At 62.5% G+C, this 96203-nt stretch carries 82 protein-coding genes and 4 pseudogenes; 49 read left to right on the forward strand and 37 right to left on the reverse strand.

Annotated features, from left to right (window positions below; all coding sequences use genetic code 11):
• The 4 genes from O7B34_RS27830 to O7B34_RS27850 all read left to right on the forward strand — a co-directional run.
• Positions 1-2378: SAM-dependent methyltransferase (locus O7B34_RS27830; RefSeq protein WP_337149030.1), on the forward strand; the 2378-nt coding region annotated here is incomplete at its 5' end.
• A gap of 366 nt (positions 2379-2744) precedes the next feature.
• Positions 2745-4166 (forward strand): adenylate/guanylate cyclase domain-containing protein, encoded by a 1422-nt coding sequence (locus tag O7B34_RS27835; RefSeq protein ID WP_337149031.1) that lies wholly within the window; start codon positions 2745-2747, stop codon positions 4164-4166.
• A 352-nt stretch (positions 4167-4518) separates the two neighbouring features.
• Positions 4519-6819, forward strand: coding sequence for a mechanosensitive ion channel family protein (locus O7B34_RS27845; protein WP_337149032.1), 2301 nt, complete (start codon positions 4519-4521; stop codon positions 6817-6819).
• A 150-nt stretch (positions 6820-6969) separates the two neighbouring features.
• The gene (locus tag O7B34_RS27850) at positions 6970-8646 is read left to right on the forward strand and encodes a tetratricopeptide repeat-containing sulfotransferase family protein (protein WP_337149034.1); all 1677 of its coding nucleotides are present in this window, start codon (positions 6970-6972) and stop codon (positions 8644-8646) included.
• Between the two features lie 340 nt (positions 8647-8986).
• Here the strand turns inward: O7B34_RS27850 and O7B34_RS27855 are convergent, their stop codons facing one another.
• Positions 8987-10144 carry a porin gene (locus O7B34_RS27855; RefSeq protein WP_337149035.1) on the reverse strand — a complete coding sequence of 386 codons (1158 nt, stop codon included), beginning with the start codon at positions 10142-10144 and terminating at the stop codon, positions 8987-8989.
• Between the two features lie 523 nt (positions 10145-10667).
• Here O7B34_RS27855 and O7B34_RS27860 point away from each other — a divergent pair.
• Positions 10668-11267 (forward strand): annotated as a pseudogene (locus O7B34_RS27860) (site-specific integrase); the annotation flags it as partial.
• A complete protein-coding gene (locus O7B34_RS32235; RefSeq protein ID WP_442921009.1) occupies positions 11230-11742 on the forward strand; it encodes an antitoxin Xre/MbcA/ParS-like domain-containing protein in 513 nt (170 codons plus the stop codon). The pseudogene O7B34_RS27860 and the gene O7B34_RS32235, both read left to right, overlap by 38 nt.
• Positions 11743-12003: 261 nt before the next feature.
• Here the strand turns inward: O7B34_RS32235 and O7B34_RS27865 are convergent, their stop codons facing one another.
• A complete protein-coding gene (locus O7B34_RS27865; protein ID WP_337149036.1) occupies positions 12004-13071 on the reverse strand; it encodes a cyclic nucleotide-gated potassium channel in 1068 nt (355 codons plus the stop codon).
• A 1116-nt stretch (positions 13072-14187) separates the two neighbouring features.
• Between O7B34_RS27865 and O7B34_RS27870 the strand changes: the two genes are divergently transcribed.
• On the forward strand, positions 14188-15288 hold the full coding sequence (locus O7B34_RS27870; protein ID WP_337149037.1) for a RelA/SpoT domain-containing protein: 1101 nt from the start codon (positions 14188-14190) through the stop codon (positions 15286-15288).
• A gap of 213 nt (positions 15289-15501) precedes the next feature.
• On the opposite strand, the gene O7B34_RS27875 is transcribed toward O7B34_RS27870, so the two are convergent.
• On the reverse strand, positions 15502-15777 hold the full coding sequence (locus tag O7B34_RS27875; protein WP_337149038.1) for a hypothetical protein: 276 nt from the start codon (positions 15775-15777) through the stop codon (positions 15502-15504).
• Positions 15778-16284: 507 nt separating this feature from the next.
• Here O7B34_RS27875 and O7B34_RS27880 point away from each other — a divergent pair.
• Positions 16285-16917, forward strand: a complete 633-nt coding sequence (locus O7B34_RS27880) for a LysE family translocator (protein WP_337139406.1) — start codon at positions 16285-16287, stop codon at positions 16915-16917.
• Between the two features lie 79 nt (positions 16918-16996).
• Here O7B34_RS27880 and O7B34_RS27885 read toward each other — a convergent pair whose 3' ends face one another.
• Together O7B34_RS27885 and O7B34_RS27890 are read right to left on the reverse strand one after the other, a co-directional pair.
• Positions 16997-17626 (reverse strand): hypothetical protein, encoded by a 630-nt coding sequence (locus O7B34_RS27885; protein WP_337149039.1) that lies wholly within the window; start codon positions 17624-17626, stop codon positions 16997-16999.
• Between the two features lie 94 nt (positions 17627-17720).
• The gene (locus tag O7B34_RS27890) at positions 17721-19022 is read right to left on the reverse strand and encodes a YadA-like family protein (RefSeq protein WP_337149040.1); all 1302 of its coding nucleotides are present in this window, start codon (positions 19020-19022) and stop codon (positions 17721-17723) included.
• Positions 19023-19621: 599 nt separating this feature from the next.
• Here O7B34_RS27890 and O7B34_RS27895 point away from each other — a divergent pair.
• Positions 19622-20749, forward strand: coding sequence for a helix-turn-helix transcriptional regulator (locus O7B34_RS27895; RefSeq protein ID WP_337149041.1), 1128 nt, complete (start codon positions 19622-19624; stop codon positions 20747-20749).
• Positions 20750-20785: 36 nt separating this feature from the next.
• Here O7B34_RS27895 and O7B34_RS27900 read toward each other — a convergent pair whose 3' ends face one another.
• Entirely contained in the window at positions 20786-21124 is a 339-nt protein-coding gene (locus O7B34_RS27900) for a hypothetical protein (RefSeq protein WP_337139401.1), read from the reverse strand.
• Positions 21125-21327: 203 nt separating this feature from the next.
• Here O7B34_RS27900 and O7B34_RS27905 point away from each other — a divergent pair, with 203 nt between their 5' ends.
• Together O7B34_RS27905 and O7B34_RS27910 are read left to right on the forward strand one after the other, a co-directional pair.
• Positions 21328-21714, forward strand: a complete 387-nt coding sequence (locus O7B34_RS27905) for a hypothetical protein (RefSeq protein WP_337149042.1) — start codon at positions 21328-21330, stop codon at positions 21712-21714.
• Between the two features lie 52 nt (positions 21715-21766).
• A complete protein-coding gene (locus O7B34_RS27910; RefSeq protein ID WP_337149043.1) occupies positions 21767-22237 on the forward strand; it encodes an RES family NAD+ phosphorylase in 471 nt (156 codons plus the stop codon).
• Between the two features lie 43 nt (positions 22238-22280).
• Here the strand turns inward: O7B34_RS27910 and O7B34_RS27915 are convergent.
• A pseudogene (locus tag O7B34_RS27915) lies at positions 22281-22586 on the reverse strand (SMC-Scp complex subunit ScpB); the annotation flags it as partial.
• Positions 22587-22735: 149 nt separating this feature from the next.
• Here O7B34_RS27915 and O7B34_RS27920 point away from each other — a divergent pair.
• A pseudogene (locus O7B34_RS27920) lies at positions 22736-24423 on the forward strand (DUF4158 domain-containing protein); the annotation flags it as partial.
• Positions 24424-24681: 258 nt separating this feature from the next.
• Here O7B34_RS27920 and atzF read toward each other — a convergent pair.
• Genes atzF through O7B34_RS27960 form a run of 8 tightly spaced genes read right to left on the reverse strand, consistent with a single transcriptional unit; the run spans position 24682 to position 32959 of the window.
• Positions 24682-26481, reverse strand: a complete 1800-nt coding sequence (gene atzF / locus O7B34_RS27925; RefSeq protein ID WP_337149044.1) for an allophanate hydrolase — start codon at positions 26479-26481, stop codon at positions 24682-24684.
• Positions 26478-26828, reverse strand: coding sequence for a cupin domain-containing protein (locus tag O7B34_RS27930; protein WP_027144369.1), 351 nt, complete (start codon positions 26826-26828; stop codon positions 26478-26480). The genes atzF and O7B34_RS27930 overlap by 4 nt, the downstream gene beginning before the upstream one ends.
• Positions 26821-27489 carry a cysteine hydrolase family protein gene (locus O7B34_RS27935; RefSeq protein WP_337149045.1) on the reverse strand — a complete coding sequence of 223 codons (669 nt, stop codon included), beginning with the start codon at positions 27487-27489 and terminating at the stop codon, positions 26821-26823. The genes O7B34_RS27930 and O7B34_RS27935 overlap by 8 nt, the downstream gene beginning before the upstream one ends.
• Positions 27489-29018, reverse strand: a complete 1530-nt coding sequence (locus tag O7B34_RS27940; protein WP_337149046.1) for an ABC transporter ATP-binding protein — start codon at positions 29016-29018, stop codon at positions 27489-27491. Before O7B34_RS27940 ends, O7B34_RS27935 begins: the two co-directional genes overlap by 1 nt.
• A 10-nt stretch (positions 29019-29028) precedes the next feature.
• Entirely contained in the window at positions 29029-29730 is a 702-nt protein-coding gene (biuH, locus tag O7B34_RS27945) for a biuret amidohydrolase (protein ID WP_337149047.1), read from the reverse strand.
• A gap of 14 nt (positions 29731-29744) precedes the next feature.
• Positions 29745-30671 carry an ABC transporter permease gene (locus O7B34_RS27950; RefSeq protein ID WP_337149048.1) on the reverse strand — a complete coding sequence of 309 codons (927 nt, stop codon included), beginning with the start codon at positions 30669-30671 and terminating at the stop codon, positions 29745-29747.
• Positions 30671-31786, reverse strand: coding sequence for an ABC transporter permease (locus O7B34_RS27955; protein ID WP_337139019.1), 1116 nt, complete (start codon positions 31784-31786; stop codon positions 30671-30673). Before O7B34_RS27955 ends, O7B34_RS27950 begins: the two co-directional genes overlap by 1 nt.
• A 45-nt stretch (positions 31787-31831) precedes the next feature.
• Positions 31832-32959, reverse strand: coding sequence for a BMP family ABC transporter substrate-binding protein (locus O7B34_RS27960; RefSeq protein WP_337149050.1), 1128 nt, complete (start codon positions 32957-32959; stop codon positions 31832-31834).
• 310 nt (positions 32960-33269) lie between these two features.
• Between O7B34_RS27960 and O7B34_RS27965 the strand changes: the two genes are divergently transcribed.
• Positions 33270-33953, forward strand: a complete 684-nt coding sequence (locus O7B34_RS27965; protein ID WP_337149052.1) for a GntR family transcriptional regulator — start codon at positions 33270-33272, stop codon at positions 33951-33953.
• 165 nt (positions 33954-34118) lie between these two features.
• On the opposite strand, the gene O7B34_RS27970 is transcribed toward O7B34_RS27965, so the two are convergent.
• Complete coding sequence (locus O7B34_RS27970) at positions 34119-34772, reverse strand: hydrolase (protein WP_337149053.1); 654 nt, start codon at positions 34770-34772, stop codon at positions 34119-34121.
• Between the two features lie 154 nt (positions 34773-34926).
• Here O7B34_RS27970 and O7B34_RS27975 point away from each other — a divergent pair, with 154 nt between their 5' ends.
• Positions 34927-35820 (forward strand): LysR family transcriptional regulator, encoded by an 894-nt coding sequence (locus tag O7B34_RS27975; RefSeq protein WP_337149055.1) that lies wholly within the window; start codon positions 34927-34929, stop codon positions 35818-35820.
• 353 nt (positions 35821-36173) lie between these two features.
• Here the strand turns inward: O7B34_RS27975 and O7B34_RS27980 are convergent, their stop codons facing one another.
• Both O7B34_RS27980 and O7B34_RS27985 read right to left on the reverse strand, forming a co-directional pair.
• Positions 36174-36776 carry a general stress protein gene (locus tag O7B34_RS27980; RefSeq protein WP_337149056.1) on the reverse strand — a complete coding sequence of 201 codons (603 nt, stop codon included), beginning with the start codon at positions 36774-36776 and terminating at the stop codon, positions 36174-36176.
• 21 nt (positions 36777-36797) lie between these two features.
• On the reverse strand, positions 36798-37541 hold the full coding sequence (locus O7B34_RS27985) for a DUF4142 domain-containing protein (RefSeq protein WP_337149057.1): 744 nt from the start codon (positions 37539-37541) through the stop codon (positions 36798-36800).
• A 149-nt stretch (positions 37542-37690) separates the two neighbouring features.
• Between O7B34_RS27985 and O7B34_RS27990 the strand changes: the two genes are divergently transcribed.
• Positions 37691-38080, forward strand: a complete 390-nt coding sequence (locus O7B34_RS27990) for a DUF982 domain-containing protein (protein WP_337149058.1) — start codon at positions 37691-37693, stop codon at positions 38078-38080.
• A 259-nt stretch (positions 38081-38339) separates the two neighbouring features.
• Here O7B34_RS27990 and O7B34_RS27995 read toward each other — a convergent pair whose 3' ends face one another.
• The 3 genes from O7B34_RS27995 to O7B34_RS28005 all read right to left on the reverse strand — a co-directional run bounded on the left by O7B34_RS27995 (position 38340) and on the right by O7B34_RS28005 (position 39574).
• Positions 38340-38567, reverse strand: a complete 228-nt coding sequence (locus O7B34_RS27995; RefSeq protein ID WP_337138533.1) for a hypothetical protein — start codon at positions 38565-38567, stop codon at positions 38340-38342.
• A gap of 112 nt (positions 38568-38679) precedes the next feature.
• Positions 38680-39282, reverse strand: a complete 603-nt coding sequence (locus tag O7B34_RS28000; RefSeq protein ID WP_337149059.1) for a diguanylate cyclase — start codon at positions 39280-39282, stop codon at positions 38680-38682.
• A 73-nt stretch (positions 39283-39355) separates the two neighbouring features.
• Positions 39356-39574 (reverse strand): hypothetical protein, encoded by a 219-nt coding sequence (locus O7B34_RS28005; protein WP_337149060.1) that lies wholly within the window; start codon positions 39572-39574, stop codon positions 39356-39358.
• Between the two features lie 201 nt (positions 39575-39775).
• Between O7B34_RS28005 and O7B34_RS28010 the strand changes: the two genes are divergently transcribed.
• Complete coding sequence (locus tag O7B34_RS28010) at positions 39776-42076, forward strand: FdhF/YdeP family oxidoreductase (protein ID WP_337149061.1); 2301 nt, start codon at positions 39776-39778, stop codon at positions 42074-42076.
• 302 nt (positions 42077-42378) lie between these two features.
• On the opposite strand, the gene O7B34_RS28015 is transcribed toward O7B34_RS28010, so the two are convergent.
• The 3 genes from O7B34_RS28015 to O7B34_RS28025 all read right to left on the reverse strand — a co-directional run bounded on the left by O7B34_RS28015 (position 42379) and on the right by O7B34_RS28025 (position 46679).
• Positions 42379-42645 carry a hypothetical protein gene (locus O7B34_RS28015; protein WP_337149062.1) on the reverse strand — a complete coding sequence of 89 codons (267 nt, stop codon included), beginning with the start codon at positions 42643-42645 and terminating at the stop codon, positions 42379-42381.
• A gap of 519 nt (positions 42646-43164) precedes the next feature.
• On the reverse strand, positions 43165-43542 hold the full coding sequence (locus O7B34_RS28020) for a response regulator (RefSeq protein ID WP_337149063.1): 378 nt from the start codon (positions 43540-43542) through the stop codon (positions 43165-43167).
• Positions 43539-46679 (reverse strand): CheR family methyltransferase, encoded by a 3141-nt coding sequence (locus tag O7B34_RS28025; RefSeq protein ID WP_337149064.1) that lies wholly within the window; start codon positions 46677-46679, stop codon positions 43539-43541. Before O7B34_RS28025 ends, O7B34_RS28020 begins: the two co-directional genes overlap by 4 nt.
• 180 nt (positions 46680-46859) lie before the next feature.
• On the opposite strand from O7B34_RS28025, the gene O7B34_RS28030 reads away from it, so the two are divergent.
• Entirely contained in the window at positions 46860-47579 is a 720-nt protein-coding gene (locus O7B34_RS28030; RefSeq protein ID WP_337149065.1) for a response regulator, read from the forward strand.
• Between the two features lie 200 nt (positions 47580-47779).
• Here O7B34_RS28030 and O7B34_RS28035 read toward each other — a convergent pair whose 3' ends face one another.
• Positions 47780-48052: a hypothetical protein gene (locus tag O7B34_RS28035; protein ID WP_027144343.1), complete on the reverse strand. Its 273-nt coding sequence runs from the start codon at positions 48050-48052 to the stop codon at positions 47780-47782.
• A 213-nt stretch (positions 48053-48265) separates the two neighbouring features.
• Between O7B34_RS28035 and O7B34_RS28040 the strand changes: the two genes are divergently transcribed.
• From O7B34_RS28040 to O7B34_RS28080, 9 genes are all read left to right on the forward strand, one after another.
• A complete protein-coding gene (locus O7B34_RS28040) occupies positions 48266-49372 on the forward strand; it encodes an NAD-dependent epimerase/dehydratase family protein (RefSeq protein ID WP_337149067.1) in 1107 nt (368 codons plus the stop codon).
• Positions 49369-50448, forward strand: coding sequence for a GDP-mannose 4,6-dehydratase (locus O7B34_RS28045; RefSeq protein ID WP_337149068.1), 1080 nt, complete (start codon positions 49369-49371; stop codon positions 50446-50448). The genes O7B34_RS28040 and O7B34_RS28045 overlap by 4 nt, the downstream gene beginning before the upstream one ends.
• Positions 50445-51737 carry a TIGR04295 family B12-binding domain-containing radical SAM protein gene (locus O7B34_RS28050; RefSeq protein ID WP_337149069.1) on the forward strand — a complete coding sequence of 431 codons (1293 nt, stop codon included), beginning with the start codon at positions 50445-50447 and terminating at the stop codon, positions 51735-51737. Before O7B34_RS28045 ends, O7B34_RS28050 begins: the two co-directional genes overlap by 4 nt.
• Positions 51722-52822, forward strand: a complete 1101-nt coding sequence (locus O7B34_RS28055) for a glycosyltransferase family 4 protein (protein WP_337149070.1) — start codon at positions 51722-51724, stop codon at positions 52820-52822. The genes O7B34_RS28050 and O7B34_RS28055 overlap by 16 nt, the downstream gene beginning before the upstream one ends.
• 2 nt (positions 52823-52824) lie before the next feature.
• The gene (locus O7B34_RS28060) at positions 52825-53955 is read left to right on the forward strand and encodes a CgeB family protein (RefSeq protein ID WP_337149071.1); all 1131 of its coding nucleotides are present in this window, start codon (positions 52825-52827) and stop codon (positions 53953-53955) included.
• Entirely contained in the window at positions 53952-55046 is a 1095-nt protein-coding gene (locus tag O7B34_RS28065; protein ID WP_337149072.1) for a CgeB family protein, read from the forward strand. The genes O7B34_RS28060 and O7B34_RS28065 overlap by 4 nt, the downstream gene beginning before the upstream one ends.
• Complete coding sequence (locus tag O7B34_RS28070; RefSeq protein WP_337149073.1) at positions 55043-56146, forward strand: CgeB family protein; 1104 nt, start codon at positions 55043-55045, stop codon at positions 56144-56146. The genes O7B34_RS28065 and O7B34_RS28070 overlap by 4 nt, the downstream gene beginning before the upstream one ends.
• Positions 56147-56169: 23 nt before the next feature.
• Positions 56170-57216: a UDP-glucuronic acid decarboxylase family protein gene (locus tag O7B34_RS28075; RefSeq protein ID WP_337149074.1), complete on the forward strand. Its 1047-nt coding sequence runs from the start codon at positions 56170-56172 to the stop codon at positions 57214-57216.
• Positions 57217-57296: 80 nt separating this feature from the next.
• Entirely contained in the window at positions 57297-57497 is a 201-nt protein-coding gene (locus tag O7B34_RS28080) for a hypothetical protein (RefSeq protein ID WP_032935364.1), read from the forward strand.
• Positions 57498-57506: 9 nt separating this feature from the next.
• Here the strand turns inward: O7B34_RS28080 and O7B34_RS28085 are convergent, their stop codons facing one another.
• Complete coding sequence (locus tag O7B34_RS28085) at positions 57507-59249, reverse strand: hypothetical protein (protein ID WP_337149075.1); 1743 nt, start codon at positions 59247-59249, stop codon at positions 57507-57509.
• A gap of 156 nt (positions 59250-59405) precedes the next feature.
• Between O7B34_RS28085 and O7B34_RS28090 the strand changes: the two genes are divergently transcribed.
• From O7B34_RS28090 to O7B34_RS28140, 11 genes are all read left to right on the forward strand, one after another.
• On the forward strand, positions 59406-60509 hold the full coding sequence (locus O7B34_RS28090; protein ID WP_337149076.1) for an inositol-3-phosphate synthase: 1104 nt from the start codon (positions 59406-59408) through the stop codon (positions 60507-60509).
• A complete protein-coding gene (locus O7B34_RS28095) occupies positions 60506-61102 on the forward strand; it encodes a histidine phosphatase family protein (RefSeq protein ID WP_027144333.1) in 597 nt (198 codons plus the stop codon). The genes O7B34_RS28090 and O7B34_RS28095 overlap by 4 nt, the downstream gene beginning before the upstream one ends.
• A gap of 14 nt (positions 61103-61116) precedes the next feature.
• The gene (locus O7B34_RS28100) at positions 61117-62217 is read left to right on the forward strand and encodes a CgeB family protein (protein ID WP_337149077.1); all 1101 of its coding nucleotides are present in this window, start codon (positions 61117-61119) and stop codon (positions 62215-62217) included.
• A complete protein-coding gene (locus O7B34_RS28105; protein WP_027144331.1) occupies positions 62217-63020 on the forward strand; it encodes a sugar phosphate nucleotidyltransferase in 804 nt (267 codons plus the stop codon). Before O7B34_RS28100 ends, O7B34_RS28105 begins: the two co-directional genes overlap by 1 nt.
• Before the next feature lie 2 nt (positions 63021-63022).
• On the forward strand, positions 63023-63784 hold the full coding sequence (locus tag O7B34_RS28110; RefSeq protein ID WP_337149079.1) for a TIGR04290 family methyltransferase: 762 nt from the start codon (positions 63023-63025) through the stop codon (positions 63782-63784).
• Complete coding sequence (locus O7B34_RS28115) at positions 63777-64709, forward strand: beta-xylosidase (RefSeq protein WP_337149081.1); 933 nt, start codon at positions 63777-63779, stop codon at positions 64707-64709. Before O7B34_RS28110 ends, O7B34_RS28115 begins: the two co-directional genes overlap by 8 nt.
• Positions 64710-64811: 102 nt before the next feature.
• Positions 64812-65876, forward strand: coding sequence for a glycosyltransferase family 4 protein (locus O7B34_RS28120; RefSeq protein WP_337149082.1), 1065 nt, complete (start codon positions 64812-64814; stop codon positions 65874-65876).
• Entirely contained in the window at positions 65873-66865 is a 993-nt protein-coding gene (locus O7B34_RS28125) for a GNAT family N-acetyltransferase (RefSeq protein ID WP_337149083.1), read from the forward strand. Before O7B34_RS28120 ends, O7B34_RS28125 begins: the two co-directional genes overlap by 4 nt.
• A 70-nt stretch (positions 66866-66935) precedes the next feature.
• Positions 66936-67934, forward strand: a complete 999-nt coding sequence (locus tag O7B34_RS28130) for a class I SAM-dependent methyltransferase (protein ID WP_337149084.1) — start codon at positions 66936-66938, stop codon at positions 67932-67934.
• Positions 67865-68083, forward strand: coding sequence for a hypothetical protein (locus O7B34_RS28135; RefSeq protein WP_337149086.1), 219 nt, complete (start codon positions 67865-67867; stop codon positions 68081-68083). The genes O7B34_RS28130 and O7B34_RS28135 overlap by 70 nt, the downstream gene beginning before the upstream one ends.
• Before the next feature lie 185 nt (positions 68084-68268).
• Positions 68269-68421: a hypothetical protein gene (locus tag O7B34_RS28140; RefSeq protein WP_337149087.1), complete on the forward strand. Its 153-nt coding sequence runs from the start codon at positions 68269-68271 to the stop codon at positions 68419-68421.
• Here O7B34_RS28140 and O7B34_RS28145 read toward each other — a convergent pair whose 3' ends face one another.
• The 4 genes from O7B34_RS28145 to O7B34_RS28160 form a co-directional block, all read right to left on the reverse strand.
• A complete protein-coding gene (locus O7B34_RS28145; protein ID WP_181165831.1) occupies positions 68422-69006 on the reverse strand; it encodes a sigma-70 family RNA polymerase sigma factor in 585 nt (194 codons plus the stop codon).
• Positions 69007-69244: 238 nt separating this feature from the next.
• Entirely contained in the window at positions 69245-69739 is a 495-nt protein-coding gene (locus O7B34_RS28150) for a hypothetical protein (RefSeq protein WP_337149088.1), read from the reverse strand.
• An 86-nt stretch (positions 69740-69825) separates the two neighbouring features.
• Complete coding sequence (locus O7B34_RS28155) at positions 69826-71121, reverse strand: Nramp family divalent metal transporter (RefSeq protein WP_337149089.1); 1296 nt, start codon at positions 71119-71121, stop codon at positions 69826-69828.
• Positions 71122-71336: 215 nt separating this feature from the next.
• Positions 71337-71639 carry a hypothetical protein gene (locus tag O7B34_RS28160; protein ID WP_337149090.1) on the reverse strand — a complete coding sequence of 101 codons (303 nt, stop codon included), beginning with the start codon at positions 71637-71639 and terminating at the stop codon, positions 71337-71339.
• Positions 71640-71917: 278 nt separating this feature from the next.
• Here O7B34_RS28160 and O7B34_RS28165 point away from each other — a divergent pair.
• A pseudogene (locus O7B34_RS28165) lies at positions 71918-73227 on the forward strand (NRAMP family divalent metal transporter).
• Between the two features lie 19 nt (positions 73228-73246).
• Here O7B34_RS28165 and O7B34_RS28170 read toward each other — a convergent pair.
• The 7 genes from O7B34_RS28170 to O7B34_RS28200 form a co-directional block, all read right to left on the reverse strand.
• A complete protein-coding gene (locus tag O7B34_RS28170) occupies positions 73247-73891 on the reverse strand; it encodes an invasion associated locus B family protein (RefSeq protein ID WP_337149091.1) in 645 nt (214 codons plus the stop codon).
• Complete coding sequence (locus O7B34_RS28175) at positions 73861-74322, reverse strand: DUF4189 domain-containing protein (RefSeq protein WP_337149109.1); 462 nt, start codon at positions 74320-74322, stop codon at positions 73861-73863. The genes O7B34_RS28170 and O7B34_RS28175 overlap by 31 nt, the downstream gene beginning before the upstream one ends.
• A 46-nt stretch (positions 74323-74368) precedes the next feature.
• Positions 74369-75061, reverse strand: coding sequence for a hypothetical protein (locus O7B34_RS28180; protein ID WP_337149092.1), 693 nt, complete (start codon positions 75059-75061; stop codon positions 74369-74371).
• Positions 75062-75074: 13 nt separating this feature from the next.
• Positions 75075-75623, reverse strand: coding sequence for an invasion associated locus B family protein (locus O7B34_RS28185; RefSeq protein ID WP_337149093.1), 549 nt, complete (start codon positions 75621-75623; stop codon positions 75075-75077).
• A 91-nt stretch (positions 75624-75714) separates the two neighbouring features.
• Positions 75715-80499 carry a YadA-like family protein gene (locus tag O7B34_RS28190; protein WP_337149094.1) on the reverse strand — a complete coding sequence of 1595 codons (4785 nt, stop codon included), beginning with the start codon at positions 80497-80499 and terminating at the stop codon, positions 75715-75717.
• Positions 80500-80696: 197 nt separating this feature from the next.
• Positions 80697-81215 carry an AraC family transcriptional regulator gene (locus O7B34_RS28195; protein WP_337149095.1) on the reverse strand — a complete coding sequence of 173 codons (519 nt, stop codon included), beginning with the start codon at positions 81213-81215 and terminating at the stop codon, positions 80697-80699.
• Between the two features lie 560 nt (positions 81216-81775).
• Positions 81776-81964 carry a hypothetical protein gene (locus tag O7B34_RS28200; RefSeq protein WP_337149096.1) on the reverse strand — a complete coding sequence of 63 codons (189 nt, stop codon included), beginning with the start codon at positions 81962-81964 and terminating at the stop codon, positions 81776-81778.
• A 322-nt stretch (positions 81965-82286) separates the two neighbouring features.
• Between O7B34_RS28200 and O7B34_RS28205 the strand changes: the two genes are divergently transcribed.
• The 11 genes from O7B34_RS28205 to O7B34_RS28255 all read left to right on the forward strand — a co-directional run bounded on the left by O7B34_RS28205 (position 82287) and on the right by O7B34_RS28255 (position 95940).
• Complete coding sequence (locus tag O7B34_RS28205; protein ID WP_337149097.1) at positions 82287-83750, forward strand: phospholipase D-like domain-containing protein; 1464 nt, start codon at positions 82287-82289, stop codon at positions 83748-83750.
• Between the two features lie 142 nt (positions 83751-83892).
• A complete protein-coding gene (locus tag O7B34_RS28210; RefSeq protein WP_140504068.1) occupies positions 83893-84693 on the forward strand; it encodes an endonuclease/exonuclease/phosphatase family protein in 801 nt (266 codons plus the stop codon).
• Between the two features lie 122 nt (positions 84694-84815).
• Positions 84816-85136 carry a hypothetical protein gene (locus tag O7B34_RS28215; RefSeq protein WP_337149098.1) on the forward strand — a complete coding sequence of 107 codons (321 nt, stop codon included), beginning with the start codon at positions 84816-84818 and terminating at the stop codon, positions 85134-85136.
• Between the two features lie 129 nt (positions 85137-85265).
• A complete protein-coding gene (locus tag O7B34_RS28220; protein ID WP_027144304.1) occupies positions 85266-85868 on the forward strand; it encodes an ANTAR domain-containing response regulator in 603 nt (200 codons plus the stop codon).
• A 2-nt stretch (positions 85869-85870) separates the two neighbouring features.
• Positions 85871-87097, forward strand: coding sequence for a CmpA/NrtA family ABC transporter substrate-binding protein (locus O7B34_RS28225; protein ID WP_337149100.1), 1227 nt, complete (start codon positions 85871-85873; stop codon positions 87095-87097).
• A 210-nt stretch (positions 87098-87307) separates the two neighbouring features.
• Positions 87308-87634 carry a hypothetical protein gene (locus tag O7B34_RS28230; protein ID WP_337149102.1) on the forward strand — a complete coding sequence of 109 codons (327 nt, stop codon included), beginning with the start codon at positions 87308-87310 and terminating at the stop codon, positions 87632-87634.
• A 64-nt stretch (positions 87635-87698) separates the two neighbouring features.
• Positions 87699-89000 (forward strand): MFS transporter, encoded by a 1302-nt coding sequence (locus O7B34_RS28235; protein ID WP_337149104.1) that lies wholly within the window; start codon positions 87699-87701, stop codon positions 88998-89000.
• 20 nt (positions 89001-89020) lie between these two features.
• Positions 89021-91471 carry a nitrite reductase large subunit NirB gene (gene nirB / locus O7B34_RS28240; RefSeq protein WP_337149105.1) on the forward strand — a complete coding sequence of 817 codons (2451 nt, stop codon included), beginning with the start codon at positions 89021-89023 and terminating at the stop codon, positions 91469-91471.
• A 211-nt stretch (positions 91472-91682) separates the two neighbouring features.
• Positions 91683-92012, forward strand: a complete 330-nt coding sequence (gene nirD / locus O7B34_RS28245; RefSeq protein ID WP_027144300.1) for a nitrite reductase small subunit NirD — start codon at positions 91683-91685, stop codon at positions 92010-92012.
• Positions 92013-92015: 3 nt separating this feature from the next.
• Entirely contained in the window at positions 92016-94700 is a 2685-nt protein-coding gene (locus tag O7B34_RS28250) for a nitrate reductase (RefSeq protein ID WP_337149106.1), read from the forward strand.
• A gap of 325 nt (positions 94701-95025) precedes the next feature.
• Complete coding sequence (locus O7B34_RS28255; protein ID WP_337149107.1) at positions 95026-95940, forward strand: hypothetical protein; 915 nt, start codon at positions 95026-95028, stop codon at positions 95938-95940.
• The last annotated feature ends 263 nt before the right edge of the window (positions 95941-96203 follow it).

A 96203-nucleotide genomic window follows, 5' to 3' on the forward strand; every position in this document is an offset into this window, starting at 1 on the left:
GCGAGGACTGGGATTTGTGGCAGCGCGTCGCACGTCAAGGCAAACCTTGGGTGATGGTCGACGAGCCGCTCGCTTTTTATCGGGCAAGCCCCAACTCGCTCACCCGCAATTCGAGGCAGATGCTGGCAGACGCGGAAATCGTTATCGCCCGCGGCTTTTCCGCCGACTCCAGGGTCGAGCATCCAGCGTCGGCGCATGCCAATGGGGCGACCACGGCGGACGGCCGCACCGCTTCCCAAGCACTGGCGTGGTTCGCGCTGTGGATCGCGGCAGCTGATTGCGGCCGCGGCGGCGGTTCGATCAACCGGCAGATCCTGCGTGCGCTCCCGGCAGGACGTAAATGGGCGCGTGAGATCGCCAAGGTGATTTTCGACGGCCTGATGGTGGGAAGCCTATCGGTGCCGGAGCAATTGGCTTCCAGGTGGGACAGGTTCGGCGGCCCCTTGAGCGGGCTGATCATCGACCTCGGCCAAGTCTGGGGCGATCCGGTCGCGGGTCGTCGCGTCCAGTATCATCTCGAGCAAATGCTTCTCGATGCCGACGATCTTGCCGCGCCGCGTCCGCTGGCGCTAACGCTCGGCATTCGCGTCGACGCTCGAAATCCAACCTCAACCGAGCTTCCGGAAGGAATCGATCAAATCTATGCCTACCTTATGATGGATGGCCAGATCGAAGCTGTCGTGCAGTTCGGCGTACTCGGGAAAGTGACAAAGCGTCATTGGATTGAACTGATTCTGGATTTCGCACTGCAAAAGGACGACGGTGCCGACACGTCGAACACGCTTGCAGCCGAGGCACTGTCGACCACAGCGGAACGCCGGCCCGATCCGGACAGCCACTACGACAGACTCGCGCAATTGGTCTCGGAAGCGCGGGAACTGGTACGGTCGAGCGCCGAAGCTGCGCAGCCTCTTCCAGCGCCGCGCCGTGCACCGGCCTCGGATGGCCACGACAAGGATCGTACGTCGTTCTGGAATCGCTATTTCGCGACAGAGGATCCCTGGAACTACAGCTCGCCCTACGAGCAGGAAAAATATGAGCGGCAGCTCGAGATTCTGCCGGCCGGCCCCATCGGACGGGCGCTTGAACTGGCCTGCGCGGAGGGCCATTTCACGCGACAACTGGCACCCCGAGTGGGCCATTTGATCGCAACCGACATTTCCGCCGTAGCCATCGAACGGGCGCGCGCGCGCTGCTCGGACCAGCCGAATGTCGAGTTCGGCGTACTGGATTTTTTTGCGGACACGCTGCCCGGTGAGATGGATCTGATCGTCTGTTCGGAAGTGCTCTACTACCTGGATGATCTCGCCGGGTTGCGGCGCATCGCCAAAAAATTCGTCGAGGCACTGGCGCCTGGCGGCAGTTTCATCAACGCACACGCATTCGTGCTACGCGACAATATTGAAAGGACGGGCTTCGATTGGAACACATTCGGTGCACAAACGATCTCGCAAACCCTGGCAGAGACCGAAGGCCTCGTCCTTGCGCACTCGATCCAGACCGAACTCTATCGCATAGATCGCTTCCGCCGCCTGTCACCGGACCACGTGGCGACGGAGCCGGTGATTGATCATGTGCCGGTCCGCGCACCCCTGGGAATCGGGGTCGCACGAAATATCGTCTGGGGCGGGGCGAGGGCGCTGCGCCGCGACGTCGCGCGCAGCGAGCGGCGGCAACGTATCCCTGTCCTCATGTATCACAGCGTCGCCGATGAAGGTCCGGCCGCGCTCGCCCGTTTCCGGCTCACGCCCGCCGCATTCGCGAGCCAGATGTCATGGTTGCGCGCAAACGGCTTTCACTCGATCATGTCCGAGCAGCTTGAATGGTCCATCGCCAACCGTCAGCCTTTCGCTGGCCGCCCGGTGCTCATCACCTTCGATGACGGCTTTCAGAACTTTGCCGACCATGCCTGGCCGATCTTGCGTGCGCACGACCTGACCGCGGAAGTGTTCCTAGTGACGGACCTGGTGGGTGAAAGTGCAAAGTGGGACGCCGTCAGCGGTCCGCCGGCACCGCTCATGGATGCCGGGACGGTGCGTCGCCTGGCCACCGAAGGTGTATTCTTCGGAAGCCATCTGGCGACGCATCGCGCCATCGATGGTCTTTCGAGCTCCGACCTGGCCGGTGAGCTGTTACGCTCACGGATGTTCATCGAACGGTGGACCGGCCGGCCCACGATGGCGTTCGCGGCACCTTTCTCGGTCACCGACCGACGGCTTGGCCGGCTGGCCAAGGAGTCCGGCTATCGGATCGGCTTCGGCGGCAGACACGGGCCGGCGGACCTCGATTGCGATCCCATCGATCTTCCGCGCATCGAGATTCGTGGGGATCGCTCGCTCGATGACTTTGTTGCCACCGTCGAGGCCGTGCTCAATTGAACGGGTGAACTTTGTTTCCGCCCACAACGCCCAAGATCTACGAGACACTTCGCAGCGTGATCTTGCGATCGGAGAGAGCGCTCGAGACATTGCTGTTGACGATGGCTCACGCGAACAGATTGCGGCGATCGCCCGATTTCCGCGGAGATCGACACGCGTGTGCGGCTGATCGAGCAGGCAAAAACGCCGACAACCCTATGCCGACATTCAGAGCACCTGCACCAGTGTGGCACGTGCCGCCCTAAGGCTCGAGACAGACGAAGGATTTCCATCCATTCGCATCGGGGCAGGATTTTGGTAAGCTGCCGCATGGCAAACGGTGGAGCTGTCGTTCCGGTGGTCAACGATCGTCTTCTCGAACGCAAGATGACCGAGATCGAGCAAGCGCGAGCATGGAGCCCGCGCGTCATCTCAAAATTCGAAACGCTTATCAGGAGCGGCGACGACCTTGCGCTGTATCGGGTCAATCCGCTGGCCTTCGCCCGCGACCGCGCAATCGCCGAGCCTGAAGCAATCGACCTCTTCCTTCACGCGGCTCGCTGCGGCCTGTTCGATATGAGCTGGGACGTGCTCTGTCCCCAGTCCGGGATGGTGCTCGACAGTTTCGGCGCCCTGCGCACACTGCAGACCCATTACGTCTGCGGCCTGTGCGACGTATCGGGCGATACAGACCTCGACGACTTCATCGAGGTCTCCTTCTCTGTATCGCCCCATTTGCGGCGCCTGCCGTTCCACGAGCCCGAGACGCTTTCTGTCGAGGATTTTCATTGGAAGCTACGCTTTGGCAATGACGGGCGGCTGCCCGGGCGGGACGTACGCTTTCTGGACCTTTTGCGAGGGTTAGTACGGGGCATGGCGTTCCTGCCTCCGGGCACAACAACAATGCTGCGCGCCGACCTCCATGCCGGCTCCCTGTCGGGCGTCAACGTGCAGACACAGGCTGCGTTCGCTGTGCCTATATCAGGCGATCCGGTGTTGGCGCCGACACTTCTTAAGATCAACTATGACGGCAAGCGTTTCTTGCCGGCGTTGCCGGTCGTGCCGCCCGGTCCGGTTGTCATTGAAGTTGCGAATACCGGGTCCGTTCGTGGCGCGCTGCTTCTCATCAACTGGCCGCCCGAGCTTGTAGCGCTGAAGACCAAACCGGCGCTCGATTTCGACCCATATGTTTCCGGTGGGGCTCTGCTTGCGCGGCAAACCTTCCGCCAGCTCTTCCGTTCCGAGTGTGTCGACGAGAAGGAGGGGCTCGGCATCCGGCAGATCACCTTCCTGTTTACGGACCTCAAGGGTTCCACCGCCATGTATGAGCGCCTGGGCGACCTCAACGCCTATGCTCTAGTCCGCGAGCATTTCGCGCTTCTCAATGCTGCGGTCCACCAGCATTCCGGCGCTGTCGTAAAGACGATCGGAGATGCGGTCATGGCAGTATTCTCGCGGCCACCGGATGCGATTTCGGCCGCCCTTCACATTTTTGAAGAAATCGATCGCTTCAACGGCGACAATGTCAGGCCGGGGATCATCCTGAAGATGGGTGCCCACTGCGGTCCATCGATCGCCGTCACGCTCAACGAGAACCTCGACTACTTCGGCCAGACCGTTAATGTCGCCGCACGCGTGCAGTCACTGGCGGAAGCCGGGCAGATTTGCATCTCCGAAGCGCTCTATTCCGCGCCAGGCGTGAGCGACCTGCTTGCCGGCCTAGGCATCGTCGCGTTTGATGCGCCTCTTCGAGGTGTGGAGGGCGATGCGACTGTCTATCGCATTATGCGGGACAGACGCACACGGTGATGCTTACGGCTGCCTTCATGTGTACAGCTGTGTCAGAGCCCAGATAGGCAGCGCGTATCCGCTCGTCTGCAATCAGTTCCTCGGCCGGCCCTGGATGATCATGGGCCCAGTTTCCATCACATAGCCTCGGTCGGCGATGCCCAACGCGGCATACGCGTTCTGCTCTACCAGAAGCACCGTGACGCCCAGCGTCTTCGAATTGCGGATCACATCATGATTTGCGCGACCAGACCCTGCGCAATGGTCTAGCTTGAACGATGGAGTCTTGTACCACAACATCGGCTTCTTCAAGGTGAGCGATGGCCGGCATAGATGCCGTTGCTTGCCGATTTGACCGGAAGGTTAACACACGATGCCACTCATGATTCGACGATTGGGAACCAGGAACCTGGCGCGCCCGGCACAACGTCTCCGACATCTGAGCGCGATATTTGTCCTGGTTGCCAGGGCGCTGATTGTTGGGATCGCCCTCTTGTTGGCGGGCCCGGCACAGGCGCAGGCGCCGGCGACCGTCCCGCCTGAAAGGGTCAAACAGCTATTCGAGCTTCTCGACGATCCATCAGTGAAAGCCTGGGTGGCCGAACAGCGAAATCAGGACGCCGGATCATCGGGAGCGCCTGCCAAGGCCGGAGCTTCTCCGGCCGACGCATCGTCCGGCGCCGCGGCCGCACCAGGCCAGATGAATACGATGGCATCCTCGACGCTCGATCGGATCAGGCATCATATCGAAAGAATCGTGCGAACTTTGCCCTTGCTGCCAGGTCAGTTCGCGCGCGTTCGGGCAGAGACCATGGAGGATATGTCCGGCAAGGGGTCCGCCGGCGTATTTATGCTGATTGCGATGTTCATCGCTGCCGGCCTGGCGCTCACTTGGGCAACGTACAAGTTGACCCGCCCATTTCGTCTCTGGATTATCGCGCAACCAAAGGATACGCCCGTTGGGCGAGTCAAGAAGATCGGTGGTCGCACGCTTTATTCCAGCACGTTGATCGTCTCGTTCGCACTGGGCAGCGCCGGCGCGTTCATGCTGTTCGACTGGCCAATGCTCATCCGCGAGATTGTACTGACATTTCTGATGGCGGCAGTCGTTACATGGGGTGTGCGCATGTACGTCATGGCCATGCTCGTCCCTTCGTTCATGAACGTCGAGAACGCCGTCGAGGTTCGTGCTTTGCCGATCACCAACGAAGCGGCTGACCATTGGTCCTATTGGCTACCCCGGATCGTTGGCGTCTTCGCCTTCTTCGGCGCCGCCTTCATCCTCTTGCCAGGTCTCGGCATAGATCAGGACGGAATGATGGTCCTGTCGTTGGGCGCCGATTTCGTGCTGCTGTTGCTCTTGCTGCTGGCCATTTGGCGTCGGCCAAGAACGCAGCGAGACGGTGCGCGCCACAGCGTTCACACGGAAGCGACATGGATTTTGACGGCTTATTTCGTCGTCCTGTTCCTGCAGCGCATCGCCGGCCTTTATGGATACTTCTGGCTTACCTTCGCCGCATTCTTCCTGCCGTTGGCAATCGTGACGACGCAGCGCGGGGTTAATTTCGTCCTGCGGCCAGGTTCGGAAGATCTCGGCCGGCCTACGATACCGGCGGTGACGATCGCTGTCATCGATCGCGGAATCCGAATGATTTTCATCCTGGCGGCGGCTTACTTTCTCGCGCGTGTCTGGGGTCTGAACATGCAATCCATGCGGGACAGCGATCCGACGACGACCTTCATCTTGCGCGGCTTGATCAATGTCGTGGTCATTGCCCTCGCAGCCGATTTCGGCTGGTCGATCATCAAAGCCTTGATCGAACGAAAGCTGGGCATCGAAACACCACACCCTGCGATCAGCGACGAAGAGGTCCCGATCCTCGATCCGCAGCAGGCGCGGTTGCGCACGCTCTTGCCGATCCTCCAGAACATTCTGCTCGCATTGATCATCGTGATGGCGGTGCTGATGATGCTCGCCTCAATGGGTATCGAGATCGGCCCGCTGATCGCTGGCGCTGGCGTCGTCGGCGTGGCGGTGGGCTTTGGGGCGCAAACCATCGTCAAGGACATCATTTCGGGCGTGTTTTTTCTGCTCGATGATGCGTTTCGTGTCGGCGAATATATTTCCTCGGGCAATTACAAGGGTACCGTGGAAAGCTTTTCGCTGCGCTCGGTGAAGCTGCGCCATCATCGTGGTCCACTGTTCACCATACCTTTCGGGGAACTCGGGGCCGTCCAGAACCAGAGCCGTGACTGGGTTATCGACAAATTCAACATCACCGTCGGCTATGACACCGATATCGAATTCGCTCGCAAGCTGATCAAGCGGATCGGCCTCGAACTGGCGGAAGATCCCGAGTTCAAACACTGGGTGCTCGACCCGATCAAGATGCAGGGCGTACAGGAGTTCGGCGAGTACGGCATCGTATTGAGGGTCAAGGCCACAACCAGACCGGGAGGCGCCTTCGCTATGAAACGCAAATTCTATGTACGCCTCCGCCAGGTCTTCAAGGAGCAGGGCATCGAACTCCCATTCCCGACCGTCCAGGTCCAGGGGCTACAGGATCCACATGGGGCAGAGAATGCGCCGTTGGACATCACACCCGCGTTAAAAATGGCCGCCGCGCAATCGCACACTCTTCGTCGCAGAAAAAAAGCTAGCACGACGGAATAGGAAAGAGCGCCGTCACCGGACCGAGCGGAACGGAAATCCGATAAGGGGTCGATCCGGAAGAATGGGCAAATCGATGGCACCGCGCCAGCGCTCTGCGCAAAACGGCTATTGAGGCTGGATTCTCCAATCCCCTTTTGCTAGCCAGACAGGATGAGCAACCGATTGCCGCCCGCATGGGCAAAGCACCTCAAGACCCAACCCTCGCCGAAGGCGGCATCACCGAAGGCTGCGCCACTCAAAGCGCAGTCCAAGGCAGGCCCCCACCGCAGCCACGCCGACGACTTGCTTTTACGGCAGGCGCTCGAATTGCAGCAGGCCGAACGTCTGTCCGAGGCTGAGGAACTGTGCCTCAGGGTCCTGGCTCGCACGTCAAACCATCCGCTAGCTCTGTATATCCTGGGAACGCTCGGGGTCGGTTTCGATAACGAAAAGTCACTGCGATATTTCGCTCGGGCTGTGGCAGAGGATCCGCAGAACCCCTACTACCATCTCAGCCTCGGCGAGACCTATTTGAAGGTCAGCGAATTTACGCCGGCGATCAGGCACCTTCAGTACGCGCTGGACTTGAAGCCGGATCTGGTGGAAGCGCTTTGCGCCTTGGGCGATGCATACAATGCGTTTGACAAGGGGGAAATGGCGCTGCCGCTCTTTGAGAAGGCGCTCAGGGTCGACCGAGATCATCCCGTAGCCCGGTTGGGGCTGCCCCGCGCGCTCGCAAGCCTCGGCCGCATGGACGAAGCCGCGGTTCATCTGAAAGAGGCAATAGAACGGCGCATCGCGGTACCGGCTGCCCACAATGCACTTGTACACACGCACAAATTCGCTGAAGAGCCGCCAGAGCTCGGGGCAATCCTGACGGAGCTTCAGGACCCGGGCCATGGGCCGGAGGGAGCGGCAGCGCTTCATCACGCCGCGGGAAAGGTTCTCAACGACATCCATCGCTATAAGGAGGCGATGGATCACTTCAAGAGGGGGAATCAAGCCGGGGGCCATACATTCGATCTGCAATCTTACCGTCGCTGGGTCGATGGCATGATCGAAACCTTCACGCCGGAACTGGTCGCTTCAAGAGCCGCGTACGGCAATCCCTCGGAGGCGCCTGTATTCGTCGTCGGCATGCCTCGTTCGGGCACCACATTGACAGAGCAGATCTGTGCCAGCCACCCCAATGTTCATGGCGCCGGCGAGCTCAGCAAGCTTAGGCGAATAGCCAGTGGACTCGGTGTCGTAGACGGCTCCAACGCGAGCCTCGGTCAATCGATCGCGATGATTACTCCCGATCTGACCAGGACTTTGGCCGAAGAGCACCTTGCTTATCTGCGCGAGCGGGCTCCCGACTCGCTGCGAATTGTTGACAAGATGCCTCACAATTTCGAGATGATCGGCCTGGTTGGCCTTCTTTTCCCTAAAGCGCGTATCATTCATTGTCGTCGCGACGCCATCGACAATTGCATCTCCTGTTTCGTGCTGCAGTTCAATAGAGCCCACAGCTACAGTGCCGATCTTGAGACGCTGGGGCTTTACTACAGGGAGTATGATCGCTTGATGCGGCATTGGGATAGTGTTTTCCCGGGTCGTATTTTCGAAAATCGCTACGAGACGTTGATCGAAAATCAGGAGGAGCAGTCGCGCCGGCTCATAGACTATCTCGGATTGCCGTGGGACGATGCCTGCCTGCGCTTTTTTGACAGGGGCGGCTCCGTAAATACCTACAGCAATTGGCAGGTCCGCCAGCCGATCTATACGTCGTCCGTCAAGCGTTGGAAGAATTACGAAAGCGAGATTCAGCCGTTGATCGAAGCCTTGGGCGATCTTGCTGAGGTTTGACCGGTAGTGCCTGATGCTGCGCGCAACTTCGGTTGCACCCAATCCCGATGGCGTACGCTTTCCGCCACTAGACCAGTCTAATAGGGTTTCCTCAGGCTTAACGCCGCGTTCCTTCAGCTATCCCGCCGGCGTATCCTGGCCACAGAGCCTCCCGCCGTTTCACGCGTCGGTTGCCAAGCAGTTTGGCTTTCTTCTTTCCTTTCGCTGCGAGGATTGTTCTTCCACGTCTGCAAGCGTGGGCGGGCGGCCATGCCATCGGCTGTCCGAAGTTCCACACAGACGGCATGAAAAACCCGGCGGTTGCCCGCCGGGTTTTCCGATTTCAATCAGGCAGCGCCTGTTAGAACGAGCGCTGGAAGCGAAGCATGCCGCCGATTGCGTCGTCATGTCCAGGAGAAATATTGGTCCAGTTCGACACGGAGTCGTCGCCGAGACGCGAGTAGTCGACTTCGGCCGTGACCGTGAAGCCAGGAACGATGTCATAGGCAACGTTCGCGGCGATGCCGATGTTCTTGCCTTCGTCATACGACGCCTGGAGGTTGAACGAGGTCTTTTCGTTGAACTTGTAGGTGCCGCCGCCCCAGACTGCCCAATTGCCGCTCCACGGCTTGTAGAAGCCGCGACCGCCAGCGGGGAACACCCAGGTGTTGTCCGTCAGGTTGTCGTCGGAGCCGTAGCCGCCCATGATGAACAGCGACAGTTCGTTGGAGACGGTGACGTCCAAGCGAACCTTGCCGGAGACTTCTTCATAGTTGCTGTCGTAAGCGATGACGCCAGTGACCGCGCCCCAGCCCTGCGTCCACTTCACACCACCGACGACATGCGGAACGTAGCTGTCGATCGTGTCGGAGCCCGAGCCTTCTTCGAGAGAGACGACGGCTGAGAAGCCGTTGCCAGCGTCGAAGTAGTACTGCACGACGTTGGTGTCGAAACCGCCATAGGGAACCAACGTATCCTGGATGACGTTGCCGGCGTAGCCGATGAACGTATCGAAGGCCGATTCGTCCTTACCAACGCGGAGACCACCGAGCTGGATCCATGCGAAGTTCAGCGAGGCGGTGTTGCCGCCGCCGCCGTTGCTAGCAGTATTGAGCGTTCCGAACCTGCCCGAGTCACGGTTGTTGTTCTGGAAGTTGAAGCGGGTCTCGGTATAGGTCTTCAAAGTACCGAGTTCGGTTTCCTGACCGGTCCAGGTCTTCAGTGCGAAGCGAGCGTGCTTGTAGAAGGTGTCGTTGCTGCCGCCGTCCTCGTGATCGGCGCTTGTCGCACCGTCGAACGAACCCACGTCACCGACGCCGATGTCATAACGGATATAGCCGCCGATGCGCAGGCAGGTTTCGGTGCCGGGGATGTAGAAGTAGCCAGCGCCGTAGACGTCGCAGATCTTGACGTATTCAGCGGGCTCCGGCTCGGCGACGACGACGGCGTCGGCGGCGCGCGCACCGGAAACTGCGATCAGGGCCGCAGCGGAGCCGAGAAGAAGGCTCTTGATGTTCATTTTCTGACCTCCAGTCAAAAGTTAAAAAACGGGTCTGGGTATTCTTTGCTGAAGGACAGCGTTCCCTGCCCCATCCCCACTACCGAAAAAGATGCGCACCGCGCCGCTTCCTCGAAACCGACATTACTCATGAGCCAGCGGCGTTCAACAACGATCGTACCGGCGAAAGGACAGTTCGGCTGCTATCCCCTACCTGTGTTGCAGAAACGTCACGATTTGGCCTCACTTGGAAAGCTCTCGTTAACCATCGGGGCCGCCGCAACCGCCTGTCTCCGGCCGAATCCGGCAATCGGCCGACGGAATCATGGCAAGGTCTGGGGTCATCCGCCAGGGAATTGCCGCGGATCCGCCGCATCCGAGGTAAAGCCGATGTTCGGCGCGCTCACCTTTTCCATGATGCCACGCCCTTGTTGATTGTGCCGCCGCTTTTCTTTATCCAGCGGCGCAGAGGTGGCCGAGTGGTCGAAGGCGCTGCCCTGCTAGGGGAGGCTCAAACTTTTGGTGGGTCCGAAACTCCCGACCACTGTTCCGCAAGGCTTACAAGATGGGAGATCTCCAGAGCCTGCACGAGTTCCGCCGCCAGAAAGAGCGGGCGGGACGGATTCGTTTTCTCGAGAGGGACGAAGAGGCGCGGCTGTTCGCCGCCATCAAGAGCCGCAGCGAGGACACCTACAGGCTCTGAGTCTTCCTGGTCGATGGCGGCTGCCGTCTCGGCGAAGCGCTCAGGCTCACCTGGAACGACATCAAGGAACATCGCGTCAGCTTCCGGACCACCAAGTCCGGCCGCAGCCGTACTATTCCGATGGCCGAGCGGGTCAAGGAGGTGATCAGGCTGCCTCCGGACGAAAGCCGTCGGCCGAAAGGCCCGTTCACCAAGTTCAGCCAGGCAGAGTTCCGTGCCATCTGGAACGAAGCGAAAGCCGAGGTCGGACTTGGCGCCGACCACCAGGTCGTGCCGCACATCCTGCGTCACACCTGTGCTTCGCGCCTGGTCCAGGGCGGCATCGACATCAGGCGCGTGCAGATGTGGCTGGGTCATCAGACGCTGTCGATGACCATGCGCTACGCGCATCTGGCCACCAACGATGGCTGTTCAGCGAGCCCTCCCAACTATCGAGGATGATGTTGAGACCCTTGCTCAGATTTTTATTGGCCACATAGTGGCAGAGGCACAGGGCCGATTTGATCCACGACTGCAGCGTTTCAAAGCGGTACCGCCACCAGCGGTCCCCCAAGCGCCTGTCAGTGCCGCAAGTGATTGGGCGGGGCCGGTAGCCGGGCCAACAGTGATAGAAAGACATTTTGGGATACCGAGGTCGACGCTCTTTCGGTGGCAGAAACGCGATGAGGCGATCGCACTTAAAACCGGAAGCAGCAGGTTTGTCTTTCCATTGAAGCAGTTTGTCGATGCTCGCCCTGCAGATGGGATAGCCGAATTGATCGCTATGTTTGGCGACCATCGGCTAGCCTGGAAATGGTTGATGGCGCCGACGGACAAGCTTGGCGGGAACGCGCCGATAGACACTCTGCTAACTGGCAAGCTCGCGAATGTTATTGCTGCCGCGCGCCTGACTTTGGAGGATGCACCTGATGTTTAGCCCCGGCATTTGGTGGGATATCGATCCATTGCGGTCAGTTGAGAAGATTGCATACGCAACATGACCCCAAGCGGCTGCTCGCGGCCTGTCGTCTGAATGACGGCCCACCCGAGCGGACCCGGCCGGGGTGCGCCTCTGGGACCCACGTCCCGTCCAGAACCGCTGCGGCATAGAGCCGCTCATCTAGTTCCAGCCAGCCATTCTCGACAGGTAGTTGGGTAGCCTTGCCATCGCGTCCTACTCCTGACGAACACCTATCCGTCAAGCCATCGGTGCCGCGCCGTGCCGCTCGCGCGCGGTCTTGCGGATGATTTCCGCGATTTCCGGGCTGCTGCTGCACAGCATCTGGAAATCCGCCGCGTGCAGCGACAGGAGTGAGACCGCCGTTGCGGCGCTGACGGTCGCCATACGCGGTTCGCCGCTGATCAGCGCCATCTCGCCGAAGAAGGCGCCAGGGCCAAGCTCCACCGGGTTCGGCGTCGCGACGCTGACCCGCCCCTCCACAACGAAGAACATCCGATCCCCGGTCTCGCCCCTGCGGCAGATCACGGAGCCCGGCGGCAAATTACGAGGCCTCAACGCGCGCACGATCTCGACCAGCGTGGCCGGGCCGAGCTTCTGAAACAACGGCACGGCGGCGACCAATTGCCAGTTGCGGACGAAATCCTCGCGACGGATTTCTTGATAGAAGCCGGAGGCAAGAATGCCGGCCCAGAGCGCGAAGACGCCGATGCCACACATCATGACCGCCCCGGCAAGGAGGCGGCCGGCGAAACTTTGCGGAATGGCGTCGCCATAACCGGTGGTGGACAGCGTGACCACCGCCCACCACATTGCCTGAGGGATGCTGCCGAATTTTTCAGGTTGGATGTCGCGCTCGATCACATAGGCCGCGAGCGCGACACCGAACAGAACGACGCCGAAGAGCGTGGTGACGCCGATCAGGTTGCGCGCTTCGTTGGCCAGCACCCTGCCCAGTACCGGGAAGAAAGTCGAGTCGCGCAGCGGTTTCAGCAGCCAGACAGCACAGTAGAGGCTCCGGTCGGGCGTGCCTTCGAGCAGAAATGCAGCGAGTGGAACCAAAACCGCGAGCATATCAATGGCGATTGCCGGCGTCCTGTCCCGAAGGTCTCCCGCCCAGCGCTTGAGCAGCGTCTCGGCCATCTGCAGAAGATAAGCGCCCCAAATGACCGCCAGCACGGCAGTCAGAGCCAGCCTGCTTCTTCCGGACATGTCCGGCATCGTGAGCGCAGCCACCGCCAGCAGCCCGGGCGCAGCCAGCACCGCGTTTAGCGGCGCGTAAATTCTCAAGAAAGGCAGGACCGACATTCTGTGCCCACGAGCGGATGCTATTCCTCCAGAATAGGATGCCTTCAAGGCAAGCGCAAAGGTGGCTCTTTCGCTGGGATGTTCATCACGAGGTGAACTCAGATGGCCTGAACGTAAACCGACAGGCCGCAACCGAGAATGGCCCATCCGGGCATTTGCAACAGGTTTCAACTGTTCCAGGGAGCCGGGCCGACGAGTTCAAGGCCGTAGAGATGCCCGGCCTCGAAGACGGCCGGCATGTCGGCAATGGAGAGGGTGCCGGCGGCGACACCCAAGAAGAGCGCTCCGATCCGCCTGGTGTCACGAGCGTGAGGTTCCCCCCGGCCCGTCACCCACTACCCAAAACGTGTGCGGCACGCCAGGCGGCGGGAAGATCGAGCTGCCCGGCCCGCCGCGGGTTATTGCGCAGTCGAGCCAAAACTCATGCTGGCCTTCCACCAGTTGCAGGACCTCGTATTCATTCTGATAATCGTGGACGAGTGCCATCGGCTGCTTGCACGCGGCCCTCCAACATTCCCAGCAGCCGGCTGTATCGGCCCTGGTGAGGGTGATCCGGAATTTGATCCACATCCCAGGAGACTCTCGTCTAAGGGCGCGAACTGACAACTGCCACGTCCACGGCTGGTTCCTTTGGTTCGGCTTGGTGATAAGGTCTTGCAGAGCCAAGAAGAGATAGGCACTGCACCGGTGAGAGGAAGCGCATGTTCGTATGGGTTATTCGCTATATGAATCGCAGCGGTGGATCTCAATCTGCTGCGCGCGTTTGATGCGCATGATGCTTGAGAACAGTACGGTGCGGCCGACGACTGGATTGGTCTCAGCCAGAGCCGGCGGTCAGGTCCGCAATTGGCCAAGTGCTCCGCATCACTCGAGAGGCGCTGTTCGTACGCCACGGCAACGGCATGGTTGTGATGTTGCGTGCGCTCAAGTTGCAGGAGCCAGTGAGGTCACCGCTGACGCAACTCGAGGAGGCACTGACGAGGTTTTGCGGCTTCAATCCCAGCCGCTCTGAGCGGACTTGGCGTATACAAAGCGATACGATCCATGAGATCCGATTCTCTTGCGGTCGTCCCGCCCAGTCCAGAATGAGGCGGCCTACCTTGACTTTGTGGTCCAATGACTGAGTACCCGCGCCTTAAATACAGCATGCAAGCCGTTCGCAAGGCAGGCGACCGGCTGGCAAAACCTATGCAGTTCGGACAAGACACCACCGCCGGTCAGTACGTGGACACGATGCGGATCTTCTCAATCGCCAATAGCTGGCGCGACTCGCACTTTCTGCCGATGCGGAGCGTTCGGTTCTCTGTCGGTCACCACATGAAAGCCCTGCGATTGAAGGGCGACATGGCATCGCGTCCGAAGCGTCTGGCATCCATCTGTCGAAAGCTTCGAGAGTCCACCACCAATTTGGATACAATGAACGACATCGGCGGCTGCCGAGCGATCATGCCCGACATTAAAAGTGTTCGCTTGCTGCTCGAATCGATGCGAGACAAGTTCCCTCACGAGATACACTGTCGGGAATTTAACTATATCGATGAGCCGAAGCCGGACGGCTATCGGAGTCACCATATTGTTCTGCAGTACCGACCCAGAGCTGCCGAGACTGAGGCTTTCGAGGGACGACGCATCGAATTGCAAGTTCGGACCACACTTCAGCACTCATGGGCAACTGCAGTTGAGGCCGTCGGGCTATTCCGGCGCCAGGATTTGAAGCACGGAAACGGCGAGCAGGATTGGCTACGCCTTTTCCAGCTTATGTCGGCGGAATTCGCGCATGTTGAGCAGTGTCCCATTCATGTCGGTGTTCCGGATCACGATGACCGAGTGCGGGAATTGCGGGATATTAACAGGCGTCTAGGTGCGACAAGTATACTGGAAGACATCACGAATCTTACCCTCCACTCAGAGAATGTCGAACAGTCGGCGGGACATTTTCGGCACCATTTGTTGGAATATAGCACGGATCAGAGCGTCACCGCCCAACCATTCCGAACACTTATGTTGGGTGCGCGGAAGTTGGAAGATATAGAGAGGAAAATCGCGCTAAGGGGGAGTGATTTGACGGCTGTCTTGGTTGAGGTGGACAATGTCGAAAAGCTTGTCAAAATATACCCGAATTACTTCGGGAACGTTTCATTGTTCGCCCGCAGTCTGAAATCCATCTGCTCGGGAAAGGCGGCTGTCGAATACAGAGTAGCCCGCACCGGATGGTAGCTCCGAAGCCCTGCGAAACTCCCGATTATGGTTGCCAGCGTCGCTTCCGTTTGAAGTAGCCGGACCATTGGCCTTCCTCGGCAGAATTCGCCGTATAACACGTTCGAAATCCCCGCTTTTGTCAGGCTCTCGCTCACGGACGGCCTCCTGAACAGCTTGGATTGTTCTTTCTGACCAAGCTTTCCGGCCTTTTGGGGGCAGGACAAGAGCTGTTCAAAATCTTGCGCTAAGAGCGATCGGATCGTGAACTCTATGCTGCTCGAGGCCTGTGGCAACGCAGAGCATCACTTCCCCGCCCGGAAGCGGATATACCCCGAGAACGGCGAAGCAAAACTCCAGCTCTCGTCGAATGTCGTCGACGACGGATGGCCAGCGCTCAGGATCGAGGACGCAATCGTAGATGGAGCCGATGAGTTCTGAAATGCGCTCCGCCGGATGGGACCGGCCGGTCACGCGGGGCGGCACGGGTTTGCGGTCACGGTCGAGCATGACGTGCTGCGGCCCTGAAATCGCTTCAACGGGGTCAGTCCTCGTTCGCTCTCGCGATTTTACATGTCTGGAGTCGAGAGGGGTGGGTCCCACCGAAAGCCAGTTGAAAACGATTGGAAAAAACGACAGCCGAGAGTCAAGCCTAATCCAAATGGTGGACGCTGGGCAGCTTCTTTTGTGATTGGCTGCGCCAGCCTGAGGATGGACTGAATTCGGAGCCGTGCGACGCGCATCAGGAGAATTCTACATTTTCTCCACCGCCAGTTGGCGCGTCGGCTCGCGGGATAGAGCGACGTCTATACACGAAGGCACGTAAGTTAGACTTCTCTAATATTTGGAGAAAATGTCAAGACGACCGCTTGTCAGCCCCGCCGACGGTCGACCTTCCGCCACAATGTCGAACAGCTCACGAAAACGGGACGACCCTTGCCAGCCACGGTCGGTATATGGCCGAGATCTTGCCTGGCCGGAACCCGACGATGTGCGCTCAAAGGAAGATCTATCAGCATGTCGGGTACATCGGAACTTGTCCTCAGTGCGATGCGAGGCGCCCTGCTCGGCTTTGCGGTCGCGGCCCCCATCGGTCCGACCGGCCTTTTATGCGTGCAGCGCACCATCGCGGGCGGCATCGGGCCGGGTCTGGCGACCGGCTATGGGGCGGCGACCACACACTCGGTCTATGCCTCCATCGCTGCCGCCGGGCTCGGGGCAGTGGCGCAAGTCCTGATGGGCTGGCACATGCTGCTGCAGCTCTGCGCCGGCATATTCCTGCTCTACATGTCGCTGACGGCGGCACGGCTGACGCCATCCCTGGACACGGCGTTGCAGCGTCGCATGCCGTCGGGCCGGGCCTATGTGACGGGGCTGATCTGGACGCTGGGCAATCCGATGACGCTGGTCGGCTTTCTCACGCTTACGCCGGGAATCCTGGGCGCCGGCATGCCGTCCTGGAAAACCCTGGCGCTTGTCTCGGCCGGCGTGCTGCTCGGCTCGGCGGCCTGGTGGACAACGCTGACACTGGCCACCAACCATCTGCGCAAGCGGCTGAGCGCGCGTGGGCTGCGTTATGTCAATCTCGGCTTCAGTTCGGCCCTGCTGATCTTTGCGCTGTCGCTGTTCGCAAGCGCCCTGCGCGCTTGAGGATTTTTCGCGCCCCAAAACAAAGAAGATCGAGCGGTCGATGTTATCTTGAAACGAGGAACAGCTCGAACGCTCGCGGCTACGGCTTTGTTTTCGTCTTCGGCACCACGGCCATGGAAGGAGCGTCAGGCGGCGGGCCCGCATCGTCGGGCTTCTGTTGTTCGGCCACCGGCGTGGCGGGCGCCTGCGGTGATCCCGAGGTGAGGTTCACCGACACGCCGTAGATTTTCCACTGACGGTTCGCCGGCTCGAACAAGAGCTCGAAATTGACCTGCATCGGCACGGAAGGGAAGAAGCCCGCCATGTGCAACATGCCGTTCGGCTCGATCTGCGGCAGCAGGGTCAGTTGCGGTTCCAGCACCGCGACCGCGCCGAAGTCGAGCGCCTGCTTGCGCTGGTTGGCGAAGACATCGCCGAGCCCCGCTGCGCTGTTGGCCTGGAAATTCGGTGAGCCGAGGTCGCGCAGCACGGTGTAGTTGCCGGTCTTGTTGGCCTGATCGAGCGCCAGGAGCGTGCCGCGGATCAGGATCAGCACGCCGTTGCGGTCGATGCTGGCCGGGCGGGCCGCATGGACCTTGTCGCCCTTATCGGTCTTTTTCGTCTGCGCCCACGCAACGCCCGGGGATGCCGTCATCCAGCCGGCCGACAGCAAGGCAGCCACGGCGGTCAGCGTCACCCGCCCTGTCGCTGAAATGTGTAGGCGCTTCATGTGGCCTCTTGAGATCGAATCGAGCCGGCGGCAGGCGATACTGGCGACCGCGTCTGTGGGAACGCGGCCGCCAGCGGCCCCTTCGCACTCGTGATCAGTTCAGCGTCCACGAAGCCCCGAGGCTGACGCCGACGTCGCCGCGATTGTTGGTCGCCGCCAGGGCGGCATTGAGCCGGAAATCCAGACTGGGATTGTAGCCGAGACCGAGCGCCAGGCCCGATTGGCCCTTGAAGTTGCCGAAGCCGCCGGCCAGCGACAATTTTCCGGGCCTGTCGTCATAGCGCAGCCCCGCCGTCGCCAGAGCCAGCGCGGTGCCGGCACGAGCCTCCGTGCGGGTTTCGCTGATCTGGTCGCCGAGATTCTGGATACCTGCTTCAAGCGCGCCGACACGTCCGTCGAGCTGGGTGATGTTGGCGGTGTTGGTCGTTACCCTAGTATCCAGGTTCGCGAGCTGCGTGGTGTGCACCGCAAGCTCATTGGTGTTGTTGGTGATGCGCGTCTCATGATTGGCGAGTTCTTGGGTGTTGGAGCTGATCTGTGAGGTGTTGTTGGTGATGCGCGTTTCGTGGTCGGCGAGCTCGGTGGTGTTGGCGTTGATCTGCGTCGTGTGGCTACTCACCGTGCTGTTCAGATTGGCGATGGCGATGCCGTTCTGGGCGACCTGGGCCGGCAGGTTGGCAAGCGTCGCGACATCGAATGTCGAGGCCGCCAGATTGCCGCCGCTGTCAGTAGTCACCAGATAGGTGGTGCCGGTCTGTGCGGCCTTGCTGGCTGCCGAAGCAACACCGGTCAGCGTGTAGGTGTTGAGGCCATTGCCAAGCATGACCTGATTGTCGTGCGTCGTTGTCGCGCCCACGCCGATGGCGACGGAGTTGTTATAGTTGGCCTTCGTGTCGGCGCCGATGGCAACGGCATTCACTGCATTTGCCTTGGCCGCGTTGCCAAGTGCCGTGGCGTTGCCGCCGTTCGCCTGAGCCGAACTGCCAAGGGCCGTGGCGTCCCCGGCATTCGCCTGGGCCGAAGTACCAAGCGCTGTGGCATTGGCCTGGCCAACCGCGCTGGTTCCGGCCTGGGCTCCGGTACCGATGGCCGTTGTATTCGCATTGTTATAGTCGGTGGTCAGACCGCCCGCGTTCGGGTCGTAAACAAGTCCACCGGCGCTCGCGTTGAGGCCGAGCGCCACGCTGTTGTCCCCGAAAGCACCCGCGGCATCACCTATCGCAGTCGAGAGGAAACCATCGCTATTGGCGGATCTTCCGCATGCCGTGCCGCTGGGTGACGTCTGCGCGAAAGCCGCTCCACCATCCGCACCATTGAAATCCTGGCAGATGACTCCTGCCGCGCGCGCGGCGCCTGGCGCCAAGGCGACAAAGCCGGTGGCCGCGACCGCCACCATCACTGCTGTCCCGAGAGCCGGCACTTGGGAGGATGCCAGCTCGCCGAAAACCGCCGTCGCGGCGGATCCAATGCTTTTTCGCACCTGGCGCCTAATCGCGATTGTTCTGCTTTTTGTTCCAGCCCCAGCGTCTTCCGATACGCTCACGCATCCAACCGTTTCTGCAATCACGTCCAAAGCCCTCGCTTCATTGCCTGACAATCGACCAAGTCGTCCTGCCGGCGGCAGGCGGTCCCGCGCGATGGCCGGGCCGGGCGGGAGGTGCTCCGGCTGGGCTGACAATCAAGCAGTTGCGCACTTGACGGTTGTGCTGCCGTCCCCGAACCGCACTCGCCTTGCAAACACCGATGCCCCCAAATTCCGCGCAGGACCGCAGCACCCGACCGGCGCAAACGAACACAAAGAAAATGCCGCGTCTTCCACCATTCGGTGGATAGCGACTGCCAGAGTTCGGTGGTTCCGCCCAATGCTGGATCACCATCTCCGTCGGGAGATAATGGGGCTTGCCCAATCCGGGTCATGTGTTCATCTTATTGCGATGCAACAAAGATTTTATTGCCGTGCGGCAAGGGTATGGTGCGATGCGATCTCCTCTCTCCATGGCTCAGTTGTCCGAACTGATCGGGCTGATCTACGACGCCGCGATCGATCCCTCGCGCTGGGCCGTCGCCATTGAAGAGATTCGCATCGCGCTCGATTTCGAGAACGCAGCCCTCAACCTGCAAGCGTTGCCGTCGGGCGAAGTGCTGCTCAACGTGACCAGCAATATGCCGCAGGACTACGTCGACCGGATCGCGGACTACGCCGTTGACATTGTCGACCAGTGGGGTGGGCTGGCGGTGCTATTGGCGCTGCCGATGGATCAGCCTGCGGTGATGAGCCGCGTCAATCCAGAGGCAAGTGCGACGAACCGCTACTCGCTGGAGTGGGCCAAACCGCGGGGGTTGGTCGATGTCATGGGGCTGGGACTCGCTCGCGACGAGCGTGGTTTTGGGTCGCTGGGCCTTGGCCGTCACGAGAGTGCGGAGCCGATCGGTGAATATGAGATCGAGGCCGCCCGATTGCTGATCCCCCATCTTCAGCGCGCCGCGACGATCAACCGGCTGCTGGACATGGCGGCGATCGCCCGGTCGACCTTCCAGACGGTGCTCGACACGCTGACAGCACCGATCTTTCTCACCACCGCCGACCTGCATGTCGTGCATGCCAATCCAGCTGCCCAGGACATCGTCGCCTCGGGCGAGCTGCTGAACATCCGCAACGGGGTTCTCAGCGCCAACGTCGCCGCCGTGTCCAGCGCGCTGGCCGTCGCGGTGTCCCAGGCGGCGCAGGACGAGAGCGCCATCGGTCGCAAGGGGTTGGGAGTTCCAATACGCTGGCGCGACGGCTCGGCCGGGGCCCTGCATGTCCTGCCGCTGCGCCCGGGGCGCGGGGCGTTCGATGCCAGCGTGGTCGCGGCCGTGTTTGTCGCACGCGCGGATACGCCCTTTGTCGCGCCGACCGCGCTGGTCGCGGCATTGTTCAGCCTGACGCCGGCCGAGGCGCGCGTCTTCGAGCAGATCGCGGCCGGCCGCACGGTTGAGGAGACGTCCGATGCTCTCGACATCGGCCGCAGCACGGTCAGGACGCATCTGCTGCGGTTGTTCGAGAAGACCGGCGTGCGGCGGCAGGCCGAGCTGGTTCAGCTCGCCGCGTCGCTCGCGTCGCCACTGGCTGGCATGGCGTAGAAAAGAACTCAAGCGGCCCGGCCGCGAGAATTCATTTCAACCAGGCAGTCCGATCCGCAAACCAACTTGCTCGATCACGCTGGCAAGCGTTGTCTTTTTGATCTCAAGCGAAATTATCGTCTTCGCGCGCGCAGCCGGGATGAACAATTCTTCCTCGCTGTATCTGCTCAGGAACTCCGCCACGGCCGACAATTCGGCACCCTTTACGCAGATATTAATAATGCTGTGCGACGGCCGCTTTGCGATTCGCTCAGATAAGATCTGCAGGGGCCCGCAAGTGCAGTCACAATATCCTTCGTCGTAGTGATAAATACATATACAATGCTTGTATTGCGGACAAACTGTATTACATTCGCAATCGTCCTCAATTGTCATCGTATTCTCCAAAAACTAGAAATTTATGGGGTGCCCATCGGATCTGGGACAGAGGTGGACGCAGACCACCACGAAAAGAATTTCGGGTCATCCACCGTTCGGTGGACAGGGACGGTCCCAGCCCGACGATTTCGCCCCCACCCGGCGCCCGCTATGCGTAGGAATGTGCATATATTGTGCGTATGAGAGGTCGGAGAATTGTCATGGTCCACGCACAGCTCGCACGATCGAAAGTGGTTTCAGGCTTTGTCGATAGCCTGCAGGAGCCGCGCACACCTTATATCTCACCGAAGCGCCTGTCACAGGCGCTGGGCGTGAAGGTTGCCAATTTGGCGCAGTTGACCGGCGTCCACCGCAACACACTCCGTAACCCGTCGTCGGAGCGCCTGCAGGGCAGGATGCGCGAGATGGTGAAGGTGATTTCGGCCGCGACGGAACTCACCGGCGACGTCAACAAGGCGATTTTTTGGTATCGCAACGAACCGATTGCCGACTATGGCCATCGCACGGCGGCCGAGCTCGTCGCGGACGGCCAGGTCGAGGCGGTGCTGGCTTTTATCCGGGATCTCGAGAACGGGGCGCGCGGGTGAAGATCACCCGCATCGGTCCAGACGAAATCTTCCATCGCTATCTGACTCCCAAATGGGCTTTCCTGCCCATCAGCGGTGCGGGCGCGGCGATCGATGGCGGGCGCTTCAATCGGCCAGGTGTCGAGGCGCGCTCTATCTGTCCCGGTCGACCCAGACAGCGCTCGATGAATACAGGCAGGGCGCCAGCATTGTTCCGCCAGCCACCCTCGCCGCTTACAAGATCACGCTTGCCGAAGTTGCCGATCTGTCGCAGGGATTCGACCCGGACATCTGGGACGACGCCTGGAAGGAATGGGATTGTGCCTGGCGCCACATCGCTCGCATCGACAAGAAAATCCCGCCATCGTGGAAACTTGCGGACATGGTCATCACGACCGGGCTGCGCGGTATTCTGTTCCCGTCGCTGCGTCATGCCGGCGGCACCAACCTGGCGATCTTTCCGGCCAGTCTTGTCGACGGCGATCATGTCACGGTCCATGATCCCGAACAACGGCTACCGCACGACCAGTCGTCCTGGTCCTGAGTCATCGACTCGCTCTGTGGTCGCAACGCAACCATGCTCCCCCTTACGGCACCTGGTCCTCAACGACATCGTCCTCGCCCTCCCCGTCACCCAACCCGGCCGGAATATCGCCGGCCAGCAGCTTCTCTTTACTCAGCAGTCCGGCATCCTCGAGCGCCTCGAAATCCGGCAGCTGGCGCAGCGTGTCGAGCCCGAACTGCGACAGGAAATTCTTGGTCGTCACATAGGTGTAGGGCGCGCCCGGCTGCGGCGAGCGTGGACCCGACGCGATCAGCTCCTGCCCCCGCAGCACGCCGATCAGGTCGCGCGACACCTCCTTGCCGAAGAAGGAAGAGAGCTCACCCCGGGTGGGGTCGGCACAAGATTTGCTTTCCCAGACACGCTAAGGTCGAACGAAGCACGAACATCTGTTTGTCCTCTGGATAAGATTGCCAACTCGATTGCGATCGCTCTTGCAGCAACCATAGGCTCGGCTCCTTCATAGCGAGGAGCGAACGAATGGGCCGTAGAAGGCTGGTCAATGCGGCTGAGGCAAAGGTTCTTTTTGGTCTCCAGGCTGACGAGGATAGTCTGCTCCGGCACTACACTCTCGATCCAGTTGACGGGTTGGAATGTGAGGTGCGTCGCCGCCGCATAATAAACTGGGCTTCGCCATCCAGCTTTGCGTCATGCGGCATACAGGGCGTCTCCTGGGAGAAGACGAGCAGCCTCATGCGGCGGTCATCCGCTACTTGGCCGACCAGCTCGGCGTAGACTCGTGTGATTACGCCATCTACGCGCGTCGGGTGCAGACACGTTTCGAGCACAGCCGTTTCCTGACCGAACATCTCAGCCTGCACATAGCCAACAAGAACGACCGGCGTGCAGCACTTCTGGCTGCTATCGACGCATCGGCTGCCGGGGACAAGGGGCACCCGATCGTTACGGCCGTGATATCTACGTTTCGGCAGCGCGGGGCGCTGCTTCCTTCTCAGGCGGCGATCGAGACGATCGGATTGGCAGGTCGCGCCATCGCACGCCGACGCGCAGAAATCACACTCCTCGAAGATATCGCCGCCGAGAAGTTGGAAGCGCTCGACGCTCTGCTCCACGTCGATCCGGCTGTTGGTCAAACGCGATTCCATTGGCTGCGATCAGCGCCAGACGCGCCCTGTGCTTCGAACCTAATTGGACTGACCGAACGGATCGCCTTCCTGCACACGCTCGAAATCGATCCTCAATTGCAGGCGCGTATTTCATCTGGACGCTGGGATCAGATCATTCGGGAGGGCGATGCCACTCCTGCGTGGCTCGCCACAGATTTCGGCGCAAATCGCCGGCGTGCGACGATCGTGGCGCAGATCATCAAGCTCGGTCAGAAGCTCACCGACGATGCCGTAACGATGTTCATCAAGCTGATGGGTCGGTTGTTCTCGCAAGCCAACAATCGCAAGAAACAGCGGCACATGGACGCTCGGCCGGAGACCTCTAAGGTTCTTCGGATGTTCCTCGATACGATATCCGCCCTCCAGGCGGCGAATGACAATGGCGATGATGCGATCGAGACACTCGACCGCGAAGTTGGCTGGCCTCGACTGCTTCGGATGAAGCCCGAGCTTGCCGCTATGGTAGAAGACAACGAGGCTTCACCCTTGGCTTTAGCAGCCGAGCAGTATGCGACCGTCCACAAATATGCAGGTGCGTTCCTGCAGGCGTTCACATTCCGCTCGGCCCGCCGACACGATCCACTTCTTGCGGCGGTCGGTGTGCTGAAACGCCTCTACTCGGAGAGGCGCCGGACACTCCCGGAGCGCGTCCCGATCACGCACCTGAGCCAAGCCGATCGGAAACTCATCTTCGGACAGGGAAAGCCCGATCGCCGTCTTTATGAAATTGCAACACTCGCCGCATTGCGAGACAGGCTTCGTTCGGCCGATGTCTGGGTCGACGGCAGCCCGATCGACGAGCACCTCATGCCTCGACCAACCTTCACTGCGATGAAGGAAGAAGACCGACTTGGCCTTGGCGTGCAAGCTGATGGAGCGGCCTGGTTGGCTGAAGCTCGTCAAATGCTGGACTTCAACCTCAAACGCCTTGCCTATCGGGCACGAACCGGAAAGCTCGAAGGTGTTCGTCTTGAAGGCGAAACGCTGATCGTCACGCCGACCATCGGCGAGGTGCCTTCTGCTGCAGATCCGTGCAAGGCGCGGCAGATCATTTCTGTCGTTCGCGCCGCCGAAAGCCATGTTGATTTCCCAATTTCCGCAATCGCATAACCTACGGCAAGAGAGAGTCGCATCAAAGGCCGGTGTTCATCCAAATTTCGCTGCATGGGACGAGTGCCGGATTCCATCATAGCGCAATCAATCGAGTTCGCTGCTCCTGTGTGAACGTCGCCGAAAGTTAAACTACGCTTCCTCGATAGTGGGTCCCACGATGTAGCGGTCTCCCGCTACCAAAATCCATTAAACTTTGCCGCGTGCGACAAAGCGGCGCCAGCCGCCGAATGAGGAGATGTCGGAGGCACCGTCCAGGCCCGCGCTTTCGACCAGAAAACCCTTGGCGGGGGTGCCGTCGTCGAGTTCGACCGTGCCGATGCCGAGCGGAGCCGGAATAGCGGCGACGAAACGGCCGAAAGCCTCAGGCCCAAGCCGCCAGACCTCGACGTCGATCCGCATGCCGCCATCGGCAACGCGGATCAGGCCGGGCTTGGGTACGGACTGGCCGGCCAACGCATAGAGCTTGTAAGCGGCGGCGGTCCTGGTCGCGCGCAGGAATTGCGCGCCGAGCTGGTTGAGCTGGCCGTTGAGCGGCATGCCCGAAAGGTGCGCGCCGACCACCACCAGGTCGATCATGCCGTCGCATGGCGGCACGGCGGCGGGCCGCGGGCCGGGCTGCGGCCAACCCGTTGTGCCGAGCGGCAGGCCGCTCCGCGCATGCAGGTCGCGGGCGAGCATCGCCGTCAGCGCATCGCGGCCGGCCGGCGCCAGCAAGGTGACGCTCATCGGCAGGCCGTCGCCGCGCCTGCCTGTCGGCACGGCGACGCCGCACATATCGAGCAAGTTGACGAAGTTGGTGTAAGTGCCAAGCCGGCTGTTGGTCGCGACCGGATCGGCAAGCACCGCGGCTGTGGTGTAGTGCGTAGGCGCGGTCGGCACGCAGAAGAGGTCGACCGAGGCGACGACCGGGGCGAGCTTCGCCTTGTAGGCCTGCAAGGCATAGAGGCCGCGAAAGGCGTCGGCCGCCGAAAGACTTCTGGCGCCGCCGATGATCTTGCGCGTCACCGGATGCATGGCGGCCTCTTTGGCGTCCATGAAGTCGCTGATCGCCGCGTAGCGCTCGGCGACCCAGGCGCCTTCGTAGAGAAGATTGGCGGTGGCGTAGAAATCGCCGAACGGAATTTCGACCAGCCGGCAGCCAAGCGTTTCCAGAAGGCCAAGTGCTGCCTCGAAGCCGGCCTGCATCGAAGCGTCGCCGAAGAACTTCAGGTCGCTTTTCGCCGGCACCCCCACGTTCAGCACGGGCGGCCGGGCGGCAAGCGCCGGCACCTTGATCGCGCGCGAATAGGCGTCGGCCGGATCCTCGGCCGCCGCGACGCCGAACACCGTATAGGCATCTTCGACGGTGAGTGCGAACACGGAGACGCAGTCAAGTGTGCGGCAGGCTGGCACCACGCCGGCGGCCGAGAGCGCACCGACAGTCGGCTTCAGCCCGACGATATTGTTGAGGCCGGCGGGGATGCGGCCGGACCCAGCCGTGTCGGTGCCGAGCGCGAAGGAGACGATGCCACGCGCCGTCGCCACCGCTGACCCTGAGGACGAGCCGCCAGGCACAAGGCTGGCATCGACAGCGTTCCTCGGGATCGGGTAAGGCGTGCGAACGCCGACCAGTCCGGTGGCGAACTGGTCGAGATTGGTCTTGCCGACGACCAGCGCGCCGGCCGCCTTCAGCCGCGCCACGACAGTAGCGTCCGTCTCCGGCACATAGGCGTATTCGGCGCAGGCTGCTGTGGTCGGCATGCCGGCGACATCGATATTGTCCTTGACCGCGAACGGGACGCCCCACAGCGGTTTGGTCGCTGGATCGAACGGTCCGAGCTCTTGTGCCTGCGCCAGCATGTCCGTCTTCCCGGGCAGATGGATGAAGATGCCGGGATCGTCAGCCGCCACGATGCGGGCATGCACGGCATCGATCATATCCGCGACGGTCACGCCGCTGGCATAGGCCGCGTGCAGACTGACGATATCGAAGCGGATCTCGCTCATGTGGCCTCCCCCAGAATAATTACCGGCAGGTCCCACTGGATCAGCACGACGCAGCCGTCCTTGGTCCACACCGAGTGCTCGGTCCCGACCGGGTTCAGGATGACGCTGCCCCTGGGATAATCGCCGTTCTCGTCGCTCTGCGTGCCCTCGAGCACGACGATGGTTTCCAGCCCGACGTGGCGGTGGCGCGGCACGCCGGCGCCGGCCCGGTAGTCGAGGATCGCCACCGACGGCTCGACCGGTCCGCCCTTGAGCAGCCAATGCACCGTGATGCCGTCGCGAAATGGCTCGAACGCCAGCTCGCGCCAGCCGCCACCGACGAGACCGGCAAAACTCAGATTAGCCATTCGCGATTCCCCGCAGCACCTGGTCAGTCATCGCCGTCCAGCCGACGATGGCGCCTTGGGCACGGATCATCGCGATGGCCGCCGCCTTGAACTCGGGGAAATAGCTTTCCGTCGCATCTTCGGCGAGCAGGCACTCATAGCCGCGATCATTGGCCTCGCGCATCGTCGTCTGCACGCAGACCTCGGTGGTGACGCCGGCGAAAACCAGTTGCTGTGCGCCAAGCCGCTTCAGCTCGTCACCGAAGCTCGTCGCATAGAAGGCGCCCTTGCCCGGCTTCTCGATGACGATCTCGCCGGGCAGCGGCGCCAACTCGCCGAGGATCGCCGTTCCCGGTTCGCCTGATATCAGCACGCGGCCCATCGGTCCGACATCGCCGATACGGATCGACGGATTGCCGCGGTTGCGCTTGGCCGGCGGCAGGTCGGAGAGGTCGGCGCGGTGGCACTCCATCGTGTGGATCACAGGCAGGCCGGCGGCGCGGAACCCCTCGATCAGCTTCTTCACTGTCGGCACGATCGCGGCGATGCGGCTGATATCGTTGCCGAGGCTGGCGCCAAAGCCGCCGGGCTCGGCAAAATCGCGCTGCATGTCGATGACGACCAGCGCCATCGTGTCGGGCTTGAACGCAAAGGCGAACGGCTGCGCGTCGATTTCCGCCATCAATGATGTCCCGCCATATGCTCGCCGATGGTCTGCACGCTCGCCCGGCCGATCGGCGTCTCATAGACCAGCGCGCCATCCGACATGACGAAAATGCGGTCGGACAATTCCAAGAGCTCGTCGAGGTCTTCCGACATCAACAGCACGGCCGCACCCGCGTTGCGCGCCTTCATGATGCGGGCGCGGATTTCGGCCACCGCCGAGAAATCGAGGCCGAAGCAGGGGTTGGAGACGATCAGCAGGTCGACGTCGCCGGTCAGTTCGCGGGCCAGCACCGCGCGCTGCACATTGCCGCCCGACAGCGAGGCGATGGGCGAGGACAGCGAGGCGGTCTTGACCTTGAACTGCTCGACCAGGCGAGCGCTGAAGGCGCGAATGGCGCCGGTGCTGATCCAGTTCACCCGCCTGCCATTGCCGTCCATGTCGAAGGTGCGGAAGGAGATGTTCTCGGCCACCGTCATTTTCGGCGCACAGGCATTCTTCAGCGGCTCTTCGGGAATGAGCCGCACATTGAGCGCCCGCGCCTCGGCACGCGTCGCGGCATAGGCGGCACCGCGCACCAACACCTCGCCGGCGTCACGCGGACGCTGGCCGGCAAGCACTTCCAGAAACTCCTTCTGGCCGTTTCCGGAAATGCCGGCGATGCCGACGATCTCGCCGGAGCGCACGCCGAGATCCTCTATGCTGATCGACTTCAGCCCGGTTCGATCCGGCGCCTTCAGCGATTTGACCTTGAGCACGATCTCGGCATCGGGTTTCGGCGTCGCGCGGCTGTCAAGCGCGACGATCGGCTGGTCGCCGATCATCATCGCCGCCATCGCCTTGTGGTCGAGGTCGGCGACGCGGCCAGTTCCCGTCAGCTTGCCCTTGCGCAACACGCTGACATCGTCGGCGAATGCCGTGACCTCATGGAATTTGTGCGAGATCATCAGCACTGTGAGGTCGCCGGCCTTGGTCATGTCGCGCACCAGCCCCAGCACCTCCTGCGCTTCGCCCGGCGTCAGCACCGATGTCGGCTCGTCCAGCACCAGGAAGGAGCGGCCGAGATAGAGCTGTTTGATGATTTCGAGCTTCTGCTTCTCGCCGGCGGCAAGCTCCGCCACCTTGACGTCGAGCGGCAGCTTGAACGGCATGCGCTCCATGAACACGGCAAGATCGCCCCGCTCCTTGCGCCAGTCGATGATGCCGGGCACCTTTTCCCGCGAGATGACAAGGTTCTCCGCTCCGGTCAGCGACGGCACCAGCGTGAAGTGCTGGTAGACCATGCCGAGCCCGAGCGCCGAGGCATCCCTGGGGCTGGTAATCTTGACCTCCCGGCCATCGACCAGCATGTCGCCGGAGGTCGGGTGATAAAAACCCATCATGCATTTGACCAAGGTCGACTTGCCGGCGCCGTTCTCGCCGAGCAGCGCGTGGAACGAGCCTGCCGGCACCTTCACCGATACGGCGTCCAGCGCCGTGAAGGCACCGAAGCGCATGCTCATGCCGATGGTTTCGACGCCGACGGCTTTTCTGACGCTGTCACTCATAGCGCCCTCCTCACGGCAGCTGCGCGACGAGCGCCTTCGAATTCGACACCGTGCCGAAGACGCCGCCCTGCATCTTGATCATCTTGATCGCCGCCAGATGGTTGCCGTGGTCGGTGGCCCCGCAGCAATCCTCCAGCATCATGCATTCATAGCCGCGGTCGTTGGCCTCGCGCATGGTGGTGTGGACGCAGACATCCGTGGTGATGCCGGTGAGCACGATGTTCTCGATGCCGCGCTGGTTGAGGATCAGCTCAAGATCGGTGGCGCAGAACGAGCCCTTGCCCGGCTTGTCGATGATCGGCTCGCCCTCGATCGGGTAGAGGTCGGGGATGATGTCCCAGCCCGGCTCGCCGCGCACCAGGATGCGCCCGCACGGACCTGGGTCGCCGATGCCGGCATTGATGCGGCGCGAGCGCCAGCGCTTGTTGGCCGGCAGGTCGGCGAGATCGGGCCGATGCCCCTCGCGCGTGTGGATGATGGTGTAGCCCTTGCCCCGCATCACCGAGAGCACGGCCTTGATTGGTTCGATCGGAGCCCGCACCAGCGACAGGTCGTAGCCCATGTGGTCGACATAGCCGCCCGGCCCGCAGAAATCGGTCTGCATGTCGATGATGATCAGCGCCGTGTTGTCGGGCCGCAGATCGCCATTGTAGGGCCACGGATAAGGCTCTGCGTCGATCGTGTGCTGGGTGATTTCGGCTCTGGCGTTCACAGGCAAAACTCCAGTCATTTGGTGATCGACAATTCGCCTGGCGCGCCGGCGAGCGAGCGTGTCGGCGACGCGGTGGCGATCATGATGATGAGGGTGAGGATGTAGGGGGCGGCATAGAACAGATAGTAGCCCTGCGTCACGCCGACTGATTGCAGCGCCGGGCCGAGCGCGCCTGCCCCGCCGAACAGAAGGGCGGCGGCAAAACAGCCGAGCGGGTTCCAGCGCGCGAAGATGACCAGCGCCACCGCCATCAAGCCCTGGCCCGACGAGATGCGTTCTGTCCAACTGCCGGGATAGTAGAGCGACAGATAGGCCCCACCGATGCCGGCCAGTGCACCGCCGACCCCGGTGGCCAGCAGCCGCACCGTATTGGGGTTGAGGCCCATGGCGCGAGCAGCATCCGAACTGTCGCCGACGACGCGCACGATGAGGCCGGCGCGGGTGTTGCGGAACGCCCACCACAGGACGACCGACAGCACGGCCCCGATGAGGAACAGCACGTTGACGTCGAGCGCTGCCTGCACCTGCGGGACGTCGGACCAGCCGCCGAAGGGAATGGCAGGCAGGTTGGGCGCCTTCGGCTTGATGAACGGTTTGCCGAAGAAGAAGGCGAGACCCGAGCCGAACAGCATCAGTGCAATGCCGATGGCGATGTCGTTGACCTTCGGAAATTTGCAGATCCAGCCATGGAACAGGCCGAAGCAGAGGCCGGCGCCGGCGGCGGCGACGAGGCCGAGCCAGGGCGAGCCGGTCATCACCGCGACCGCATAGGCCGTCATGGCGCCGAAGACGAGCGTGCCTTCGAGCCCGAGATTGATGCGGCCGGAACGCTCGGTGATCGCCTCGCCCAGCGAGACGAAGATGAAGGGCGTCGACACGCGGATGGCGCCGCCGAGGATGGCGAGCGGCACGCCCCAGAGTCCGATCTCGGTCGCGTCCATCAGGCAGTCCCCCTCGGGAGATCGGGCCTCGTCCAGAGATCGGGATTGAAGGCCTTGAAGCGGCCGTAGAAGGTTTCGCTGAACAGGATGACGATGAAGATCATGCCCTGCAGCACCAGCACGGTGGCGTCGGGCAGGTCCATGCGGCGCTGGATCAGCCCGCCCGAGGCATCGATGCCGCCAAGCAGGATGGCGACCGGGATGATGGCCAGCGGATTGTGGCGGGCGAGGAAGGCGACGAGGATGCCGGTGTAACCATAGCCGGCGGCGAGCGAAGCGTTGGCGCTGCCCTGCACGGCGGCGACCTCCAGCATGCCGGCGAGCCCGGCAAAGCCGCCGGCGAGTGCCGTGAAACCGACGATGAGCGGCCCAACGGCCAGCCCCTGCACTTGCGCTGCCCGCACATTGCCGCCGGCGATGCGCGCGGCAAAGCCCCAGCGCGTCTTTTCGATGAGCACCCAGGAGAGGAGGCAGGCGACGACGCCCACAATCAGTCCCCAATGCACATCCATGCCCGGAATGTTGCCGATGCGGTAGATGTCCGCCAGCGGCTGGGTCGACGGCTTGTTGAGCGAGGCCGGATCGCGAAGCGGCCCCTCCACCAACTGGTTCATCAGCGCGATGGCGATATAGGCCATCAGCAGGCTGGAGATCGTTTCGTTGACCGCCCGGTAGTGGCGCAGCGCGCCGACGGCACCGATCCAGATGCCGCCGGCGGCCATGCCCGCCACGCCCATGGCAAGAATGACGATGAAGGAAGGCGCGCCGCTGAGCGCCACGCCGATGGCAGCGGCGGCGACGCCGCCGAGCACGATAGCGCCCTCGCCGCCGATGACAACGAGCCCGAGCCGCGCCGGCAATGCCACGCAAAGCGCCGCCAGCAACAGCGGTGCGGCCCGCGAAAGCGAGTTCTGGATGGAGAACCACGAGCCGAAGCCGCCCCGCCACATGGTCTCGTAGAGCAGGACCGGCGACTTGCCGACCAGGGCGATGAACAGGCTGAACAGCGCCATGCCGACGATCAGCGCCGCGAGCGGAATGACAAACGTCTCTGCCCGCCGCGCCATCCATTCCAGCGCCGCCGGATAGCCCCTGGCGCCGAATAGTGCCGGCATGCCGGCCCCTGTCACCGTATCCGTCATCGCCCCGTTCCCCTCAGATCAGGCGGTCGAGCCGACGACGCCCTCGACCAGATAGTCCATGCTTTCGAGTTCGATGGCGGCCTCCGGGAACGCCTGGCCCGCGGTGGCGACCACAGCCCCTTTGTTGCTCTTCAGCGGTCCCTTGATGACGGCGAAGCCGCCCTTCATCATTTCGGCCAGCGTGGCGTCGAACTGCTTGCGCGCGGGCTCGCCGACGGCGGGGCCGAGCGGGCTCATCTTGACGAAACCGTCAGCCAACCCGCCGCGCGTGAAGTTGGGCAGCGGCGTGCCGGCGACGAGGTCGGCGACGAACATCTTATAGACCTTGGCCCAGTTCCACTCGGCCCCGGTCAGGTATTTCTCGGGCGCCAGCGGGCTCTGGTTGGCGTGATAACCGCAGACAAAGGCGCCGCGCCCGGCGGCCGTCTCGACCACCACTTTCGGGCTGTCGACATGGCAGGTGATGACGTCGGCGCCCTGGTCGACCAGCGCGTTGGTGGCTTCCGCTTCCTTGACCGCCAGCGACCATTCGCCGGTGAAGATGACCTGGCAAGTGATGGACGGATCGACCGAGCGTGCGCCGAGCAGGAAGGAGTTGATGTTGAGCAACACCTGCGGGATCGGCTTAGCCGCGACGAAGCCGAGCTTCTTGGTCTTCGAGGTGTGGCCTGCGACCACGCCGTTGAGATACTGGCCCATGCCGATATAACCGAAATACGAGCCGGCATTCATCGGGTGCTTGGCCTTGTCCCACATGCCGCCGCAATGGCGGAACTGCACGTCGGGGAACTTCTTGCACATGGCCAGCATGTGGGGGTCGAAGTAGCCGAACGAGGTCGGGAAGACCAGCGAGGCGCCGTCGAGGTTGATCATCGATTCCATCGTCTTCTGGACATCGACCGTCTCCGGCACGTTCTCCTCCTCGACGACGGTGATACCCTGGATGCCCTTCAGCGCTGCGGCACCCTCGGCATGCGCCTGGTTGTAGCCGTAGTCGTCCTTCGGCCCGACATAGACGAAGCCGACGGTGGTGGCGGCGGCGAATGCCTTGCTGATGGGAAAGGCCGCGGAAGCAAGCCCTAAGGCTGCTCCAGCGGCGGAGGTCTTGAGCAACTGGCGACGGCTAAGCATGAATCTGTCGGTCATCTCTTATGCTCCCCTGCAGGACCCTTTCCGGGTCGGTTAACGCCTTCTCAAGAAAGTGCATGCAATCGCTGTGCCAATTCGATCGGCTAAATTTCATAAAGAAAATCAATGATCCTCGTGAGGCAGCATGCACAAGCGAAAGGCAATTGCATGCACTTTTTGCCTTGAAAACAGACAATTTGACAGGCAGATTAAAACATAGGCATAGAGGGTGCGGCCGAGTCGGGGTCGTGCCGTTCGGCCGCAGGATTTCAGGGACCTGGAACACCGAAGCACGGGAGGCGAAGCAGTTTTGTCGGGAAAGCGCAGCTTGATCCGGACGGGCACGACGGTCGATCAGATGGTGAGGGCGATCGGCGACCGCATCGTCACCGGCGTGCTGCGTCCCGGCGAAAAACTCGACGAGGTCTCGCTTGCCGCCCGCTTCGAGGTTTCACGCACGCCGGTGCGCGAGGCGCTTGGCCAACTCAGCGCCATGGGCCTCGTCGAGCGGCGGCCCAACCGGGGCGCCATCGTCGCCGTCGTCACGCAGGAGCACCTCGCCTCGATGTTCGAGAGCATGGCCGAGCTGGAAGGCATATGCGCGCGCTTCTGCGCCGAGCGAATGACCGGCAGCGAGCGCCGCGCGCTCGAGACCGAGCATCAGGCCTCGGCGCGGCTGGTACGGCTGGGTGCCGAGGAAGACTATGAGTACTTCAACACCGAGTTCCACAGCCGACTCTATCGCGGTGCCCACAGCACGCACATCTACGAGTTGACCGCGATGACGCGCAGCCGGCTTGCCCCCTTTCGCCGCGCCCAGTTCAGGCTGGCCGGACGCTTGGCGAAATCCTGGCAGGAGCACGACGCCATCGTCACCGCGATCCTGCGTGGCGATGGCCCTGCCGCGGGCAAGGCCGCCATGGAACACGTGTCTATCGTCAGTGAAGCGAGCGCCGTGTTTGTCGTTGACGACCACGCGCGAGCCGCGCCGCTACACCCTTGGTCTAGCTGACATTGCGGTGAGACGGCGATGAGCGCGGCCGCTTCTGTCGTGCGAGATGCCGGCCGGCTTGCATTCAGACATGGCCAGCGTCTTGTGGAGGGGATGACGCTGGTCGATAAGCAATCAGCTTGTTCGGAGCGGATCGCTCAAGACTTTCGTCACCCCCACCCAAAATCAGCGCACCGTGCTCGGCACCGGCGTGTTGAGAAGCTGCTGCTCCCAAAGATAGGCGATGCCGCTGCCGCCGAAGTGCTGGATGAGAATCTCGGTCAGCTCCTCGACATGCTCGGTGCGCGCCCAATCGCGTTGCCATTCGCCAGCGAGCGCCATCACGGTCATCACGTTCGCGCCGGCTGCGATCATTCGCTGGATGGCAACTTCGTGAGACTCCTTCGAAATCCCGCCCGACGCGTCGGTGATCACAGTCACGTCCCAGCCTTCGCCGGCGGCCTGGATCACAGGCATTGCGACGCAGACCTCGGTCCACAGGCCGGCGATGATCAGCTGCTTGCGGCCGGTCGCCTTGACGACGTTCACCACATTCTCGTCCTGCCAGGTGTTCACCCAGGTGCGATCGATGACTTCCTGGTCCGGAAATACGTCGGTGATCTGCTTAAAAAGCAGTCCACCGCGCGCCGCGATCACGCTGGTGAGAATGGTCGGAACATTGAAGGCTTTTGCAAGCTTCGCCAGCGCGGTCGTGTTGTTGACCACCATATGCGGGTCGTGGCTGTTCAGGTTTGCGAGCTGATAAGGCTGATGGTCGATCAGAACGAGGACCGAATCTTCGGGGCGAAGAAGCGAATCGAGGCCGTTACGAGGGGTCATCAAGACTTCCTTTCTCTGCCGCCATCGACGGCATTGGGTTCACGGGAGACATGCGCCAGCGGGCGACGTTGCCTGGACGCAATTTGCTGTTCCTCTTGGTGATGCGGTAGTGCCATAATCAGGCAAGCTGTGTCGCGAAATGAGGAACGCCAAGTTGGACATCGAGGATCTGCAGACATTCGTCGCTGTGGCGGACGCAGGAGGCGTATCGGCCGCCGCGCGCCGGCTCGGCGTCTCCAAGTCAATCGTCAGTCGGCGACTCTTTCGGGTTGAAGCTGAGCTTGGCGTCCAGCTTCTTGCGCGAACGACCCGCGGCGCCGCGCTTACAGAAGCGGGAATGACGTTCAGAGACCATGCTGCCCGGGCAAGCGCCGAGATCGATACGGCCAAGGAAGCGATCCTCCCCACCGGTGAGCTGCGCGGCCGCCTGCGGGTTGCCATGCCGCTCTCTTTCGGGCCGACCCACTTCGCTCCCGTGCTTGCGGAAATGGCGCAACACCACCCGCAGCTCCACATCCACACCTCCTACAGCGATCGCTTCGTCGATCTGATCGCCGAAGGTTTCGATTGCGCGATTCGGGTCGGGTACCTTCAGGACTCCAACTTGATCGCGAAGCGCATCGGGCCGATCTATGGAAAGCTTGTCGCAAGCCCGGATTATATCAAAGCGCACGGTTCACCTCAGACGGTGGAACAGCTCGTCAACCATCAAGCCCTCATGCAAGGAACGGAAGCCTGGCAGTTCATGGATGGCGACAAGATCGTCACGGTTCAGCCGCAGGGCAGGTTCAAAGCCGACAACGCCACGGCGCTTGCCGTTGCCGCGGCGGCGGGACTCGGCATCGCCTGGCTCCCCGATTGCATCACATACGAATATGTTGCGTCCGGCGCGCTAGTTCCGGTGATGACACGCTATCCCCCACCTTCTGCAGGCGTTTATGTCGTCCGGCCGCCGGGTAGGCACCCCGCGCGGAAAGTCCGGGTCCTCATCGAAATGCTGATCGAGTACTTCGCACGAAATCCGGACGTTTGGGGTGTCGACCGTTAAACCCGAATGGGGCGAACCATTGCGCTGGAGCGCTCCCTGGGACAGGAAGAGACGTGTTTGTGGGCAATCTATTCGACCAGCGCTATGGCTCCCGATCACGATCGGGTAAGCGCGCCAATGGGCCGGACGCCGCAGGCTTGAACGTTCACGCGGATCACGCTCAACCGAGTAGGCGTTGAGGTCTTGCTGGGCAAATCCGCCGTTCACGACACCTCGTGCCTGTTTGGAAGTTGCTGTCGCTAAGGCAGTGAAGTCTTGCGCCGCTTATCGGTCGTTGCGCAAGTTTGCCACGTCCCGAAGCCGACACCGCCCCCGTCCGCCCCCCTGCTCGCAGCCAGGGCCGGGATTCGCTTTCAGGGTCGATTGATTGCGCGGCCGCCGTCGCGATCGACCTCCTTGGGTACGTATTCGCCCGCATTGACGTCGAAGCCGGTCCAGCCGTCTGCCTCGTACATCCTGCGGCGTTCAGCCAGGTCAACCGATCGGGACTGACCCAAAATTTCCTCGGCATTCGACACGAGTTCGTCGTCCACCTTGGCCGTCACCAAGGTGCCGCCGCGGCGTACACCTTCCGCATAGACGTGCGCATCGCGCTCGGGCACACCCGACTCTGTCAGACCGCCGATAATGCCGCCGGCCGCTCCACCGGCCACGGCACCGGCAACCGCCCCCGCGGCGGTGGCGGCGAGCCATCCGGCCGCGACCACCGGGCCGACACCCGGGATGGCCATGACGCCCAGCCCCGTGAGCAGGCCCCCGGCACCGCCGATCACCGCTCCGATTCCCGCACCGCTGCCCGCGTCTTCGGCGGCCTCGGAACGGTTTGCCTCATACCAGTCATCCGAGTTGTTGGCGACGATGCTGATATTGGAATGTGGAATGCCCGTCGCCTCGAGTTCGCCGACCGCATCGGCCGCGTCGTCATAATTGTCGAACAGTCCGGTTACCGTCTTCATGTGATTTCTCCTGATCCATACTCACTTGCCCGCGGCAACGACGTTGCCCTGGTAGTCGACCCCGACGTTGAGGTTTTCGCCTCCCTTGGCCGCCTGGCCGCGCCAGATGCCCTGGTCGTCCTTGGTAAGCTTCGACACGTTTGAATATCCCGCATTCTCGATACGGCTCTTGGCCTGGGCTTCGGTGAAGCTGTTCGCGCCGGGGACGAGAGCGGCGGCGTTGGGAATATTGTCGGTCTTCACCGCCGGCGTTGTCGGTCCCGTGATCGCATCTTGCCTGGCGGCGATCTTTTCGATCGTCTGCTGGTGCATCTTCAATGTACCAACCGTTCGCTGGGCGAAAGTCTTGAGTGCCGCGTTGTCACCGCCACTGGCATAATTTTCAAACAACTTGACGGCGTCGTCATGCGCCTTGCGCTGCAGGTCGACATAAGCGGGATCGAGCGGCCCCTGCGCATTCTTGAGCTTGTCCACATCGCCCTGGTGCTGGGCATCGAGCGCCGGCGGTACTTTCAGTTTCTGTTCGCCCGCGACCGCTTCCAGCTTGGCGTTGGCGGCGCCGTGGTCCCGGATCATCATCTGGGCGAAATCCTTGATGCCCTGGTCCTGAACCTTGTCCAGGGCAATCCGGCTCGAGTCGACTTCGAACTTGCCGCCGACGGCAGCCTTGTCGACGAAATCCTGGGCGCTGTCGGCAGCGAAGGCAGGCATTGCGAGAACAACGCAAGCAGCTGCGAAGGAGGCGAGAAGATGTCGTGTTTTCATCAGCCTTGTCCTTGTCAGTGAGCGAATTTGTGTTGCGGTACTAACAAGCCAGGATGCGCTTTGTTCCTCCCACCGAGGCGACATGCCGGCGGACCCCGCAGCGCCACAATCCGTGAAGAAGCCATCAGGCGTGGCTGCAAAAAACCGCCGTGGAAACGAGTGATTTCCAGGCGCCGCCATTCCAACGCCAAATACGCTGGAACAAATCGACGGTCGCGGAGTTAGAGAGCGGTCTGCGCGCCTCGTTCTCCTTGGACAGGCTTTTAGAGCAGGTCTTGGAGGGGCAGGTGCGTACAGGCCATTTCAGAAAGCCGATCATCATTCAACCTGGCCGCATAGACCGCGACAGGGTCGTGGTCTCTGTGTCCGATGCCGCTGAAGTGCTGCTGCGGGACTGGCCAAAGCCGAAATCCGAAGTGCGTCTTGCCGCGCTCAGGGCGTGCCTTGCCGTGATGCGTGGCGAAAAGCCTCCAAGGGTCGCAAGACAGGCGTTCATCGTTGCGGCCAAGGACGCCAGGATTCTGCTCGATCAAATTTAGCCATTGCAAACCGCCGCTGCGGATTTGGCAGAGTTTGTTCGAAAGAGAGAGGCTATGGCCAGGATGTCAATCCTACACCTGCCTCTGTCACCATCACGTTGATGGATTGCTGGCACGGAGGATTCCGCAATGCCTCGTCTCATAGCCTGGATAGTGATCGTGGCGGTCGTGATCATCGCGGCTTGGTTGTGGTTCAACGGCCACAAAGCGCAAAACGGGAGCCAACCCGCGCCCCACGCGATAGACCAGAACGGTTAGTTCAATCCTGCTCGGCCGGGCTCGGGGGGTTCTCGATCCTGTATTCGTGGACCATGCCGAGAACCTGATTTCTCACTGTCTCGCGCGCTTCGGGCTGAATGAAAGGCATCAGCCGGTCGACGGTTTCAACGACCGCCTGCGGCAGATCCGCAACTGCGTCGGTAAGCGCACTGCCATGTTCATACATGTTGTCCGTCAGCTTCTTGTCCAGATCGGAAAGGATGCCCATCACCACACTCCATGTCCGTGTTCTCACCCTCTGATAATGGGCAGTCCGGCAGAGATGTTCCGCACAGGACGCCAGCGCCCAGACGGCTGGGACATCGTTTCCGCTGAGCGCGTCACCGCAAGGTCGTCTGGCCCGGGTCGCGTCCTCTGGCTTTCGATGGAATGAGCCTGCCGGCATTGGCACGTAACCCCCTGACGAATTCTTCTAGATAAGGGAGCAATTCGAAAAGCAGGATCACGGCCATCACGCAGACGATATATGTCACCGGCAGCGGCTGCGATTTCCAGGCAATATCAAAGCGCGCGGTTTCCCGTCCTGCCCCGAACAATGCGAGAAACTGTCCCCAATGAAGGGACACGACGCTGACCAGCCCCATCAGCGGGATCATCTCCAGGAAGCTGTGCACATGCTGCTCGACCGGCGTTACCGTGCGCGCCGTGGTGGCATAGCGAACGTCCCACATCGCGGTGGCCTCATGAATGAAGAAGGTGACGATCATGATGGCTATGACCAGGGCGTTCACGTCGAGGAACATGGCGGCAAGCAGCGGTATGCCGACCTCGATGAACATCAGGAGATGGATCAACGATTCCTTGGCGCCGGTCGTCGATTCGATATGCGAAGCGCGATGGCAGAGCCAGTCTGCAAAACCAGCGACCAACCAGACCGGGAGAAGAAAATACATCAGGATCAGAACGGTGGGATCTGACAGCACAACGTCCTCTCGTCCGAGTTCATATGAAGGATAGCGACACTGGTGAGCCAAGCTGCTACTGCAGCGGGTTCGATCACTGCTGCCCCGGCATTTCGGTATTTTCCTTGGGATTTTTCTGGATGCCCGCGGCCGGTGAGGTGTCCGCCGGAGCGTTGCCGCCCTGATTCTGCTCAGGCGCCCGTTTCAGGGGCGAGGTGCGCCAGCCCATGTCAACGTAGTGAAAGCCGATCAGGAACCCGATGATAATGACTGCGGCTATCACCAGTGAGATCACCGCGTTGCGTTGCTCCATCGTGCTGCTCCCTTCCCTTCCCGAACAGCCAATGACCAAAATAGTTCCACAAGCAGGCGCGAACCGATGCCGCGGCACCGGTTGTCGTCCGTACCAGCCTGGCAAGCGCGGCCGAATTGCACCAGCGACGTTCGCTTCACGGACCCGGGAACAATCAAGCAGGGGCGAGGTTTGGTATTGGCATTCGCAAGGACGACCGTCATGGAACCTGCCGTTACCGATCATGTCGAAATCAAGAAATACGACCACCCGACGGGCGGATGGGGATCCCTGTCCTCCTTGATCCGCAAGGCATATGGCGAAGGCCTGCTGATGTCGGGGATATGGAGCACGCTGCTCAAGCAGAACAAGGCAGACGGCTACATGTGCGTTTCCTGCTCATGGGCCAAGCCAGCGGAGCCGCGGCCCTTCGAGTTTTGCGAAAATGGCGCCAAGGCCACCCTGTGGGATCAGACGAAGTTGCGTTGCGGTCCGGACTTCTTCGCACGGCATTCGGTTACCGAACTGCTCGATTGGCCGGATCGCGACCTGGAAAAGCAAGGCAGGCTCACGGATCCGCTGCGCTACAACGCCGTCACCGATCGCTATGAGCCGATTTCCTGGGATGAAGCCTTTGCCGAGATCGGCATGGAACTTCGGCGGCTCGATCCGAAGTCGGTCGTCTTCTACACATCCGGCCGCGCCTCGCTGGAAGCTTCATTCATGTATCAGCTCTTCGCCCGCATCTATGGTTCGTCGAACCTGCCCGATTCTTCCAACATGTGTCACGAATCGACCTCGGTCGGACTTCCCGAGTCGATCGGCTCGCCGGTTGGAACCGTGCAGCTCGAAGACTTTTCCAAATGCGACATGATGTTCTTCTTCGGCCACAACACCGGCGTGACGGCGCCGCGGCTGTTGCACCCGCTGCAGGATGCTCGCCAACGCGACGTGCCGGTGTTCACCTTCAACCCCTTGCCGGAGCGAGGGCTTAAGCGCTTCAAGAATCCGCAGGATCCCGTCGAGATGTTGTCGCCAGGCCCCGGCACCAAGATGTCCAGCGACTTCTTCCAGGTCCGCAGCGGCGGCGACATTGCCGCGATGACCGGCATTGCCAAGGCGGTGCTGGCACTCGACGACGCAGCTCGGGAGAATGGAAATTCGCGCGTCCTCGATGTCGAGTTCCTTGCCGAACACACGCACGGTTTTGCTGAATTCGAAGCCTATTTACGCGCTGCCGAGTGGAAAGACATCGTCACACGGTCGGGCATCGCGCGAGCGGATCTGGAGCATGTGGCTGAAGTCTACGGCCGCTCCAATGCGGTGATCGGCAATTACGGGATGGGCCTGACGCAGCAAAGGCACGGCACCGAGAACGTGCAGATGCTGTGCAATCTGCTGCTGATGCGTGGCAACATCGGAAAACCCGGCGCCGGCATTTCGCCGCTGCGTGGTCACTCCAATGTCCAGGGCCAGCGCACCGTCGGCATATCTGAAAAGCCTGAACTCGTTCCACTCGACAAATTCGCGGAATTCTATGCTTTCGAGCCCCCGCGCGAAAAAGGCCTCGATACCGTCGAGACCTGCGAAGGCGTCATTGCCGGCTCGGTGAAGGGCTTTATCGGCCTGGGCGGTAATTTCGTGCGCGCCGTGCCTGAAACCGGCCTGGTCGAGAAAGCCTGGCGGGGACTTGGCCTGCATGTCGAGATCGCGACCAAGCTCAACCGCAGTCATCTCATCCCCGGGGCGGTAACTTATCTGTTGCCCTGCCTGTCGCGGCTGGAGAGAGACCGGCAGGAAAGCGGTGATCAGACGGTTTCCGTGGAGGATTCCACCGCCTGCATCCATGGCTCCTTCGGATCGCGCCCGCCAGCTTCGCCAAATCTGCTTTCAGAGCCGAAGATCGTCGCCGAGCTGGCCAAGGCTACCGTACCGGGCACGAGCTCGATCCCCTGGGACGAGTGGGTTGCCGACTATTCCCGCATTCGCGATGAGATCGAACGCTGCATCCCTCAGCATTTTCGCCAGTTCAACAAACGGTTCCTGACGCCGGGAGGCTTTCATCGCGACATCAAGGCGTCGAAGCGAATTTGGGAGACGCCGAACAAGAAGGCCAATTTCAAGCTGCCGACGACGCTCGAGACGAATCCCGACATCGATATATCGGGGCGCAAGGTCCTGACGCTGATAACGGTGCGTTCCAATGACCAGTTCAACACAACCGTCTACGGTTATGATGACAGGCTGCGCGGCATCCATGGCACACGCATGGTCTTGCTGATGAACGAGGCCGACATCCAGCGGCTCGGACTGACCGTGGGGCAGCAGATCGATCTCGAAACCCATGCGGATGACGGTGTCGAGCGGCGCGTGCGGGGCTTGCGCGTGACACCCTATTCCGTGCCCGAAGGCAACTGCGCCGGCTATTATCCAGAGCTCAATCCCCTGGTGCCCCTCTGGCATCGCGCCAAGAAAGCCCACGTTCCCGCCGTTAAGTCCGTTCCAGTCAGAATTATTGGCTGAAACCAGACGGGCGTCGCTTCGCATTTCCCGGCGGCGTCACAAACCCGGACAAGCAGCGGGCCCACCTGGACCGGATGGCTCTTAACCGCCAGGCGGCTTGGGCGATGCCGGCTGTGTTGGCTGCGTGCCTTGCTGATCCCCGCCGGTACTGGTCTGTGGTGTCGGATCGGTATCCGTCACCGGATTCTGGTCGACCGGCTGGCTGTTCGTCGTATCCGTCTTGGACTTGACGGGGTCGGCATTGTTGTTGCACGCGGCCAAGGGGAGCAACGCCGATGCCGCACACAGTGTCCACAAGGCTCTCATACTGACTTTTCCCCAATGAGTTCAGGTAAAGCAGCCGACAAGTGACCTATTCGGTCGAACCGCACGGAAAGTCCCTGTTTGACCGCACTTCGGGCCAGCAAATGATCGAGTTCGGTATCTTCGATCGGGCTGCGAACCAGCTGACGGATGGCCTGGCACGCCAGTTCGGTCGAGACAAAATCATACCTCCTGCTTCTGGCGAGAACATATTGTTCGACCAGCATCTTCACGCGCCTGAGCGCGATTTCATCGGCATAGTGCATTTCGTTTCTCCTGCGCGCCGAACTGCCGAACGGGTGGGTTGTTCCCGCCCGAGTTCAAAACACGATCGCTCGGCTGACGGAAAAGCCCGCGCCTCCCGGCAAGGGAGCGCGCGGGCTGATCAGGCTGAGGGGAACCCGATCGTGCAGCGTCAAACAAGGGGAGCGACGACGCCGCACGACACCGAACCTGCATCGACGTCAGTTGTTCCACTTCGCCATCTTTGAGTTGTTCGCCTGAAAGGAAGATCCGCTTTTGGCGAAGTCCAGAACGGCGCGATCGACTGGTCCTTCGTGATCACGCATCCGAGCCGACCTCGAAGCCGGACCCGGTCTCTGCAAGACGTTTGCGGCCGCATGGCTGAGCCATCCACGCGCGCATGAGACACACTCCGTTTTCGCTCGAGCGTTCCGCTGTATAACCCGGTCGCCAATCGAAATGCCGGTCGGCCACGCCGGGCGAGCACGACGCGCCCCGACCTACCGACAAGCCGCTGGATTGATCGCAGGGCTGGCTTTAAATCACGACCGTTTCTTGGCTGCGCGAAGCGACGCAAGGTCAGCCACGGCAGTGAGGATGGCCGCCTCGCTTGTTGGTTTTGCCACGAATTTGCAGTTTCGAAACGGGACAGGAACATCACGCTCCCCAAATCCCGTCACGAACGCGAACGGAGTGCCGCGAGCCAGCAAGACTTCCGCGACCGGCAGGCTCGTTTCGCCGTTGAGCTGAATATCCAGCAACGCCACATCGACCTTGTCCGCGTCGACAAGTTGAAGCGCGGCGGCAACGGACGAAACAGGGCCGACCACGGGATAGCCCGCTGCAAGCAAGTCAGACGCGACGTCCTCCGCGATCAGCCACTCGTCCTCGACCACCAGAACGTGCGGTCTGTCGCTCATGGCGCGTCCTTATGGTTTGCCGAAAAAGCGATCTGAACCTCGAGACCGTCCTTGCGGAAGGAGGTCTCGACATCGCCGCCGAGCCTGTAGCCGATTTCCCCCTTCAACAGGTTCAGCCCAAAGCCATTGTTCAACGGCTCCCTGACGGGAGGCCCGTCCTTTTCGCGCCAGCCAAGCGTGAAATTGTCGCCATCCATCGCCCATTTGACGCCGATCCTGCCTCGGGGCTTGGACAAGGCGCCATACTTGGCCGCATTGGTGGCCAGTTCATGAATGGCCATGCTGAGGGAAAGCCCTTGTTGCGGGCCGAGTTTAACGTCGTCGCCATCGAGTTCGATCCGTTCGATGCCGAACGGTTCGAGTTCCTGGTGGAGCAATTCCTTGACCGAAGCCTCTTTCCACCTCTCGCGGGTCAGCACTCCGTAGGCCCGGGACATGGCGTGCAGCCGACCGATCAACGCGTCCGCGAACTCTTCCTTCGTATCGGAACTGTCCCGCATGCGGTTGGCGATGCTGGCGATCACCGCCAGCATATTCTTGACGCGATGGTTGAGCTCCGAGATGAGCACCTGCTGATGCTCTTCCGCCCGCGCCAGGGTGGTAACATCGACCAGTGTCACCACGACGCCCTGTATCCTGTTGCCCTTGTCCCGATAGGGGTTGATGCGGACCATGTGAAACAGGCCCCTGGAATCACGCGCAAGATGGTGGTTCAGGGTCTCGCCTGTCTCGAACACCTTGTCGATGTGCTGCTTCAACTCGGGATAATCGAGTTGGCTCGACAGATCCGTCAACGGCCGGCCGACATCGGAGGGGCGCAGGCTGAAGAAGGACGAGGCCGCCGGCGTGAAGGTCCGCACCACAAGACTGCGGTCGAGGAAAATGGTCGCGATATCGGTGCTTTCGAACAGGTTCCGCAGATCGCTGTTGGCGTGATCGAGCTCTTCTATCTTGCTGGTCAACTCCGCGTTGATCGTGTTGAGCTCTTCATTAAGTGACTGCATCTCTTCCTTGGAGGCTTCAAGTTCCTCATTGGTGGATTGCGCCTCTTCATTGACGGAGACGAGTTCCTCGTTCGAGGATTTCACCTCTTCGAGGGCCGTCTCGTATTCCTCTATGGTGGATTGAAGACGTTCTCTTGTGTCGCGCAGCTCCCGCTCGAGATCGGCGGTGCTGTCGCTGTCACGACTGCCGCCGTCCTCATCGGATCGGGCCTGCGTCGGTCCCGACGGCTCGAAGAGCACAAGGTAAAGCGGCTCTCCATTGCCCCTCTCGGCGAGCGGCTCGATCGTCAGCCTGATCGGTTGCACGCGTTCGTCGTCTTCCTCGACGGCGAGGTTGTCCCGCACGACCGTGCGGCGTGTCGTCGTCGCCTCCCTCAATGCGGCGCGCAGGTCCAGCCGAAGCCCGCGACGCGCCATCGTCAGCAACTGGCGGCTGGGGATACCTTGCGGCGCTTCGAGGTATCTGCCGGTCCTCGCCGAATAGTAGACGACGTCGCCTTCGGCATTGACGAGGACATGCGGCGGCGCGAACCGCTCCAGCACCTGCGCCTCGACAGCCTGGCGCAGCGGATAGCCGACCGTTCCCTTCTTCAAGCCAGTGGTTTCGGCGGGAAAGACGCCGGAATGGGCATCGCCGATCAGGGCCGGCAGCCTGATGTGCGGCGAGGCATGTTCACGTGCCTGGAAGAGCCGATGTTTCTTGTCGACGGTGGCAAACAGATTTTCGTGCTGCCCGACGCTTTCAGAGGTGCCGAGGAAAAGATAACCACCGGGTTTCAGCGAATAGTGGAAGACAGGAAGCACGCGGCTTTGAATGGCTGGACCGAAATAGATCAGCAGGTTGCGGCACGAAACCAGATCCATGCGCGAGAAGGGCGGATCGCGAATGACGCTATGTGGCGAGAAGATGCACAGTTCGCGGATTTCGTTGCTGATGACGTAGCTTTCGCCATCGCCGTTGAAAAACCGCTGTTTGCGTTCCGGGGAAAGACCTTGCATCAGCGCTTCGGGATAGCGTGCCGCGCGCGCCACCGCCAGCGCCGGCTCGTCGATGTCGGTGGCGAATATCTGGACGCGCGGAACGGCAGAAAGCGTTTCCATGTGTTCACGCAGCAGGATGCCGATGGAGAACACCTCTTCGCCGGTGGCGCAGCCGGGAACCCAGACCCTGACGGTATCGCTCGCGGTCTTGCCGTCGAAGAGCCGCGGGATGATCTTTTGTTCCAGCAATTCGAAGGCGTCGGGATCGCGGAAGAAGTTGGTGACATTGATCAGCAGATCGCGAAACAGGTTCATCACCTCGCGAGGGTCCTTCTTCAACCAGTCGATATAGGCGCCGATGGACTGAATCTGGGCGATCTGCATGCGCCGCTTGATCCGGCGCAGGAATGTTTTGGTTTTATAGCCTGAAAAGTCATGACCGGAGTGGCTGCGCAAAATCCCGTATATCTGTTCGCGGACCTGATCTATGTCGGCCGTATGGACGTCCTCTTCGTTCGTCAGCCCGTCCAGCGCGTCGAAGCCGCGGGCATAAGCCTCCAGCTTCGCCCCAATCTCCTCGGCCGGCACGGCGACGTCGATGAGCCCGCTGGCAATGGCGCTCTGCGGCATGTCGGGATTGCGTGGACCGTAGCCGTCAGCCGCTTGCGCAACGGTCAGCCCGCCCCGCTCCTTGATGGCCTTGGCGCCCAAGGTTCCATCGGAATCACCCCCCGAAAGGATCACGCCGACGGCGTATTCGCCCTGGTCCTCGGCCAGTGCGCTGAAGAAGATGTCGATGGGTTTGCGCTCTTGGGTAAGCCCATTGGGCCGCCGCAGGTGCAGCATGCCATTCTCGATGACGAGAGTGACGTTTTCGGGCATCACATAGACGCGGTCCGGTTCAACAGCCACGCCGTCCTCGACCACCACGACAGGCATCTCGGTGTAGCGGTCGATAACCTCATGCAGCAGGCTGTTGCGCTTGGGACTGAGATGCGTGATGATCACGAACGCCATGCCGGGCTGACTGGTGATGCCCTTGAACAGCCCTTCCATCGCGGGAATGCCACCCGCGGACGCGCCGACGCCGACGATGGGGAACTTGATTGATCGGGCTGTCACGGCACGTCCCCCTTTCGCCCGACCCGACATGACTCCTTCAAGGCCGGTTCGGACAGGACATAACCATATAGCGCGCGGGCAGAATGGAACAAGACAGCACGGATGACGTTGAACCCGACATCCGTGGTGGTTCAATGACGAAACGCTCTGCTGGCCTGAAGCTCCTGGCACCAATGGCGCCGGGGGCGCCTCAATCAATCGAATATCTCGATGCAGGGCCCGTCCCGGACCGCATGCTGGTGCTTGCGAAACGATTGCAGGCAGCGCTGGATGACAGAAACTGGGGAACAACTTCTCTGCATCCTAAACTCCGTTCGAAGAAGGGATGACGACGTGCGCGATCTGCGGGGCCTGCACATTCTGATTGTCGAAGACGAATGGTCGATGGCCGGAGATCTTGCGCGGTTTTTCAGCAATATGGGCGCCATCATCCTTGGCCCCGCGGCAACCGTCGAGCAGGCTTCCGAACACACCGATCAGGCCGAAGCTGCAATCCTGGACGTCAATCTCAACGGCCGACGCGTGTTTCCCATCGCGGACAAGTTGATGCGCCGGGGCATCCCGTTCGTGTTCTTCAGCGGCGACAACGACATCGCCATTCCCGAGCATCTTCGCTACGCCAGCAATTTGCGAAAATCCTCGGGCAGCAAAGCCGTGTTCAATGCCCTTTTTCCAGCGCAGGCGTCGGAACGAGCTGGCATCACCGTGCCCCCTCCGCCAGACGACGTCTTCGCGCTTTTGCCCAAACTGCGGCTCGCGGCGCGTCTTTTGCTGGGAGATGTCAACGCATCCGACCGGCTGGTCGAGAGGACACTCGAGCAAGCGATCCGGAACGTCGACCACAGGCGGCTTGGCCAGTCGACCGAAAACTGGCTCAACGACATCATGCGAGAGGTGGTGAAGGACCGCGGCGCAAAGCTGATGCATTGAATTTTGTCCTCGGAGCCCGAGCTAAGTCGCTTCCCTTGGGGGTTGCGATCGTCCGTCATCCGCAACTCCCGTGTTTCAGGTGCCTGATCTTGCCGGATCGCCTTTCTGGCTCAGCGCCCGAAGCAATGAGGCCATAGATTGTTCCAGCGAATTTCGAGATTTTCTGGGGTCCGGCAGGACCGGCTGCCAGGCCAGCCTTCTCAGCCCTTGCGATCGCGCTCGACGAATTTGTTGAAGCGGCTGGCTTTTCCGTCGCTGGTCTTGGCCTGATACAGGAACGCCAGATCATTCTCGTCGAATATCCGGAAGAACTCGTCCCAATCGATGGGCTCGAATGCTTCCTCGGGCTCGCCGAAGTCGATCCGCAGGATGCCCCCCTCGCCCTTGGTGCGAACCACCGCCGGGCGACCCTGCCGCTCCTCGGCCCATTTGCGAATTTCGTCGTGATTGGTGGTCGTCTGGGACTGCGACATTGAAATCTCCTTGATCATCGGCCCCGCCCTGTCGGCGTCACGGCGGCTGTCGAGCGTCCTAACAGCACACCGGCGGCAATGTTCCAGCGTCAAGGGCTGACGGCGGTGTCTTGCTTCGCACGAAGGTCTGGAAGGGAACTTTGTTGAACCAGAGGGAACAAACCTTTTGCCGAGAAGTTCGGGGCGCCGAAGTCACTCGTCTGAGGAGTCGTCGTGAAACGCATATTGGTTACAGGAGGCTGCGGCTTCATCGGTCGCCACGTCACACAAGAACTCATCGCCCAGGATTATTCGGTTCGCATTCTCGACGCCCTGCTGGAGCAGGTGCATGCGGGCGAAGCGATCGCGCTTCCTGCCGGAGCCGAACTGATCAAGGGCGACATCCGCGACCGCGAGGCCGTCGCCCAGGCGCTGGAAGGCGTCGACGCTGTCATTCACCTGGCGTCGGAAGTGGGCGTCGGACAATCGATGTACGAGATCGCGCGCTATGTCGGCACCAACGACCTCGGCACGGCGACGCTGCTCGAGGCGTTGATCAAACACCCGGTCGAGCGGATCGTCGTCGCCTCCTCGATGAGCGTCTATGGCGAGGGCCTTTATGCCACGCCCGACGGCCGGCGCATCGACAATGCCCGGCGCAAGCCAAGCGACATCAAAAGCGGACAGTGGGATCCGCTGTCGCCGGAAGGCGAACCCCTTTCGCCGCTGCCGACAGACGAAGAAAAGCCGGTTGATCTCGCCTCGATCTACGCGCTGACGAAATACGCCCAGGAGCGCGCCGTGCTGATCTTCGGCGAAGCGTACGGCATCGATGCGGTCGCGCTGCGCCTGTTCAATGTTTTCGGTGCCGGCCAGGCACTATCAAATCCCTATACCGGCGTGCTGGCCAACTTCGCTTCACGTCTCGCCAATGGCCAACGGCCGATGATCTTCGAGGATGGCGAACAGAAGCGCGATTTCGTTCATGTGCAGGACGTCGCCCGCGCCTTTCGCCTTGCGCTGCAGCAACGTCAGGCAAAGGGCCACGTCATCAACATCGGCAGCGGCCGGGCCTATGCGATCAGCGAAGTCGCGCGATTGCTGGCAGAGGCCATGGGAACCCCGAACCGCTCGCCCGAGCTGCTCGGCAAGGCGCGCTCCGGCGATATACGCAACTGCTTCGCCGATATTTCCAAGGCACGTGAGTTGCTCGGCTTCGAACCGGGCCGCCAATTGGAGAATTCTCTCGGCGATTTCGTCTCCTGGGTGCGCAATACGGTGGCCGTCGACCGCGGCGCCGAAATGAAGCGCGAGCTCGAAGAGCGTGGGTTGGTGTCATGAGCCCGGGCGCACGCAACCGTCGCGAAGCGCCGGTCGCCGTCGTCGGCGGCAGCGGCTTCATAGGATCGAACCTGGCAGACAGCCTGTTGTCGGATGGCGAGCCGGTGCTGGTGGTCGACAATCTCAGCCGTCCCGGCGTCGAACAGAACCTTGAATGGCTGGCCCAGAAGCACGGCGGCCGCCTTACCGTCGAGACCATCGATGTGCGGGACGCCAATGCCCTGGCGCCGGTTCTGATGAGATCCAGGGCGATCTTCCATCTGGCCGCGCAGACGGCCGTCACCACGAGCCTGGTCCGGCCGGACGAGGATTTCGACATCAACCTTCGGGGAACGTTCAACGTGCTGGAAGCGGCGCGACTGAGCGGTGAGCGCATCCCGGTGGTTTTCGCCAGCACCAACAAGGTCTATGGCAGCCTTCCCGATGTCGCGGTTCGCGAGGACGGCGACCGCTACATACCTTGCGACAGCGCCATCCAGGCCAGCGGCATCGATGAGGCCCGCGGCCTGGATTTCTGCACACCCTATGGCTGCTCCAAGGGCGCGGCGGACCAGTATGTACTCGATTATGCCAAATCCTACGGCATGCCGACGGCGGTGCTGCGGATGAGCTGCATCTACGGACCGCGCCAGTTTGGAACCGAGGACCAGGGCTGGGTGGCGCATTTCCTGCTCAGCGCCCTGACGGGACGGCAAATCACCATCTATGGTGACGGCAGGCAGGTGCGCGACATCCTGCACGTCTCCGATGCGGTCGCCGCCTACAGGGCCGTTCTGGACCGGATCGAGACGGCCAGGGGCCAGGCATTCAATCTTGGCGGCGGACCAGAAAATGCGCTCAGCCTGCGTATGCTGTTGAGCGAGATTGAGGGCCTGACCGGCCGTGAGCTTTCGATCCGCCACGATGGGGAACGGACCGGCGATCAGCCCTTCTTCGTCGCCGATACCCGCAAGATCGAGGCCGCGCTTGGCTGGAAGGCGCAGGTCACGTGGCGCGAGGGCATTCGCGATCTTGCCGACTGGCTGCGGCGCCACCGGCTCGAGCCTCACCCCGAAGCCGTGAGGTACGTCGCATGAGAATAGCCCTGGTCAACCCCTCCTGGACGTATGACGACAGCATCTATTTCGGCTGCCGCCAACCGCATCTGCCGCTGGAACTCGGCTATTCGAAAGCCATGCTCGAAGCGGCCGGCCATGAGGTGCTGCTGCTGGATGGGCAGTTACAGAAGCTCGACAATTCCGGGCTCTGCGAACGCGTGGCTGAGTTCGCGCCGGCGATGACGGTCGTCAGCACCGCGCCGACTTATCTGTTCTGGCGCTGCGCACCGCCGGAGTTGCGCGTGCCGGCCGATTTCCTCAATCGTCTCGCCGGGCGTGGCGGACGCACCGTCGCGGTCGGGCCGCATGGCTCGGCGACGCCGGCGCCGACGCTGCGCAAGCTTGGCGTCGACATTGTCGTGCGCGGCGAATGCGAGGAAGTCGTCGCTGAACTTGCCCGGCGCGACGATTGGGGCGCGGTGCACTCGACCGCTTATCTGCGGGACGCCAGTCTGGTTTCGAACGGCGGCGTTCACGTCAGTTCCTTTGTCGATCATCCGCCGCTTGAATGGCCATCCGACTGGATCGCCGCCCATTCGCATCACCATCACAGGTTCGATGACCAACAGCATGGGTTCGGCGCCGAGGTCGAGGCGTCACGCGGCTGTCCCTACAATTGCAGCTTCTGCGCCAAGATCGACTTCCGCGATGCCTATCGCCGCCGGAACCACGAAGCGGTGGTGACCGAAATCGATCGACTGATTGCCCAAGGCGTCGGCTATATCTACTTCATCGACGAAATTTTCCTGCCGCAAAAAGCGTTGCTGGAGGCGTTGGTCGAGCGCGATGTGAAATTCGGCGTACAGACCCGCATCGATCTATGGAAACCCGAGCTGCTGGAATTGCTGGGCGCGGCAGGCTGCGTCTCCATCGAAGCCGGCCTCGAAAGCCTGACGGTGGAAGGGCGGGCGATGCTCGCGAAGCGCTGCCGGCTGGGCACCGAGGAACTGGCCGCGCTGCTGGTCAAGGCCAGACGCCACGTTCCCTTCGTCCAGGCCAATCTCATCGGCGTCGTCGAGGACGATCCTGCCCTTGTCGATTACTGGCGAGCCCATCTGATCGACAAGGGCGTGTGGGCCAATGAACCCGTACCGCTTTATCCCTATCCGAGTTCGCCCAGCTATCGCGAGCTTTGGGGCGAACCCGACGATCTCGCCTGGGAGCGCGCCCATGATCACTACCTCGCCTCGTTCCAGAAGTTCAGCGACATCCAGGAAAAGCGCCCGCGTCCGCTGGCGGAGCTGGAGGCGGCATGTTGCGGACACTAAGGCCGCGCAAGCGCCGCATCCTGATGACCGTCGACGCCATGGGCGGGGTGTGGCGCTATGCGCTTGATCTCGGCCGGGAACTGGTCAACGGCGGCGACAGCATCGTGTTCGCCGGCCTCGGACCGCAACCATCCAGGCAACAGGCCGAAGAGGCGCGGTCCTTCGCGACGCTGATCTGGCTGAACACGCCGCTGGATTGGATGACCCACGAAGCCGGCGATCTCGACGGTTTGCCTGGGGAATTGCGTGCGCCGATGCGTGACCACGCCATCGACGTCGTCCATCTCAACGCGCCGACGCAGGCGGTGGAATTGGATGCGCCCTGCCCTGTCATAGCGGTCTCGCATTCATGCGTGACGACATGGTTCCACTCCGTCAGGGGACAGGCGTTGGACGGCGTATGGACCTGGCAGAAAGAGCGCAACAAGCGCGGCTTCGACAGGGCCGACGCCGTCATCGCGCCGAGCCGCAGCCATGCCGAGTTGCTCGAGACCTGCTATGGCCCGGTCGCACGCCTGCACGTCGTCGGAAATGGGGCGCGGCCGGTCCCGAAGGCCGAAAACCGCCAGCCGCTGGTCTTCGCCGCCGCCCGTTGGTGGGACCAGGGAAAGAACGTGATGGCGGTCGACCAGGCCGCCTCGTTGACGCAATGGCCCATCTTTGCAGCCGGTTCGATTCACGGCCCAAACGGCGAGCGTGCCACCATCAACCACGCCGTTTCTCTCGGGGCGCTGCCGTATGACGAGGTGCGCTCCTTGATGGCCCGCGCCGGCATTTTTGTATCGCCGTCGCTCTACGAACCGTTCGGTCTGGCGGCGCTGGAAGCGGCTATGTCGGCAACGCCCCTGGTGCTCTCGGACATCTCGACCTATCGCGAGATATGGGACGGTGCCGCGATGTTCTTCGACGCGCGCGACCCGCACGATCTCGCCGCCTGCGTCAATCGTCTTTCCAGCGATGCCGGGCATAGGCGAGAGCTCGGCCAGGCCGCCCTTCGCCGAAGCCGCAGGTACACGCTGGCGAGGCAGGCCGCGGCCATGCGCGATGTCTACGAAAAGACGGCGCTAGCCGTGGCGGAGCGCTGATCATGCGCTTCTTGTTCTACACCCACTCGCTCGTCTCCGACTGGAACCACGGCAATGCCCATTTCCTTCGCGGCGTCATGCGCGATCTGGTGGCGCGCCGGCATCAGGCCATCGCTCTGGAGCCGGCGGACGGCTGGAGCCGGTCAAACCTGCTGGCCGAGAAGGGATCCTTCGCGATCGAACGCTTCCGCATGGATTTCCCCGAATTGATGCCGGTGACCTATGATGCCGGGTTCGACCACGACGCCTGGATCGCCGAGGCCGACGTGGTGATCGTCCACGAATGGACCGACCCGGAGCTTGTCGCTCGAGTCGGCCGTGCCCGGGCCGATGGCGGCAACTTCATCCTTCTGTTTCACGACACCCATCACCGGGCCGTGTCGGCCACCGAGGCAATCTCGGCGCTCCATCTGGAGCATTATGACGGCGTTCTCGCCTTTGGCGAAGCGTTGCGCGAGAGCTATCTGCGCGCCGGCTGGGGCAAGCGTGTCTTCACCTGGCATGAAGCGGCGGACGATCGCCTGTTCATGCCGCACCCGGAAATCCACGCCACGTCCAATCTGGTCTGGATCGGAAACTGGGGCGACGACGAGCGGACCGCCGAACTCAGGGAGTTCCTGATCGAACCGGTGCGCGATCTCGGCCTTGAGGCCACTGTTCACGGTGTCCGCTATCCCAAGCCGGCTCTTGCCGATCTGGCCGCCGCCGGTCTGCGCTACGAAGGGTGGATCGCCAATGCCGACGTGCCGAAGGCCTTTGCCACGCACCGTCTCACGGTGCACATCCCACGGCGCCCCTATCGTGAAAGATTGCCTGGAATTCCGACGATCCGCATGTTCGAGGCACTCGCCTGCGGCATCCCCCTGATTTCAGCACCGTGGTCCGATGTCGAGCGGCTTTTCAGGCCCGGCGTTGACTTCCTGTTTGCCGAGAATGGCTCGCAAATGCGGCAACACCTACAGGCGGTGCTGGCCGATGCCGATTTCGCGGCCTCCCTGGTGGCCTCGGGTCTTGAGACCATCCGCTCGCGGCACACCTGTCGTCACCGCGTCGACGAATTGTTCGACGTGCTCTGGCAATGCACGAATCTGCACACCGCCGACCCGACCGCCGCAAAGGAAGCCGCCGAATGAAGATCGCATTCTATGGATCGAGCCTTTTGTCGTCCTACTGGAACGGTGCCGCGACCTATTACCGTGGATTGCTGAAGGCGCTTTCGCAACTGGGCTATGAAATCACCTTCTATGAGCCTGACGTCTATGACCGGCAGAAAAACCGCGACATCGAGGCGCCGGACTGGTGCTCCGTCGTCGTCTATGAGGCGACCCGGCACGCGCTGATGCAGGTGGCGGAGCGGGCCGCCGAGGCCGATATCGTCGTCAAGGCGAGTGGTGTCGGCTTCGAGGATGAGGCGCTGCTGCGCGCCGTGCTCGACCACGCCCGCGGCGACGCGCTCACCGTATTCTGGGACGTCGACGCGCCGGCCACGCTCGCCCGGTTGCGCGACGAGCCGGACCACCCGCTCCATCGTGCGCTGCAAGAAATAGACCTTGTGTTGACCTATGGCGGCGGCGATCCCGTCGTCTGGGCCTATCGTGCCATGGGCGCGAACGAGTGCGTGCCCATCTACAATGCGCTCGATCCCGAAACGCACCACCCGGTCGCCGGCAATGCGCGTTTTGCCTGCGATCTGGCGTTCCTCGGAAACAGGCTGCCGGATCGTGAAGCCCGTGTCGGATCGTTCTTCCTCGATCCTGCGAGCCAGCTGCCGGAACAACGTTTCCTGCTTGGCGGATCGGGCTGGGGCGACAAGCCGCTCCCCGCCAATGTCGGCTGGCTCGGCCATGTCGGTACCCGCGACCACAACGCCTTCAATGTCACGCCAAAGGCCGTCTTGAACATCAGCCGCGACAGCATGGCCGCGAACGGTTTTTCACCGGCCACGCGTGTCTTCGAGGCGGCCGGTGCCGGCGCCTGCCTGATCACCGATGCCTGGTTGGGCGTCGAGCTGTTCCTGAAACCCGGCGAGGAAATCCTTGTGGCGCGCGACGGCGATGATGTCGCCGAAATCATGCAGGCGCTTACACCCCGTCGGGCAAAGGCAATCGGCCAGGCCGCGCTTCGCCGTGTTCTCGCCGACCATACCTACGCACTGCGCGCGGCCATGACCGATGCAGTCTTCAAACGCCATTTGACGCAGGGGACCGTGGAGGCGGCCGAATGACCAAGCAGTTGGACATCGTCTTTCTCGGCCTGTCGCTGTCCTCGTCGTGGGGAAACGGCCACGCCACCACTTTTCGAGGTCTGCTGAAAGGTCTTCACGAACTCGGCCATCGCGTGACTTTCCTGGAGCGCGATGTGCCGTGGTACGCCAATCACCGCGATTTGCGCGATCCGGACTTCTGCGCCTTGCGCTACTACGAAACCGTACCGGAGCTTCAGCGCGACCATGCACGGTGCCTGGAGCAGGCCGATATCGTGGTCATCGGCTCCTTCGTGCCGGAAGGGCGGGCGGTTATCGACATCGTCGCTTCACTTTGCAAAGGACAACTCTGCTTTTACGACATCGACACGCCGGTGACCCTGGCAAAGCTGTCGGCGGATGATTGCGACTATCTGAGCTGGCGCCAGATCCCCTACTTCGACATCTATTTTTCTTTCGCCGGCGGCCCGGTGCTTAACGATCTGGCGCAGACCTTCGGCGCACGCCGCGCCGAGCCGCTCTACTGTTCGGTCGATCCGGAACGGCATCACCGCACCGCCGACCCGGTCCGCTGGGATCTCGGCTATCTCGGCACCTATAGCGGGGACCGGCAAGCCACGCTCAACGCGCTCCTGCTCGAGCCTGCACGGCGCATGCCGGACCGCCGTTTCGTCGTCGCCGGCTCACAATATCCCTCCGACATCGATTGGCCCGACAATGTCGAGCGCATCGAACATCTGCCGCCGGCCGGTCACGCCGCGTTCTACAGCCGCCAACGCTACACGCTGAACGTCACCCGCCGTTCAATGATTGCAGCGGGATGGTCGCCCAGCGTGCGCCTTTTCGAAGCAGCCGCTTGCGGCACGCCGATCATCAGCGACCGCTGGCCAGGCCTCGACAGTTTCTTTCCCGCATCGACGATCCACACGGCCAAGAGGCCGGACGATGTCGTCGTCATTCTTTCCCGGGAATCGGCTCGTACACGTCTCGCCATGGCCGACCGGGCACGCGAACTCGTCCTTGCGTCCCATACCGGTGTGGCCAGGGCTCGCAAATTCATCACGGCGCTTACGCAAAAGGAGGCGGAGGTCCTCGACCTCGACATCGGAAGTGCAGCATGACTGGCAGACAGGAGAAAATCGCGATGCGACGAACAAAAAAGGCGCAAAGGGCAAGGACGGTGCTTGTCGCCGGTGGCGCGGGCTTCCTCGGTTCGCATCTTTGCGAAGCATTGTTACGCGATGGCTGGCGCGTGATCTGCGCCGACAACTTTCTCACCGGTCGCATGGAGAACATCAGCGCGATCATGGACAAGCCGGGGTTCCGGTTGATCGAGCAGGATATCTGCCGTCCATTGGAGCTTGGTGAGCCGGTGGATCGCATCTTCAACCTGGCATGCGCCGCCTCGCCGCCGCGTTACCAGGCCGATCCGATCCACACCACGCGAACCTGTGTCATCGGAACATTGAATCTGCTCGAACTCGCCGCCCGCAACGATGCCCGATTGCTGCAGGCCTCCACGAGCGAAGTATACGGCGATCCGGAGCAACATCCGCAGAGGGAAGATTACGTCGGCCATGTGAACTGCACCGGCCCACGCGCCTGCTACGACGAGGGCAAGCGCACCGCCGAAACACTTTGCTTCGACTATCTGAGAGCCGCCAAGGCCGACGTTCGTGTCGCACGTATCTTCAACACCTACGGGCCGAGGATGGATCCAGCGGACGGCCGCATCGTCTCGAACCTGATCATGCAGGCGCTCGAGAAGCGCCCGCTGACGATCTTCGGCGACGGCTTGCAGACACGATCTTTCTGCTACGTCTCCGATTTGATCGACGGGCTGATGCGTCTGATGGATTTCGATGCCAATCCGGGCAAGCCGATCAATCTGGGCAATCCCGGAGAGTTCACCATCATGCGGCTGGCGGCATTGGTGAAGGCGATGACCGGCACCAAATCGGAGATGACGTTTCTGCCGCTGCCGCAGGACGATCCTCGACGCAGGCAGCCCGACATCTCGCGCGCGAAAGCGCTGCTCGGCTGGATGCCAAGAGTGCCTCTCAACGAGGGGCTCGCCCGGACGATCGGCTATTTCGCGAGCCTCGAAGGCGTTCCGGTCGGCAACCAAATAGCAGGTCGCGCCCCGAGGGCGAGGTCCACATCAGGCGGGCTGCAGAACCTCCCTGTCTGATGCTGGACCGCAGCCACCCCTTCGCGGTCGATTCCGGCGGAACATCCGCTCAAGCTTGTGGTTTGGCGAGAGGACCAGATATGGAGGACATCCTCATGCGACCCAAGCGATCCGCACCGGATATCGACAAGATGGCGGAACAGGAGACGGCCGCCTATTTGCGGCGAGCCTCGATCACCTATCTGGAGTGCTGCGTCAGCCTGATGATGACCCACCTGCAGCGGGAAGAAGTGGCCAGTATTCTCGAGCAGGAAGCCGACATGCTGCGAAGCCTGGATTGAGGGGAACTGTCACGCCCTGGCCTTGTCCAGGAACCGTGTCAGTCCTGCCTCATATCGGTTGGCTGTCCCTGCCAGCCTTGCTCGTTCCCGTCCGTCCTCGGATTGAGCGGCCATGCTCCACAGCCCCAGCTGAAACGCCAGGTAGCAAGGTTGGAAATACTCGACGAGCCCGACGTCAATGCGGTCACCCATGCCGCCGATCAACGACGCCGCCTCGCCTTCGGACAAACCATATTCGACGCGGGCGCCGGCAATGTCCCATTCTATCGGCTGGCAGCCGATCAGATCGTGTCCCCGGCAATGGTCGACGGCATCCGCCTTGACCAGCGTGCCGTCTGCACCGATCAGAAACTCCCAGGGGTGAAGCCTGCCGTCGATTTCGACGCGTTCCAGTACCTGCGGGACAGCCTGTTTCGAGAACCAGTTCCACAGTTTCGCCGCCTGGTTTTCGCCCAAAGCCTCGGAAGCGTTGTGAACGGCCATCTCCGCGAGGGCGGGCAATGAAGCACCCGGTTCGCGGGTTCGCAGATTGGTCGCTCGCCAGGCCAGATAGCGCGTGAACTCCGCGACAAGTCTTTGTCTGGGCAGCGGCAGCTGATCCAGCGTGGTGCCGTCAGCCCACCGTTCAACCAGGAAACCGTGGCAGAGTCCGGCGACTTGCGACCCGAATCCGGCCTGATGCAACATCGTCGCGGCCCGCATCTTGCGCTGCCCGGTTTCGCCGAGGCCAACAAACTTGACGAGCCAGCGATCTGGACCTGCGGACGCCAGGAACTTTCGCCGCTCGGTGCCGCGAGTGCTCGGTGGCCAGCGCTTTTGGTCGGCATAGTGAAGGGTTCGCCACGCGCCGCCGGATATTTCGGTCAAACGCAATTCCGGACTGCCGACCGCCTCGGCTACCCAATCGCGCAGCGTTGGAATTTTCGAGCTTTCGGGAAAGGTGCGTTCAAACGTCATCGCCACATGTTTGAGGCAGCGCATCCATGTCTCCCGGACGTCCTGCGACGCTTCTGCGCCCGGATCGCCCGAATGGCTGGGGAACAGGTGAATGCGGCTCCTATCGATACCCAGGTCCCGCAGCCACGTGACGACGGCGTGGATAGAACTTCCCGACAGGCCGGGACCTTCGTCGACGACAGCGAACCGAGCCGACGGCTCGTTCCTCCAGGCAGCGACCAACCGCGGATCGGCATTGACCCGCCGATCGAAAGGATGGCCGATCGGACGCAGGCTGATCGGCGGCGGCGCACCGATGGCGGCGGCCACCATGGCCGCAAGCCCCAAGCCGATACTGCGGATGCCGATCACACATGTGTTCGCGTCGAGACCTGATTCCTGTGCCGCGCCCAGATAGCTCTCGGGATAAAGCGCATAATGCGCGTAACCCTCGGCCGAACCAGTCAAAACCTCTGCCTTGCAATTGAGCGCCGCCAGCAATTGGAGCAGTCGCGGATCGATGCCACCGCCTAAGGCGAAACCGCTTCGCCACGACTTCGCCACCTCTGCCGCAAGCCCGACCAGCAACTCGGCGCCTTGCCGTTGCGAAGGCGAATTGGTGTCGACGCCCAGGACCTTGAAGTCGACATCGGCGAGCCCCTGAACCAATTCCGACACGCTGATGAATAGCCCGACCAATGCAGCATGGCGCCGGATGCCGCGAGACATCCGATCGAGGCTTTGGGCCAGTTCGATCGCTGCCTCTTGAAGTTGTGGTGCGTTCTCGGTCCGCTTGTGGTCGCCGTAGACGATCATCGATCGATTTCCAATGCTTGCCGTGCGGGCAACGCGGCGGGTGCAGCTTCGATCCATGCCGTCTCGCGCAATTTTTCGAGCGACCAAGGAACATTCCGGCACGGTGGTGGTTCGGCGCAAGGAACTTACCTTTGAACAGCATAGGGCGGCAGTTTCGTGGGATCGAAAAAGGTTCGTGTTAGCATCGTTGGAGTCGGCAATTGCGCATCCTCCCTGGTGCAGGGCCTCTCCTATTATCGTCATGCAAAAAGCAACGAACCGATCCCGGGGCTGATGCATGCCGATCTCGGTGGCTATCATGTCGACGACATCGAAATTGTCTGCGCATTCGATGTCGCCAAAAGCAAGGTTGGCCGCGATGTCGCGGATGCGATCTACGCTGCCCCGAACAACACGTTCCGCTTTGCCGACGCGCCGACGACTGGTGTTCGCGTCGAGCGCGGACCGACGCTCGACGGCATCGGCAAATATCTGCGCGACGAGATCGAAGAGGCGCCCGAACCGGTTGCCAATGTCAGCGATATCCTGCGCGACAGCGGAGCCGACGTGCTGGTCTCCTACCTGCCGGTGGGTTCGGAAGAGGCGACACGCTTCTATGCTGAATGCGCGCTCGAGGCCGGCTGCGCCTTCGTCAATTGCATTCCGGTTTTCATCGCGTCGCGTCCGGAATGGCGCCGGCGCTTCGAGCAACGCGGGCTGCCGCTGGTCGGCGACGACATCAAGAGCCAGGTCGGCGCGACCATCGTGCACCGGCTGCTGGCCAACCTCTTTCGCGAGCGCGGCGTGCGCATCGATCGCACCTATCAGCTGAATTTCGGCGGCAACACCGATTTTCTCAACATGCTGGAACGTGAGCGGCTGGAATCGAAGAAGATCTCCAAGACACAATCGGTGACCAGCCAGCTCGATGTTCCCCTGGAGCCGGGCAACATCCATGTCGGACCGAGCGACCATGTGCCTTGGCTCACCGACCGCAAATGGGCCTACATTCGTGTCGAAGGCACCACCTTCGGCGGCGTGCCGCTGAATGCCGAGCTCAAGCTGGAGGTGTGGGATTCGCCCAATTCAGCCGGCGTGGTGATCGATGCGGTGCGCTGCGCCAAGCTGGCGCTCGACCGCGGCATCGCCGGGGCGCTGACGGGTCCTTGCAGCTATTTCATGAAGTCGCCTCCCGAACAGTTCACCGACGCCGAAGCCCGGCAGCGCACGCTCGCCTTCATCGCCGGCAAGGAAGAGCCTTTGCTGGATGCCGCGGAATGACCACCACGTTCTTCCTGATCCGCCACGCGGCGCACGACAATGTCGGCTCCTATCTTGCCGGGCGCATGGCCGGCGTTTGCCTCGGCGAGGCCGGCAAGGCTCAGGCCGAGCAGCTTGGCCGCCGCATGGCCCAAGAGACGATTGCAGCCATCCTGTGCAGCCCGCGCGAGCGCACGCAGGAGACGGCGCTGCCAATCGCTTTCGCTTGCGGCGTCGGCGAAATCGCGATCTGCGCCGAACTCGACGAAATCGACTTCGGCGACTGGTCGGGAAAGACTTTCGACGAATTGAACGGCGACGCCGGTTGGCGCGCCTGGAACGACCAGCGCCAGGAGGCCAGGACCCCGAGCGGCGAGACCATGCTGGATGTCCAGCAGCGCATGGTCTCGCTGATGAACGGCGTCCGCGAACTGCATCAGAACCAGTGCGTCGCCCTGGTCAGCCACGCCGACGTGATCAAGGCCGCCGTCTGCAATGTGCTTGGCTTGCCGGTCGGCGACTGCTTCCGCTTCGACATCGATCCCGCCTCGATCACGACCATCGTGTCGGGCGATTGGGGCTCCAAGCTCCTGCGAATGAATGAAGCGGCCTGACGAGGAAATTCCGGATGCGGATGGTCATTTTCGGTCTCACCGTCACGTCTTCATGGGGAAACGGCCACGCCACTCTGTGGCGCGGGCTGATCCGCGCTCTCGCGCGGCTGGGCTGGTCCATCACCTTTTTCGAACGCGACACTCCCTATTATGCCGGGGCCCGCGATCTGGATCAGCTCGACGGCGGCAATGTCGTGATCTATCCGGACTGGGAGGACATCCGCCGCGTTGCGGAGCGGGCGATGAAGCAAGCCGATGTCGTCGTCGTCACCTCCTACTGCCCCGACGCCGTCGAGGCTTCGCGCCTGGCCCAGCAGGCAAGTCGCGGGCTGCGTGTGTTCTACGATCTCGATACTCCAGTCACGCTTGCCCGCGTCGAGCACGGTGAGCGTCCGCCCTATTTCGGACCAGAGGGCCTTGCCGATTACCACCTCGTCCTGAGCTACACCGGCGGCTCGGCGCTCGAGGCGCTCAAGACGGTGCTGGGTGCGCGCCAGGTGATGCCGCTCTACGGGCATGTCGATCCGGACCGGCATCGGCCGGCCGAGAAGCGGGCCGAATTCGCCGGCGATCTGTCCTATCTCGGGACCTACGCGGCAGATCGCCAGGCCGGCGTCGAAGAGCTGCTGGTCCGCCCGGCCATGCGCCTGCCCGATCAGCGTTTCATCATTGGCGGCGCACAGTATCCGCAGGAATTCCCGTGGAGCGACAACATCTTCTTCGTCAGGCATCTGCCGCCCGCCGACCATCCGGCGTTCTTCTCATCCTCGCGGCTGACGCTGAACGTCACCCGGGAAGCCATGGCACAAAAGGGCTGGTGCCCGTCGGGACGGCTCTTCGAAGCGGCCGCGTGTGGGGCTGCCATCGTCACCGACGCATGGCCAGGCCTCGCGGACTTCTTCGAACCCGGCCGCGAAGTCCTGCTGGCGCATGACACGGATGACGTGGTCGCCGCGCTGCAATTGCCGGAGCACGAACTCGACGGCATCCGAAGGCGTGCCCGCGAGCGGGTCTTGAGCGAGCACACTTCCGCCAGGCGTGCGGCGGAACTGGATAGAATGCTGGCCGACGCCTTGCAAAATCCGGTCGGCGAACCGATCGAGGAAGCAGTCTGATGTTGGGCATTGTGCCCGCTGCCGGACGCGGCAGCCGCATTCAACCGCTCGGTTTCTCGAAGGAGCTGCTGCCGGTTGGCAGCCGGATCGACGGCCAGACCGAACGTCCCTGCGCTGTAAGCGAGTATCTGGTGCGGCGCATGGTCCAGGCCGGTGTCGACAAGATCTGCTTCATCATCGGATCGGGCAAATCCGACATTCTCGAATACTACGCGGCCGGTTACGGCGACGCGGCGGCGCTCTTTGTGGTGCAGCCCAACCCCATCGGTCTCTGCGATGCGATTTTCCGGGCAGCGCCCCTCGTGGCGCCCGACGAGGTCGTCCTGGTCGGCCTTCCAGATACGATCTGGTTTCCCGAGGACGGATTCTGTCATTTGCCCGACGATCAGCTTTCATTTCTGCTCTTCCCGGTGGACAGCCCGGAATTCTTCGATGCCGTCTGTACCGAGGACGACGAGCGCGTGATCGAAATCCAGGTCAAGCGACAGGATGCCTCCACGAACTGGGTTTGGGGCGCGTTCAAGATGCCCGGCCAGATCCTGCATCGGCTTGCGGCACTCTGGCGCGAGCGGGATGGTCGTGACGAATACATCGGTACATTGATCAACGCCTACCTTGCGGCCGGGGGTGTTGCCTACGGGATCAAAGCCGGCTCCGCTTATGTCGATGTCGGCACTTTCAACGGCTATCGCACAGCCCTGCGGTTGCTTGAAAACGGCGTCCCGTCAGCTCATCAACAGTCCGCAACGATCATGCCCGGCACGCATTCGCATGTACCCGTCGTTCCGGGCGAAGGAGCCTGAACATGTTGCATTCCCATGCCGAAATCCGCCGGCGCATCGACGCGCTCGGCCCGTGGTTCCACAACATGGAACTGGCCGGCGTCGAAACCGCGCCCGACCATTTTCTCGGCAATTACCCGCTGATCAAATGGCGCAAATTCGCCGACGCCATACCCGCCGATCTGGCCGGCAAGACCGTGCTGGATATCGGCTGCAATGCCGGCTTCTATTCAATCGAGATGAAACGGCGAGGCGCCGCCCGTGTCCTCGGCATCGATTTCGACGAGGCCTATCTGGCGCAGGCCCGCTTTGCCGCCGAGATCGCGGACTGCGAGATCGAATTCCAGAAACTGTCGGTCTACGACGTCGGTGCCCTGCGCGAGACATTCGACGTCGTGCTATTCATGGGGGTGCTTTACCATTTGCGCCATCCCTTGCTCGCCCTCGACCTGATCCGTGAGCACGTCGCCGGCGATCTGATGATCTTCCAGTCGATGCAACGCGGCAGCAAGGAGCTGCCCGAGCTGGAAGAGAACTATCATTTCTGGACGCATGATTTGTTTGACCGGCCGGAATTTCCCAAGCTGCATTTCATCGAACACCGCTATGCCGACGATCCGACCAACTGGTGGATACCGAACCGGGCCTGCACCGAAGCGATGCTGCGCAGCGCCGGTTTCGAGATCGTTCTGCATCCCGAGCAGGAGGTCTATTTCTGCCGCGCTGCCGACGCGCCGGCCGGCGGCGGTGCGATTTACCCGTCGAAAGGAAAGCTCCATGATTGAAGCCGCGATGATCTGGAACGAGCCCAACAACAAATCGCATTGGGACCCGGAGCTCGACCCCGATTGGAGCCGCTTTGCCAGGATGGCGGTCCTGTCGGCGGACGCGATCGCGTCCGAGAACCCGGCTCTGGCAAAAGTGCTTGGCGGCATCTCGCCGATAGACCCCGGCTTTATCACGCGCATGAAGGAATTGGGCGTGCTGGACCATGTCGACGCCGTCGCGGTGCACGGCTTTCCTCTCGACTGGAACCTGTGGCAAATCCAGGAATGGCCGCAGAAGATCGGCGAGGTCGCGACCGTCACCGATCTCCCCATCTGGGTCAGCGAGGTCGGCGTATCGACCTTTGGGGCCGAGGAAATACAGGTCTGGGGACTGAAGCGCACCGCCGAATTGCTGCTCGGCAACGCACCACGTATCCAGTGGTATAGCCTCTACGACCTTCCGCGTGAATGGGAAGCAACGACGCGGCATCGCGAAGCGGAGGGATCCTCCTACTATCGTCATTTCCACATGGGGCTGCTGCGCCAGGACGGCACGCCGAAGCCGGCGCTGGAGGAATTCCTGCGCTACACACCCGCAATGGGGCTGGTGCAGTGGTTTCATTTCGAGGACCCGCGACTTGACGACGCCGTCGCCTGGATGAAGCGGCTCGGCGTCACCAACATGCGCACGGGGCTTTCCTGGGCCGACAGCTTCAGGCCGAATGCGTTGGACTGGTTCGATCGACAGATGGAGGCACTTGCCGATTTCGACGTCACGGTCACCTTCTGCTTCACGCCTGAACATCGTGGAATGATGCCTCACCACACCAGCCCTCCACTGGTGCCCGAGGAATTCGCCGAGTTCTGTGCAACGATGGTCCGCCGCTACGCGCCCGTCATGACATCCGCCTCGCGCCCGACGCAGCGGGCCTCGGCTGCGTGAGGCTCTCATGCGACCCGGTCCGCGATCATTGGATGCACCGACCGAAGTAGAAGCTCACGGGTCCACCAATTCACTGCCTCTGGCACCGTGGCTCGGCCGGCCATGACGCTCACCGTCCTCAATGTCGCCTATCCCCTCGCGCCTGTCGGGCCGGATGCGGTCGGGGGTGCCGAACAGGTCCTGTCGATGCTCGATCGGGCACTGGTTCGCACGGGTCACCGGTCGATCGTCGTCGGCTGCCGGGGCTCCAGCGCGAGCGGCACGCTTGTGGAAATACCGGCGGAAAGCGGCGTGCTCGACGAGGCGGCCAAGAGCCGCGCGCAGCAGGCTCATCGCGCCGCGATCGCCGCTGCCCGCGCCAGTTGGCCGATCGATGTGGTTCATCTGCACGGCATCGATTTCGATGCCTATCTGCCAGACGATGGCCCGACCTTGGTGACGCTTCACCTGCCGCTGGACTGGTATCCGGCCGAGGCACTGCGCCCGACGCGCGACGACCTGTGGCTTCATGCGGTCTCGGCCGCCCAGCAGAAAACCGCGCCATCAGGCGCCAGGCTGGCGGCGCCGATTCCGAACGGCGTCGACATAGAGGCGCTCAGCCTGCCGCAAGCGAAGCGCGACTTCGCACTGGTTCTCAGTCGTATCTGCCCGGAAAAGGGCATCCACCTGGCTTTGGACGCGGCCAAGCAAGCAGGTGTGCCGCTGGTTGTCGGCGGCAAGGTCTATCCCTATGAAACGCACGCGCGCTACTTTCGCGACGAGGTCCAACCTCGCCTCGATGGCCGCCGCCGCTTCCTTGGTCCGCTCGGTTTCACCGCCAAGCGGCGCTTTCTCAACGCAGCGCGCTGTCTGGTCATCCCGAGCCTTGCTGCCGAGACCAGCTCACTTGTCGCCATGGAGGCGCTGGCCTGCGGCACACCGGTGGTCGCCTTTCCGAATGGTGCGCTTCCAGATGTCATCGAGCACGGCAGGACAGGCTTTCTCGTCAATACGATCGACGAAATGGCGCAAGCCATCGTTGCGGCGTCCAGCCTGGACCCCGAGACATGCCGGGCCGAGGCGCGGCGGCGGTTTTCGCTGGAACGAATGATCTCGTCTTACATGGACGCCTATCAAGCGCTGGCACGACTCGGCACCGATGCCGGGCGCCTCGCCGTCACACCGTGAGCAAGCCTGTGCTGCGCAGCGAGATCATCGATGATCCGGCGCAATTCGATACCCTTGCGCCGCATTGGTGGAGGTTGTGGGAGCAGAGTTCCTCGGCGACGCCGTTTCAATCTCCCGCCTGGCTGGTGCCATGGTGGCGCACATTCGCGCCCGGCGACCTGGCGACGGTCGCGGTCTGGCGCGGAGGCGATCTGATTGGGCTGGCGCCGCTCTATCTCGAGCACGGAACCGCTGGGTCGAAACTTCTTCCGGTCGGCATCTCGCTCAGCGACTATCTGGACATCCTGTGTGTCCCCGGCACCGAGGCCCAGGTCGTCGCGATCATTGCCGAAAAAATCCTCTCGGTCGGCTGGTCGCAATGGATTCTGTCGGATTTGCCGGAAGGCGGTGCCGGTCTTGCGGTTACACACCCCGATCTGAAGGCGGGGCGGCCAGCCGCACATGGCGCTTGCCCCGTGCTCGCCATCGCCGGCGACGAAACCCTTGCGGGCTGCGTGCCCTCCCGACGCAGGCGGCAGTTGCGACGGGCGCACCAGGCGGCGTCCAGACGCGGCCGGACCGCGTTGTCGTCGGCACGAGGCGATGCCCAAAGTTTCCTCGACCAGTTGATCCGCCTGCACCACGCGCGCTGGGCCGGACACGGAGGTGGCATGTTGGCCGATGTCGCCGTGGAGCAATTCCACAGGCGCGCGGTACCCTTGCTCGACGCTCGCGGCCTGGTCCGATGCTGGCTGTTGGCAATCGATGGCAAGACCGTCGGCGCCTATTACGGCTTCCACCATCGCGGTCGCGCCTATGCCTATCTCGGCGGCTTCGACCCTGCCTATGCCGAGGAGAGTCCAGGTGCGATCCTGATCGGCCACGCGATCGCGGAGTCGATCCGCGAGGGTGCCCGCGAGTTCGATTTCCTGCGTGGTCAGGAGGCCTACAAATACGGCTGGGGCGCCATCGACAGGTGGACGATGCGCAGGATCTGGACGCGGAGCTGATAGCATGAGTGCAACCGGGTCAAAATCCGCCCAACGCCGCAGGTCTATCAGATCGATCGTAGAAGACTGCATGGCGGATGGTATTTGCGCCGAAGCCGTCGTCGCCAGGCTGGCGCTTCACTTGCGGGTGGAGATCAGGGTGGCGGAATTGGCGGAGATCGTGCTGGATGTCGTTCCCTCGAATTCGCGCGACGCGGAAAAGCTACAAGAGGTAGCCGCGCTGCTTCGCCACAACCCCGGCGCCTTTGCCAAGTTGCGAGCGACGGGAGCGGCCGTTCGGCACGTACGCGACGACGACGAGACCGATGCCGCTGTCGTCAGGCGGCTGGCGTTGAGCTTCGATGCGGCGGCAGCGATTTCGCAAACAGCGAGTGTCCAGCTCGCATCGCTCGGCGATGAGGAAAGGCTGTCGGCCACGACCGAGGAAGTCGCTGCATGGCTCAAGGAGCAGGACTTCACCGGAACCGGCCGGGATATTCTGGACATTGGTTGCGGCATCGGCCGTTTCGAGCGTGCGCTTGCCAAAGCATTCAACCGGATGGTCGGCATCGATATATCCTCGCGGATGATCTCCATTGCCTCCGACCGATGCGCCGCGTTGGGCAATGTCGAGTTGCGGCAAACCTCCGGTCTCGATTTGATCGAATTCGACGACAGCAGTTTCGATTGCGTGCTGGCGGTCGACAGCTTTCCTTATCTGGTTCTGGCCGGCATGGCCGAGCGGCATTTCGATGAGATCGCACGCGTTCTGAAACGGCCGGGCTGGCTGGCCCTGCTCAACTATTCCTATCGCGGATCGCTTCTTTTGGACCGCGCCGATATCGGCCGTCTGGCGGAAGCTCACCAATTGCGGGTCGTCATCAATGGCGAGAAGCCGTTTCGGTCATGGGATGGCGACGCCTTCCTGCTTGCTCGTGGCGGCGGAACATTACCGCGCGCCGCCAGTTCGGACGTCGAACAAGAGGCGCTGAAGAGCGTCACGATCCGAAGGAGGAAATCATGGCATCCGGCGACAAAAAACATTTCGGCCGCGGCACCCAGGGCAAGGGTACCGGCGCCGGCGCGATGACCAACCTGCCCAAGGACAAGGTCGGAGAAAACGCGGTTCTGTCCAATCGCGACAAGAAGCAGCACAGCGAGGAGCGCGGACTGGATGGCAATCGCATCAAGTCCGATCAATATCAGGACCATGCCGCGAACCAGTTGCCGAAGGATTGAACGGCGTCACACCGCATTCTTGGCCCGCGGCGATGTAAGATTAAGGAAATAAACCTGTGCAAGGGCCGCCGGCAATCATGCCGGCGGTGGATATCGCCTTGTAATCTCGAGCATTTGTCACCACACTAAGGTCAAGGGACTGCTATTATCAAGAGAATTGGATGTCTCGTTCGAGGGATGATACGGTGGACCCACAATTCGGTCTGGTTATGGACCAGGAGATCACTTCTCTCCTCGACGCCATAGAGCAGGAAAAAATTCCAGACCGGCTGACCAGGCTGGCGATGGAGTTGCAAAACGCGCTGATCGAGAAGCGTCGACGTGACGTGAAGAACTGACTACCTGCGGCTGTCACCCTCGATACCGAGTTGACCATCCGATAGATGATTTCGTCTCTCCATCAATGTCTGCAGTGAACTCTCCCCAAGCAATTCGAGAATATTGGCGCGGGCACGATTCAGCCGACTTTTGACCGTCCCTACCGCGCAGCCGCATATCTCGGCCGTTTCCTCATAGCTTACTCCCAGAACGCCGATCAGCATCAGAACCTCGCGTTGGTGTTCAGGTAGCCTTTGAATGGCGCCGTGAACTTCCTTGCTCTGGACGCTCCATTCCTGGGTCGCTTCCGAAATCGGCCTTGAAGATGCACAGTCGAGCAGGCCTGGCGCTTCCCGGGCGGCAATCTTGATCCGGGTATAGTAAGTGTTGCGCATGATGGTGAAGAGCCACGACTTCATGCGTGTGCCGGGTTCGAACTTGTCGATGTTGGCGAGCCCCTTGGTCAGCGTCTCCTGCACCAGATCGTCGGCATCGTCGGGGACGCGACAGAAGGTACGCGCGAAAGCCCGGAGGGCGGGTATGAGGTCAACGATGGAAACTTCATTGGTTTCCTGGTCGGCCGAAATGTAGCCTCCGGATGACAATGGTCCAGCTCCCAGAAGAAAGAGTGTACGAATGCAGCCCCTGCTAAATGCATGGAAGTTTGGTTCGTTCCTCGCGCTGAGGACAACTCTTCAGAAATTCGGCGGGCCGCAGCGGTGACGCCTCCTTCGATGATGGATCCGCGGCGCACCCGTTCTTTTTGGGAACAAAGCCGCACACCGTCAGTTTGACGTCCTGCGGGCCTGGTTTGCAGCCACGCCTTTGGCTCACATGGCGGCCTTATGATTTGCTGGTCTCTTTGGCCGCCCGTTCTCGCTGCTTTTTCAGAACCTCGTCGGTCCCCACCAGCTTCTTTGCTCCGCCTGGAATGGCTGTGGACACGACCGCTGGCGGGTCGCTCGCGGGAAAAGAATCCTCCAACCCGGCCTGCAGTTGATCCTCGAGCGTCTGCGGTTCTTCGGAGCGGCCGGGCGTCCTGCGGGTTTCTGTCTTTTCCAGCGATTGTTTCTTCTTTGGCGAATCGTTCGCTTCCCGGACCAAGGCATAAAGCTGCTCGATCGCGAATTCCTTGATCGTTTCGAAATCGGCCCGATCGTCCTTCGTCGCTTCGATCTGGGCGACCATGGCCTTTTCGAACCGCGCAAGGCTTTCACCTCCACAGGCGTGGGAAAGCCGCAGCAATGCTTCGTGCAGCATCATCGGGGTGAAATGAGCTGAAGCCTCAAGCCTGAGTTGCCGCAGGCGATCCGGAGTGGCGGCCTGGAAGTTTGACATGGCGGTGTCCTCTCTCTCACAAGCGTGTCAACGACAATTGATCGCCGATGTTCCGCCACGCCTGAAGATACTTCACGTCCCGCGAATTACAGGAACCAGCTTGCCGCCAGACCCACCGACGCCGAAAAAATCGCCAGGGTCGTCGCGCCACCCAGGATGTTCGTGCTTTTGCTGTTGACCTTGTCACCCATGATCTTGCGGTTGTTGGTCATGATGAGAATGAGAAGCAGGAGCGGAGGCGTGGAAAACCCTTGCACGATGCCCGACCAGACCATGGCCTTCATCGGATTGAAGCCGAGGAAATTGAGACCCACCGCCACCAGCGTGATCATCCCGATCGCCATGTAGAATTTAGGAGCCTGCCGGGGTTCGGCATTCAAGCCATTCTTCCATCCCATCGCTTGGGCGAAATCGAAGGCAGCGCCAGCCGTCATGACCGGCACAGCCAGAAAGCCGACGCCAATGACGCCTGCGGCAAAAAGAATTCCCGCCGCATCGCCGGCAAGCGGCCGCAGCGCTTCGGCCGCCTGCGCCGCGGTGTCGATCTGAGTCTGGCCGGCCTTATAGAGCGTCGACCCTGTCGAAAGAATGATGAAATACATGATCAGATTGGAGAACGTCATGCCGATCAGGATATCGCGGCGGGATCGGCGGAGTTCGCCCTCGGTGGCGCCCTTGCGTTCTTCAAGGGTCGTTCTGCCCTTGGCGATCTCCTCCTCCACCTCCTGGTTTGACTGCCAGGTGTAAAGATATGTGGAGAGGGTCGTCCCGACGATGGCGACCAGGATGGACAGGTATTCGCGGCTGAACTCGATCCTTGGCAGCAGAGTGCCTCGCAGGACCGAGGCCGCATCCGGTTTGGCAAGCAGGGCGGAGACCACATAGGCAAGCAGCGCCAGCGCCAGCCATCGGAACACATCGCGGATCAAGGTGTAGGATCCAAACACCTGCAGGGCAAAAATGACGATCGCGACGACAATGACGATCAGTGGACCAGGCAGCGAAACGAACAACCTGGCGGCCGCCGACATGGCGCCAAGGTCGGCGGCTGCCTCGATCGTGTTGCCAATCAGCACGCCCGCCAGAACAGACCATAGCAGCCAACGCGGATAGAAATCGGATATGACCTTGAATAGTCCACGACCCGAAACCTGACCGAGTTTGGATGAAAGATAGACGACGAGGTACATCATCGGCAGGGTAACCGGTGCCGTCCACAGCAGGTCGGGCCCAAATCGGGCTCCGGCACTGGCGTAGGTACCGATCGCCGAACAATCGTCGTCAGCCGCGCCGGTAATCAGTCCAAGCCCGAGGGCCCGGACAACGCCGCCTTCCTTTCGCTCGCTTTTCCTCTGGCCGGCACTATCCAGTGGCTCACTCATTGGAAGCGCATCTTCACCGAGGGCACATCAAGCCGATCGCAGACTGACAACGCAATAAGGATAGCCGTCGATGCGCCTGCCGCCCACGGCAGGGCGGATGGCGCCTGCTTGACGGCCTGTCGGCTCATCTGCGCCTGCTGCATTGGAACAAGAACGCCGCCCGATTGGTCACCCCGGAGAGAAGAGCGACTTCGGGCGGTGCTCCGAGCCTTGGCTCATTTGTTGCAGTTCTGCATGTTCGACGTTGTCGCGCCGGAGGCGGTGTTGTTGTCGATGTCGTTGCCTGCGGCATCCTTGCAGCGGTCGGTCATGCCGTTCGACGGTTTTGTCGAATTGGTTGCGTTCGGATCAGTGGGCGTTACCCCTGCGCCAGTGCCGGTCCCGGTCCCATTTGCGCCATTGGTCATGCCGGATGTCGAGCCTGAACCGCTGTTGGATCCGGTGCCGTTCGACTGTGCCATGGCTGACGTGGCCAGAGCGACCGCAAGCACCGTGGCGGAGAGAAGTTTGGTAATCATGGAGGATCTCCCATGGTTGTGTGCTGCCTCCACCAAACCAGTCGCTCGCTGATATGTTCCGAGTGAAACGGTCCTCAGCGAAATTCTTATGGGATGGGTTCTTTGCCGATTTGATGATGGCCCTCACATGTCCCGGAAACTGACCCGCGCGAGAAATATCATGTCACCGGCAAGGCAAGCACCAATGATGTTTCAGCGATCGCTAAAGGAACCGAACGGCGATCGCTGAATTCTGCTTCAAGCGGATATCGAAAGGGACCGCGTTTTGGAGCACCTCCATGAGGGACATAAGCGCCGAAGTCTCTGAAAAACAGAGCAATATTCGGGCAAAAGGGCCCTTCCAGCGATTCCTGCGCACAATCGGACCTGGTTTCATCACAGGCGCTTCGGACGATGACCCTTCGGGCATCGGCACGTACAGCCAAGCGGGCGCTCAGCTGGGCTTCGATGTCGGTTGGACCATGGTGTTCACTCTTCCGCTCATGATCGCGATCCAGGAGATAGCAGCGCGGATAGGCCGCACGACAGGTCGAGGTATTTCCGGCAATCTGGCCCGACACTACCCGTCTCCCTTGATATATTTTGTAGCCTTGCTTTTGTTCGCCGCCAACGTGATCAACATCGGGGCGGACCTGAGCGCGATGGCTGATGCATTGCGATTGCTGGTGGGCGGCCCAAGCTCGCTTTACGTCGTTGCGTTCGGCCTGGCTTGCGTTTTGGCGATCGTCTTTCTCGACTACAGCCGGTACGTCACGGTCCTGAAATGGACAACGCTGAGCCTTTTTGCCTATGTGGTGGCTGCGTTTCTGGCTGATATCCCATGGGGCGAGGCCCTCGAGGGGGTCGTTCTTCCGCACATGGAATGGAGCCGGGCCTTCTTCACGACATTTCTGGCCATACTCGGCACCACGATTTCTCCCTACCTGTTCTTCTGGCAAGCGTCGCAAGAGGTCGAAGAGGAGACGATTGACCCCAAGGCCAAGCCGCTGAAGCGGGCACCGTGGCAGGCGTCGCGTGCCTTCCAGCGCATTCGCGCCGACACCTTGTTGGGCATGGCTTTTTCGAACCTGATTGCCATCGCGATCATCGTTACAACGGCCGCCACCTTGCACAAGGCCGGGGTGACCGACATCAATTCTTCCACCGATGCGGCCAAGGCCCTGGAGCCGGTCGCGGGCAAGTTCGCATTTGTGATCTTTGCAATGGGGATTATCGGCACCGGCCTTCTCGCGGTGCCGGTTCTCGCGGGCTCGGCCGCATTCGCCGTGGGCGAGGCGTGCCGCTGGCCAGTGGGACTGGAGCGCAAGCCGAAGGCAGCGATGGCATTTTATGCGACCCTGGCCGCCGCCGTGGCGCTGGGAATGGGGATCATGCTCACGCCGATCGATCCCATCAAGGCGCTTTACTGGAGCGCCGTCATCAACGGCATATGCGCGGTCCCCGTAATGGTCGTCATGATGCTGATGACCGGACGTTCCGACATCATGGGCGAATTCGCCGTTGAGGGTTGGCTGCGCTTTCTCGGATGCTCGCGACAATCACAATGGGACTGTCCGTGGTCGGCCTCGCGCTGCAATGGGCCTTTTGAGCCCCCGTCGCCTTGCTCCTCAACGTGCGCTGAGCGCGACCATGCGATCGAGGGCGGCGCCGAGGCCTTTCAGCGACACCGGAAAACTCAGCGGGGTCTCGGCCGCGGTGGTGACGTTGAGCTTGAGCTCGGTGCCTGCCTTGAGCCTCTGCGTCAGCGCCCGGTCGATCGGAAACAGCGCCACGCAGCCATTCGGCAGGCAGGTCCTGAACTTCAACGGCCCGACCGGCTGCTGGTCGTCGATCTGCGCCGCCACGCCGGGCTCGAACAGAATGCCGAAGGGCAGCAGCAAGGTTCCGGTCAATCCGCCCTTCTGTCCCACGCGCAGTTCCACGGCCAGAAGCCTCTGGCCGTTTTTCTGCGTCTGGTCCTGCGTGACCGTGCAAACCCGGGCATTGTCCTGCATGCCGCAGGCCAGCTGCCAGTCCTGATAGGTTTCCTGGAGCGACGATGCGCCGTTCGGCAGCGACGCCGCCTGCTGCTGTTGGGCGAAAGCAGCCGGCAGCGAAGCGGAAAAGGCAGCCGCGCAGATGGCGGCTGCCTTCAGCGAAAAATGTCTACGAACCAATGAATGCGGCCTTCCTTTTGTGCCGGGCAAATGCCCGAAGTGTCGGCTTCGAGACGCCGTTATTCTCACGTACAGACCCATTCGCGGATCTTGCATTGGATCCCCCCTGCCTCGCAGGCCTGGAGCGCGAGATCCTCCGCCTCCCGGCGGGTCTCGGCCGAGTTCACGCCCCAGGGGGTGAACCGGTGCTCCACCTTGTCGGCCACGGCGAGCGCGCCGCAATGCTTGTAGGGAAATCCGGTTTCGTCGTCGTCCGTCCAATGGCGGTGATTGCGGAACACGGCAACGACATTGCAGGCTTTTCCACCGGCATTCTCGCAATGTTTCTGCGCTATGTCCTTGGCTTCCTGCCGCTTGTCGGCGCCCCAGAAGAAGCCGTACTTGGTATCGGTCTGGGAGTAGGCGATTGCCGCCCAGATGCCTTTCTCCTCCTGTGGCGGCTCGGACGGCTCCACCAGATCGGCCGAGACCACCTGCCCGCTCCACAGCAAGGCCATGCACAAGACTGTCAAACGTCGCGATTTCATGGTCCGCAATCCTTTCCAGGGCGCCTCGCCCATTCGCCTGACATCCTCACTTGGCCGCCGATGCGATGGAAATCACCACGCATGTGTTGCCCGTCGGCAGCAGAAGCGCTTCACCCGTGTTGCCGCCAAGCTCGTACACCTCGACCTGTCCGAGATGGTCGGTGATCTTGCTGCCTTGCGGAAGAATGGACGGAATGTCCGCGCACGGGCTGGCGAACGGCGCCACCCGCACCATCGCGCCCTCGCAGCCCGACGCTGTGGGCGATGCGAAGACCACGCCGGCCGCCGGCCCGCTGTAGCGGTCCGTGGCATAGTCCATGCCGACAAAGGCCTGGACGGCGTGCTTGTCGGCGGCCTGGTCGTTCCACAGCGATTTGACGCTGTATTTCGTGCCGGTCGTCAAAAGCTGCCCGAGCACCGGAAAGACGGTCGAGCAGGCCTGCACGCCGGCTTGCTTGACGTGCTGGAGGAAGGGCGTGTCCGGCAGCGCGGGAGCGGCGGCGGCCTCGGCCTGTGCGGCCGTCGGGCTGCCGACCAGGCCGGCGATCGCGGCATAGTTCGCGCCGGCGAAGCCGATACCCATCATGGCCAGCCCCAGCAGCGACAATGCGACGATGCGCTGCCACCGCCGCGGCGGCTCGACGGGCCTCTTGCGGTCCGGCTCGACGATCCTTTTGCGGTCCGGATCGACGGTCGGATTGCTGCGCGTCGCGGAGATGAATGGGTCTTGCTGGCTCACGGTGCTGCCTCGGTTATTTGACTGGCGCAAGGGCCTCGGACAGCCCCTTGAGCGTTGCGGTGACGGTAATGGTCTGGCCATCGACGGTCGGGTAGGAAATCGCCGGCGTTGCCTTCTGCGCGATCTCCTGGCGCATCAGGGGTCCCACCGGCAGCATGCCGACGCAGACCATTTCGTTGCAGCCATTCAGATGCACGTCGATCGGTTCGGCGCGTCCCTCGAACTTCAGCGACACCAGCCCATCGCTCCTGGCGTTCGGCGCGGTGCGCAGGATCATGTAGGGCTTGCCGTCCTGGGTGGCCGCGAGCGACCAGCTGAACGCCATCTTGCCGGCGCCGTCCTCGATCACCTGCGAGACGTTGCAGACCTTCTTGCGCGCCTTGAGGTTCTCGTCGCAGATCAGCGTCCAGTTCTCGAAGGGGCGGATGGTACGCTGGTATTGTCCGAGCTTCACGTCGGGAGGCAAGACCACGTCGGAGGGCTTGATCCTGTAGGGCGAAGCCACCTGCCCGGCAGCCGGCGCCAGCCCGCCGGCAAGCGCCAGGCAGGTCAGGCATGCCATGGCAAATCCGGGGAAACCAGACGGTTTTCCCGGATTCGCGTCTAGCCTGTCATGGCCGGTTCGCCTGTTCATTGCCGCCCTGCTGCCCACCTCAGTTCAAGGTGAAGCTCAGGCCGGCGCCGACACCGACATTTCCACCCGCCGCCGTGCCGGCCACATTGCCACGGATGCGGCCGTCCTCGCTGGTGTAGCCCGCGCCGAAGGCAAAGGCGCTCGAATCCCGCCAGAAGCCGCCGCCGGCCGCCACGCTCAGCTTGCCGGGACGGTCGTCATAGCGCAGCGAGGCCGCCGCCAGTCCGATTGCCGCCGCCTGCCGTGCCTCGTCCCTGATGCCGCTGATGTCGGAATTGAGCTGGCCCAGTTTCTGGTCGGTATAGTTGTTGGCCTGCTGCAGCGTCGTGACCGCCACCTGGTCGGTATAGGTCTTGCTCTGGGCCAGGTTCAGGTTCAGCTGGTTGACGTTGACCGCGTCGGTGCTGGCAACGCCGGGGCCGACATTGGAGATGACGACAGGCGCATTCGGGTCGCCGCCCTGCAGCGTTATCTTGTTGGTCTTGGTCGTCGATCCGTCCGGATTGGTGACGGTGTCGTATTGCACGGTGTTCTGGACGGTGCCGCCGATGCCGCCGATCGTCTTGGTCAGGTCCTCGATCGCCGTGTTGGTGGCGTAGAGCTGCGACCCGTTGATCGCATCGGTGCTGCCGGAAGAAACGCGTCCGGCGGCGACATTGGTGATCGTCCGCTCGGAGCCGGCGTCGCCGACGCTGACGGTTCCGGTCGGGGTCGTCCCGGCAAAGGCGTAGGTCTTGCCGTTGATGACCGTGTTGGGCGTGCCGACGGCGGTCTGCGACACCGAACCCGAACCGAGCGCCACATCGCTGGCGTTGTTGGCCTTGGCGCCCTGGCCAAGCGCGACAGCGCCTTGCCCGGCGGCTGTCGAGCCATGGCCCGCGGCCAGGCTGTCCGTGCCGCTCGCCACGCTCTCCGGCCCGATCGCCACGGCGTCGGTGCCGCCGGCGATCGAGTCTGCCAGTCCCGAATTGGCGTGGAAATACTTGATGCCGCCGCCATTGTTGATGTTGGTCAGCGCATTGTCGACAGCGGTGAAGCCATCATAGACGGTCGAATAGTTGTTGCCCTGGATGTTGTAGGTCGGACCGGTGATCGAACCGTCGGGATTGACCGTGGTGCCACCGCCGAACAGGTTGGACACGTTTTGCGAGACGCCGCGCAGCTGCGAGACGTTGACGCCGTCGGTGTCGGCCGAGCCCGCCGCGACGTTGGTGAGCTTGCGTTCGGCACCCGCGGCGCCGAACGACACTTCGCCGGCGGAAGTCTGCGCGGCGGTCAGGCCAAAGGCGGTGTAGCCGGCCTGCGCGCCAACCGAGGTGATCGACGAGGCACCCAGTGCGACGCTGTTGGCGAAGGTGCTTTGGGCGCCGGCGCCGAGCGCCACCGACTGGACGCCGGAAGCGGTCGAGTCGGTGCCGAGCGCGATGCCGTCGGCCAGCATCACATGGGCATTCTGGCCGATGGCGGTGCCGCCGGGGGCCGTCTGGTCGACGACGGCGCCATTGCCGATGCCGACGCCATTGTCGCCGTTGACGACCGTGGTCGGGCCGACCGCGACCGATTCCGCTCCGACCGCCAGCGAGTCGCCAGCTGTCGAATTGGCATGGAAGTATTTCGTCGAGGTGGCGGAGACCGCCGCGATCGCCCCCGCCAGCTGGCGCACCGTCACGGCGTCCTGGTCCTGCGTGCCGTCGGCGACGTTGGTGATCTGCCGGTAGGCGGTGGCGGTGCCGACCGACACGGCGCCGAGCAGCGTCTTGTCGGTGGTGTTGTACTGGATGAAGTTCGACGGACCGGCGGCGATCTGCCCGGAAGCGGGAGCGATCGCGCGATCGGAGACCGAACCGGAGCCGAGCGCCACGCTGCCGTCGATGCTGGCCGCGCTGTCGCGGCCGAGCGCCAGCGCGCTGACGCCGGTCGCGGTCGCCTGGTAGCCGACGGCCGTCGAGCCGACGCCCTGGGCGAAGGAATCGGTCTGCGCCAGGCCAGTCTCGTTGGTGCGGGCGTAGCGAATGCCCTCGCCATTGGTGGTGGTATAGATTGCCGAGGTGTCGCCGGCGATGTTGTTGATCGTGTTGCCGAGATTGGAGATGTTGCCGCCGATGGCGGCGATGTCGGTGGTGTTCTGCGTCACCTGCTGGTTGGTGGCGAAGAGCTGCGAGCCATTGACGGCGTCGGTGGAACCGCCGTTCAACTGCCCGGCCGCGACATTCTGGATCTGGCGCTCGGCGCCGGCCGAGCCGACGGAGAAGGCGCCGGCCGGCGTGCCGCCGGCGAAGGCGTAGTTGACGCCGCCGATCGTCGTGCCGCCGACAGCCGTGGTGGGGCCCGACGCCGAATTGAGGCCGATCGCGACGTCGCCGGCATTGTTGGCCACGGCATTCGGGCCGACCGCGACGGAATCCGTTCCAAGCGCCTGGGAATCCGCCAGCGTCGAGTTGGCGTGGAAATACTTGATGCCGCCGCCGACATTGATGTTGGTAATGGCGGCGCCGATGGCATCGACCGCCTGGTTGGTGGCGAAGAGCTGCGAGCCGTTGATCGCATCGGTCGAGAGCGCGGTGATCCGCCCCGCCGCCAGATTGGTGAGCGTGCGTTCCGCGCCGGGCGCGCCGATGCTGACCGTCGAGGTCGGCGCGGTGCCCTGGAAGGCATAGGTGGTGCCGTTGATCACAGCACTGGGCGTAGCGACCGCCGCGACGGTCGTCGAACCGGAGCCGAGCGCCACGTCGCCGGAGCTCGCCGCCGCCGTCGCGCCGTCGCCGAGCGCGACATTGCCCGCAAGACCGGCGGCACCCGCCGTGGAGCCGTTGCCGAGTGCCACGGAGCCTTGTCCGATGGCCTTGTTGTTGTTGCCGATGGCGACGGCGCCCGCCGCCTGGTTGGCGGCGGTGGCGGTTGCCGTGCCGTCGCTGTTGGCGATGTTGTTCGCGCCGCTGGTGACGGCGCCGGTGCCGCTGGCGAAGCTCGGATCGCCGATCGAGACCGCGCCGTCGCCGTAAGCGGTGTTGCCGGAACCGATGGAGACGGCCTTGCCGCCGGTGGCGGTGGCGGTGTTGCCGATAGCCACGGCCTCGGCGGAATTGGCAACAGCATTGGTGCCCATCGCTATCGTACTCACGGCCGACGCATTGGCCTGGAAGCCCACCGCCACGGCCCGAAGATCGGAGGCGTTTGCGCCAGCACCCATCGCCGTCGCGTTATTGGCGGTTGCATTTGCGCCGAAACCGATAGCGGTGGAATTCTGGGCCGTTGCAGTGCTGATGCGGCCGATTGAGGTGGCGCCGCTCGTGCCGGTTGCCTGTGCACCTGAACCAAGCGCGGTATTGTCGGCACCGGTGGCCTGGGCGCCTATGCCCAAAGCCGTCGACCGGATGGCGCTGGCGTTGGCGCTGACGCCGGCGGCGAGAGAATTGTCTCCTGCCGCACTCGCGCCAGACCCGAATGAGGAGGCGTTCGCGCCGCTTGCGACGGCCGTGTTGCCGATTGCCGTGCTGGCGGAGCCACTCGCAACCGAGGTAGTGCCCATCGCGACGGCAAAAGCGCCGGAGGACAGCGAATTGGTGCCGATCGCGATGCTGTTGGGCAAGGCCGTGTTGGCCTGAACGCCTGCCTGCGCGCCGACGCCGAATGCGATGGACTGGTTGCCCCAGGCACTGGCTGTGTTGCCCATCGCCGTGGCGCCGGTTCCCGTTGTTTTGGACAGGACACCTACGGCAGTGGAATTGGCAGCGCCGGCAGCCGCTCCTACGCCGAGAGCGGTCGCTTGAACGTCGGTTGCAAACGCGTTCTGGCCGATCGCGGTGCTGGACGTGGCTGTAGCGTTGGCATTAGGTCCGACGGCGGTGCTGTATTGGCCCGAGGCATTGGCTATGTATCCCATCGCCGTTGCGTTGAGGGCCGATGCAGTGGCCTCGCGTCCTAAGGCCATGGAATTGGTGCCGCTGGCGACGGAGGACCAGCCTCCGGCCAACGCAACGTTGCCGCTCGCCAAGGAGCTGACGCCGAGCGCCGTGGAATTGCCTCCCGAAGCAACGGCGAAGGTGCCCAGCGCGCTGGAGCCGGCCGCGGTGGCCTGGGCTTGGACGCCGAGCGCGACCGTATTGACGTTGCTTGAGACCGTACCCTGGCCCAGCGCCATCGCGCCGCCAGCGCCCGTGGCCTTCGCATTGAGGCCGAGAGCCACCGAATATTGCGCCGATGCGACGGACGTACGTCCCATCGCGATGGCGTCGTTCAGGGACGCGGTAACATCCGTGCCGATCGCGATCGCGCCCGGTGAGAGCGCGCCCGTTCCCGCAACGGTGCGCGAACCAAGATACATGCTGTTTATCTGTGTTGCGAGCGCCTGAAAGCCGATAGCGACGGCGTTCTGGCCGCCCGCGTTGGTGTTCGTGCCTTGTGCAATGGTATCCGATCCGGATGCGACAGAGCTGGTGCCAATCGAAATGGCTCGGGTGCCCGACGCCGTGCCGCCGCCGCCGACAAATTGTGCCTGCGCCGGAGCAGCGTGAAGAGCTGACAGCGCCAGCACCGCAACACCAGCCAAGAGGGCTCGCTTGCCCTGCCCGGCGAAAGCGCTCGAAAAGCTTTCGATACAGGAGACATTACCCGCCCCGAGTGCGCCAACCCCCAGATCTTTGCGGCGCATGCCAAGAACGCGAGACGCCATGCGCAATACCGCCATCAGGCGACGGCGAACCGAGCGGGAGCCCAGATCGGCCCCCGCGATCCAGTGCCCGGCGAAATGCGCCGCGCGACGCTGCACAACAAGCGAGCCGCTCGAAATCTTGGTGTCGGTCATGGTGCCCTCTCCGCTGGCCGGCATGGAATCGTCTGACAATTCCAATCCACGACAGGAAGACATGATTCCTGCCTGCGGTATTTCACGATATTGCTGTCTTGTGAGAAAAGATCCGAGCAACCCGGCGGAGGTTAACGGCTCGTTACCTTAGCCGATGCTTTAGAACCAAGTAATCAAACAATGTCGCGAGCGGCGCCTCATCTAATCTTGGCGCTAAGCTTGCGCATCCGCGCCTGCAAGGGCGTCACCTGCCGGTATTTCTTCATCATGGTGGTGAAATGGCTCTGGCTTGAAAATCCGCAGGAATGAGCGATGTCGGCGATCGTCATGCGGTTGTCGGCAAGCAGCCTTTCGGCAAGGTCCAGCCGCAGGTCGAGAACATATTGGTGCGGCGGCACCCCGAACGTCCTGGCAAACGCCCGCACGAAGTGAGAGGGCGAAAGCCCGCACACCGCTGCCATCTCGGCAAGCGCCAGCTTGCGCGTGAAGTTCTCGCGCAGGAAGTCCTGCACCTTGCGTGCGCCGCGGGGAGAAAGCCCGCCTTTGGCGTTGAACTCCGGCTGCCGGGCCGAATTGATTCGGGAAACCGACCCGGGGAAATCATCATCGCCCGGCATTCTTCGGCCTCCTGACAGGTCCCGGATGGAGTTCAACCCGAGGACTCCTTCCTCGTTCCCCCGGAAAATAATTCGTGATTGATGGCAGCGGGCCCGCATCGCCAGGCCCGTTCATGGGGTCGATCCGTCCCGACGACGAACGATGCGCGGGCCGCATGGGCGCAAGCACGATCGCTACGAGGTATTCCCTGGCCAGGAATGTCCGCGAGCCGGGCCTGCGGACCGAATGGAGCACGCATCGTTGTGCGGTGACCCTTGGCGGGCCGGCACTTTCAGGAATGTTGTCCAATCGAGTTGTCGGCTTCCGATCGATGCCCCGGGAAACGCCGCTTTCCCGAGCCTCGTCCGCACTTTTCATTCACGCTGCCTCAGCCGTCTCGACGCCGCCTCAAATCCCCTTTCCCGCCCCGAAGACAGCGTAACGCACGCACTTTGGATTGGGAAGAACTCCCACGCGCAAAGAAAAATCTTTATTCGGGAAAAGGTAGAAAAATGAACGGCGTTGACCAGCGTTTCATTGTCGCTCGGCGCGAGGTCTTCGCCATCCCAGAGTTTCGCCGATCGGTCATGACACGACCGGTCACGCGATTCTGTATTCTCGTCAACCACTGATGGAGGTCGAAAGCCTCCGTGAGGGGCCGGTGATTGGCAGTCCGCTGCTACAGATCACCGAGCGGTTTCTCGTACAGATCCCAGGCGAGTTCCACGATAGCCAGAAGAACGTCGTCCCGGTTCCAGCCGGCAGCCACCGCCGCCTGGACGATCCCGTTGATGAGAGGCAGCAACTGATCCTGGCAGTCGGCCGACATATCGCCGTCGCCCGGCCCTTCGAAGTTGAAAATCATCATCCGGCGCCCCCCTCGCCTTCAACCGAAGTGTTACATCGGCAATTTCGTTCCCTCTGATATACAATGGATGCGGCACCAAAGTACAGGAAGCCCTGGAAGACCAAAGCAGCACGGGAGGGCGCCGGATCACAACGGCCCTATGCTTCCCTGAGGTCAGGGGTGGGCGCTGCTTTCAGCGTCCTGGTTTGCTTGTTCAAATAACCGTGCGCCAGCCGTTCTTGCATCCGTAGACACAACCCGGCAGCGCCGCGCGGCCAATGGGCGGATGTGGACATCGCCGGCTGCATTGCCTTCCGCGGGCGCTCGCTGGATAGTCCCGGCAATGTTCGAGACGCTGCTGATTCACTGGACCCAAATACTGGCGATCATCTCGGTGGTGATGGCGACCGTCGGCATTGCCCATGCCGTCATGACCAAGGAGGACGTCCGCGCCGCCACCGGCTGGGTCGGCGTCATGGTGCTGTCGCCGATCCTCGGCGTGCTGATCTATGCCGTGGCCGGCATCAATCGCATCCGCCGCGCCACGATCAGCGCGCAGCGCCCGCTTGCGGAAGGCCTGGTGTCGGCCAAGCACGAGCGCGACGTCGCCGCCGAAGAGGCGCTGATCGTCGAGCGCTATGGACAGCGGTTCACCGGCCTCAGGACGCTGGGCGACAGGGTGGCGCGGCGTGCGCTCAACCCGGGAAATGCAATCGACGTGCTGGAGAGCGGCGACGAGGCCTACCCCGCAATGTGCGCGGCGATCGACGGGGCCGAGCGCAGCGTCCTGCTCGAAACCTATATTTTCGACAATGACGGCGTCGGCCTGCTTTTCGTCAAGGCGCTGGCCGGCGCTGTCCGGCGCGGCGTCACCGTGCGTGTGCTGATCGATGCCGTCGGCGCCCGCTACTCCGTCCCCAGCATCCTGGGGCATCTGCGCCGCGCCAACATCACCGCGGATGTCTTCAACGGCAACATCGTCATGGGCCTGCGCCTGCCCTATGCCAACCTGCGGACCCACCGCAAGATCCTGGTGATCGACGGCACGGTTGCCTTTACCGGCGGCATGAACATCCGCAAGGGCTTTTCGTCGGAGTTCGCCGGGTCGAACAGCGCCAGGGACACGCATTTCCAGGTCACCGGACCCGTTGTCGCCGATCTCTTCTCGGTCGCCGCGGAAGACTGGCGCTTCGCCACCAAGGAGGCGCTGAAGGGCGATGCCTGGCGGATCGTGCCGGTTTCACCGCCCGCCGGCCAGCCGATGCTGGTGCGTGCGGTCGCATCCGGGCCGGATGCCAGCAACGAAACCAACCACAAACTGCTGATCGGCGCCTTCTCGGTCGCGCGCAAGTCGATACGCCTGATGTCGCCCTATTTCCTGCCGGACCGGGAACTGATCAGTGCCCTGGTCACCGCGGCCAGGCGCGGCGTCGAGATCGATGTCGTGGTGCCGGCGGTGAACAACCTTTTCCTTGTCGACCGCGCCATGACCGCGCAATTCGACCAGATCCTGAAGAATTATTGCCGCATATGGCGCACGGATGGCCCCTTCGACCATTCCAAGCTGCTTTCGATCGATGGCGTGTGGGCCTATGTCGGGTCCTCCAACCTCGACGCCCGCTCGCTGCGGCTCAACTTCGAGATCGACCTGGAGGTCCTCGACGCAGGCTTCGCCACCGAAATCGAGAGCCGGATCGAAACGGCGATCGAAACGGCTGTTCCAGTCACGCTGGCCTCCTTGCGGGCGCGTCCCTTCATCATCCGCCTGTTCGACCGCATCCTCTGGCTGGGTTCGCCCTATCTCTAGAAAAAACCATTATCTCCGAGAAAAATCCTATCTTTAACAAAACGACGTGTTTGCCCGGTAGCATGCCGCCAACGATGGAACATCGGCCGAAAGACTCTATTTCTAGGTGCATGGTGAGAACCGTAGGGATGATGGGCGGGTTATGCGAATGAGCGGGCGCAGCCTGCCGGCCAGCATGCTCCTGTCCATTCGCGACAGGCGGATGCGCAAGGCCAACGCCTTGTCGCCGAAGAAGGACGGCGTCACCGGGACGCTGGTTGCCTCCTACAACGTCCACAAATGCATAGGCGTCGACCGCAAGTTCGATCCCGACCGCACCAGCCGCGTCATCCGCGAGATCGCCCCCGACGTCATCGCCCTGCAGGAGGCCGACAATCGTTTCGGCGACCGTGTCGGGCTTCTCGACCTGCACCGCCTCGAACTGGAAACCGGGCTCGTGCCGGTGCCCATTTCCGCAACGGGCAAAGGCCATGGCTGGCACGGCAATGTCCTGCTGTTCAAAAGGGGCGTCGTTCGCGACGTGCATCAGATCAGGCTTCCGGGTCTCGAACCGCGCGGCGCCGTGGTGGCGGAGATCGATTTCGACGGAAATCAGTCATTGCGCATCATCGCGGCCCATCTCGGATTGCTGCGCCGCTCCCGCTCGCAGCAGGCCCAGGTCGTGCTCGATCTCATGAACAGTCCCGATGAGAAGCCGACGCTCCTGCTCGGCGATCTGAACGAATGGCGGCTCGGAAACCGCTCCGCGCTGAACACGCTGCACGCGACCTTCGGCCCGCAGCCACCGGCAGTCCCCACCTTCCCGTCCAACCTGCCGCTGCTGGCGCTCGATAGGATCATGGCCAACCGGCACGGCATCATCGCGGCCGTCGAAGCGCATGACACGCCGCTGTCGCGCGTGGCCTCCGACCATCTGCCGCTGACCGCCTTCGTCCACTTGTAGTGATTTTTGCCGCGCTTCGGTCACGTCTTGATGTCCACCGCGTTGGAAAGCGTGTGGTATGTAGCTGGAACAAGCCCGTCCTGTTGCGAGTTGATGCCAGTCAACCCGCAGGAGGACGAAACGTGAAGAAGGTGATTTTGGCTACCCTATTGGCGTTTGCCGCGACGGCTTCAGTCATTGCGCCAACGCAAGCCGCAAGTTTGACGATCCAATCCGACGACGGCAATCAATATTCCTCGGATGACGATTCCGGAATTGTCGTTCGCCGTCATCATGTGCGCCGTTATGACAACGAATATGATGGCGACCAGAACGCTCAGTATGATGACTCCGACAATGGCGGCTACCGCTGGCACCGCCGGCACCACCGTTGTCACACGGAAACGATCGTGCATTGGCGCCATCATCACAGGGTGTTCGAGGACGTTCGCGTCTGCGGCTGAGCCCGCTCCGTCTTCTGATCCAATCCTTGGCGGGTTGCCGCCAAGGATAGCCGTTGACGTCAGTCGCCTTTCCACGGACGCGGCTATTGCCGCATTGCACAAATTCCCGAGCATGCCCACAATGCGAGCATGATCCGAACTTCACTCGCCGTCCTGGTGATCGACGAAAACCGCATCCGCGCTTCGATAATCGAGGCCGGCTTGCGCGAGGCGGGCCATGAGCGGGTCACCGTCATCCATGACGTCAGCGGCATTGCGCGCCGCATCGCCGAGATCGAGCCCGACGTCATCGTCATCGACCTGGAAAACCCCAACCGCGACATGCTGGAAAACATGTTCCAGCTGTCGCGTGCGGTGAAGCGGCCGATCGCCATGTTCGTCGACCGTTCCGACCAGGCCTCGATCGAGGCGGCGGTCGATGCCGGCGTTTCGGCCTATGTCGTCGACGGGTTGAGGCAGGAGCGCGTCAAGCCGATCCTCGACATGGCGGTGAGCCGCTTCAACGCTTTCTCGCGCATGGCGCGCGAACTGGAAGAGGCGCGCAGCGAGCTCGAGAGCCGCAAGGTGATCGACCGCGCCAAAGGCATACTGATGAAGTCGCGCGGCCTGACCGAAGAGGCCGCCTACACGCTGCTGCGCAAGACGGCGATGAACCAGAACCGCAAGATCAGCGATATCGCCCAGAGCCTGGTGACTGCCGCCGGGCTTCTCGGACCGGCGGAGGACGAATAGACATGGGCGCCGAGCACCAGATCACCGCCGGCTTCATGCCGCTTTTCGATAGCGCCGTCCTGGTCGCGGCCGGCGAACTGGGCTTTGCCGCGCGCGAAGGCATCGATCTCACCCTTCACCGCGAGACCTCCTGGGCCAACATCCGCGACCGCATCGCCATCGGCCATTTCGACCTCGCGCACATGCTCGGGCCGATGCCGCTCGCCTGCAATCTTGGCCTCACCCCCCTCGCCTCCGAGACCATCGTGCCCTTTTCGCTGGGGCTCGGCGGCAACTGCGTCACCATCTCCAACGCCGTCTGGGCCGGCATGGCCGCGCACGGCGCCGTACCCGATCTCGATCCGGCTCGCGCCGGCGCGGCCCTTCGCGCGTTCATCCGCGAGCGGGCGGCCGCCGGCCGCGACCCACTGCGCTTTGCCGTGGTACATCCGCATTCCGGGCACAATTACGAACTGCGCTACTGGCTGGCCGCCTGCGGCATCGATCCCTCGCGCGAGATCGAGATCGTCATCGTGCCGCCCCCCTTCATGGCCGACGCGCTGGCAGCCGGCCGGATCGACGGCTATTGCGTCGGCGAACCCTGGAACAGCGCCGCCGTGGCGGCCGGCACCGGCCATATCGTCACCGTCAAGGCGCTGCTCTGGCGCAACAGCCCCGAGAAGGTGATTGGCGTGCGCAAGGCCTGGGCCGAACAGAGCCCCGAGGCGCTGGCGGCGCTCTTGCGCGCACTGCATCACTCGGCGCGCTGGTGCCAGGATCCCGCGAACCGCGACGAATTGGCCGCGGTGATGGCGCAACGTGGCTTCCTTGGCCTGCCGCCGGCCGTCCAGATGCCGATCCTGACTGGCCGTCTCCGGCTGGGCGGCGGGGCGGAGCTGGACATCGACGACTTCTTCGTGCCGTTCGACAAGGCCGCCAACTTCCCCTGGAAAAGCCATGCACTGTGGTTCTACACGCAGATGGTCCGCTGGGGGCATGTCGCGCACACGCCGGAAAACCTTGCCATCGCCCGCGATTGCTACCGGCCCGACCTCTACCGCTCGGCGCTGAAGCCGCTCGGCGTCGCGCTGCCCGGCGCCAATGCCAAGGTCGAGGGCGCGCTGAAGGTGGCGACCCCGGTGGGCTCGGCCGGCGCAAGCCTGGCGCTCGGCCCGGACGGCTTCTTCGACGGCCAGATCTTCGATCCCGACGAGATCGACGCCTATATTGCGGGCCAGTCGCGCCGCTGATCATTCGCGCGCCATTCTTGTGCATTGCACAAAATTTATGCGATCCATCGACCGGATTGGTCAATGTTTGACCTTGTCCGTTGCTGGCGCGACCGAACCATGAGTCGGCGATCCAACTGATTTCGTTAGACATTCCGGCCCGTACAGAAACTGGCACGGTTCCTGCATTGAAATAAACGAGCCCTTCTCGGGCAATCGAACAGGCGTCCAATGGCGGGCGCCACAGGCAAAGCTGCCGCTCAGGTCTACACGCGATCCCGGATGTACGGACGCGAGGGCCTGGTCGGCGGCTTTTTTGTTTTGGACCCGAACACGCAATCAACGGAGCGCCGTTCCCAAGGCGCCCAACCGGAGACGACGATGACGAAACGGATCGGAACAACATCCCTCAAGGATTTCACCCGCCGCGATTTTCTGGTGAGCAGCGCGATGACCGCGGTGCTGTTCACCGTGGCGCTCCTGCTGTTTCCCACCGGCACCAAACCAGAGGGCAAGGCTCCGCAAATGATCGCGCAAGGCGCGGCCTCTTCGCGCTGACCTATGCCGCACCGCATTCAACACCCAAGAACGAGCGCGGCGATGCCGCAAACCGGAGCCTGACATGACCGCAAATCTCCCAGCCGCGCCCAGCCAGGACACTGCTCCCCGGCAGGCGCTCGTAATGTCCACCATCGCCTTCACCGTCTGCTTCGCGGTGTGGACGATCTTTTCGATCATCGGCGTGCGCATTAAGCAGGATCTTGGGCTGAACGAGACGGAATTCGGCCTGCTCGTCGGCACGCCGATCCTCACCGGCTCCCTCGTGCGCATGGTGCTCGGCGTCTGGACCGACCGCTTTGGCGGTCGGCTGGTCTACACCGCGACCATGCTTGCGGCGGCAATCGCGACCTTCCTGCTGGCTTTTGCGCACACCTACGCGCAGATGCTGGTCGCCGCACTCGGCGTCGGGCTAGCCGGCGGCTCCTTCGCCGTCGGCGTGTCTTACGTCTCGCGCTTCTTCCCCGCCGACAAGCAGGGTACGGCCCTCGGCATCTTCGGTGCCGGCAATGTCGGGGCCGCGGTCACCAAGTTCCTGGCGCCTTTCGTGCTTCTTTCCTGGGGGTGGCAGTCGGTTGCGCTGATCTGGGCGGCGGCACTCGTCGTCATGGCTGTCGTCTTCTGGTTCACCACCGGCGATGACCCGGTCATTCGCGGGCGCCGTGCCGGCAAGGCGACAGCCGTGAGGAGCTTCTGGCAGGAATTCGCGCCGCTCAAGAACCTGCAGGTCTGGCGCTTCGCCTTCTACTATTTCTTCGCCTTCGGTGCGTTCGTGGCGTTGTCGCTGTGGCTGCCGCGCTATCTGATCGGCGTCTACGGCTTCGGTCTCGCGACCGCCGGCATGATCGGCGCGGCCTATTCAATTCCCGCAAGTGTCTTCCGCGCTTATGGCGGCGTGCTCTCCGACCGGATCGGCGCCCGCACCGTGCTCTATTGGACTTTCGCGGTCAGTGCCGTCGCGACCTTCATTCTGTCTCTCCCCTCGGCAGACTACGTCGTGCGCGGCATCAGCGGGCCGATCGCCTTCCATTTCGAGATCGGCCCGCTCGCCTTCATTGCCGTTGCCTGCGTGCTCGGCTTCTTCATGAGCCTTGGCAAGGCTGCCGTCTACAAACACATTCCCGCCTATTATCCACAGAGTGTCGGCGCGGTTGGTGGCGTGGTGGGCATGATCGGCGGTCTCGGTGGCTTTATCCTGCCGATCGCCTTTGGCGCGCTCAACGACCTCACCGGCGTCTGGTCGAGCTGCTTCATGCTGCTCTTCCTGATCGTCGTCACCTGCTTTGCCTGGATGCACTTTTCCATCCGGCGCATGGAGCGCGCGACAGCCGCCGAAGCTCCAGACCTTTCCTACGCCGCAGAGTGACACGGGAGCGGAGTAAGCACATGACCGAAAAACTCGTCATCATCGGCAACGGCATGGCCCCCGGGCGCATGCTGGAGCATCTGCTGGAACAGGCGCCGGATCGTTACGCCGTCACCATCTTCAACGCCGAGCCGCGCGTGAATTACGACCGCATCATGCTGTCGCCCGTGCTGTCAGGCGAAAAGGCCTATGAGGAAATCATCATCCATGGCGACGGCTGGTACATCAAGCACGGCATCACCCTCTACAAGGGCCACAAGATCGTAGCCATCGACCGCCAAGCGAAGACCGTCACCTCCGATCACGGCGTGACCGAGCCCTACGACAAGCTCGTCATCGCCACCGGCTCTGTGCCGTTCATCATCCCGGTGCCGGGCCACAACCTGCCGGGCGTGCTGACCTATCGCGATCTGGATGACGTCCGCGCGATGATGCTTGCCGCCCAGTCGCGCGCCAAGGCCGTCGTCATCGGCGGCGGCCTGCTCGGGCTCGAGGCCGCGGCCGGGCTGAATTCGCAAGGCATGGATGTCACCGTACTGCATGTGATGCCGACGCTGATGGAGCGCCAGCTCGATCCGGCCGCCGGCTATCTCCTGCAGCGCGCCGTCGAACAACGCGGCATCAAGGTCATCACCAAGGCCAACACCCAGGCGATCACGGGAAATGGCAAGGTCGAGCAGGTGGAACTCGCCGACGGCACAATCATCCAGGCGACCCTGGTGGTGATGGCGGTCGGCATCAGGCCGAATGCGGCGCTGGCCAAGGATGCAGGCATCGCCGTCAACCGCGGCATCGTCGTCGATGCCGGGATGCGCAGCAACGACCCCGACATCTTCGCGCTCGGCGAGTGCGCCGAGGTGGGCGGCACGGTCTACGGGCTGGTGGCGCCGCTCTACGAGATGGCGCGTGTTGCCGCTCATCAGCTTGCCGGCGACGAGACCGCCGCCTTCGTCCACATGGACACTCCGACCAAGCTCAAGGTCACCGGCATCGACCTCTTTTCGCTCGGCGACTTCGCCGATGGCGACGACCGCCAGGAGATCGTGCTGCGCGACGCTTCCGCCGGCGTCTACAAACGCCTGGTGCTCAGGGATGACCGCATCATCGGCACCGTGCTCTATGGCGAGACGGCTGACGGCGCCTGGTTCAACGACCTGAAGAAGAAGCAGACCGACATATCGCAAATGCGCGATACTTTGATCTTCGGCCAGTCCTACCAGGGGGGTGCCCCGCTGGACCCTATGGCGGCCGTTGCAGCCTTGCCGGATGATGCGGAAATCTGCGGCTGCAACGGCGTCTGCAAGGGCAAGATCACGGGCGCGATCACGGGCAAGGGCCTGACTTCGCTCGATGACGTGCGCGCCCACACCAAGGCGTCGGCCTCCTGCGGCTCCTGCACAGGGCTGGTCGAAAAGCTGATGGTGCTGACCCTCGGTGACACCTACAACCCGGCCGCGGTGCAGCCTATGTGTTCCTGCACCACGTTCGGCCATGACGAAGTACGCCGGCTGATCAAGGCCAAGCACCTGAAGACCATTCCGGCCGTCATGCAGGAGCTGGAGTGGAAGACCTCCTGCGGCTGCGCCAAATGCCGGCCGGCACTCAACTACTATCTCGTCTGCGACTGGCCGGACGAATATGCCGACGACTACCAGTCGCGCTTCATCAACGAGCGCGTCCACGCCAACATCCAGAAGGATGGCACCTATTCGGTGGTGCCGCGCATGTGGGGCGGCGTGACCAATGCGGCCGAACTGCGCGCCATCGCCGACGTCGTCGACAAATTCGAGATCCCGATGGTCAAGGTCACCGGCGGCCAGCGCATCGACATGCTGGGCATCCGCAAGGAGGACCTGCCGGCGGTGTGGGCGGACCTCGGCCAGGCCGGCTTCGTCTCGGGCCATGCCTATGCCAAAGGGCTGCGCACGGTGAAGACCTGCGTCGGCTCCGACTGGTGCCGTTTCGGCACGCAGGATTCGACCGGGCTCGGCATCCGCATCGAGAAATTCATGTGGGGTTCGTGGACCCCGGCCAAGGTCAAGATGGCGGTGTCGGGTTGTCCGCGCAACTGTGCCGAGGCGACCTGCAAGGATGTCGGCGTGATCTGCGTCGACAGTGGCTACGAGATCCACTTCGCCGGTGCCGCCGGTCTCGATATCAAGGGCACGGAAGTGCTCGGCCTGGTCAGGACCGAGGACGAAGCGCTGCAGCACATCGTGGCGCTGACGCAGATGTATCGCGAGCAAGGGCGCTATCTCGAACGCATCTACAAATGGGCCAAGCGCATCGGCATAGCCGAGGTCAAGCGCCAGATCATGGACGACGGCGAGAAGCGCCAGGCCTATTACGAGCGCTTCGTCTTTTCGCAGAAATTCGCCCAGGTCGATCCGTGGTCCGAGCGCGTCTCCGGCAAGGACAAGCACGAGTTCCGGCCCATGGCCTCGGTCGGGTTTGCGCAGGCGGCGGAGTGATGGAGATGTCAGCGCGAGGCACCCCCCTCTGGCCTGCCGGCCATCTCCCCCTCAAGGGGGGAGATCGATCCTCATCGCGGTCTTCGCCAATTGTCAACGTTGCAGAATGGGCGGTGAGCCTGAAGCTGCCAATCTCCCCCCTTGAGGGGGAGATGTCCGGCAGGACAGAGGGGGGCGCCTGGGCGCGTTCCTATCAAGCAAAGGCAATGCTATGAACTGGATATCGATCGGCACCATCTCCGATATTCCCCGGCGCGGCGCGCGCTGTGTCGCCACGCCGCAAGGCAAGATCGCCGTCTTTCGCACGGCGGACGATGAGGTCTTCGCCATTGAGGACCATTGCCCGCACAAGGGTGGACCGCTGAGCCAGGGCATCGTCCATGGCGCGGCCGTGACGTGTCCTCTGCACAATTGGGTGATCTCGCTGGAGACGGGCAAGGCGCTTGGCGCCGACGAGGGCGCCGTGCGCACTATCCCGGTGAAGCGGGAAGGCGAGCGCCTGTTCATCGCGCTGGAAGCGCTGGCCAGCCGCGCGGCCTGAACCATGGAGATTGACGAAGCACGCGAGGTGAGGACCACCTGCCCCTATTGCGGGGTGGGCTGCGGCGTGCTGGCAAAGGTCGCCGCGGACGGGCAGGTGTCCGTCCGTGGCGACCCCGATCATCCGGCGAATTTCGGCCGGCTCTGCTCGAAGGGCTCCGCGCTCGCCGAGACCATCGGCCTCGACGGCCGGCTGCTCCATCCGCAAATCCACGGCCGAGGCTCCTCTTGGGACGAGGCGCTCGACCTCGTCGCTTCGACCTTCTCCCAAACCATTGCCGAACATGGTCCCGACGCGGTCGCCTTCTACGTCTCCGGCCAGTTGCTGACCGAGGATTACTATGTCGCCAACAAGCTGATGAAGGGTTTTGTCGGCTCGGCCAACATCGACACAAATTCGCGTCTCTGCATGGCGTCCTCCGTCGCCGGCCACCGCCGCGCGTTTGGTTCGGACACCGTGCCGGGAAGCTACGAGGATCTGGAACTCTCCGATCTCATCGTGCTGGTCGGCTCCAACCTCGCCTGGTGCCATCCGGTGCTTTATCAGCGCATCGCGGCCGCCCGCGAAAAACGGCCCGAGATGAAGGTGGTGCTGGTCGACCCGCGCCGCACCATGACATCCGACATCGCCGACATCCATCTGGCGATCGCGCCGGATGGCGACGTCGCCCTGTTCACCGGCCTGCTCGCCTGGCTCGGCCAGCACAATGCGCTCGATCGTGCCTATATCACGGCGCATACGTCCGGCTTTGGACAAGCACTGTTCGCCGCCTCGGCGCTCAACCTTGCCGGCGTCGCTGCCGCCACGGGGCTCAGCGAAGACGAGCTCGGCCGTTTCTACAGCCTGTTCGCCAGGACGGAAAAGACGGTCACCGTCTACAGCCAGGGCGTCAACCAGTCGTCCCAGGGCACCGACAAGGTCAATGCGATCATCAACTGCCATCTCGCCACTGGCCGTATCGGAAAACCAGGCGCCGGGCCGTTCTCTGTCACTGGCCAGCCCAACGCCATGGGGGGCCGCGAGGTCGGCGGCATGGCCAACATGCTCGCCGCCCATATGGAGATCGAAAACCCCGAGCATCGCGAACGCGTGCAGCGCTTCTGGAATGCGCCGGCGATTGCAGGGAAACCTGGCCTCAAGGCGGTCGATATGTTCAAGGCGGTTGCCGACGGACGCATCAAGGCACTGTGGATCATGGCCACCAACCCGGTCGATTCGATGCCGGATGCAGCCGCCGTCGAAGCGGCGATCAAGGCCTGCCCCTTCGTCGTGGTGTCGGACGTGCTGGCCGAGACCGACACGGTCCGCCATGCCCATGTCCGGCTGCCGGCGACGGCTTGGGGCGAGAAGGACGGCACCGTCACCAATTCCGAGCGCCGCATCTCGCGCCAGCGCGCGTTCTTGCCGGTCCCCGGCGAGGCGCGGCCCGACTGGTGGATCATTGCCGAGGTGGCGCGGCGCATGGGCTTTGACGAGGCATTTGCGCATGAGACGCCGGCGGAGATCTTCGCCGAGCACGCTGCCTTGTCGGGGTTCGAGAATGACGGCGCGCGCGATTTCGACATTGGCGCTTATGCTGGTGTCGATAGAGAAGACTACGACGCGCTAGCGCCCTTCCAATGGCCAGCGCCGAGCCCAGGCACCCCCCTCACTCCTACGGGGCACCAATCCACCCGCTTCTTCGCCAACGGCAACTTCTACACGCCCGACCGCAAGGCACGCTTCATCGCCATCCGCCCAACCGTCGAAACCCGCATCACCTCCGACTTCCCGCTCATCCTCAACACCGGCCGCATCCGCGACCACTGGCACACCATGACGCGTACGGGCAAAAGCCCGCGCCTGTCCCAGCACATCGCCGAGCCCTTTGTCGAAATCCACCCAGTGGACGCGCAACGCCACGGCATTGGCGATGCCGACATCGCGCGCGTCTCGACTCCGCGCGGCGAGGTGCTGGTCCGCGCGCTTGTGACCACGCGCCAGCGCCAGGGCAGCCTGTTCGCGCCGATGCACTGGACGGACCAATTCGCCGCCAGGGCCCGGCTCGACACGCTCACCGCATCGCTTACCGATCCGGTGTCAGGCCAGCCGGCGTTGAAGCATGTCGCGGCCAGCATCGAGAAATTCACCGCCAGGACCTTCGGCTTTGCCGTGACACGCAAAAGACCCGCGACGATGGCCGCCGATTACTGGGCGGTAGCCAGATGCCGAGGCGGCTGGCGGGTCGAGCTTGCCTTTGCCAATGACGATGTCGACTGGACGGCCTTCGCCGGTTCGCTCTTCGATACCGCGGATGCCGAAGTTCTCGCCTATCACGACCGCGAGGCCGGCCAACACCGCATCGCCGCCTTCGATGGCGAGCATCTGACGGGTGCCTTGTTTATCGCGCCCGGTCCGGTCGCGGTGTCGCGCGGCTGGGCGGCCGAGCAGCTCGGCGAGGTCCACGCCAGCCAGCGTCAGCGCTTCAGGATCGTTGCCGGTCGCGCCGGTGCCGGACGGCCCGATGCCGGCGCGACCGTCTGTTCCTGTTTCAACGTCGGGGTCAACCAGATCACGGCTGCCGTGGCCGCTGGCTGCGCCACCGTGGACGCCATCGGCGCCACGCTGAAGGCAGGCACCAATTGCGGCTCCTGCCGGTCCGAGATCCGCGCGATCATCGCGGCCAACCGGATTCAGGCCGCCGAATGAAGGCGACATGACCCCGCCAGGCCGGACTGAACTCCGGCCGGAACGTGGGATCGACCTGTCCAGCAGTAATTCGACTTCGCGGGTGATGGGGTGAAAGACGCCGCCATGGACCAGCAACCGGAAATGCCCCTGCAGGCGATCGTCGCGTGACGCCGCTCGCCTGCCTGGATCCCACCGTTCGGCTGACCATTGTTGGGAGGTGTTTTCCAAGCCATGGCAAGCAGTTGGCGAAATGCGCCATGAAATCGTCGCCGTGGATCTGTGGCTCGGCTAGCGCTGTCCTCCGCAATTGGTACGTCTGGACACGCGTGTTGAAGACTGAAAAATGGGGAACGCAACCTCGCCATCCGAGTTGATTCAAAGCATCGGGAGATCAGCGCTGAATCTGGAAGACATAGCCGGCCATCCGGCCTTGCACCGCTACGTTCAGGAACAGTCGCAGTCCCTGATCCGCATTTACGAGGAAAGCCCGCGCCTGGCTTCCATCTTTGCCACACAGCAGCGCTGGCTTTTGGGTCATGTTGGCCTTGCCATGCACTTCAGGCGAGACCCGAATGACCGCCGCAAGGAGCTGACCGTATCGCGTTTCATCGAGGTCGTGCACAAGAACGCGGTGGCCAGCCGCAACACGGCGGACGCCTTCATCAAGGAGATGCTGCACTACAACATCGCCGAGTATGTGGCGGGCGGGGACGGCCGCACGCATCCCCTGCAGCCGACAGCGGCCACCATCGAGCGATTCACCGGCTGGGTAACAGCCCATCTGCGCACGCTCGACCACATCGACGGCGGCGACCGGCTGGCCAGATTCCTGGAGCGGCCCGAGATGCTTGCCACGCTGCAGCCCCTGGTGGCTGACGGCCTGCTTGCGTCCAAGCCGGTGCGCGAACCCAACCAGACCTTTTCCCTGTTCATCTGGCTCAACAATGGCGGCATCGTCATGGACTGGCTGATGTCGGGCATCGACCCCGCCCACGCCGGCCTGGAGCGGATTCCGACCGGCGTGGTTTCGATCGGTGACTTCGCCAAATGGCTCAAGCTGTCGCGGACCCATCTCGGCCGCAAACTGCGCACAGCGGAGGAACTCGGCAGCATTGGCTGGCTTGGTCAGCGCGGCCATTCGGTGATGTGGGTGTCGCACGGATTCTACGAGGAATACATGACCGTCCAGGCCGCCAAGCTGGCCGTCGTCGACACCGCCTTCAAGGCCTGTTTTCCACCATCGCAGGGCGACGGCTGAGCAGCGCCGCGCACGAGAGCCCATTCCAGGAAAGTGTGAAGCGTTTTCCGTCCGGAATTGCGCCAGAACAGGTGGACCGACCGGTTCCGCGTTTGCGTGGCTGGGCGACGCCGAGGACCTCAGCGTCGGCTGGCTCGGCGGTAGTGTGCTGAGAGTTCTGCAAATTCGCTGAGAGAGGGCGGTCATGGCAGGCTGGTGATGTTCAACGTCACCTGATTCCCGCGAAGGAACGCCACCATGACCAAGATTGAGAGTAAGACCGC

Origin of the sequence: Mesorhizobium sp. Cs1299R1N3 (genome assembly GCF_037179625.1) — a bacterium.
In the GTDB taxonomy this organism is placed as follows: domain Bacteria; phylum Pseudomonadota; class Alphaproteobacteria; order Rhizobiales; family Rhizobiaceae; genus Mesorhizobium; species Mesorhizobium salmacidum.

What these genes read in the sequence shown, in the direction of transcription:
- O7B34_RS28060 (WP_337149071.1), top strand. Translation starts at nt 52,825, where the DNA reads ATGCGCTTCTTGTTCTACACCCACTCGCTCGTCTCCGACTGGAACCAC.
- O7B34_RS27980 (WP_337149056.1), bottom strand. Translation starts at nt 36,776, where the DNA reads ATGAAGACGGTAACCGGACTGTTCGACAATTATGACGACGCGGCCGAT.
- O7B34_RS28150 (WP_337149088.1), bottom strand. Translation starts at nt 69,739, where the DNA reads ATGTCAAACTTCCAGGCCGCCACTCCGGATCGCCTGCGGCAACTCAGG.
- O7B34_RS27910 (WP_337149043.1), top strand. Translation starts at nt 21,767, where the DNA reads ATGGGCTTTCCTGCCCATCAGCGGTGCGGGCGCGGCGATCGATGGCGG.
- O7B34_RS28255 (WP_337149107.1), top strand. Translation starts at nt 95,026, where the DNA reads ATGGGGAACGCAACCTCGCCATCCGAGTTGATTCAAAGCATCGGGAGA.
- O7B34_RS28220 (WP_027144304.1), top strand. Translation starts at nt 85,266, where the DNA reads ATGATCCGAACTTCACTCGCCGTCCTGGTGATCGACGAAAACCGCATC.
- O7B34_RS27885 (WP_337149039.1), bottom strand. Translation starts at nt 17,626, where the DNA reads ATGAAGCGCCTACACATTTCAGCGACAGGGCGGGTGACGCTGACCGCC.
- O7B34_RS28205 (WP_337149097.1), top strand. Translation starts at nt 82,287, where the DNA reads ATGTTCGAGACGCTGCTGATTCACTGGACCCAAATACTGGCGATCATC.
- O7B34_RS27890 (WP_337149040.1), bottom strand. Translation starts at nt 19,022, where the DNA reads ATGGTGGCGGTCGCGGCCACCGGCTTTGTCGCCTTGGCGCCAGGCGCC.
- O7B34_RS28235 (WP_337149104.1), top strand. Translation starts at nt 87,699, where the DNA reads ATGACCGCAAATCTCCCAGCCGCGCCCAGCCAGGACACTGCTCCCCGG.
- O7B34_RS28065 (WP_337149072.1), top strand. Translation starts at nt 53,952, where the DNA reads ATGAAGATCGCATTCTATGGATCGAGCCTTTTGTCGTCCTACTGGAAC.
- O7B34_RS27850 (WP_337149034.1), top strand. Translation starts at nt 6,970, where the DNA reads ATGAGCAACCGATTGCCGCCCGCATGGGCAAAGCACCTCAAGACCCAA.
- O7B34_RS27970 (WP_337149053.1), bottom strand. Translation starts at nt 34,772, where the DNA reads ATGACCCCTCGTAACGGCCTCGATTCGCTTCTTCGCCCCGAAGATTCG.
- O7B34_RS27930 (WP_027144369.1), bottom strand. Translation starts at nt 26,828, where the DNA reads ATGGCTAATCTGAGTTTTGCCGGTCTCGTCGGTGGCGGCTGGCGCGAG.
- O7B34_RS28120 (WP_337149082.1), top strand. Translation starts at nt 64,812, where the DNA reads ATGACGCTCACCGTCCTCAATGTCGCCTATCCCCTCGCGCCTGTCGGG.
- nirB (WP_337149105.1), top strand. Translation starts at nt 89,021, where the DNA reads ATGACCGAAAAACTCGTCATCATCGGCAACGGCATGGCCCCCGGGCGC.
- O7B34_RS28100 (WP_337149077.1), top strand. Translation starts at nt 61,117, where the DNA reads ATGCGGATGGTCATTTTCGGTCTCACCGTCACGTCTTCATGGGGAAAC.
- O7B34_RS27880 (WP_337139406.1), top strand. Translation starts at nt 16,285, where the DNA reads ATGTCGGGTACATCGGAACTTGTCCTCAGTGCGATGCGAGGCGCCCTG.
- O7B34_RS28195 (WP_337149095.1), bottom strand. Translation starts at nt 81,215, where the DNA reads ATGCGGGCCCGCTGCCATCAATCACGAATTATTTTCCGGGGGAACGAG.
- O7B34_RS28070 (WP_337149073.1), top strand. Translation starts at nt 55,043, where the DNA reads ATGACCAAGCAGTTGGACATCGTCTTTCTCGGCCTGTCGCTGTCCTCG.
- O7B34_RS28130 (WP_337149084.1), top strand. Translation starts at nt 66,936, where the DNA reads ATGGCGGATGGTATTTGCGCCGAAGCCGTCGTCGCCAGGCTGGCGCTT.
- O7B34_RS27955 (WP_337139019.1), bottom strand. Translation starts at nt 31,786, where the DNA reads ATGCCGGCACTATTCGGCGCCAGGGGCTATCCGGCGGCGCTGGAATGG.
- atzF (WP_337149044.1), bottom strand. Translation starts at nt 26,481, where the DNA reads ATGAGCGAGATCCGCTTCGATATCGTCAGTCTGCACGCGGCCTATGCC.
- O7B34_RS28035 (WP_027144343.1), bottom strand. Translation starts at nt 48,052, where the DNA reads ATGTCGCAGTCCCAGACGACCACCAATCACGACGAAATTCGCAAATGG.
- O7B34_RS32235 (WP_442921009.1), top strand. Translation starts at nt 11,230, where the DNA reads ATGGCTGTTCAGCGAGCCCTCCCAACTATCGAGGATGATGTTGAGACC.
- O7B34_RS28230 (WP_337149102.1), top strand. Translation starts at nt 87,308, where the DNA reads ATGGCGGGCGCCACAGGCAAAGCTGCCGCTCAGGTCTACACGCGATCC.
- O7B34_RS27835 (WP_337149031.1), top strand. Translation starts at nt 2,745, where the DNA reads ATGACCGAGATCGAGCAAGCGCGAGCATGGAGCCCGCGCGTCATCTCA.
- O7B34_RS27855 (WP_337149035.1), bottom strand. Translation starts at nt 10,144, where the DNA reads ATGAACATCAAGAGCCTTCTTCTCGGCTCCGCTGCGGCCCTGATCGCA.
- O7B34_RS27985 (WP_337149057.1), bottom strand. Translation starts at nt 37,541, where the DNA reads ATGAAAACACGACATCTTCTCGCCTCCTTCGCAGCTGCTTGCGTTGTT.
- O7B34_RS27950 (WP_337149048.1), bottom strand. Translation starts at nt 30,671, where the DNA reads ATGGACGCGACCGAGATCGGACTCTGGGGCGTGCCGCTCGCCATCCTC.
- O7B34_RS28210 (WP_140504068.1), top strand. Translation starts at nt 83,893, where the DNA reads ATGCGAATGAGCGGGCGCAGCCTGCCGGCCAGCATGCTCCTGTCCATT.
- O7B34_RS28005 (WP_337149060.1), bottom strand. Translation starts at nt 39,574, where the DNA reads ATGGAGCAACGCAACGCGGTGATCTCACTGGTGATAGCCGCAGTCATT.
- O7B34_RS28055 (WP_337149070.1), top strand. Translation starts at nt 51,722, where the DNA reads ATGTTGCGGACACTAAGGCCGCGCAAGCGCCGCATCCTGATGACCGTC.
- O7B34_RS27865 (WP_337149036.1), bottom strand. Translation starts at nt 13,071, where the DNA reads ATGTCGGTCCTGCCTTTCTTGAGAATTTACGCGCCGCTAAACGCGGTG.
- O7B34_RS27900 (WP_337139401.1), bottom strand. Translation starts at nt 21,124, where the DNA reads ATGACAATTGAGGACGATTGCGAATGTAATACAGTTTGTCCGCAATAC.
- O7B34_RS28190 (WP_337149094.1), bottom strand. Translation starts at nt 80,499, where the DNA reads ATGACCGACACCAAGATTTCGAGCGGCTCGCTTGTTGTGCAGCGTCGC.
- O7B34_RS28030 (WP_337149065.1), top strand. Translation starts at nt 46,860, where the DNA reads ATGCAGGGCCCGTCCCGGACCGCATGCTGGTGCTTGCGAAACGATTGC.
- O7B34_RS27935 (WP_337149045.1), bottom strand. Translation starts at nt 27,489, where the DNA reads ATGGCGGAAATCGACGCGCAGCCGTTCGCCTTTGCGTTCAAGCCCGAC.
- O7B34_RS28085 (WP_337149075.1), bottom strand. Translation starts at nt 59,249, where the DNA reads ATGATCGTCTACGGCGACCACAAGCGGACCGAGAACGCACCACAACTT.
- O7B34_RS28175 (WP_337149109.1), bottom strand. Translation starts at nt 74,322, where the DNA reads ATGAAATCGCGACGTTTGACAGTCTTGTGCATGGCCTTGCTGTGGAGC.
- O7B34_RS28020 (WP_337149063.1), bottom strand. Translation starts at nt 43,542, where the DNA reads ATGAGCGACAGACCGCACGTTCTGGTGGTCGAGGACGAGTGGCTGATC.
- O7B34_RS28185 (WP_337149093.1), bottom strand. Translation starts at nt 75,623, where the DNA reads ATGGCATGCCTGACCTGCCTGGCGCTTGCCGGCGGGCTGGCGCCGGCT.
- O7B34_RS27875 (WP_337149038.1), bottom strand. Translation starts at nt 15,777, where the DNA reads ATGCTCGACCGTGACCGCAAACCCGTGCCGCCCCGCGTGACCGGCCGG.
- O7B34_RS28095 (WP_027144333.1), top strand. Translation starts at nt 60,506, where the DNA reads ATGACCACCACGTTCTTCCTGATCCGCCACGCGGCGCACGACAATGTC.
- O7B34_RS28160 (WP_337149090.1), bottom strand. Translation starts at nt 71,639, where the DNA reads ATGATTACCAAACTTCTCTCCGCCACGGTGCTTGCGGTCGCTCTGGCC.
- O7B34_RS27895 (WP_337149041.1), top strand. Translation starts at nt 19,622, where the DNA reads ATGGCTCAGTTGTCCGAACTGATCGGGCTGATCTACGACGCCGCGATC.
- O7B34_RS27960 (WP_337149050.1), bottom strand. Translation starts at nt 32,959, where the DNA reads ATGACCGACAGATTCATGCTTAGCCGTCGCCAGTTGCTCAAGACCTCC.
- O7B34_RS27870 (WP_337149037.1), top strand. Translation starts at nt 14,188, where the DNA reads ATGACTGAGTACCCGCGCCTTAAATACAGCATGCAAGCCGTTCGCAAG.
- O7B34_RS28050 (WP_337149069.1), top strand. Translation starts at nt 50,445, where the DNA reads ATGAGAATAGCCCTGGTCAACCCCTCCTGGACGTATGACGACAGCATC.
- O7B34_RS28045 (WP_337149068.1), top strand. Translation starts at nt 49,369, where the DNA reads ATGAGCCCGGGCGCACGCAACCGTCGCGAAGCGCCGGTCGCCGTCGTC.
- O7B34_RS28075 (WP_337149074.1), top strand. Translation starts at nt 56,170, where the DNA reads ATGCGACGAACAAAAAAGGCGCAAAGGGCAAGGACGGTGCTTGTCGCC.
- nirD (WP_027144300.1), top strand. Translation starts at nt 91,683, where the DNA reads ATGAACTGGATATCGATCGGCACCATCTCCGATATTCCCCGGCGCGGC.
- O7B34_RS28110 (WP_337149079.1), top strand. Translation starts at nt 63,023, where the DNA reads ATGTTGCATTCCCATGCCGAAATCCGCCGGCGCATCGACGCGCTCGGC.
- O7B34_RS28155 (WP_337149089.1), bottom strand. Translation starts at nt 71,121, where the DNA reads ATGAGTGAGCCACTGGATAGTGCCGGCCAGAGGAAAAGCGAGCGAAAG.
- O7B34_RS28115 (WP_337149081.1), top strand. Translation starts at nt 63,777, where the DNA reads ATGATTGAAGCCGCGATGATCTGGAACGAGCCCAACAACAAATCGCAT.
- O7B34_RS27905 (WP_337149042.1), top strand. Translation starts at nt 21,328, where the DNA reads ATGGTCCACGCACAGCTCGCACGATCGAAAGTGGTTTCAGGCTTTGTC.
- O7B34_RS28015 (WP_337149062.1), bottom strand. Translation starts at nt 42,645, where the DNA reads ATGCACTATGCCGATGAAATCGCGCTCAGGCGCGTGAAGATGCTGGTC.
- O7B34_RS28135 (WP_337149086.1), top strand. Translation starts at nt 67,865, where the DNA reads ATGGCATCCGGCGACAAAAAACATTTCGGCCGCGGCACCCAGGGCAAG.
- O7B34_RS28105 (WP_027144331.1), top strand. Translation starts at nt 62,217, where the DNA reads ATGTTGGGCATTGTGCCCGCTGCCGGACGCGGCAGCCGCATTCAACCG.
- O7B34_RS27995 (WP_337138533.1), bottom strand. Translation starts at nt 38,567, where the DNA reads ATGGGCATCCTTTCCGATCTGGACAAGAAGCTGACGGACAACATGTAT.
- O7B34_RS27940 (WP_337149046.1), bottom strand. Translation starts at nt 29,018, where the DNA reads ATGAGTGACAGCGTCAGAAAAGCCGTCGGCGTCGAAACCATCGGCATG.
- O7B34_RS28225 (WP_337149100.1), top strand. Translation starts at nt 85,871, where the DNA reads ATGGGCGCCGAGCACCAGATCACCGCCGGCTTCATGCCGCTTTTCGAT.
- O7B34_RS28170 (WP_337149091.1), bottom strand. Translation starts at nt 73,891, where the DNA reads ATGCAAGATCCGCGAATGGGTCTGTACGTGAGAATAACGGCGTCTCGA.
- O7B34_RS27845 (WP_337149032.1), top strand. Translation starts at nt 4,519, where the DNA reads ATGCCACTCATGATTCGACGATTGGGAACCAGGAACCTGGCGCGCCCG.
- O7B34_RS28250 (WP_337149106.1), top strand. Translation starts at nt 92,016, where the DNA reads ATGGAGATTGACGAAGCACGCGAGGTGAGGACCACCTGCCCCTATTGC.
- O7B34_RS28010 (WP_337149061.1), top strand. Translation starts at nt 39,776, where the DNA reads ATGGAACCTGCCGTTACCGATCATGTCGAAATCAAGAAATACGACCAC.
- O7B34_RS28080 (WP_032935364.1), top strand. Translation starts at nt 57,297, where the DNA reads ATGGAGGACATCCTCATGCGACCCAAGCGATCCGCACCGGATATCGAC.
- O7B34_RS28025 (WP_337149064.1), bottom strand. Translation starts at nt 46,679, where the DNA reads ATGTCGGGTCGGGCGAAAGGGGGACGTGCCGTGACAGCCCGATCAATC.
- O7B34_RS28200 (WP_337149096.1), bottom strand. Translation starts at nt 81,964, where the DNA reads ATGATGATTTTCAACTTCGAAGGGCCGGGCGACGGCGATATGTCGGCC.